The following is a 92478-nucleotide window of genomic DNA, read 5'->3' as shown; positions in this document are numbered from 1 at the left end:
GAATCCTGCAATAAAAATTTACAATTTTTGCGTTTTACCCAGATAAAGTTCATTGTCTATTAAGAATAGAGTCATTAATTGCTCAAATTTTGTATCACCGACGCACAACTTGGACAGTCAACAGTCAACAGTCAACATTTCAAATTTGCTAGATATTATTTACAATAGTTTTTAGGCGAAGTGCTAAGAAAAATTTTCTTATGTTACAGATTGAAAACCTGGCGCGATATTATACGAAAATTATACGAGAAAAACTTAGTTTATTGAAGATATAGATGCCATGTTAAGAGGGAGTAATAAATAATAGGTTTGCCTCTGAGCCACAATATTTGTGCCTTTTGGTATATGACTTGATATGGTGAAAACTTAAAATGGAATTATGGCAAGAATCCTAATTATTACTTGTAACCACAGATAAACGTAAGTTTTGAACGTAGAGACATTGTCAAATATGGAATGTTTTCCTGCGGTGAGTACGGATCAGTTTATCTGTGGTTTTTTCGCCATAATCTTTAAAAATTGCTAATTGATATAAATTTAACTCGTTAGAAATTAGGAATTATTTTTGTGATGGAATAAAGTTAGAGGACAATTCAATGACTACAACTCTTGTAGACGTTAATTCTCTCCAATCTTTGTTGGGTAAAGATGCAGAAAACCTACTCACTTACAAAGCAAAAGTTTCTCAGGATTTACTACATTTGCCAGGTGCAGATTTTATAGATCGAGTTTGGATAAATAGCGATCGCCATCCTCAGGTTTTGCGTAATCTTCAGCAACTTTACTCTTATGGTCGCTTGGCAAATACTGGCTATGTGTCTATTCTACCAGTAGACCAAGGGGTTGAACACTCCGCTGGTGCATCCTTTGCCCCTAACCCAATTTATTTTGATCCAGAAAATATTATTAGGTTGGCGATAGCAGGAGGTTGTAATGCTGTTGCTACGACTTTAGGAGTATTAGGAAGTGTTTCCCGTAAATATGCCCACAAAATCCCCTTCATCGCCAAAATTAACCATAACGAATTGTTAAGTTTTCCCAATCAATATGACCAGATCATGTTTGCTGATGTAGAACAAGCTTGGAACTTGGGTGCAGTGGCGGTAGGGGCGACAATTTACTTCGGTTCAGAGGAATCTACTAGACAAATTCAAGAAGTTAGCCAAGCTTTTAAATACGCCCATGAATTAGGTTTGGTAACAATGCTTTGGTGCTATTTGCGTAATAGCACTTTCAAACAGGAACAAGATTATCATGTTGCGGCTGACCTCACCGGACAGGCAAATCATTTGGGGGTCACCATTGAAGCAGACATTATTAAACAAAAGTTACCTGAATGTAATAATGGTTACAGGTCAGTAGCTCAAGCAACTAATAAAAGTTACGGTAAAACCGATGAACGAGTTTACTCAGAATTGACAAGTGATCACCCCATTGATTTGACTCGTTATCAGGTGCTTAATTGCTACTGTGGCCGTGGGGGACTAATTAGTTCTGGCGGTGCATCTGGTCAAGATGACTTTACCGAAGCCGTTCGCACAGCAGTTATTAATAAGCGAGCTGGTGGTACTGGTTTAATTTCTGGGCGCAAAACCTTCCAGCGTCCCTTTGAGGAAGGTGTGAAACTGTTTCATACAATTCAGGATGTTTATTTGTCGCCAGATGTGACTATAGCTTAGGAGAAAGTGGATAAAGACGCGATAAATCCTGTCTGTACAAAAGAAAAACTAGTTACTATTGTTTTTAATTTGGCGTAGTCAGATAGTTTTATTGGTGAACTATACCATAAATGATTGGGTGTGATTCAGAAATGTTGACTGTTGACTGTTGAGTGTCCAAGTTGTGGGTCGGTGATAGAAAATTTGAGCAATTAATGACTCTATTCTTAATAGACAATGAACTTTATCTGGGTAAAACGCAAAAATTGTAAATTTTTATTGCAGGATTCAACACTTCTGTGTGTGACTATATCTGATTATATTTTTGTTATTTAAAATAAATACTATTTATATATAGATAACCAGCCTAGAGGAAGACGTTACTTCAATAAATACTTTCCTAAGATTCAAGCATTTAGGAAAGTATTAGGAGATGGCTTTTCCCATGTTGGAAATTCAAAAAAATTCTCACAATATTCATAAATGGCATCATCAATTAGTGATAGTACTAGTAGCTGGTTTATTGTGGTTTATGACCTTACCTACTGCTGTAGTACAGGCTGCTGGTTATTATCAAGGAAAAAACCACAATGCAGAAATAGCTAAACCTTATTATGCCACCAAAGAACGTAAAATTCTCATAGAAACAGAACCAAATAAACCCTACTACTCTACCAAAGAAAGAAAAAAAGAAAGAGTAATTATTAAGACACCAGCAACGAAAGATCACGCTATTGAAAGTGGTAAAGGAGTAGAACAAATGACACATCAGGATTAATGACTGTGTAATAGCAATTCACAAAATGTTGGCAACAGAGGTAGGTTGGTTTGAAAGCAGTGAAATTCAACAAAATCCCCTTTGTTGGCGTTGAATTTCCTTGGGTTACTCTTCGATAACCCTGGGCCTAGGTTCCACAACCAAACCTACACATATGTTCTATTATCTTTGATAATTAGTGTGAGGGGTTGAAAATAAGCTTATGTGCTTGATGGAGGCTGCACTTTTCAAGAATTGGAAAAAGACAAGTCTCGGTAGGGATTGTGAGATATCCTTAGATAAGTGAGAGATTTGCCAAATAAACTAAGAATGAAGCTGGCAGCACGAGTAAGTAAGGTGACACCTTCTTTAACCTTAGCCATCGCAGCTAAAGCTAAGGCCATGAAGGCTGAAGGAATAGACGTTTGTAGTTTCAGCGCTGGAGAACCGGATTTTGACACCCCAGACCACATCAAAGCCGCAGCAGCGAAAGCTTTGCAGTCAGGTAAAACCAAGTATGGACCAGCAGCTGGAGAACCAAAGTTAAGGGAAGCGATCGCCCATAAACTGAAAACTGAGAACGGTCTTGATTATCAACTAGAGAATGTAATTGTTACTAACGGCGGTAAACATTCTCTATTTAACCTCATGGAAGCCCTGATTGATCCGGGTGATGAGGTGATTATCCCGGCTCCCTACTGGCTAAGTTACCCAGAAATGGTGACTTTAGTTGGTGGTAACCCAGTAATTGTAACCACAGATCCAGGGACGGATTATAAAATTACTCCGGAACAACTACGTCAAGCAATTACACCGCAAACAAAATTATTTATTCTCAACTCCCCATCCAATCCCACGGGGATGGTTTACACGCCAGATGAAATTAAAGCACTAGCCCAAGTAGTAGTAGATGCAGATATCTTTGTGGTGTCGGATGAGATTTACGAAAAGATTCTCTACGACGGTGCAGAACATCTCAGTATTGGTTCCCTGGGTAAAGAAATTTGTGACCGAACCTTAATCAGTAACGGGTTTGCTAAAGCTTATTCAATGACTGGTTGGCGACTGGGTTATTTAGCTGGGCCAGTGGAGATTATTCTCGCTGCTAGTACTATTCAAGGGCATAGCACATCCAATGTGTGCACCTTTGCCCAATATGGAGCGGTGGCAGCTTTAGAAAGTCCCCAAGACTGTGTAGAATCAATGCGCCAAGCTTTCGCGAAACGGCGACAAGTGATGTTAGATAGACTCAACGCCATTCCTGGATTGAGTTGTGCTAAACCAAATGGCGCTTTTTATCTGTTTCCAGATATTAGCAAAACAGGTCTAAAGTCCCTGGATTTTTGTAACGCTTTGTTGGAAGCACAGCAAGTAGCTGTAATTCCGGGAATTGCCTTTGGTGCTGACCAAAACATTCGCCTGTCTTACGCCACTGATATGGACACCATTGAAAAAGGGATGAATAGGTTGGAGAAGTTTGTTAGTTCCCTGATTTAGGAGTGCGGATTTAATTAAGTACACAACCTCACCCCCTCAACTTTATTGTTATCCAGAAGAGAGGAGACGTTAACAAAAGTCAATGGTAGGGTGAGGTCAAATTGTAATTTACGTATTTGCAATGTCTCGCCCAAAACGTGACCTCAGACCAGGTTTTTGCTACCACATCACTACCCGTTGCAACAATAGGGAATTTCGCCTGACACATCTGGAATGTCGTGAAGTCTTGCTCTATGCCATAAAAAAGGCACAACACAAGTACGGCTTTAAGCTGTATGCGCTGTGCATAATGTCAAATCACGTTCATTACCTACTGGAACCAAAGCAGCCAGAGGAACTACCCACAATCATGCACTGGCTCAATTGGTACACTGCTATGTGCTTCAACCGGATGTTGAACCGCACAGGACATTTTTGGGAAAAGCGGTATCACAGCATCGGTTTTGCTAATACAGATCAGCGACGGGTTTTAAATACTCTGAGATACATTCACGCTAATCCTAAAGCAGCCGGAATGTATCAAGGCTTTTTTTACGAATTCAGCAACTATGGCACTCATGACCGCTTGAGCAATGATGGCATCACGCAATGGCATCGGGCATTCCTACTACTAGGGCGAACTTTGGAGGAGTGCGCGGCTAAATATCGGCGGTTTTGTCAGAAATACATACCAAAAGCAAAACCAGACAAGAAAAGTTATTGGGGGAGTCGCTTTTTGCCATCGGTGATGAAGGTTGGGAAGGCGAAAAAGTCTTCCCCTGGGCAGATGAGTTTACCTTGGGACAAGCAGAGAGTGACGGAATCTACGGAGGTGCATGAGGTAGCAACAAAATTTATTCAGGCGAACTGCTATCTACCCTCAGTGCCAGGTATCGGATTTATGAAATGTTGATTAATGCGTGGGAAAGGAGGCTGTGATAAATGTTTACAAACTTCGGAAAGCGTTAAATGTTACAGTTTACAAGTCTCGATGCGAGAGAAGAAATCATACTTAATCCTATCATCCTCAATTGATAAATACCATCCTTTACCAACCAAACCACGCCCAAACCACGCCCTTAGCGGGAGGTTTCCCGACTTTTCCGATAAATACCATCCTTTCTCCACCCATCCTACGCGATCGCAAAATTTCTCCCAAGCTTCTTGGTTATAGCCTCCGTCTAGCTTACCACCAACGCTCAAGTAAATTTCTTTTTGCACGCTGAAGCCAAACTTCCCACCGCTATATTCTAGCCACAACTTGTCTATTGTGTGAAGGTCGGTACAGGGAAAGTTTAATAATTCTTCTGTTCTCAACCAGTCGCCTGGCTCACGTCCTAGAGCCTGAAGCATTACCAGATAGGTTTCTGTGTCCGCTTCTTGCAATTGTTGGGATTTTAAGTAGTCCCGGAGTTTGGTATAGTCTATACCTCTTTCTGAACTGAGGTCATCTTGTGTTCCTGGGGAAACTTGTAGGAGTTTATCTACATCAACTTCTGCAAAACTATATTCATCTTTAATAACCATGCTCTCTGATTTTGGTTCGAGATATACAGCAGGAGAACGCAGCAGTTCCACTAGTTTTTGATACCCACCCCAGTATTTTGTAGTTTCATTATATGGGCTAAAATCAGCAGGATTTTTGAGGGCACCATGCTGCAAATTTTTGAGTAGCTGACGGTCGCTATTTAAATCAATAATCAATCTAGGGAATTTTAAACTGATAGCTGTAAACTTCCCTAACTGCTCTAATGTTAAAGATTTATAAGAAATACTTGTGGATTCATCAGTTAATTCATCAAAGCAGCCAGTATTACTGGCTATATAAGTTTTAAGTCTAAACAAATTAATAAACTGCTTTAAACGCCGGGGATTATAATCTAAAACTGGGGCAATCATTAAGATAATATCCCGCACCTTTTGGGAATCTTCTGTGACTTCAATTTTTAATTCTTCACGACGTTTTAATATTTTTTGTCTTTGTGTTGATGTAGTGGGAGTTTGTGGTATTGGTGTTTCTGGTTCTGGTTCGTCTTTTGCTGGTGTAATTATACGCTGAAAAATGGATTTTAGGAATTTAGCAATCTTTTGTCGGTGGGAATACCAAAAACTATCTTTCTTTCTTTGTGGTTGAGAAATCTTGACTAGGAAACGCTCAAATTCAGATTGAGTAGGTTGTGGAACTTGAAAAGGTATTTGGATAAACTTTTCCAAAAAAGCATAACCATATTCCATACTCTTTCTAAATGAAATGGAGCTTACTTGATGGTCAGTATCAACTGATAAATAAGGAATCAAATAAGGAATCAAATCTTTATATTTAAGTGCAACCCCCGCCGCTACTTTTTCTCGATCCATACCTAAAATAAAAATTAACTGTGGATCGTTAGCTATCATCATATTAATAGCCTGCATTAGTTCGGCAGACTTAGGAACTTCACAACGGTCTAGGTCATCAATAAAAACATAAACTTTTCTTTTACCAGCATAGGCTTGAACAATTTTCTCAAAATCTTCGTGGAACTTCTCAACAAAAGGAACTTGGTTTTCATAATTAGGAGTCTGAAGATATTTAGCCAATTCATTTTTAGGATCACCAACATTGAGAAGTTTCAGCAGTAGGGAAATAAAGCCGATACCTGAAAACAGAAAAACTACACCCCTCAGAAGTAAGAGGGGAACATTGACTGGTGGTTGAAATATTTGCTGAATGGGAATATTGAATGGCTTTTGAAATATTTGGGTAAGGATTTGCTGAATTTCACCTCCTGGCTGCAATAATTCCTCTCCTTTTAGTAGCGCTATAACTCCTAAAATGACTATAGTACCAAGACCAATCAGTGCCAAAGATATAAACCGAAACCCATTTTTCCAGTCATAGCGCAGCATGAACAAAATGATATTACGGTCTATGGAAAGCTGGCGGAGAAACTCTAGGGCAAAAGCTGCCCATAAGGCTTCTGCTTTATCATGTTTCCAAACATTGAACCAGATTGTTTTAGGCTTGGATTCCAGCTTGTTAAGCTTTAAACTTATCCATTTATATATGTTAAGTAAAACAGAGGAAGATACTTTTAAAATAAATGCCACCAATTCAGTGATTACTTTAGGCAGTTTGTTTGTATTTCTGAATTTTCTAATAAAACTCTCAGCTTGTACTTGTCCTTTTGCTAAATTTACTTGTAACTCTTTCTCCAACTTTTTATGCTGAAACTCCTCAATAGTTTTCTGGAGTTGCTTCATAAAAGAAGATTTGCCACTACCCCATTCACCTTCTATAGAAATGGTTAATGGAGGTTGGGTTACAGGGTTAGTTAAGAACTCTGCAATGGCTTCTACATAAGGTTTAAAACCAAGGTCATCTTCTGCTGCGGCTTGGTCACTTACACTGGCGTTAAGAATAGACTCTTGTTGAAAACCGGAATTATTGACAACCATAAGTATCTAAGTAAAATTAAACATATGGTAATATACTAAGATACTAAGATACTAGTACGGTTTGATTTATGAAAAAATTATGTATTTTAGGTTGCGTGAGTATAAAATCTATAATTTATGCTGACCTTTGAGCATTCACCATTTCATTAATCCCATGTCGCGTAAACCTTGGCGTAGTCTGTGGGCTTCTTCGGGGTTTTGTTGTTCGTAAAGTAAAATCGCATTTTTAAAGGCTGTTAAACTTCCTTGAACATTACCAACTTTTAGCTGTACTACCCCTAAGTTTTGATAAGCTTGTGCATAGTTGGGATTAAGCTTGATGGCTTTTTGGTAACAGGCGAGTGCATTAGTAAATAAACCCAAAGTTTTAAAGATCATTCCCAAGTTATAGTGTCCCATGACAAAAGTAGGGTCAATTTTTAAGGATGTTTCATAAGCAACTTTAGCACCGTTGATATCGCCAGAGGCTTTGAGTAAGTTGCCCAAATTGTTATATGCTCCTAATTTGAGCATGGGATAAATTGGCTGCTTAACAGCAGCTTGATAGTGATAAATAGCCTTTTGACTATCTTGTAAATGATTGTAGGCAATGCCTAAATGGTAATGTAGTTCATACAAAGTCTCATAGTTTTCTTCTGGTATTATTCCCTGATGCTGAGAATTTGCCTGGTTAAAACCTCTTTCTAATAACTCTAAACCTTGAGTGAGTTTACCAGTTTGTACATACAATGCCCCTAATTTACTGCAAACATAGGAATCATTAGGATGAGTTGCCAAAAATCCTTCCATTGTAGTTTGGGCTTTGGCGTATTTATCACTTTTGGCGATAGCAGTTTTTTGATACCCTTGATGGAGGATTGCCACTCCTTGTAAATAACCGATTTGCCAATGGGGTTCTTGGGTTAATATTGCTGCTACACTGTCATCCACTAAAGCATGATAAGGTCGCTGAAAGTGAATTTGAGTGTGGTTGCGAAACAGTCGAGATACCAGAGAATAAGGAGATTGTGCTGCGCCAACTTCTTGACGCAGAAGATTAATTAAAAGATATTCTTCATTTTGAATTGCTGACTTTATTTGCGGCACAATATTTGGGGTGATAGTTTCGTCAGCATCCAACACTAAAATCCAATCACCAGTAACATATTTTAGCGTTGCATTACGAGCTGCACTGAAGTCATTACACCACTGAAAATAGTATACCCTCCCACCAAATAGTTGAGCAACATCAGGAGTGCCATCCTTTGAACCAGTATCAAGTATGATAATTTCATCTACCAAACCTTGCACACTACTCAAACATTTAGGCAGTGTAGCTGCTTCATTTTTGACAATCATGCAGAGACTTAATTTCATATCGCCGAAAAATTTTAATATCAGGTTAATAGACTGATGTCACCCAATTTAATTGTCTGCCGATATTGGCATTGTTAGTAGATGTAGATGTTGATAAAGTCTAATTTATCACTGCCCATAGCGACGATAAAACCCGGAACCACCCCAAAAAAACCCGCTGGGGGATTAAAAACCTTAATTTTTGCTTACTCCACCTCAAAGGAACTTACTGAGGCAGTAGCAAAGTATACTTATGTCAAACTTTTAAAACGTCCTATCTTTATCACTGTTGTATCCCAAAAATATTATTTATTCCCCATGTAATTCTTCGATAGCTGTAGATTCATAACAGGAATATTATTAAATTTATTGCATTAAAATTTTATCTAGAAATCCTATTTAATTTACCAACACCTAGATGTCCAGCCCCAGAACTTCTTGAAGAAGTCGGGGTCTTGAAGTTACTAACTTATTGATGATTGCCATAAATCATTTCTACAACAAAAATACCGACTTTGTGAACAAAGTCGGGAATTTGAGTCAAATAATTATGACAAGTTAAATTAAATTCCTATAATATCAGGCGATTTATAAATAACTAACAGTTAATTTATATACTGATCTAAAGTCCACAGTAACTTAATTGTCAATTATGTAATTTGCAAGCATTGCTAATTATCAACTCGTACCAATAAACAAGCTAGAGTAACTTGTCCACAGCACCACTGAACTGTTCATAAGGAGAAACACCCACAATGGTTTCTGCTAACTCACCATCCTTGAACATTAAAACCGCCGGAATACTACGTAAACCAAATCTTTTGAAAATAGGTTTATTATTGTCAATATCTACCTTCACCACCTGAACACGACCTTTGTATTGTTCCGCAAGTTGATCCATTAACGGACTCACAACACGACAGGGTCCACACCAAGTAGCAGTAAAATCAACAACAACAATTTTGTTTTCACTTAAAAGAGTATCAAATTCCCTTTCTTCCACATAAGCAACTGTTTCAGTAGACATTTATCTCAATCTCCAATGTAAAATTTGAGTAAAAAGGTAACTTTAAAACTATACTGCTTTCTCTACCTTAGTAAAACATCAAACACTCCCTATTTTCGTAAATAATTTGATACATGACAAAAAATGACAAAAAATAAAAATACTATCACTTATTCACGAGTTATACATCTAAGTCACATAATAGATACGGATATTCCCCAATGGCCTGGTGACCCCCCAGTGGAATTTACCAATGTCGCCAATATCCCACAGGATGGTTATTACCTCCGGCGTTTCTGCTTAGGAGAACACAGCGCCACTCATATCAACGCACCAAACAGTTTTCACCAGAACAAAGTGGGAATTGACCAATACTCGGCTCAGTCCTTGGTGTTACCGGGGGTAGTTATTGATATTTGTAAAGCCGCAGCTGTTAATGCTGATTACAGCTTAACTATTGGCGATGTTCTCACTTGGGAGAAACAACACGGTGAAATTCCCATGGGAAGTTTAGTAATACTTTATACAGGATGGCAAAATAAATGGTTAGATAAAAATGCCTTTTTTAACACAGATGTTAAAGGAATTATGCACTTTTGCGGATTTAGCTATGAAGCAACTCAGTTTCTCTTGCAGCAACGGCAAATTGCTGGTTTAGCCACTGATACCCATGGTGTAGACCCCGGACAGGATAACAGTTTTAGTATTAACAGTTTAGTTTTGGCACAGCAAGGGATTGTTTTGGAAAATCTGACAAATTTACACGAGTTACCAGCTAGGGGTACTACTGTAATAATTGGTGTTTTGAGGTTGCGGAATGGTTCAGGGTCTCCTGTGGGAATCTTAGCTTTGGTACCGTAAAGAAGAATTTGCCCAGTTTCTCAAACCTAGAAAGAATTGATGGCTAAAATGAAGAAACTACACCAACTTTAATCAAGATGTTGGCAATTTCACCATGGATGAACATTACTGTTTACCTATGTTTACTTTGCTATTTATGCAGATTTGACCAAGAGCAATACCCAAAAATAGGGAAGGTGTGACATGACAATTATCTTAGACCATACCATAGTGCCTGCCCGTGATAAGGAAAAATCGGCACGCTTTTTTGCAGAAATTTTTGGACTAAAACTTGAAACTTCTGTTGGTCATTTTGCTGCTGTGCGTGTCAATGACAAGTTAACCTTCGATTTTGCTGACAGAGAACAATTTGACTCTCACCATTATGCTTTTCATGTCAGTGATGAAGAATTTGATGCCATCTTTACACGCATTAAAGAAAAAGGACTTGAATACAGCAGCGACCCCATGCATCAAAACAAAGGTGAAATCAATCATAGAATGGGAGGGCGTGGTTTTTATTTCTATGACCTCGATGGTCATAATTTAGAACTGTTGACTCGTACTTAATTAACAGTCTCCGGGCTTAAGCCAGGGATATTCAACAGTTGTGGCATATACCCTTACTTAGGGTAATTTCCAAAATGGCTAATTTTTCTCTAGATGGATACATAAAGGCAACGTAGTTTCATTACTTGACTATCACTTGGTTTTTATACCTAAACCCCGGAAAAAAGTTCTTACCGGAGGAATGGCTCAAGGAGTTCAGCAAATCATCAACTTAACCTCAAGGGTTTTCAGCCTATTTTTTTATAATCTCAAATATAAAATTGCAGGAGTAGCCCAGACTGATTAATCTAGGCTACTTCTGCTACACCCCTTGCACAATCAAAAGATACCACTCTCAAAAAATATATGTCTGCCAAATTGCCAGATAACTGTATTTTGCTGACTCAGCGCCTGGGTGAAAAACTTGGTTTATTGGCAATAGCTCCATTGAAAGGCCTAAACTTCAGTTAATTAACAGATTTTGGGAATGGTTGGTAATGCTACTAGATGTAACTCTACTGAATGTCGTGACTAAATGTACAGTGTTGCTTTTTCACTGTTACATTAATTGAGAAAATTAGGAGGATTTAATCATGAATATTTGGAAATTACTCAAACAAAAGCGAGAAGATATTTTCAAGATTGCTGCTAAACATGGAGGGTCAAATATACGCATATTTGGATCAGTAGTACGGGGTGTGGATTTTATAGTGGATGTAGTTACTATTAAAAGATTAGGGGAAAACTGGCGTGATGGCATTTTCAATGAGGGAGTTTCATTGTGAACAAAACAAAGGTTTTGTATTACTCCCCAAATGTTGGCTTGTTGAGAGGACTTTTGGTTGGTTCAATTGGTGGCGAAGATTAAGGAAAGATGATGAAATTCTACCTGAAACAACTGAGGCTTTTATTTATGTCGCTCTCTCAACGAAGATATCCACAGCTAAAGGCATTAGATTTATTGGAATTAAGTTTAAAGGAAGCAAAATTATAGCTTTCTTCCTTTGGGTCTTTGCTCCTGTGGGCAAAACACAAAAAAAGGAGATAGAGCTATCAAGCCTATCCCCAAAAAATTCATTAATCAACCAAGATTAGGTTCCAGATTGCCAAGAATTGATGTAGTCAAGTTGCTCGGGGGTTAAGCTATCAATACCAATACCCATTGCTTCCAACTTCAAACGGGCAATTTCTTGATCAACTTCAGTGGGAATAGAATACAAACCAGGTACTAACTTACCTTTATTCTTCACTAGGTATTCACAAGCTAACGCTTGGTTTGCAAAACTCATATCCATTACTGCGCTGGGGTGTCCCTCCGCAGCAGCAAGGTTAACTAAACGACCTTCACCCAAGACAATTACGGATTTACCGCTGTTGAGTAAATACTCTTCGGTGAAAGGACGGACTGTTTTAATTTCTTTTGCTTGACTGGCTAGATATTTGAGGTCAAGTTCAATGTCAAAGTGACCAGAGTTGCAAACCATCGCACCGTCTTTCATGATACCGAAATGTTCGCCCCGAATTACGTGCTTGTTACCTGTCACAGTGATGAATAAATCACCATGAAGTGCAGCTTCCGACATAGGTAACACACGGAAACCATCCATGACCGCTTCAATGGCCTTAATGGGGTCGATTTCGGTGACTATTACGTTAGCCCCAAGACCTCTAGCCCGTTGTGCTGTACCTTTACCGCACCAGCCATAACCAGCTACAACAATGGTTTTACCAGCCAACAAGATATTTGTAGCGCGGATAATGCCGTCTAGGGTAGATTGACCAGTACCATAGCGGTTGTCAAAGAAGTGCTTGGTGTCAGCGTCGTTAACGTTCATGGCGGGGAAAGTTAACACCCCATCCTTTAACATGGCGCGTAACCGCACGATTCCGGTTGTGGTTTCTTCGGTTGTCCCAATTAAATCGCTAATTTGGTGCTGGCGCTCTTGGACAAGGGTAGCAACTACATCGCTACCGTCATCAATAATGATGTTGGGGCGGTGATCCAGAGCAATTTGGACGTGGCGGTTATATGTTTCAGCGTCTTCGCCTTTGATGGCGAATACTGGAATTTCATGATCGGCCACGAGGCTAGCAGCTACGTCATCTTGAGTTGAAAGGGGATTACTAGCAATCAGGAGTGCATCTGCACCACCAGCTTTGAGGGCGATGGCCAAATGTGCTGTTTCTGTGGTAACGTGGGCGCAAGCCACAAGGCGCAAACCTGCAAAGGGCTTTTCCTTCTCAAAGCGATCGCGGATTTGCTTCAACACTGGCATTTCGCGTCCAGCCCACTCTATGCGCTGTCTTCCCAAGATAGCTAGGGCGAGGTCTTTAACCTCGTGCTTTAATCGGGGAGAAATTGCAGTCATCAAAAATTTCCTCAGAAAAATAAAAAACTTACGTAAAAGTTACGTACTTTACTAGAGTATTCTAAAATTGGTGATTTTGCTTTGTATTCACCAACAAGCTTACTAATCGTACTCTGTTGTTCCTTGACATTGGATAACCTTCAGACCAAATTCATACCTGATTTTTATTTTTTGACATAATTTTTGCTAAGAGTATTAACAGGGCTAATCTATCTGTTACCCACAGGCGATGAAGGAAACTGTCACCTATCAAAAGTTACAACAATACCTAAAATTTCAATATTTCATTTTAGATAGGTACATTTACACAAGCCACTGTTGGAGGATGGCTCTGGAAGTAGCCGATGGTAAATTTTGTTTAAGGAGGTATTTGAGTGTCCTGGCAATTTTTGGCGATGGCCAAAGAATTCCTGTTGTCGAAATTTGCTTCTATTGAGGATCAACAGGCATTTTTAAACGAAAGTTACCTTGGTAATATCAGGACTGTGACAAAGGGGATGCTCGGTTTAGAAATATCTAATCAAGCCTTTCACCCACCTAGGAGGCGGATATCAATCAAAGGGATTTTCGGCAGAGGTGTCATAGCAACAATGGCAGGTTCAATGACTATAGCTGTTGTTTCTATACCGAAAGCCTCAGCTCAGATTCCCATTTTGCCTTTTCTCCAATCTCCCAGTGTTCGTAGTAGCGATACCGACAACAGAACTGTTTCTGGATGGATTTATTTAGACGGCTACCCAGTATTTCAGATAGCAGCAACAAGAAGCAATTTTCCCGAGCGTTCCCAAAATATCCAACAAAATTTTCATCAAATCCGCCAAAATTACTTAAGGTCATCTAACCCAGAAATAGAAATTGAAACTCAGACATCAAATGGATTACCAGTAATTCATGTTAATGGTCAATACCTCATGACCGTTACCATTGAAGATGCGAGACTAAGAAAAGAAGAGCCACCAATATCGGCAATTCAAATCACAGAACAATTGAAAACAGGCTTGCAAAGAGCTAGCAAACAGCGAACTAGTGAATTTTTAATCAATCAAGCTAAAACCGCCGGTAGTGTTGCACTATTAATAATTGCAACGAGTGGGGGGGTATATTATTTACAAAGACGTTTAAAACCTGATTTACAACATTCAATCTTGGCGATTTCAGATGATGCTCAACAGTTGACAACTCAACTAAATCAACAACAAGATGGACATATTCAAGAAGTCAAGAAAAGACTTTTTCAATTAACTCAATTCGGGATTTGGGGAAGTGGAATTGTTTTCATCTTGGGTCTATTTCCTTATACTCGAGTGCTTCAGCTGGGGATTGTCTCAGCTGCCCAAATTCCTTTAAGATTGGGGATTATCTTCCTGGGAAGTTATGTGGCAATTCGTTTCACCTATGCTCTCATTGACCGCTTTACCTCTACTTTGATTAACAGTGGTGTCTTATTAAACTCAGAAGCTTCCAGGCGAATGGAACTGCGAGTTTCCACATTTTCCGGTGTGACTAAAAGTATCACTACTGGTATTTGGGTGGGAGTTGGCGTTTTACTATCCCTGCTTTCTTTGGGTATAGATATCATTCCCTTATTAGCAGGTGCTGGTTTAATCGGTGTAGCATTGTCTTTGGCTTCCCAAAGTTTAATCAAAGATGCCATTAACGGTTTTCTCGTCATCGTTGAAGACCAGTATGCTTTAGGCGATGTGATTGTTGTGGGAGATGTGGGAGGCTTGGTGGAAAATCTCAATCTGCGGATTACTCAGTTGCGAGATAGTGAAGGGCGTTTAATTACAATTCCCAATAGTGAAATTAAAGTTGTGGCTAATCTTTCTAGCCGTTGGTCACGAGCTGATTTAACTATTCCAGTTGCTTATCAAAATGACGTTAATGAAGCATTGGAATTAATTGCAAAGGTAGGCTCGGAGATGAGTCAAGATCCCCACTGGAAACGTCAAATTCTGGAAATTCCTCAAGTTCTCGGAATAGATAACTTTGGCGATCGCGGTTTGATGGTTCGTGTCTGGATTAAGACACTACCACTCAAGCAATGGGATGTGGGACGAGAGTTTCGTCGTCGCTTGAAAATCACCTTTGACCAAGCTGGATTTTCTATTCCTGTACCTCAACAAGGTATTTGGCTCAATGACTCTCAATTGCAGCACTTGCCAGTTAATGGTAAATCTGAGTAGTCATTAGTCGTTGGTCAAATTATTACCAAACTGTTGTAGAGACTTTGTATGTAATGTCTCTACATTTTTTTATTTTAATAAGCAGCAAATAACCTCTGGCTATATCAGAACATTTGTACTATAATAGACCATAGCGCTGACAAAGCCTAGTGAAGAGCAAAACGGCTCCAAACAACAGTTCTGGAGGATGGATTTAACAGTTAGTCCCATGATGAAGCATTATATTCTCAACCTCAATCCGGCTGCCAAGCACGAATGGGATCGATGTATTTTACGTGATCCACTCACTGGGAAACGCCCGGACATTGCTCAATTAATAGCTGAAGCTGTTAGTACTGACTCTGGTAGTTACTTAGTGAGTGTAAATATTGAAGTACAAATTTTAGAACAAGCTGCTGCGGCTCCATGCGAACAACTCTCCCTACCACTTCCAGAAGTAAATATTCCGTCCCAACTGCGAGAAGTGGCGTAAAAGATGAGGATTACTAAGTAGAAAGTAAGGTGTACTTTTTACCCAAAACTCAGTATGTTGCACTTATGACTCACAACACAAGAAGATGATTTGATGGAAGAACTAAGTCATTATCCAACCGCCATCGCTGAAGCGGCCCAGGGCGTGAATAAAATAGATTCTCAGTTAATGGCTGTGCAGCAGCAGATTTCCAGATTTGAAGGTAATGCTGATCGCGCTGCTGCTTTTGATATGGATTTGAAAAATGATGCTCAACGCAAAGCTCGTCGCTTTGAAGTTTTGCTGGTGAATCAAGAATATCAACAGGCTATGGATACTCAGATGCGGTTAATGGCAGAAAAAGCTAATGCCATCGCTCATGTAGAATATTTGCGTAACCAGTTTACTGTCGCTAAATTAGAAGCCAGATTAGCGATCGCGCAACAACTCACTGATTTTGAATCTCGTGAATTAGTCGGTTTATAATTTCTGTTCCAGCCCACACCTTGCTCACCAGGGGGATAGATTAGGGATGAGCTGGTTTTTTTAACCTCTGAGACAATAGTTCAGCAATTTGCCGATTAATAACCATAATGTCAAACCGCTGACTAGCCATGGCTGTGGCATGATTGGCTATGGTTGCAGCCATTTCTTTTTGGGTAACACAGGTGTTAATCACCTGTGCCAATTCTTCACTGTCCCCTGGTGTAGCTAGAAAACCATTAACACCGTGTTCCACCAATTCCATTGCGCCTCCAGCTTTAGCCGCCACCACAGGTTTACCGCATAACATACCCTCAATAATTACTCTACCAAAGGGTTCTGGGGCAGTTGAAGTGTGTGCTATCAAGTCACAAGCTCTCATTAAGTGGGGAATATCTCCACGGAATCCTAAAAACTTAACACGGTTTTCTAGTTTCAACTTTGCTACTTGTTCATGTAATTGTTGGACATAATCTTGTTCACCAAAAAGAGCATCACCAACTAAAATTACTGTTACTTCTGGCGGACATTGAGACAAAGCAGCAATTAATATATGTTGACCCTTCCAAGGCGCAAGCCTACTGAAATGTCCAACTACAAATTTTTCTTTTAGCCCTAATTTTTCCTGTAATTTTTTGACTTCAGATGCAGAAACTTGATAACTTTGTGGGTCAAAACCATTATAAACAACTTCTGTGAGTTTTGAGTTTCCTCCTGCTTGGATAAAAGCTGTTTCACTAGCTTGGGAATTAGCAATTACTAATGAGGCAAAACGATTTGCTAAAGTAACAGCAATATGCAAATTAATTTGACTAAAATGTTCTGAGGAGAGAATATCATGTAAATGATAAACTAATGGACGGCGGGCTAAAAAGCTAGCCATTGCGCCAATTACTAATGCTTTTTGGGTATTGGCGTAGATTACATCATATTTTTTAGCTGTTCGTACCACCTTGGCTAATAGTGGTGCAAGTTTTCCCAAACTCGCCAAAGCTGTCAGCAAATTACTTTGTTTGCGAACTTGAATTGGTTGAGTTGCAAAAACTTCTACCGGGATATGTTGTTGTTCTAGTAACTTTCTAAAATCACCATCTGCGAACAAGCCTACCAAAGCGCCATCCCCATAGAGTTTAGCAATATCCATTAAACAAAGTTCAGCACCACCAGGTTTACCACTTTGGTCTAAAAACAGAATTTTCATATATTATAATTTCCTGAATATAATTGCCATGGAGTTAATAGTAATATCAAGCTAAAAGAACTTGCCGCACTTTTTCCGCTATTTGTTGCCAATCAAAATTATTAACTGCATAGTGACGACAGGCTTCTCCTGTAGGAATTGATAAATTGCCCAAAAGTATCTGTGTTAATTTTTCGGCAATAGCTGAGGCTTCGGCAGAAGCAGTAATTAAATCTGGGGAAAATGGTGATAAAATTTCCGGCATCCCGCCAATTGGGGTACATAAAACAGGAGTACCACAAGCTAAAGATTCAATAATTGCTAATCCAAAACCTTCAAAAGATTGACTGGGCATAACTGTTAATTCAGCAGCTTGGTAAGCTAATGGCAATTGTGCATCAGGTAGAAAACCTAAAAATTTAACGTTGTCTTCTAACCCTAATTCTTTAACTTGTTGTTGTAGTGCAGCTTCCAGATGACCACGACCAGCGATAGCTAGCCAAACATCAGGAAATTGTGGCTTAATTATTGCCAATGCCTGTAATAATTTATCAAGACCTACTCGTTGTACTAAGCGCCGGGATGTAAATAGTATACGGCGATTCTCCGGCCAGTTTAGCTGCTGACGTGCTTGTTGAGGTGATAAGTTAGCTTGAAACCAATTAATATTTACTCCACCAGGGATAATATGAATTTTATGCCAAGGTATTTGATACTTTTGATGTAAAATATTACCGAATGCTTTACTGAGAACAATAAAGCGATCGCACCGATTATAAGTACTTTGTTCTATTAGCCGTCGTTTGATAAAAACACTGAATTGATTATTAACCGTTTCCTGCTGACTTTCAGAAGCCCAAGGTCCATGAAAGTTAAAAGTTATGGGTACACCTTTGGGTAAAAGATCCATAATTGGAAAGCTATATAATGCAAAATGCAGATTAACTGCATCTGGTTTACTGACTCGTGTCTTTTTAAATTTATGACGAATAGATTGCAATCTTTGCCAAATTCCCTGGTTTGGGTCAGCCAAATTAGTTAGCTTGATAGGTAAATTTAATTTTGTTTCTGGTAAACCAACTCCACATAGTTCTATTTGGTCTTCATAGGCTGCTAATCTATGAGTGAGTTCATAAATATACCTTTCCATTCCGCCGGGAGTTTTGGGGAACCAGCCTATTCCCAGAGTGAGAATAGATGCAGAGGTTGAATTAAAATTTTCTTTTTTACCTTCCATCTACTGAACTCCTAAGATATATAGAGGGTGCATATGTTTACTTTAATACCAAGCTCAATCAAGGCTTTTTTAAGCCTGCCGCACATTAGTTGATGCTGCTAGTACTTTTATCCTGGATTATCTACATAATCAGTAATTTTCACGTTTTACTTTGTAGATAATTTCAGAAAAAATAATTTATAAACTATTTATATTAACCTGTCAATAGTCTGTTTTATTAATGGAATTACTTAAAGGAATTTCTAGGTAACTGTGTGAAATTTTGATTGTATTCATATTTACTAATATTTAGTATTAAAAAATAAATATTATATATTTTTTTAGTAAATTTTTTGTAAATAGGATTTTTTTTTATCATAAGTACTTATGATTAAGTCTATATATAGTGAATAAGTCAGTGTTAATATTGCCAGGAGCTATGTCAGCAAATTTAAATGTAGAGTGTTCTAGCCCCCAGGGCAAAGCACTAATAACATTTTAAGGTGCGTTAATTTACAATCTACCACATAAAACAACATTAATAAAATTGGAGGAAAATTCATACCGCATTTATCTACTGTACAGATAGTTGATAGTTTTTTACATTGAATTTTTCTCCCCCACTTAGTTAATCAAAACAAAGATTGGGTAATATAAAGGCTCAAACTGGTGCAGATAAACATAACCTTTTTACCCCACTCCATACTGGGAAATAAGGGCTTGAACATTCTTTGTTGTGCGAGAAGGTTTAAATAATGATTTATACTAGGGACAATTTATCAATTGTCTCTATTTTAAAAGTCATTTTTTTCTAATTATCTCTATTTAATGCCATTCACTGAATGCCATAAATCATAAGGTCTGACAATAAAATGGGAAATAAATTAATACAACAGTTTAAGGAAATTAACCACAAGCTGAATCATCACATCAAGAAAATATATCAAAATAAAACTTTTCAGAAGGTAAAATTTGTCAATTTTGTCATCATTATAGCCTTGGGAATAATTGTTACTTCCAGTGCAATTTCTAAGGATGGGGCTAACAGTAAAATACCTAAACCCACATATCAAACATCTTGGATCGGTAATACATTTCCTGGGGGAGAAAAGTGGGTACAAAATAATATTGAGGCTATGTATGTTGCACCCAATGGTACAGTTTACACTAATAGTATCTGGGATGAAGCAGGTAGAGAAGCCGGAATATATAAAAACGGTGATGTTATTGGTAAATTGAGTGATACCCACGGTTGGAGTCGTCTTGGTGGTGAAGCTGTAACGGCAAATAATAAATACATTTACATTGCCATGCGCCAAGGTTATGTTAATAGGAAAGATCAAGACTATCCTCCAGAAGGCACAGATTGGTATTGCGTCAGACGCTATGACTTATCTGGTAAATCTGCACCCTTTACCGATGGACGTGGTTGGGATAAAAGTATGTTAATTGTCAGTAGCAAAAGTGGAGTTACTGGATTAGCAACCAGGGGAAAAGAGTTATATGTCAGTGATGCTAGTGAAAATCGCCTGCGTGTTTATGATACTGATACAATGAAGGAAATACGCAATTTTAGTATTGCTAGACCCGCAGGAATAACTGTTGATAAACAAGGGAATCTATGGATTATTCAAAACAAAAATAGTAGTAACTTTGCGAAAATTGTGCATTATTCCCCCAAGGGAAAGCAATTACCCCAACAAATAACCAATATTGTAGAACCAACCGCCATCGCAGTTGATCCTCAAAACAGACTTTTAGTAGCGGAAAATGGACCTCGTCAGCAAGTGCTGATTTACCAAATTAAAGACCAGCCAGTGCAAGTTGGTACTTTTGGAAGCCAAAGGGGAATTTACGGAGGTGTTCCCGGTGAAGTTAAAGATTTAAAACTTTACGGTTTAACCGCAGTGGGTGCAGATTCCGCAGGTAATATTTATGTAAATAGTAATGGTTTCAATAAATCAGGTACAGATTTACGCAAGTTTTCATCATCGGGGAAGCTGTTATGGCAATTACTGGGATTGAAGTTCGTTGATAACGCTGATGCTGACCCTAAGACTAATGGAGTAAATGTATTTACCAAACAAGAAGAATTTTTGATGGATTATAGCCAGCCAGCTGGTAGACAATGGACTTACAAAGCTTACACATTAAATCCTTTTAAGTATCCACAAGATCCACGTTTGCATACATCCCCAGATGCTACTTGGGTACGCCGCATCCAAGGGAAAAGGTTTATCTTTATCACCGATATGTATGAAAGCTTTTTACAAATTTATCGCTTCAATCCAAAAACAGATGGCAAAATTGCAATTCCGGCGGGAATGTTTGTTGGGACTCATGGCGGGGGTGGAAAATCAATCAGAGGAAATTGGCCGCCCCAGCAACCAGAAACAGGAGAATGGATTTGGCGCGATGGCAACAATAATGGTAAATTTGACAAAGCTGAATACGATTCCAGTAAAGATTATCCTTACATCGGCGGATGGTGGGTAGATAGTAAAGGCGATGTGTGGAAAACCTTGCGTACTAAAGATGGTATTCGCCATTATCCTTTCCAGGGACTAGACCAGTATGGTAACCCCATCTACACATATGGTTCCATGCAAAAGCAAAAAACCCCCAGCTTATTTACCGATTTGCGACGTATCGAGTATTTGCCAGAAACCGATACGATGTATTTATCAGGCTTCACAGTAGACCATCCATCTGTTGGGGATGATACAAAAGTTGTAGGGTCTGAGATTGTACGTTTTGATAATTGGAGTCAGGGCAATAATACTACACCCCGTTGGCGGATAGTAGTTCCTCATGATAGGACTGGTAAACGGGAAGTTTCCACCGCAGCTATGAGTGTAGCCGGAGACTATGTTTTTGCCGTGACAGTTAAAACCGCAGAAGTATACATATATAATGCCAAAACAGGGGCTTTTGTCAAAAATTTAAAACCGGGTCCAGAAGTTGTAGGTGAAAGTGGGTGGATTGATATCCCCTATGGAATTCGTGCGATGCGGCGAGCCGATGGTGAGTATGTGGTATTTGTGGAAGAAGATGCCAAAGCGAAAGTGATTGTCTATCGGCTGAAGCTATAGATTACCACAGAGTTAACTAACTAAGTGAGTATATAAATTATAAAAACCGAGTTTCTAGAAAATTTATATTTAGGAACTCGGCTTTTTATCGCAAATTAGGTCTGAATAAGACCCCATATTCCCATGACATCATTTCCATAGAGAATGGTTGCACAGCAGAAATGTTGACTGTCCAAGTTGTGCGTGGGTGATACAAAATTTGAGCAATTAATGACTCTATTCTTAATAGACAATGAACTTTATCTGGGTAAAACGCAAAAATTGTAAATTTTTATTGCAGGATTCAACACTTCTGGTTGCACAGATAAATTAAAACTACACACTAGAAAAAAAATCAGACTATATCACTTATCTAAACAAGCAAGACCATTAAGAGATAAAACATTAATTTTTATTTTATAAATAAAGACATTAGTTTATATTTGTAAAAAATTTTTTTTACGAAAAAAATAAATTTCTTTGTTTTTACAGCAGTAATAATTAAGTGAGTTGATTGCCAGCCCAGAGTAAAAATATGTGCATAAATTTACACTGGTTTTCTATTGACTTCGTGGGTTGACTTCTTGTGAAAATAGTCTCTATTGTGAAATCAGCTTCCCGTAAATACATAGTTAACTGTGGATGGAACAATTATAGATTGATTCAGAAGTGTTGAATCCTGCAATAAAAATTTACAATTTTTGCGTTTTACCCAGATAAAGTTCATTGTCTATTAAGAATAGAGTCATTAATTGCTCAAATTTTGTATCACCCACGCACAACTTGGACAGTCAACAGTCAACATTTCTGAGATTGATTATGATATCACAATTAATTAATCCAACATTGTTGTATGAAATTAACTTGCCAATTCCACTAAAATAGCTGAGTTTCTTATGAAAGTGAAAATTTATATTCAAGGCTTACAAAAATTATTGCCTCATAGCTGGCTTGAGCAATTTCAATATATCCACTGTAGCTTACTATGTCAATGGATTTTCCTTTGTGGCAGTCAGCCTTTACAATTTAACCAAAAATCAGCAATGGTTTTTTCTCCTCATCAAGATGATGAAACCTTTGGCTGTGGAGGAATGATTGCTCACAAGCGTGAACAAGGAATACCAGTTGTAGTGGTGTTTCTCACAGATGGACAAGGCTCAGGAGGTTCAGATACTAAAAATACTATCGTTCAAATTCGCAAACAAGAAGCACTAGAAGCGTTAGCAATTTTAGGCGTCAAAGCATCAGAGATTCACTTTTTAGACAAACCTGATGGGACTTTGCAAGACTTAAACAATGATGAGCAACAAGAGATAATTTCTCGGGTTGCTCAACTTATCCAATATTATCAACCAGAAGAAATTTATGTACCTCACAGAAAAGATTGTCACAGAGATCATGAAGCTACATATGAATTAGTTAAGGTGGCCATGGCGGCAAATAATACAAGGGTTGAATTATTACAATATCCCATCTGGTTGTTCTGGAGAGCGCCCCTATTTATTCTCCTCAAATTACAGGATTTAGCAGCAGCTTACTGTTTTTCCATCACATTAGTTCAAGAAAAGAAAAATAGAGCGATCGCTTCCTATCGCTCTCAAATTAAAAGCCTACCTCGTGGCTTCATGAAGCGGTTTTTAGGCTCTTATGAAATCTTTTTTAAGGTTGAATAACTGCTGGGGACAAAAGTTTTATGCGAATATTACATATTATCAACCATGTGCAGAACATAGGTAATGGTATCGTCAATGTAGCAGTAGACTTAGCTTGTTTACAAAGAAAAGATGGTCATACTGTTGCCGTAGTCTCACAGGGAGGAGAATATGAGACATTATTAAGATGTTATGATGTTACACACTGTCAATTAAATCAGTCAAGGCAATTCCTCAATATTCTCAAAGCTGGTTGGCGTTATCGGCAGATCGTGCATGAATTTCAGCCAGATATTGTCCATGCACATATGATGACAGGGGTTGTAATAGCAAGGATGTGCAAAATCGGCTTTAACTACGCTTTGGTTTCCACAGTACATAATGAGTTCCAGCGTAGTGCAGTAATCATGGGATTAGCAGATCGAGTAATTGCAGTTAGCCAAGCAGTAGCTAACTCAATGGTGTGGCGTGGTATACCACATAAAAACCTGCGGGTAGTCTCTAACGGTACATTAAATAGTCCCCGACATCGCCACATTGAAGATTACCAACCACTACCCCTACATCGTCCAGCAATTACCACTGTCGCTGGGATGTATTCTCGCAAAGGAATTGCTGAGTTAATAGCAGCTTTTGGCAAAATTGTTACGGAATTTCCCGACGCGCATCTATATTTAGTGGGAGACGGCCCTGATCGCTCAATGTTTGAGGCAATAGTGCAAAATAAACCATATAGCCATCGCATTCATTTTGAAGGTTTCCAGCCAGAACCGCAATGCTATATGCTAGCAACCGATATTTTTGTTTTGGCTTCTCATTGCGAATCTTTTGGTTTAGTCCTTACAGAAGCGCGAGAAGCTGGCTGTGCAATTATCGCCAGCGATGTAGATGGTATTCCTGAAACTTTAGATAATCGACAAGCTGGTATTTTAGTTCCACCTCAAGATAGTCAAAGTTTAGCTACAGCTTTGACTATCTTGCTGAGAGATCCTGCAAATCTACAAAGATGGAAATGTCGCGCCAAAGAGAATTTAGAACGTTTCAGTGCGGCGCGGGTGAATGAAGAAACTCTGGCTGTGTACCACGAATTAGCCACTGAACAGAATATCCCCACAGTAGTAGAAACAAAACAAGTTTTAATTGGTAAATCAGAAAAGTCAAAAGTCAAAAAAGTATAATGTTCTCAATGATCATTGACTAATAATGCCTTTGTTGCTGATTCCCCTGCTTTTCCCAACTGGCGCTTGATTTGAAACAGCAACAAACTTAAAATACATAGTTGTCCCAGAATTGCGAGTAAAGGTGTCATAATATCTGAGGAATTAGTCATTTCTGGGTATAAAAAAGGCAATGGTGCAAATATAGAGAAAAACCACAGAAAAGTTAGGTTTCCAGAATTGTAAAATAACATCAAGGAAACAATGGGTGGTAAGAAAATTACAGCACCAACAATGCTATTAGCCCATAATAACCTCCGGGGATTTTTCATAAACAACAGTAGTTGGGCTAAAGCTCCATAGATAACCACTAAACTAAAGGCGAAAATTAAAGCTGCAAAACCGTATAACTTATCATAGGATACAGGAACCACTGGCATTAACAGCAATGTACTTAAACTGCAAACGGCTATTAAACCATTGATGGCTATGGCCAGTACACCCGGACTTTTTTCACCCCAAATTAAATCCTTGATTAAGTTTTGTTTAGCTGGATGTTTTGCACGATAAATATGTTGATATCTAGCCCAATCTTGTAGTGTTTGGCGATTTTGCGTCAAGGAAGCAATCAGATACAAAAATAACCAGAAATACAGAAACATCGCACTAAATAAATAGTCTTTTATGTTCTCTACTTTATCCACACTATCGTGCAAATTAAAACATCCCAATGTAATAATAGCAAAGACGGTAGTTAATAAATAACTCTGACCTTTACTCAACATTGTGGCATTGCTATCAAGATAGCAACGTTCTAGAGATTGCCAGATAAAGTAAATGCCAATGAGGTAAACTAATAAACTTAACACGCTGGTGTTGACAAAACTATTTCCTAATGGTAATTGGAACCAACGAAACCCAGGAAATTGAGAACTAGCTGAAAATTCGGGAATAAAATATATTGGCGTAATTAGCTTGAGGAATACGAATCCATCAAACAATCTGATATCTTTTAATCCTTGCCATGTATAAGCCAGAAACACCAAAAGAAATCCACTTCCTAACCAAGATTGAAAACCACCCAACCAAGATGCTATTAAGCCAAATAGTAATGCGCCACTATAGTATGAAAAAGTAGAAAAAATCACAATAACATAAAAAATAAAAATCTGATTCAAGGGAATTTTTGCCTGCAATCCTAACCATAAATGCAAAGGAATTGCTAGTAAAATTAGCACATACAAAAGAATCGGAACACCCAGGATTTTTCCAAACAGAATACTTTGAGGTGTTTGGGGGCTAAGACGAATAAAATTTAGTGTATTTCGCATTTTTTCCGTGGCTAAATCATTAATGATTAAATAGGTCCCCACAACTAAAATCACGAATATTCCTAGCAAACTTAGCCCATGAAAAGCATCTTGATACCACAATTGCCAGTTGATAATTACATTATCGTAATCATTTAACACACATTCTGATGATTGACCTGTACAATACAGATGACCATATGGCAAAGTCACGTCACTTGGAGGAAGTTTTCCTTGGAATATCAGTAAGAATATCAACTGACCAAGGACAGATACAGATATTGATAAAAAAAGGTTAGTAATTTTTAAACGCCCTTTAATTTCTCGGATAAATTGAGGGTTTACTTCCCTGAGTTTTGATATGAAATTGAGCATAATTAACAACTCCAAAAAAATATTGATAAATATTGACTGATCAAGATGCTTGTTTGTGTCCTAGTTTCAAGAAAATACTTTCTAAATCTTCTTTAGTCCAGTGAAAATCAGTTACGGGAATCCCAGATAAAATCAGCCACCGCAATAAATTAGCAGAATCTTCTTGTGTACCAGAAAAATTGACTCGCAAGCTGTTTTGACCTGGTATTTTCTCCCAATGTTCCACTAAGGGATAATTTTTTAATTCACTCTCCAGAGATTCTAAATTACCCAGAGTTGATAAAATAATTTGTTGTTTGGCTAGTCGATGGTAAAGTCCTTGCAGAGAAACACTTTCGACTAAAAAACCCAACTCCATAATTCCTACAGAAGTACACAGTTCAGCTAAATCGCTCAGAACATGGGAAGAAATTAAAATTGTCATCCCTGCTTCTTGCAAGGTCTTGATGATTTGGCGAAACTGCATTCTGCTAATAGGGTCAAGTCCAGAAACAGGCTCATCTAAAATTAGTAAAATTGGTTCGTGAATAATCGTCCGCGCTAAACTCAAACGCTGTTTCATCCCCCGGGATAGGGTAGAAATTAAGCTCTGACGTTTATTGCCAAGTTGTATCAGTTCTAAAACTTCATGTAACCGTTGAGTGCGTCGTGGTTCCCGCAAACGATACAACCGGGCAAAATAATCTAAGTAATCCCAAACTGTTAAATCTTCATATAAGGGATAGTCATCAGGTAGGTAGCCGGTACGACCTTTGAGGCGAGAACTACTTTTGTCAAGTCGCAAGGGATAGCCATTAATATGAATTTCACCTGTAGTTGGTTCTTCCGCAGCGGCCAACATACGGATTAGAGTTGTTTTCCCCGCACCATTGGGGCCAATTAACCCATACACTTCACCACATTGGACTTCTAAATCAACATTATTAACAGCGACCTGTCCCTCAAATTGCTTAGTTAACCCCCAGGTACGAATCGCTAATTCTTTTACCATAGCTGCTACAGTCAGAGAAACATTAAAATAATAACATATCCTATTTATACAGTGTTTGTCTGTTTTGTTTCGGAAATTCTAACTATAGAATACCAAATATTTTTTTGCTAGTGTTGGACGAAATCACTACAGAAGCGCTTGTATATGTAAAATAAACCCTCTCTACAATGTGAAAATTATGTTTAAGAGAATCTTCAAAGATGTACTTCAATTTGTGGGTCTACTAACTTTGTTAGCAGTGGGAACATTTGGTTTATATATAGCAATTGTGGCATACCAATTATGTCAGATTGATAATCTGTGTCCCCTTAGATTTCAAAAGCCACAAACAACTTCATTGCTACACCAACCCCGCAAACACCCTAGTAAACCATAAGTTTTAATTATGGGCATTTTTTGATGAATGCAATTGTATTGGAGCTAAACAATATAGCGATTCAGGATCAAAAACTGCCTGATCAGGTTATGGGGGAACTTATTTGTCATCGCGGTTGGAAACTTTTAATTATTGCCATTGTACCGGAAAGCGGTCGCCCGTTTGCTCAATGAACTTATCTAGTTGCTCTAAGGCTAAAGTACCTGGAATTGGGTAACGGGCTGAAATCACTCGCTTAAGGTCAGTATAATAGCGAATTAATGTCATAAAGTTTCTGGGGAAATCTGCTACCGTACCGATGAATTCGCCGCGCTGGCGTGCATATTTGAACACTTCACCCCATTGGTCAATACTAGGCAAACCAACTGATTCCACGCCATGAGAAAAAAGGATCATGAAAATTTCATCATATATCTCAGCTTTACTCAAATAATCTTTAACCCAATCTAGGGAAGGTTCCATATTAAACTTCATCCAGAATGGTACTGATGCAGTACGTAAAGTCCACATAGGTTCTAGTAAAATAAATGACTCTAATAGTAGCCGATTAGCAATGATTCCTCGTTGTTTGTACCACCAGCGATAAAATTCGGCTACGAAGGGACTGAGATATTCTGGTTCTTGATATATGACCCGCCGAACACGATAGCCGCCATGGCGAGCAAAGTTTTCCACATCTTCCCGTAAGCTAGGTTCAAAACCCCATTCTGCTTCCGGACTGTCTTTGTCTGGTATTGGTGCGTCCCAATTTCGCCGATGTGAGTGATATTTTTCTAAATATCTTCTGACGCGATCGCTGTTATTAAAGTATTCTTCTGGTGTCGCCCCACCCAAAGCCCCAAACTGAAATATATGGCGATCGCTCACTTGCGTTGTCGGCCAGGTGCGTTGACAATCCACAATAAGAATAGTCCCGCCTCTGGATAAGTTTTTTTCTATAAAGCGTTTGTAAGCTGAACTCAGACGCAAGTACTTCACCCGAAAATAAGTCATCCCCCGCAAAGTCAACCGGTCTTGACTGGGGTCATACATATGATGTAGTTGCACATCAGGATTAGCATCCAGAAGCAGTCCCCCTTTCTCTCTACCCCACGCCATGGCCTTTTTGGGTTCGTCGGGATGTATTTCAGGATACAGCACAGGAATGAGAAAAGTTTGTGGTAACCAAGGCATACCCAAGGCGGCGCACAAATGCACCAAAGCCCCATTTGTAGAACCAATAGCTACCGCTTGATACTCATTTTGGGGATATTCACTGACCATCCACTCTGAAACTGCCTCGGAACTGACATATCCCAATAATCCTGGGGGAATTGATTCCCCTGCGCTAGCAACTGTATAAATTAATTCTTTAAATTGCCGCGGGAATTGGTTAACAACAGTGGCAATTGGTTCTAACCCAGTGGGCAATGTCCCCATTCCTGGAAAATCATTTCCCCCCAGGTAAGCAGCAGTAGCGCGGAGCATGGCTGTACTAGAGTCAAATCCGGCCAAATAAGGCGGACATAACCGCAATTGTGCCCATAAAGAAGCAAAAATCTGATTATATCTGGGCATTTGCATTTAACTTCTCCTGATCAACAAAAGGTGATTTTGTCGCTTCAATAAAGGTTTACTGTAATTGAGAGTATGTCCACCACCGGGAATCACTACGAGTGGAGCATCGGGCAAAAGATTCACCACTTCTTCTGCCCAGTCTTGGGGTACAACTGGGTCTTCTTTGCCACGTACAACTAATGCTGTTATGTTGGCTGTTTAATCTCTCCTTAGGTAGGCTCATGGTTTATTTTCTCTTCATCAAGAAAGGGGTAAACCAATTTTCTGTGCTGTTTCTCTGGCCATATCCCAGACATCTTGGGATGTAATACCACCTGTGCCCAGCCAATTACCACTGATGCCCGTATAATCACGCATTGGCTCAAACACATTGCCATCATTTAGGGGGGCTGGCTTGTGATCTTGAAAGTGATCCTGATCTACTTGCTTGGCCATCATTGGTTCATATAAATCCGGCACTAGGGTTTTCTGCAAAATCTGCAAATAAACAGCTTCACCGACGATAATTTCTCGCTGTGGTCTGTCCACTAACCCCACAATAGACTCAGCCACTTGTTTAGCTGGGTATACAGGGGACATGGCCTTGGTCTGACGACGAGTGTAATTAGCTGCGTGTTGAAAAATGGGTGTATCAATTGAACCAGGTAAGACTGTGCAAATATGAATATCCCTAGCGTTATCTAAATAGAGCTCCATGCGGAGAGAGTCAGAGAGTCCGCGAATAGCATACTTACTGATGGTGTAAGCACTTGTATATGGCTGACCAGTTACACCAACAACCGAAGAAATATTGATTAAGTTACCGCTACCTTGTTCACGAAAGTGGGGTAATACAGCACGCGCACCATAAATGTAACCAAATAAATTGGTTTCAATTACTTGGCGAAAAACTTCCGGGGGTGCTTCCTCAAACCGCGCAAACAAACTGACGGCGGCGTTATTCACCCAAACATCAATTCGCCCAAAAGAGGCGATCACACGCTGTGTTAACTCTTTAACTGCTGACTCATTACTAACATCTGTTGGTATGGCGAGGGCAGTTGCGCCTGAATGTTGGCACTCTTGGGCTACTTCCTGCAAAGCTTGTTCATTTCGAGCTGCTAGCACAACGGTGGCGCGCTGTTGAGCAAACTCTAACGCTGTGGCACGTCCAATTCCACTGGAGGCTCCTGTTATCACGATGACTGAATTTCTGATCCGTCGTGGCATCTTTTTTTCTCCCTAAGCGATGGCCTGATTTAAGGCAAATTTGCAGTTGTTATGCAATTCCTGCTTGATTGTCTTTGCCTTTTAACTGGATGGAACTATCACTGCATTTTATTTTTATAGCTATTGATTTCTGAGTTTTGTTTTCAAAATATTCTTACCAATCTTACAAAAAATATTTACATTTTTATTACAGTCTTAAGATAGATGTTGGTTATTTTATTTCAAGTTTTGCTAAATTCTTATTAAAATTAAAACTATGGAAATTAAGTAAAATCAATTAAATTAAAATTTAATACAGCTTGAAACTACAAATATAGCCATCCGGAATCATTCATGAGTAAATACGGACAGAGCTTAAAAGTAACGTTTAAAACTAAGGTGTAGGTGTGGTGATGTGGATACAATTATTAGAAGATTTTATCAAAAATAATAAAGAGCGGCGTGAAATCAAACGAGCTACAGCAGTGAAAATGCTGTTATGTGGATACAAGCATGAAGAGATAATGCCAATATTAGGTGTCTCATCTGGCTTCATTAGTACCTATAAAAAAGCATTTTTTCAACTGGGGGTGGAAGGGTTAAAACTAGGGCATAAAGGAAGTAAAGGGTTTCTGGATGATCTTCAACGTGCCGAGGTAATAAAATGGTTGCAAACCAAAGACAGATGGACTTTAAATAAATTAGAGTACCATATCGCCTCAGAATATGGAGTAACATTTTCCTCGAAACAAAGTTACTACGATTTATTTGATGATGCCAGTATTAGTTGGAAGAAAACTCAAGCAAATAATCCGAAATATAACCAAGAATTAGTGGACTCAAAAAAAAGAGATTTGTGAGTTGCTGGAGACGCGACGGGCTGAAATAGAGACAGGAGACCTAGTTGTGTTCATGGTAGATGAATGTCATTTACTTTGGGGGGACATAATAAGGTATGTTTGGTGGAAAACTAGTGAACGAGTAACAATACCAGTGGTAAATGCTCGTGATAAACAAACATATTTCGGTGCATTGGATTATAAAACCAAAGAATTTCTCACGTATAAAGCTGAAAAAGGTGACTCTAAAAACACAATTAATTTTTTAGAATATCTTCAAAAACAGCGCCCTGGAGCCAAACTTTTAATAATTTGGGATGGTGCAAGTTATCATCGTTCACAAGAAATTCAAGATTATCTAGATTCATTAAATCGTGAACTTGAAAAAGAACAATGGTGGATTACCTGCTTGAGATTTGCCCGGAATGCACCACAACAGAATACTGTAGAAGATATGTGGCTACAAGCAAAACGATTAATTAGAAAGTTTTATTTTTTCTGTCATTTTTTTACTGTAGTCAAGGCGTTATTTGAACTATCCATCCATTGTCAAATTTTTGACTTCTCTAAACTTCATGAGTATAATGTTTTCTCATAAATGATTTAGGATTGCTATAGTATAATTGTACTCTACAAAATATTTATTTACCTTAGTAGTGTTTCTCATGATAGATGCTAAAGCGATTTCTATTTCCTTATTTACAGGTGCATTTGGTCTAGACTTGGGTATGGAAGCAGCAGGATTTCATACAGTAAGTGTAGTAGAAAAAGACAGTGATGCTACAAAAACAATTCTTCTGAATAGACCTTATCTTACAGAAAGTGCTGTTCCTAGAGAAATAGAAAAAGTTAGTTCCCAAAACCTACTTGAAGAAGGGGGGAGAGTTTTAAATTTAGGTCGCGCTTTACAACCTGGTGAAGTAGACTTAGTAACAGGTGGTCCACCTTGTCAGCCATTTAGTACAGCCGGAAAAAGGGGTTCAGTCATGGACCCTCGCGGTAGTTTATTCATGGACTTTATCCGCATAGTTAAAGAAGTCCAGCCCCGTTTTTTCTTGATGGAAAATGTCAAAGGTTTACTTTCTGCTTCTCTTCGTCACAGGCCAATTAATCAACGAGGAAAAAATTATCCACCTTTAGAAGCTGACGAAATGGCTGGTGCGGCTTTGACGGTGGTATTAGCCGAAATGAAAGAACTAGGATATAACGTAGTTTATAACCTTTTAGAAGCCGCAGATTATGGTGTTCCACAAAATAGACAGCGTGTAGTATTTATTGGTTCTAGAGATGGTGAAGCTGCTACATTTCCTATTCCTAAATATTGCAAAGATGGTCAAAATTTACCTAAATGGCGAACTTTAAGAGATGCTTTAACAGGTTTAGTTGATCCCAAACCAGAGTTTATTAGTTATTCAGAAAGTCGTTTAAAATATTTAATATTATTGGAAGCGGGAGAAAATTGGAGAAATTTACCAGAAGAATTAAAAAAAGAGGCTATGGGAGGTGCTTATGAATCGGGAGGCGGAAAAGTGGGTTTTTATAGAAGATTATCCTGGGATAAACCTTCTCCGACAATAACTACAAGTCCACATCAAAAAGCTACAGATATGTGTCATCCTGTAGAGTTGCGTTCTTTAACTGTAACTGAGTCTGCAAAAATTCAAACTTTTCCCGATGATTGGATTTTCTATGGTTCAATAAGTTCTAAGTATAAACAAATTGGTAATGCAGTTCCGGTATTACTTGCAAAAGAGATTGGTAGTTATATTTTTAGCTTAATTCAAGGAAACAAGCCAAAAGGTAAAGAAATAGCTGAACAACTCTCTCTTTTTTCGCTATAAAATTGAAACGGCTTATTTTGTAGCCAATTCGGCAAAGGCTTTATCAATTCTCTGTAACAGAGTTCTTACGTGGGCTTCAAAAATGTGATAATTTATGTAAATATTATTCCAAAAATTCTTATCAGCAATACGATTTATTTTAGGATTGTTAAATGTCCAGTCACCCAAATCAAAAGCTGATACAAATAATGGATTATCATGAATACTTAATTCTTTTTTAGCTCTATTATTTTGTGAACCTGTCAGTGTTCCCTTTAAAGTTTTAAGTTGTGCAAATTGAACTGTTTCTTCAGCCAAAATAATAATATCTATTCCCTTAATTTTGATTTCAAATTCAAATTCAGGAACAATTACATAAGGACTAATATCAGCTATTTGTTCCCACAGTATGGCTATTTTAGTGCTAAGGCTTCTTGTTACTGAGTTGCTAGTAACTAGGAATTTAGCTCCACAGAGTTCAAAAAGATTGTGTGGGTTAGGATGATGCTCAAGTATTGCACTTTTATTTTCAAAGTCTGCTTTTAACCACGCAATAAAATCATCTCCAAACTTCTCTGTTTTACTAGCAATTAACTGAGATTGTCTATCTAATTGTAAAACTGATCCATTCTGTTTATCTTGTGCAATTTGATATTGAAAGTAAGCAGGTGCTATTGAGGAAATGATTTTTCCATATTTGTATGCTATGTGTAAATCTTCATCTGCGATGTGAGTCACATCAATTAATGAAGCATGATGTAAAATTAATTCTTTCCGTTCTCGGACAGAAAGTGTTATTAAAGTTTCAGCAAGTAATTCAGTAGGCATCAAAGTGATTTTTAACCCATTGGGCGTTCTTTTTGTTACCCAAAATTATGCACCACATTGTAACCTACACAGAAGTTTTATTTGCTGCGCGGTGTAAAATTTTTGTGAGTACAAATTTACTATCTAGTAAAATTACGCATCTACACTCTTTTAGCATCGAAGCATAAAATAAAAACATAACCATTCATAAAACGGATATGCTAAAAACGCTTTGGGCTACCCTTTGGGAAGGAAAAATCGAACTGCTGGAGTCAGCACAGTTACCTGAAGGAACAAGAGTGCTAGTGACTCTGCTTCCTGATGATCAAACTGAATTTTGGCTTCAAGCTAGTCAAACATCACTGGATGAGGTTTATACCCAACTACTGTAAAAATGAGCTTTTGCGGGGTTGGTTGGGATTACAAAATAAACCAGCACACCAAGACTTGTGCGATAGCGAAGCGCTCCGTAGGAATCCCTTTGATAATATGAAGGGTGCGATCGCAATACACAGATTATTGTCCTGTGAGTATCTACGCTTTTGGCAAATTTGCAAAGGGTGCATTAGCCAAGCTTACCAGGGGAGATAGGTTGGGGTTATTATAAGCATTTCAGGGAAAATATCATAAGTTGTGAGCCAACAAGACAAACTCCTCGCTAAATTTTTATTGGATACATTTGATGCAAACATTCCATTTACCCAACTATGTCAACTGTTATGCAGTTTAGGGTTCGATGAACGTGTTCGCGGAAGTCATCATATTTTACCCAAGAAGGAATAGAAGAAATTCTGAATCTTCAACCTAAAGGTTCTCAAGCCAAAGCGTATCAAGTTAAACAAGTTCGTGCAGTAATTCTCAAATACCAGCTAGGAGGTTAAAATGATGCTTCATTATGAAATCATACTTTATTGGAGTCAAGAAGACCAAGAGTTTATTGCCGAGGTTCTAGAATTACCTGGATGTGCTGCGGATGGGGAAACTTATCAAGAAGCACTGCAAAATGTAAAAATTATTATGCAAGAATGGATTGAAATTGCTCAAGCATTAGGTGGATGGTGGATTACCTGCTTGAGATTTGCACCGAATGCACCACAACAGAATCCTGTAGAAGATATGTGGCTACAAGCAAAACGATTAATTAGAGAGTTTTATTTTTTCTGTCATTCTTTTACTGTAGTCAAGGCGTTATTTGAACTATCCATCCATTGTCAAATTTTTGACTTCCCTAAACTTCATGAGTATAGTATTTTCTCATAAATGATTTAGGATTGCTATATTTTTAATTTGCAGCAATTTTGTTTAAATTAACACAATAAGCTAATTTTTAAATTTATACCCAATAAAACTAAAATTAATAAATTTTTCTCAAAAAAAAGAGCTATATTAGCTTTACTGTTCAAAATTTCATAAAAGTTTAGGTAATTTATAATACATAAATATTTAACATAAACCTAACTAATTCCATCTTATGGAATCAATAATTCTTCATCCCACTGATGGAATAACTAGCAGCAATATCGAGTTAAATTCAAACTAAAGTCATTAATTAAAAAACTACATCCAAGGCATCAAACTTTGTTATTCGCAGTAAACACTAACTGTTGAAAATATATCTATGTATGTAGCACTATGGCCGGGGAACGTATATCCTTTAGGCGCTAGTTGGGACGGAAAAGGCACAAACTTCGCCTTATTTTCAGAAAATGCATCTGGGGTAGACTTGTGTTTATTTTTTGATGAAAAAGACAATGAAATTTGTTTACCTCTAAGGGAAAAAAATAATTTTGTTTGGCACGGTTATGTCCCAGGAATAGGACCAGGACAACGCTATGGCTTTCGAGTACATGGACCTTGGGCACCGGAGTTGGGTCATCGCTTTAACCCGAATAAACTGCTAATTGACCCCTATGCTAAAGCAATTGATGGCGAAATTCAACATAGTCCAGCTATCTTTGGCTATTCTTGGGATGCACCTGAACCAGACCTGGTGTTTTCTAATTTAGATAATGCTCAAATGATGCCTAAATGTGTTGTGGTGGATCAGTCTTTTGACTGGGGAGATGATAAACTGTTATATAGGCCGTGGCACGAAACTATCATTTATGAAACCCACGTCAAGGGGTTGACCAAGTTACATCCAGATGTTCCACCAGAACTACGCGGTACTTATGGCGGATTGGCCCATCCAGCAGTAATTCAATATCTTCAGCAACTAGGAATTACAGCCTTGGAATTAATGCCTGTGCATGAGTTTTACTCCTGTCCTGGATATTTAATGGAAAAAGGACTAACTAATTACTGGGGTTACGATTCTATCAACTATTTCACACCCCATTCTAGTTATAGTTCCAGTGGAACATTGGGACAACAAGTGACGGAATTTAAGCAGATGGTCAAGGATCTGCACTTTGCGGGAATTGAGGTGATTTTAGATGTAGTTTATAACCACACTGGCGAAGGCAATCATTTAGGGCCAACGTTATCACTGCGAGGTATTGATAATGCTGTATACTACCGCCTAGTTAAAGATGACCCCCGCTACTACATGGACTTTACAGGCTGTGGTAATTCTTTGAATGTCCGTCATGCCCAAGTCCTGAAATTAATCATGGATAGCCTCCGTTATTGGGTAACAGAAATGCACGTGGATGGCTTCCGTTTTGATTTGGCTTCGGCGTTAGCCCGGGAATTATATGAAGTGGATAGCCTAGCAGCTTTCTTTGACATTATTCATCAAGACCCGGTGCTTGCAGATGTGAAGCTCATTGCAGAACCTTGGGATGTGGGAGATGGCGGCTATCAAGTAGGAAACTTTCCCTTACGATGGTCTGAGTGGAATGGTAGGTATAGGGACACTGTACGCTCTTTTTGGCGTGGTGTAGACCACAGCTTGGGGCAATTTGCTTACTCTTTCACTGGTAGCCCTGATTTGTATCAAACAAATGGGCGCAGTCCCAATGCAAGTATTAATTTTATCACTGCCCACGATGGCTTTACCCTCAATGATTTGGTCAGTTATAACGAAAAGCACAACGAGGCCAACAAAGAAAACAATCAAGATGGGGAAAACCATAACAATTCTTGGAACTGTGGCGTAGAGGGCGAAACTGATGACCCACAGGTGTTGGCCTTGCGAGAACGCCAACGACGCAACTTTTTAACAACTTTGATGTTATCTCAGGGTGTACCAATGCTGCTGAACGGAGATGAATTTGGCTTTAGTCAGAATGGTAATAATAACGCCTACTGCCAAGATAATGAGATTTCCTGGCGCAATTGGGATTTAAAACCAGCAAATGCCGATTTATTGAATTTCACTCGTGAACTGATATATTTCCGCCATCAACATCCAGTATTTCGACGGCGCAAGTGGTTTCAGGGTGAACCGATTTACGGTTTTGGCATTGGTGATATTGGTTGGTTCAATGTTGATGGTAGTGAAATGAGTGATGAGCAGTGGCTAGTTAATTATGCCAAAGTCATGGGAATTTTCTTGAATGGCGAAGGAATTGCCACTCCAGGGCCTCATAGTGAGCGCATTATCGATGAGAGTTTTTTGCTATTTCATAACGCTCATTATGAGCCGATTGATTTCGCCCTACCCAAAGGTTTTAAAGAAAGGGGATGGGAAATGGTAATTGATACCAATGAACCGCGCTTTGTCCCACCAGGGAAGTTTTTCACAGGTTATCAAACTATACCACTAGTTGAGCGATCGCTTGTGGTATTACGCCGTATTGGGTAGCAGAAAGTTCCTTGAGGATTTTGTATGAGAATTGGCGCTCATTATTTAGGTGATGGTGTTTGTGAATTTACGGTTTGGGCACCAAATTTAAACACCGTCGCTGTGGAAATTGTCTCTCCTGACCAGCGCTTGCTTCCCATGGAGCAACTAGGGTCATATTGGCAAGTTATTGCTATGGATATTGAGCCAGGAACACTTTATTTATATCAATTAAATAATAGCGAATCCAGACCTGACCCAGCATCCAATTTTCAACCTCATGGTGTACACAGTCCTTCCCAAGTCATCGATCACAACTTTGCTTGGAGCGACAGTAATTGGTCTGGTGTTTCCTTAGAAACCATGATTATGTATGAGTTGCACGTTGGTACTTTCACACCGGAAGGTACTTTTGAGGCAATTATTCCCCGACTCCCAGATTTACGAGAGTTGGGGGTAAATGCCATTGAACTCATGCCAGTAGCTCAATTTCCAGGCCATCGCAATTGGGGTTATGATGGGGTGTATCCCTTTGCCGTACAAAATTCTTATGGTACTCCCCATCAATTAAAGCAATTGGTTGATGGCTGTCACCAACAAGGAATCGCCGTAATTTTAGATGTGGTTTACAACCACTTTGGCCCTGAAGGTAATTATACAAGTCGCTTTGGCCCTTATTTTACAGAAACTTATCGTACTCCTTGGGGAACTGCCATTAATTTTGATGATGCTCATAGTTACGAAGTCCGTCAATTTTTTATTCACAATGCACTTTATTGGCTAGGTGAATTTCATATTGATGCTTTACGCTTAGATGCAATTCACGCTATTTATGATTTGGGTGCAAAACACTTTTTAGCTGAACTTGCAGAAAATGTGGCTGTGTTTTCTCAGCACCAGGGAAGAAAATTTTATTTAATTGCTGAAAGTGATTTAAATGACCCTAAAATAATTCGTCCTCATCAATCAGGCGGTTATGGAATTGATGCCCAATGGAGTGATGATTTTCATCATTCATTATATACCTTGCTCACAGGCGATCGCATTGGTTATTACCAAGATTTTGGCAAGTGCGAACATTTGGCTAAAGCTTATAAAGACAGCTTTGTTTACGACTGGAAATATTCAAATTATCGCCAACGTTTTCATGGCAATTACCCAGGCGATCGCCCTTCATATCAATTTATAGTATCCATCCAAAATCATGACCAAATAGGGAACAGAATTTTAGGTGAAAGATTATCGCAAATTGTTAACTTTGAACAATTAAAATTAGCTGCTGGAGTACTATTACTTTCTCCATACATTCCTTTGTTATTTATGGGAGAAGAATATGGTGAAGAATCACCATTTATGTACTTTGTTAGTCACTCGGATCCCGATTTAATTAAAGCAGTTAGAGAAGGACGTAAACAAGAATTTTTCGCCTTTCATTCCCAAGGAGAACCACCGGACCCAGAATCTGCTGATATTTTTAACACTTGCAAGCTCAATTGGCAAAAACGCAAATCAGGCAAACATCAAGTTTTATTTTCCTTCTACCAAAAACTCATTCAAATCCGCAGCCAAAACCGAGCTTTATTGCCACGGGAAAGACACAATTTAAAAATAAACTTTCAAGAAGAAAAACAGTTAATTTCCTGGTTTAAATTTAGTGGAAAAAATCAGATATTCTGTGCCATGAATTTTAATAACTCTGATGTTACTCTTAGTCAAGAGTTTACAGGTGGCAATTGGGTAAAAATTTTAGATTCTGCTCAAAAAAAATGGTTAGGTGGCGGTTCAAACTTACCACAAAAACCTAAATTGTGTCAACAATTAACCCTAACTAAGCAGAGTTTTGCCGTTTATGAAAAATATTAAATGATAACGAACCATAGAGAAAACGAAAACTTTTCTCTGTTTACCCTGGGCCTCTGAGGTTGGATCAACAAGGAGTTAGTTTCCCTATGCGAATTCCCACAGCTACTTATCGCATTCAATTTAATTCCAAATTTGGTTTTAATGAAGCTAAAAAAATTATCAATTATCTGGATGAATTAGGCATTTCTGACCTTTACGCCTCACCAATATTTAAAGCAAGAATAGGTAGTACTCACGGCTATGATATAGTTGACCCTAATCAACTAAACCCAGAATTAGGAACACAAGAAGATTTTAGCACTTTAGTTCAACAAATAAAACAGCATCATATGGGGTGGTTACAAGATATTGTCCCCAACCACATGGCTTATGATAGCCAAAATCAATATTTGATGGATGTTTTAGAAAATGGTGTTAATTCTGTTTATGCTAACTACTTTGACATTGCCTGGAATAATGCCATAATCAACGGATTTGGTGATAGTCAACAACCAGTTTTAGCACCTTTACTGGGCAACTTTTATGGTGCTTCTTTAGAAAATGGGGAAATTAAACTCAAATATGACCAACACGGTTTGAGTGTCAATTATTACGATTTGCGATTTCCCATAAAATTAGAATCTTACGCTATATTTCTAAATTATAATATAGGCAAATTATCTAAAATATTAGGGAGAAATAATCCCATATTTGTCAGATTACTTGGCATCCTTTATATGGTAAAACATATACCTGCTGATGTCACACCAAAAGAAAGACAAGACCAAGTTAATTTCGTGAAAGGATTGTTGTGGGAAATTTATACAGATAATACAAACATCCAAGGATTTATTGATGAAAATTTGCGAATTTTTAATGGTGAACCAGGTAAACCAGATACCTTTAACCTTTTAGATAATTTACTTTCTGAACAGTTTTTCCGTCTTGCTTTTTGGAAAGTTGGGGCAGAAGAAATTAATTACAGGAGATTTTTTACCATTAATGAATTAATATCTTTGAATATCGAAAATTATCAAGTCTTTTGCCACACCCACGCTTTGGCTATGAAGTTAGTCAAAGAAAATCAAATTACTGGCTTACGAATTGACCACATTGATGGACTGTATAACCCTAGCCAGTATTTACAGACATTGAGACAAAAAACAGGTGATACATACATCACTGTGGAAAAGATTTTGCATTCAGGGGAAGATTTACCTAACCACTGGTCAATTCAGGGTACTACAGGTTATGATTTCTTAAATTATCTCAATGGCATTTTTTGTCAAACTGCAAAGGAAAAAGAATTTACTCAAATTTACTGGAATGTAACAGGATTTAGAACAGCTTATGAGCAACTTGCTATTGATAAAAAGCATTTAATTTTAGAAAGAAATTTAGCCGGAGATGTTGATAATTTAACTTATATATTAAAAAAAATAGCCAGTAGACATCGTTATGGCAATGACTTTACCATTAATGGATTAAAACGAGCCCTTGCAGAAGTGTTGACTTTATTTCCCATTTATCGCACTTACACAAATCAAAACGGTATCTTACCCGCAGATCGTCGATATATTCAGGATGTAATTCAACAAGCAAAATCACATCTTCCCCTACTACACCATGAATTAAATTTTATTGAAAAACTCTTATTACTGGAATATGAACATTCTCTGACAACGGAGGATCAAGAGCAATGGCTTTATTTTGTCATGCGATTACAACAATATACAGGCCCATTAATGGCCAAAGGAGTAGAAGACACAGCATTATACGTTTATAACCGCTTTATTTCCTTAAATGAGGTTGGTGGAAACCCTGATAATTTTGGCATAAGTATTACTGATTTTCACAACTTTAATCAACACAGAAAAAACCGTTGGCTACACTCAATGAATACTACTTCAACCCATGATACTAAAAGAGGTGAAGATATCCGAGCCAGATTAAATGTTTTGTCAGAAATTCCTGAAGAGTGGCAAAAACAAGTTTACGCATTTTATGAAATTAACCGTGTTCATAAAACAAGTGTAAGTAAAAGTTTACCCATGCCAGATACAAATGATGAGTATCAGTTTTATCAGATGCTCATAGGTGCATTTCCATTTTTTGAACATGAGTATAGTGACTTTTGCCAACGCATTCAAGATTATGTTCTCAAAGCTGTTAGAGAAGCTAAAGTCTACACAGCCTGGCTAAGACCGAATGCAACTTATGAACAAGCCTTAACTAAATTTGTGGCTGCAGTTTTGGAAAATTCAGATCAAAATCAATTTTTACAGGAATTTCTACCCTTTCAAAAACGGGTAGCCTACTATGGGATTTTTAATTCTTTATCTCAGACTTTATTAAAAATCACCTCTCCTGGAGTTCCAGATTTTTATCAAGGAACTGATCTTTGGGACTTCAGCATGGTTGACCCTGATAATCGTCGTCCCGTTGATTTTCAAATAAGACAATCTCACCTCAAAGTCATTAAAAAACAGTCCCAGGAAGATATTTTAAAATTCGTAGATGAACTATTAGCAACTAAAGAAGATAGTAGAATCAAGCTGTTTGTGATTGTCCAAGCCTTAAAAGCCAGAAAAGAAAATTTAACAGTTTTTCAACAAGGTGACTACCTACCATTAGAAGCTAAGGGAAAATATTCAGATCATATTATTGCCTTCGCTAGGATTCATAGTAATCAGACAATAATTACCATAGCACCCCGCTTTTTTACTAGCTTAATTGAACCTGGAGAATATCCCCTAGACATACAAGTCTGGGATGATACATATATTCACTTACCACCGGCAGCGCCGTCACTTTGGCAAAACACCATCACTCAGCAAACACTCTACACTGATAAAACCATGTTAATAGGCGAAGCCCTCAAGCACTTTCCCGTAGCATTGTTAAAAAGTCATGATTAACATTAAATTTTACTGGCTTAGGAATATGTGCAAGGGTTGCTAAATATAATTGCGCCCCTTTGCATTTAAGAACAGCAATATTTAATGGAACACATTAAAGCAGGTTAGCAAGCTGACATGGTGGCACTTTCGATTAAACTGATAACCATAATCACTCAGATCCCTCGCGCTCCCTGAGGGAAGTCGAAAGGAGCATATCAAGGATGAGTAAGATTATTCCTGATTCTACTCAAAGATGATTATGGTGAGTTTCCCACGCTTCTATTGAAACAGGAACTATCGGTTTAATCAGGGAAGTTATGGCTTGAGCATAAGCCCCAATCTCACTTTGTGCTCCAGCCCCACGGCGCAGTCCTATAAAGTGCAAAACAGCTTGCAGGGAAACCGTCCAGACCCAAGAAGTGTATACTGAAGGAACTAATACACCACGAGCCTGTTCTCTCCCTACTCCTAACTCTAGAAGAGTACGATAGGCCTCATAGCTAGTTTGGCATTGTTGAGTATAAATTGCTATTGCTTTCTGATTAGTATTTTCAGCCAATTGACCTTCAGTAGCTTGTTTGTTGTTCTTTGATTGTTGGCGAAAAATTTTAGGAATATAAAATTCACTACTATCATCAATTTCAACATATCGAAAGCTTTTCTCATTCCATCCTAGTTGCTCATCATTATGATTGCTGGCAATCACGTGTTTCCACCATTGGCGACAAACAAACAGAGGAGCTTTGACTTTAAATTTGAAGACAGTTCCCCGAAAAGGACTTGTATGTTCGTGCTTGATTAAGTAATAAATTAGCTTAATATCTTTATCACTTAGCTCTGTGGCAGTTTTCTCGAAGCTTGCCCTGGCATCATTAACAATGTCTAAGTCGCTTCCCAGTGCAGCAATAAGCTCTATTCTACTTTTTCCGTCTTTTAAGGGATCCACCCAACTCATAAGCTGTTACGCATTTAATTTCTATGCTTATTAAGGGAAGTCGAAGTACTGAGGGCATATCCACTTCCCTCTATGACTGTAGTCGAACCTATGTCCGCACAGATACTTTACAAAAATTATTATTTTTGTTACAGTTGTTTACATAATAAAAAAGACAGGAAAAACTACATGCGTAACACCTCAGGCATTGTTGACGACCACGGTCTAATGAACGCCTTTGCCATTGAACCAAAAGTTTATGTAGATGAGCAAGGCGATCGGACTGGATTTACTCCCTACGCTGAATTAATCAACGGTCGTTTGGCAATGATTGGTTTTATCTCTTTGATTGCACTAGAAGTTTTCACAGGGCACGGCATTTTCGGTCTTTTAGCCCAATTATAAAAACTAATCTTTACAAATAATTTTTAACAAATGTAGAGACAGGATATTTCCTGTCTCTAACTTCATGAGTACTGATCAATATAGCACTTTCCGTTGTGGTGATGTACATTATTAGCGAGTAAGATGCCCACCCCACAAGATTTTCATGATTATGATTTGTAGTTCACAAGGACGAAATCTGCTGTAATGGGTACAGTAATAACAGAGACAAAAGGAGCTAGGAATTAAGAATTTTTCCTTACTGCCTACTCCCCATTACCCTAATCAGCATTTTTTATGGTTTTAACTGCTTCTACAATGTTGCCATTAGGCACGCAAGCGCCAGATTTTCATCTAACAGAAGTGGTATCCGGAGAAACAATTTCCCTGGCCACTTTTGCTGATAAAAAAGCATTGTTGGTCATGTTTATTTGTCGGCATTGCCCATTTGTCAAACATATCCAAGCAGAATTAGCTCGTTTAGGAAAAGATTATTTCTCTAGTGATTTAGGAATCGTGGCCATCAGCGCCAATGACGCGGAAAAATATCCAGATGATGCGCCAGAATCTTTAAAAGCAATGGCAACAGAACTGGATTTTAAGTTCCCCTTGTGTAACGACGAAACTCAGGAAACAGCAAAAGCTTATACAGCAGCTTGCACACCTGATTTTTTTGTATTTGACGCAGAACGCCGCCTCGCCTATCGAGGGCAATTGGATGATAGCCGTCCTAGCAATGACAAACCGGTAACGGGTGCAGATTTACGCCTTGCCATTGCGGCAGTGCTAGGGGATAAACCTGTGGCAGGTGAGCAAAAGCCCAGTATTGGTTGCAATATCAAATGGAAACCTGGTAACGAACCCAGTTATTTTGGGCAATAAACATTGGGGATGGGGGGATCAAATATGAGGTAAACTCTTTCCTAGTCCCCATACCCCAATTCCCACTCCCAGAAAAACTGATGACTAGTGTTTAATTTCCAGATTGAGGATGTACATTCCTAGTTGGACGTTTTCTGCCCACAATTCGTATTCCAGGCGCAAATGTTCTGGCCAGTGATGTCCATTAAGTGACAAAGTTTTTGTAAAATTTCGTAACCGAATGGGATTATAAGGTTGCACTGACTCAGTGGGTAACCAGTAACGGCTCACGCCATAAACTCCTTGTTCCCAGAAATGGCGATAACTAACTTGCTCGTTACCTTGCATGGTCATGATAATCCGATATGGGGAAATCTCCAACCACAAAATTCTGGGACTCCTGGGGGCTTTAGTGTTGCTTTGATTTTCGGCACAGATGTTTTCTAAATTCAAAGAATTTGCCACTTTAGGCTTAACTAGCGGCGGTTCTGTCAACAGTAAATGGAATCGTTCAGTGTCTTTTTGATACAATGTTCCCGCAGTTTCAACAACAGACCAGAATGGCAGGTCAGTTGAAATGAGTGATAAACACACGGGCTTACGGTGATGGGTCAGCATGGGAGCGATAGGGGCTAAAATCTATTGAACAAAATGAAATTAACACCAGTTTTTTAGCAATCAGAAACAACCGGTAAATAGTAAAACATCCCTAATATTAACTGAAGATGCTGATTTGGTAAGCAAATAAATCAACATAAAAAGCAATAAAAGATTATAAATTTAAATACTTTTTAAGGTGCAGTATGTAAAATTTTTTGTGGCATTCTTTCTAAGAACAGTTCCAAAAAATACAAGACCCCTCGGACTGTTTTCTGCAAGATGAAAAACTATCACGTGAAGATCTGTCATATATTTGGTGGATTGTGGCAAATTTACGCGAACAAAAAGCGATAGTATACTAGGCAGGAAGTTTCCAATAGTGGCAAATTTAGTCGCTGATAAACTTCCGGTGTATTCAAGAGCCAGTGTAACCTCATGTCGGCTTCTGTCATAACTGTAGAAACTCAAAAAGACCTTTCTCACAAGTTAATTATCCAGCGCCCCTCTGCTGGGCTATGTTTACAGGGTTGTATCCGTGTACCAGGTGATAAATCCATATCACACCGGGCTTTAATGTTGGGCGCGATCGCCCAAGGTGAAACCCAAATCCAAGGACTGCTGTTAGGGGAAGACCCCCGCAGCACTGCAAGCTGTTTTCAAGCTATGGGAGCCGAAATTTCGGAACTGAACAGCAACTTAGTCAGGGTTCAGGGTATTGGTTTGGGACAATTGCAAGAACCAGTGGATGTTTTGAATGCTGGTAACTCTGGTACTACACTCAGACTGATGTTAGGGCTTTTAGCATCACATCCAGGGCGTTTTTTTACTGTCACCGGCGATAGTTCTTTGCGATGGCGTCCTATGTCCCGTGTGGTGAAACCTTTGCAACAAATGGGAGCAGAAATTTGGGGACGTAAAGGCAATTCTTTAGCACCCTTAGCAATTCAAGGACAAGTCCTGAAACCGACTCATTATCATTCTCCCATCGCCTCTGCCCAAGTTAAATCCTGCATATTACTTGCGGGTCTACTAACAGAAGGAAAAACCACTGTCACAGAACCCTCCCTTTCTCGTGACCACAGCGAACGCATGTTACGGGCTTTTGGTGCGGAACTCAGTATTGATCCAGAAACCAATAGCGTCACCGTCATCGGCCCGGCTCAACTGTGTGGGCAAAAAGTCATTGTCCCTGGGGATATCAGTTCAGCGGCTTTTTGGTTAGTAGCTGGGGCAATTGTACCCGGTTCTGAATTAATAGTGGAAAACGTCGGTGTTAATCCCACCCGTACGGGAATATTAGATGCTTTAGCAATGATGGGAGCTGATATTCAACTAGAAAATCAGCGGGAAGTCGCGGGGGAACCAGTGGCAGATTTAAGGGTACGTTCCAGTGGTTTAAAAAGCTGCACCATTGCTGGGGATATAATCCCTAGAATGATTGATGAAATCCCTATCTTAGCAGTGGCCGCAGTATTTGCCGAAGGCATAACCATTATTCGCGACGCAGCTGAATTGCGAGTTAAAGAAAGCGATCGCATTACTGTGATGGCCCAGCAACTCAATAAAATGGGAGCGAAAGTCAGTGAATTACCCGACGGTATGGAAATTACTGGTGGAACTCAGTTAGTGGGTACTGATGTAGATAGTTATACAGATCATCGCATTGCTATGAGTCTAGCCATCGCATCTCTAGTTGCTACCGGGATCACCACCATTCACCGTGCAGAAGCAGCGGCCATTTCCTACCCTGACTTCACCGCCACACTACAAAAGCTGCTTCCTGACTGAGTAAGGTGTGAGGACTAGTCCAGAGAAGGTGTGTTATTGCTTTAGCCTAACCCACCGCAAAACTTGTACCAACGTTCCCTCGGTTGTGAGGTGCATTGAAATCAATTACAGGCCCTTTCGGCACAATGGGGGTCTAGTTAACATTGGGTTAACTTTTTTGACGCTCCCACCTGCTTCTAGCCTTGGGGGTGTTAAATTGTGACCCTTCTTGCTCTCCTCTTGATATCCACTGACCATCCTTGAACATTCCCAAACCTATGTGTTTCTCATTTTTCTGCTAATTATCTCTACTCATTAGTGTGGAGAATTTTTGGTACTTTGAAGAATTCTCCTTCTTGTTCAGGCGCACTATTAAGAATGGCTTCTCGTTCAGGATATGGCTGCAACTCATCTTTTCGAGTCACATTACTAACATCAATCGCCCTTGTTGTGGGAGAAACATTACTCACATCTACTTCATTCAATTGTTCGACATAATCCAGAATACTTCCCAGCTGCTTGGTGAATTGCTGTTCTTCTTCTGGTGTCAATTCTAAACGAGCCAAAAGAGCTACTTTTTGCACTTGTTCACGGTCAATCATAGTTACTCAACTCTTAATTTTCATACTTATGGTCAATTTTAGGGAAAACCCAACCCCGTCAAAGCTACAGTTTGCTCCCTCTTCTCTCGCCTATGATGTAAACACAAATGATGTCATCAGTGAAAATTCTATTTTGTAGGGTTGTCCATGATACACCCCAATATCCAGGCTGTGATAAAACTAGGCAAAAAATTTAGGGCTTGTGTAGACAGCTTAACCTCCCTTGCGGGGTGGGGTTCTTGATTAAGCCCAATGATTAGTAATTACTTAATACCAACCACCGATTAAAAGAATACGTCAATTTGCATACGTCCAGTAGTTTTTAACCAATTTTGAGCTTCGATGTAGTTATTAGGAGCCATACGAATAGCTCTAATCCAATAATCTGCTGCTTGGTCAAACAGAGCTTCGCCTGCGTCATTATCCCCGGACTCTTTTGCCTTTTCTCCTTGGTAATGGTAGATTACGGCGATGTTATTCAAGGCTTGGGGTAAACGTGGATTCAATTGAATTGCTTTGTGATACATTTCTAAAGCCTTATCATGGTCACCATTACTGGCATAAATTAGCCCCATATTGTAGTGAATATAACTGCGATCATTACTGTCTTCCTCAAGGGTCAGGGCTTCTTCGTAGTAGTCTAACGCTTCAGCATATTCTCCTTCTGCTTGGGCTGACATCCCATCTCGGTAATACACAAATGCTTCTTTAGCTTTTTTGTTGGCTGGCAGAAGTTTGAGGATCAGATCCGCCATCACTGTAAAGGATTTGTCAATAAAATTATCGTTTTTTTGTGTTCTTGGCATATTTGCCTCTATGGTTGTGCATGAATTGGCTGAAAAGATATTGTCAGGAACTAAGTTCTTTTCACTAAGTAAGATGGAAATATATTACTACGAGCCAAATTTTCTAGTAAAGTATCCAGACGAAATATTTGGCAATTCCCCATCTATCCCACTCATCAAAGAGCAGTTGCTATTGTTGAAAAATAGAATCCTTTGGTTGGGTACTTACGCCCATCTTGTTAAAGCTATTCTGTGGAGGTTTGTTCACTCATTAGTTTAGCAGGATATCAACACAATAGCTGCTGTTGTGGTTCACGTGTTTGTATTTGGGGATTTGGCCACAAATTGTAATCTTGTGGAATCACAATTAGTGGAACTAATTCATTGGCTACAGTTGTTAAAATTGTACAAGATATAATTTCCTCACCTTTAAGCTTTCCCTATGAGGTGTCTCTTTTTTAGCCAACAATTCATCTGGCTGTCAACCGTTACTTTGTGGCATCACTATTATTATTGTTTTTAGGTAAATTTTCTAGACCTACTTTTATTTTCCATACTGACCATATTTAAAATTTTTCATATAGGAAATAAGTAATAGTATTGTTTATATTTTTTATTTTTTTAAATTCTTATATGCATACACTGAAAATACATAAAATTATCCTGTTTTATAAATTTTGGTTTGTAATATATTGTATTTTAGCCCATCACTTACCCCAATATTGATTCTTATATTTTTTCAAATGAAAACTCTACAATTGTATGATTTTTTACCATCTGGTAATAGTTACAAGATCCGACTTTTATTGACACAAATCGGTATGCCATTTCAGAGAATAAACATTAATATTTTGAAAGGAGAAAGTCGCACACCAGAGTTTTTGAGCAAAAATCCCAACGGGAAAATACCAGTTCTGGAAATTAACACTGGACAATATTTGGCGGAATCAAATGCCATATTAGTGTATTTGAGTGAAGGGACAGAATTTCTACCATATGATCGCTTTTTGAGGGCACAAGTATTGCAATGGTTATTTTTTGAACAATATAGCCATGAACCTTTTATAGCTACATCAAGATTTTGGATTTCTATTTTAGGTCAAGCCAAGGAATATCACACAGCTATAGAGCAAAAACGTGAACCAGGTTATGCAGCACTAAAGGTGATGGAAAATCATTTAATTACTCACGATTTTTTTGTCAGTCACCGTTATACAATTGCTGATATTGCCTTGTTTGCCTATACTCACGTGGCTGATGAAGGTGGTTTTGATTTGAGCAAATTTCCCGCTATTCAAGCTTGGATGGAACGAGTTAAATCTCAGCCTAGATATATAAGCATTAGACAAGATAAAAATTTTGCTGAATGAAAACACATAATTCTTTAAACTAGCTATGGGGAATTTAGTTATGTCACATCTACGGATACCTTCTACTACCAGCACCTACCACTCCAATTTTATGTCGATAGGAAAGTTCAGCCCCAAACCAACCAGTAATGCTAGTTAGCGTTCCCACAACCAGAGACAAAAAGAATCCCCAAGGTAATATTCGTGCTTCAGGATTTCCTAAACGGAGAATCAAGTTAAAGGCTGTGAAAATTAAAATCGTTACATTGAGAATCAAATGCGTCCAGCCAGCAGTGCGTTTGCGAACACGTTCAATTCTCAAAAAGTCACTCATTCCGGTTATTGCGGCAATGATACCTCCTAGAAGTCCCAATCCAATTAACCATAGCGACGCTCTAGCCCAGAAAAAATCCTCAGTTAACCAATAGCCGAAGTCACTTCCCAATGCACCAGCTAAAAAAGCAATGGGAAAAATCATGGTCAGGGGGTGTAAAGGATGTCCCGCGATGGCCACTGTGCTGGCTACACCGCTATCCCGATACTCTCTATCGTCACTTTCAATAATTGGTGGGATATTTGGGAAAGGTGTGGAATTGGATTCTGTACCTGTGGTTTCCATTATTGATTATCCTTTTTTAGCAGAAATTTTGACTGTCCAAGTTCTGCGTCGGTGATACAAAATTTGAGCAATTAATGACTCTATTCTTAATAGACAATGAACTTTATTTGGGTAAAACGCAAAAATTGTAAATTCTTATTGCAGGATTCAACACTTGTGCTTTTTTAGCTAGAAGAAATTAGTTGAAGAAATGTTGGCAAACTGCTATCGAAATTTATTCAATGGTTCTTCTTTATATCTAGGATGATGTGGGATTTTTATCTCAACTTTTATTTAATTACTCTTAAGTTAATTTATAAAAATTGCCTAAAATTTTTATCTACCCCGGGAAGTAATCCAATTTATACAGTTATCTTTTGCCAAGGAGAAGGAGAAAATCATCAGTGATAAATATCTAAATTTTATATCCAGAGTTACCCAAACCATCATTCAAAAGAAAGATGGAATTTACCTAAATGGTGTGTCACGCTGAAACAAAGTAAGAGGATATCTGAAAACTTTTCGGCGAATTATATTCGCCACTACACAAAAAAAGTCCCCCCTAGGGACTAAGTTAAAATTCAAATCAAGGTTTTGCAACCCACAGAGGTGGTTTAGTTTTCTCTTGGGGAAGCTTCTCTGTCCTTTGTCTGTATGGTGTTCTGCCATCGCTCATCCTTAGGAAAGAATGAAACTTAACTTCTTAGACATCCTCTAATAATAATACGAACAATTTTCAGAGGAGAACTAAACATGGTAACCACATTAGATGATACAAAACGAAATGCTATAGCCATAAAATTGGCAAATCTGAAATTAATTCAACAGTTAATCATTGAAAATGATGAACTGTTTTTGAGATTGTCAACTGATGCTGAAATTTCTGATCGTCTGCGGAAAATGCTAGAAGATGACCGGAAAAATCTGGGCGTTGTGGAAACTACAATTGTGCAGTATGGTATCCAAAAAGATCCAGGACAAACAGTTCAAGAAATGTGTGATAAAATCCGTCAATTGATGCGAGACTCTAAATTGAGCTTTTATGAAAAAATCTTTCAGCATGAATTGTTAAAACATCAACAAGTAATGTCTGGTGTGGTAATTCACAAAGCCGCTCAAAAAGTTGGCGCAGACGTAATGGCAGCAATTACTCCTTTAAATACCGTTAACTTTGAAAACCGCGCTCACCAAGAACAACTCAAAGGCATTCTAGAAATTTTGGGTGTGCGTGAACTTACCGGACAAGATGCAGACCAAGGAATTTGGGGACGAGTTCAAGATGCTATCGCTACTTTTAGTGGCGCACTAGGTAGTGCTGTTACTCAAACCACCGACAAAAAGGATATGAACATCCAGGATGTGATTCGTATGGATCACAATAAGGTAAATATCCTGTTTACAGAATTACTACAAAGCAACGATCCACAAAAGATTCAAGAATATTTCGGGCAAATCTACAAAGACCTAACAGCTCATGCTGAAGCTGAAGAAGAAGTGGTATATCCCAGAGTACGTTCTTTCTACGGTGATAGCAATACCCAAGAACTTTATGACGAACAAGCTCAAATGAAACGGTTGTTAGAGGAAATCCGCGCTATTAGCCCATCTACTCCTGAATTCAAAGACAAAGTTAGAAACTTGATGGATATTGTCGGCGATCATATTCGTCAAGAAGAAAGCACGATGTTTGCGTCGATTCGCAATAACTTGAGTACTCAACAAACAGAAGAACTGGCGACACAATTTAAAGCCGCTAAGAGTAGAATTCAAGAAAGATTGGGAGGTACTAAGACCGGAGTTAATGTTTAACTAAGTCACCTTGCATATGCCAATTAGGGTGAATTGACAATCCCCGTACCATTAGGTCGGGGATTGTGTAATCTACGTCCTAACTTGCTGAAATTTTCTTTCCACAACATCCACAAATACAAATATGAGTACCAGTTGATAGAGATTTTTTCACAATCCGATCTACTCATTTAGGAAGAACTAATCACACCGCGAGTTTCTTTGCCTGTTCAATTTTTTGTCTACTTGTTCTTAACTGCTTTCTAACAAATTTGGATCTAGCTTTTTTCCTACCAGGGGAATTTATTCCCCTGGGGCTAACCCCCTTAAATAGAATTTAGGGGCTACCTCGCTCCAGTTAATTTCATGTCAGATTGTTATTAGCACCGTTATTTTTGTTGCCAATACTTATAAGCAGCATAAGCCATAGTGACAACCCCGATAATAATCGCAGATTCATCAACTTCAAATTCTGGATGGTGTAATGGGTGATTAATAATTCTATCTTTGTAACCTACACCCAAGCGAAACATAGAACCAGGGGCCTGTTCTAAATATACAGAAAAATCTTCAGCCCCCAGAGAAGGTTCGGGTAAAACTTGGACGTGTTCGCTACCCCAAGCTTCTTCTGCCGATGATTGTAACAACTGGGTCATGGCATAATCATTCTGCACACTGGGCACACCTTGACGATAATTAATTCGATAACGTGCTCCGTAGGAATGGCAAACATTAGCCACAATATTTTCAATCCAGTTTGGGAGTTGAGAACGGGTTTCCGGATGAAGCGATCGCACTGTTCCCAACAATTGTACTTGATCAGCAATCACATTTGGCGCTCTGCCACCCATAATCTTTCCTATACTCAACACCACAGGACGTAAGGGGTTCTGTGTGCGGCTAATGGCTTGTTGCAATGCAGTAATCACTTGTGAAGCAATCCAAATGGCATCAATTGCTTCATGAGGACGGGCCCCATGGCCAGATTCTCCGATAATGATAATCTCTAAATCATCAGCAGCCGCAGTCAATGCGCCGTAACGGATACCAATAGACCCTGCGGGGATAGAAGGGAAAACATGAAGACCTAATACCGCCGTCACCTGGGACATAGCCCCATCTTTTACCATCCAGCTTGCCCCCTGAGCAATTTCCTCGGCTGGTTGAAATAAAAACCGCACCTTACCGGCCAATTCCTCTGCTATTTGGGACAGTACCATTGCTGTTCCTAAGCCAACTGTGGTGTGAACATCGTGGCCGCAAGCGTGCATGACACCTTCTATACGAGAAGCATATTCTAACTTTGTTCGTTCTTGAATCGGCAAAGCATCCATATCAGTACGAATTGCCAATACACGCTCATCTGTGCCAGTATTGTGCAGTTCTCCAATCACGCCAGTTTTACCAATTCCTTCTTCTACATGCAAACCAGTAGAAGACAACACACCAGCCACAAAGGCAGAAGTTTGGTATTCCTGTCCGCTCAGTTCTGGGTGCAAGTGGATGTGGCGACGAATTTCAATTAAGCGCGGCGCTAATTTTGTGGCTAAGTCTTTAATACGGGTTAGCATTGCTTTACTTTAGTTTACAGGCTTTGTTCCCTTGACATCCTCACGGACCAAAAAGTGCAGTAATTCCTAAACCTCACGATTCAGGCTTCCTGTTTCTTCCTCTTGGGAGGATTTCACAACTGCCGAATTTGAACCTTTAGACCAGTATGTTCCACCGTGTTGGATATTTCTGTCTTCTCAGTACTTGGTTAGTGCTAGGTTTGTGGCCCTTTTCTTGATGGTTTTCCAGTCTATGGATAAACCGATTCACGTTTACAACGGTTCTACTTACTATTTTCGTTAAGGTGTGTCAGCCTAATTTCACTTTGTCCCCTTAACGAAACTTATGTTGATTCACTTTCGTTAACCCTGAGCAATTTTCCTCTTGCCTTTGTAGGAGTTTTAGGCTACTTGTATTTGGGTTTTCGCACCTTGCATTGCATTAATTTCATTGCTTACTATTATTATTGATGTAGGTGGAGTCAGAGGCCCTTTTACGTGAGGACAGGGGGAAGGGCTGCCCTGGGAGATTTCTCTCAAATCAAATGTGCGACTTGTCGGGTCGCACAAAACCGTAGCGATATGCTTTTTCCACGCTCCACATCTTACCATATTACTTGTGAAAATCCTATAAATTTTAGTTATGGGGCTACACAAAATTAGATTTATGCTTTAAAATGGTTTTCGTAAATAACTATAGTGAACCAATTATAGACTACCACATATGTAGTCCCCCTAGCTAAAATCAAAAAAGCTGGGGGGACTTGATTTGTGCACGGCGAAAAAACAAAAAATTTTCTGCTCTCAAACACCTGACCAATTCCGTCTCTACCCACTCTTGAAATTAGCGCCAACCCATAAACCGCAAACCAGGAACAATCAAGTAATAAGTCACCCCTAACCAAAAACTCATAAAGAGGCTCACTAAACTGAAAAAAGTCATGGGCAGGTATAGCGCGGACCATAGGGGCTGACTAGAAAATTGAAACACGGTGGTTGGAAAGCCAAACATAAATAACATGGCGAAGATAGTTGCAGTGCCAAATGCCGCAACCACAGCATAAACTATATGATGGCTACGAAAATCTAAGGTTAACGTAAGTAGAAAAACTGCTACTAAAATTACCGCCAATAATGCTTCACCGCTATGTTTGCTGCTGGTGAATTGCAAAACCAACCAGCTCAACCCATAGCTAATAATGCCCATAACCGACGTTACCAAGAACCGTCGTCGTTGACCGAAACACCCCGATATTGTCAGTCCCCATGCAGTTCCCAAGCCTGCGCCCACAAAGATGATTATTTCTGTCGCCATCACAGCTGGAGTATTGTTCACTAATTCAGGTAGCTGACGAGAAATATATTCGGCAACTTGATGGACTAGTACTGTTCTAGAGGCTACAATCGAACCAATAGTACTACCTATACAACTGCCAACACTAGTTAATAGCATTGCCCAAACTGTCGCCAAACAAGCTTGTAAGATTTGGAAAATTACCTTGGCAGTAAAAATAACTGTTTTAGCTACCGCTTTAATGAAATTCTTTAATGCTTGCTCAAGAGCCTGTGTTGAAAGTGTAAATTGACCAGAAACTGTTATTGCAGCTTGTTCAACAGCATCCTTGATTTGCGAGAATAAACTACGCTGGGAAGATCTACGGGTAATCTTATTCAAGCGTTTCTGAATCATTATGGCGTTTAGCGGACGCGATCGCATATCCTCCTGTACCATGTCATCTAATAAATCTGCCAGTTGGGGATTAACCTGGATGTGATTGCGCCAGTGCAGAACCCCAGTTTGGGGATCTCCCAACTCCGGTGGATATTGACCCGTAATTAATTCAATCATCGTCCGACCGAGGGCATAAAAATCAGCCCCAGGCCCCACATTACCACCAATCATTTGTTCTGGGGGACTGTAACCGGAAGAATATAACTTAGTTGAACTTGACTCTCGGCTTAGTTTAGAGGTCTTAAATTGTTTTACCCCACCAAAATCAATCAACACCAAATCTACCTTGTTTTCTCCTGAACTCAACGGTAAAGTTGGCAAGTGAGTTCGCAACATTAAATTAGAGGGTTTAATGTCCCGGTGAATAATCTGGCGTTTGTGTAATTCCTCTAAAATCTTTACAGCCTGGGCAAACCAATTTAACACCAAGTCCTCCGGACATCCTTGAGGATAACTTTTTAGTACCTCTTCTAAAGTCTGCCCGTTAATTTTCTCCATCACCAGACAAGCTAATACACGCGGTTTCGGATTGGGCAAATTTACCTGGAAATAACCATCAGATTCCACCAAGGGAACACCCGGATGCCGCAACTTAATTAAAACCTCTGCTTCTTGCGTAAACAACTCCAATGCTTTTGGTGAATTTTCTACCAAAACTTTTAGTACTTTCTCCGTCTTGGTTTTTTCATCCCAAACTGTGTAAATTTGGGCGAATCCTCCCGATCCCAGGGGTTTAAGTGGCACATAACGATCTAACAGATGTAGCAGCGCGCCACAACTGGTACAAAATTTGTTTCCCCAAGGTTGGGGATAAGGGCGTTTACAGTCAGGATTTATGCAGTGAACCGCACTCTTGGTGATGTGGGACACATCCTCTACAATACAAAGGCTGAATTGATTTTAACCTTTAGCCTTGTAATTGCGACTTGAAGTTTAAATTTTCTGGTAGATTCTAAAATTTTGCTGTAGCTGTGGGGGTGGGTAAATTAAGCTGAAAGTCTTTGAATGAAAGTAATACAAGGTATGAGCGCCCCTGGACAGTTCTGTATAATTTTAGAAATTATGCAGCATATAGCCTGAGGTTTGAATGAAAGTAGCAGTATTCAGTACAAAGGCCTACGATAGACAGTTTTTAGAGGCTGCAAATTATCCCCCTCAACACGAGTTAGTTTTTTTTGAACCCAGGTTAAATCAAAAAACCGCCATTTTAGCCGCTAGCTTTCCGGGTGTTTGTGTATTTGTGCATGATATAGTTGATGCCCCAACTTTAAAAATTCTTGCCTCGGGAGGAACTCGCCTAATTGCTCTCAGGTGCGCGGGATTTAACAATGTAGACTTACAGGCCGCAGCAGATTTGGGAATCAAAGTTGTGCGTGTTCCTGCCTATTCACCCTACGGAGTAGCAGAACATGCCGTGGGATTGATTTTGACTCTCAATCGCAAAATTCATTTTGCTCATAATCGTGTCCGAGAAAGTAATTTTTCTCTCACAGGACTGTTGGGATTTAACTTGAATGGTCGCACAGTAGGAATTATTGGCACTGGCAAAATCGGTCTGATTTTAGGACAAATTATGAAGGGTTTTGGCTGTCAAATACTCGCCTATGACCTATATCGCAACCCAGAACTAGAGAAAGTAGGTGGGAAGTATGTAGAGTTACCTGAGCTATTTGCTAACTCTGATATTATTTCCCTACATTGCCCCTTAACTCCTGAAACTCATCATTTAATTAATGCCCAGGTCATAGCGCAAATGAAGCCCAGGGTGATGTTAATCAATACCAGTCGGGGAGCGCTGATTGATACTCAAGCAGTTATTGAAGGATTAAAGTCACGCCAAATAGGCTTTCTAGGGGTGGATGTTTACGAACAAGAATCAGATTTCTTCTTTGAGGATTTATCTGGTGAAATTATCCAGGATGATGTTTTTCAACGTTTGACAACATTTCCCAATGTATTGATTACTGGACATCAAGCCTTCTTTACAGAAGAAGCTCTCCAAAACATTGCTGAAACAACTTTTGCTAATATTTCCGACATTGAACAAGGTCGTTCTTGTCCAAATGAAATTTTCGAGTCGCCATGAGGCCACAAAGGCAGAAAAACTTCCATGTGACATTTTTACCCATTACTCCATAGGATAGGCAAAGCGGAAAATTTGGAATAAAATCACAAAAAATGCCATTGCCTCCCACACTGCGTCTTGGGCAATGGCCATCAATCGGCCTCATAACCAGTAACGTAAGATTAAATACTTTTGCATTTGCCCAGGGTCAGAAATTACCAGAGATCTAGCACTGTAGCTAAATAAATAATTCAGTTGGTGGTAAACACTCACACAACCTTGAACTCCAAGGTAATCACTCTAAATATTGGAGTCTAGTTTCATCCATCCTAATCTACTTATATAACTAGTACAATTGCTTTGCAATACAGCCCTTTGCACCCCGGTAAGAAAGCTGTGAACTAAAGCACTACAGAGGAGGTCTGATGTCAATAATTTATTCATCCTCCAAGATAGGTGATCAGGCTGCTGGAGGATGGAAAAAATCAGTTAAGTAAGTCGAAAGAGAAAAGTTACCAAATCGCCTTTACCCAGACTGATGCGATCGCCTGGTCTCAAACGGTGTCGGTTTCCTGGTAATAACGGCGAGTTATTAATGTAAGTGCCATTGGAACTGCCCACATCTTCTATAAAGTAAGAATCTCCTTCAACACGAATATCTGCATGTATCCGTGAGACAATTTCCGAACTGGAAAATCCTGAAACGTCCACATCTGGAGGAATCCGGTCATTGGGCTTGCCGATATGAATCACAGACAGACCTTGTGGCAATTCCATCTCGCGATCGCTTTGCACGTGGAATAATCGTGCCGTGATCTGTTGTAATTGCGTCATAGAAGCAGATGACACAGGAGTTGGTACGGGTGCTGGTTCTTCTACTACTGGGGTAGGAACTGGTACTTGTGGCTGAGAAACTACGGGTTGAGAGGCGTAAATAGGTGTTGGTGTTAGTGAAGGGTCGGGAATTTCTGCTATCACCGATGGTGCTATTGTTTCTGCTGGGGGTATTGATATTGCTGTTGGTGGTAGAGGTGAAGCAACCTGTTGATTGGCGCTGGTATCTGAGTTAATTCCCGAATACTCTCTTTGTATGAGAGGTTCAGGTTGAACTAATTCTGGTACTTCTACTGAGATGGTGTGTGCAACTGTTGGCGCAGATGTGGGCACAGCAGGTGCAACATTTGAGTGTAGATTATAACCACATTGACCGCAGAAAGCAGCATCTGCCTGTACAGTTGCGCCACAATTGGGGCAGTTACTAATGGTTGGTAACGGCGTATAACAAGCTTCACACTGGACAGCGCCATCTGGATTGGGATGATTGCAATTAGGACAGACGAGCATCAATTTAAGCCTTTGTTCAAGATCATCGTAAAATAATGTTGGCAAGCAAAAAAAGCTCTGTAGACTGTTGTGCTGTGAGACAATGCTACAAATGAAAGTTGCTAGGAAGTTTAGCTACTTCTAGGTCACTACATATGCGACAGCTAGAAACCAGGTTTCATCCCCTGCCCATATGAAGTTCACTCAGTGCACAACTCTAGCTTCCGATTTTAACCATCACTCCTGATAGGAAAGTTAAGCTGGGAGTTCTCCACCTGCTGCTGCATCTAGTAGCCACAAAAGTTCGCCTTGGGGTTGAATCAACCGAGATGGATAAGTGAAGTCATCTCCTACAGCTGCGAAGACTTGAGCTAAAGCTGGCCGTTTATTGACACCAGCAACCAAAAAAATAACACTCCTAGCAGCGTTAATAAATGGGTATGTGAAAGTTATCCGAGGGTTTTCGTCTTTGTTCCCCACTGTAATTAGCCGATCACGTACCTTCAAAGCAGGGGTGTGAGGAAACAAAGATGCGGTATGTGCATCATCACCCATTCCTAGTAGTACCACATCTAAACTGGGAAATTCCTTGGAGGAACAATGAAAAAAATCGCGGAGATGCTGTTCGTATTTCGCAGATGATGTGGTGGGGTCTCCGTCCAAAGTTGGCACAGGGTGAATGTTAGTGGCTGGAATATCAACGCGATCCAACCACGCCCGCCGCGCCATCAGTTCATTGCTATCGGGATGATTTGGTGGTACATAACGTTCATCTCCCCAAAAGATATGAATTTTATTCCAAGGCAGGTCTTGACTAGCTATAGCTTCGTACAATGGCTTAGGTGTACTACCACCAGCCAAGGCTATTGTAAATTGTCCCCGTTGCTCAATAGCAGTTGACAACTTGGACATAATCACTTCCAGCCCTCGGGTCACCAGGGCTGAGATATCTGGGAGAACTTCCACCTTTTTATTCATGGTTTCATCATCACATTACCAACTTCCAGCAATACCATACCGAACTTATGACTATTCCCCTTTTTAACTTTTGAAACTTTTAACATGATGGATTAATTGGAAGGCCACAAAGCTGTAGAACTGTAAGTGAACTGCTCCAACTGAGCTGAGGCTATAGTTAGAGCTTCTCTACCCACAGGGAAGTGCGGCAAATGAGACTTTCGCCCCATCTTTAGCTTTACCTCCCCTCCCACAGCAGAGACGGCTGAACCATAGGCCTTGAGTATCCTGATTCCCTCTGTTCTGAGGTTTTGGGCTGCATTAGCATCTTTATCATGGTGACCCCACACTTAGCACAAGTCTACTGTCTAACATCTACTGGCGGGAACAGGGAACAGGACAGGAGGGTTTCAGTGTGTACTGAGTCTTGTTCAAGAATCAAACAGGATTGCTATAAACCAATTTGAACGACTTTGGGTAGCACTCAATATTACCTGCTTGATGGGAATATATTAGTACGAGGTAAGCTTTCTGCTAAAGTATCCAGAGGAAATATTTGCCAATTCCTCACATATCCCACTCACCAACCAAAGAGCGGTTGATATTGTTGGGAGATACAATCGTCATTGCCCGACTAATATCCCCACTTAACATTCCTAACGGCTATAGCTATTCGCCCACCAACAAATTATCCCCGTGTGCCACTGCCTCCAGTACCGCCCTTTGGCCGATGGCCTCTCGTTGAGCGATTAACAATTGCTGGATGCCTTTTTCGGCGAAATCTAGTAGTTCATTTAACTGAGTCCGACTATAACTGCCTTCTTCTGCCGTTCCTTGAATTTCAATTATACCGAGGTGTTGATTCATCACCACATTGAAATCTACAGTTGCCGCCACATCCTCAATATAGTTTAAATCTAAATGTGGCTCACCTTGCAATAACCCCACAGATATTGCTGCCACTTGCCCACATAAAGGCCACCGCTCTATTACACCCTGGTGCAATAAATGGGAAACTGCATGAGCTAAGGCCACAAACCCCCCTGTAATCGCTGCTGTTCTAGTACCGGCATCTGCTTGTAAAACGTCAGCATCTACAGTTAGTGTTCGTTCTCCCAATGCCTCAAAATCAATTGCTGCTCGCAAACTACGTCCAATTAAGCGCTGAATTTCTTGAGTTCGTCCAGATAGTTTTAACAATTCCCGTGGTTGTCGTTCTTGTGTGGCTGAAGGTAACATTCTATACTCAGATGTCAGCCAACCTTTGCCAGTTCCTACTAAAAACTTGGGTACTCCTTCAGTAAGGCTGACAGTACAAAGTACCTGAGTGTCGCCAAATTTTGTCAGGACGGAGCCGGGAGCAAAACGAGTAAAACCGGTATGAAAGCTGATAGGACGGAGTTGGTAGGGATACCGACCATCGGGACGCTGCCAAACCATGACTGTTGCCTCAGAAATTTTATACAAAAAATAATGTCTTCAGGTTACCAGATACCGCCTTATATAGTGAAAATCTCTTAATATTTACAGTTAGGAGGCTGAAGTCGCCAAATTCTATTTGGGGGACTATGTCAATGTAATGCCAAGGAATAGAGAGCAAAGCCAAAATGTTTTGCTGTACAATCTCTGGTAATTGATCACCGTTTACAGTCAAAAGCCGATGGCGACGGTCATAATATCCCAGAGTGAGAATAGTGCTACCCTAAAGTAATTATACTTCTTATACACACTAATTTACCTAAAACAGCACTGATTATCAAGGTAAATTTGTTATTAGGTCTGCAAAATTCTCTAATTCTTTGCTATTTCGTGAACTTACCCTATGGTTGCCCAATTAGAAACTCCAAGCGTCAATTCAAGCCTCGGTTTACCGTATCCAGTTGAAGGATTAGTACAGGTTTTTACTAGTACAAAACGTACTTTTTTTACCAGCGTTATGGCCCAATCGCTGAGAATTGCAGGTCAAGGTACACCAGTGTTGGTGGTACAATTCCTCAAAGGCGGTATTCATCAAGGTCAAGATCGAGCCATTCAATTAGGGCAAAATTTAGACTGGATTCGTTGTGATGTACCTCGCTGCATCGACACACCCCACCTAGACAAAGCAGAAAATCAAGCTTTACAAAAGCTGTGGCAACATACAAAACAGGTAGTAGGTCAGAGTAAATATTCCCTGGTAGTTTTAGATGAATTAAGTTTAGCGATTAATTTTGGGTTAATTCCCGAAGCGGAAGTTTTAGAATTTCTCAGACAACGCCCTAGTAATGTCGATATTATTCTTACGGGTACGGAGATGCCCAAATCCATCTTAGATATCGCAGACCAAATCACCCAAATCCGTCGCAGTCATCAGCCTTAAGTTTATTCCCAATACCTGAGAAAAGTAGGCTGATTCATAGATGATATTTTGTAAATTTATCCAAAATTTGGGTTTAAAACCACCTTGTTCAAGGACTGAAAATTACTGTGGTTAGCACAGAATCTAAGGCTTGTGGAGAGAACAATCTCTCCTTAGGTGGCGAAACTCCTTTAAGTAATTTGCCTGATTGAAACAAGAATCCCAAGGCTTGAAGCCGTGGGAGCGTCAAGAACTTAGCATCCTTAATCATGCTAGGATAATGGTTTTGGTAATTTAAGTAAAATAACATCAAACTTAGTAAAAAAGGTAACTCTCAAATGTTAAAGAATGACAAGTGGATCATTGAGCAAGCAAAGAAAGGCATGATTGAACCTTTTGAACTCAGCTTAGTTCGCACTGTAAAATTGGAATCTGGCACAGAAGTACCAGCTTTGAGCTATGGTTTATCTTCTTATGGTTATGATATACGGTTGTCACCTAGAGAATTTTTAGTATTTAGGCATATTCCGGGCACGGTTGTTAACCCTAAAAGATTTAATCCGAACAATTTAGAATCTGTACCTTTACAGCAGGATGAGGATGGAGATTTTTTTATAATTCCAGCGCATTCTTATGGGTTAGGAGTTGCGTTAGAAAAATTACGAATGCCTGCTAATGTAACTGCAATCTGTCTAGGAAAAAGCACTTATGCTCGTGTAGGACTAGTAGCTAATGTGACTCCTGCTGAAGCTTCATGGAATGGCGCACTTACCCTAGAATTTAGTAATTCATCAAGTGCTGATTGTAGAATTTATGCCAATGAAGGTATTGTCCAATTATTATTTTTAGAAGGAGAACCCTGTCAGACTACCTACGCGGATAGAGGAGGTAAATATCAAAATCAGCCTGAAAAAGTGACTTTAGCTAGAGTATAGTTATTGTTTGATAATCACTATTTGCCAAGGCCACTCATAAAATCTTCCTAGCAATATTCTTGTGATTTGGAAACTTCCAAAATTCAAGCCACCCTACTATGGAGAGTGGCTAGTGGCTTTTGAGTTTATATATAAAGCTGCACCATCAGTGACGTTGAATATCTAATCTGAGACAATACCATCCGGGAGGGTAGCATTGCGAAAATTAGCTCCTTCTAAGTTAGCATTAGTCAAATTTGCTCCTCGTAAATTGGCACGATCTAAATCAGCTTTATGAAGGTTAGCTCCTTCTAGGTTAGCACCTGCTAAATTTGCAGATGTTAAATAAGCTGTACTTAAATCTGCATTAGTGAGATTTGCTTCTTCAAGATGCGCTCTATTCAGGTTGGCTTTACTGAGATTGGCACGGCTAAGATTAACTTGATGTAAAATTACTCCATCAAGGTTGGCTCTACTCAAATCAGCTTCGGAAAAATCTCTTTCTCCAGAACCATAGCGTCGCAGAAAATCATCTATATTCATATCTACCTCATATCAGTAGAAACTTAGAGAACTACTAACTCATTACCGCAGTTCAATTACTTAACCAGCAGTACGAGAACTTAAGAAGTTCCACAAGAAAATAGCAATAATTGAACCAATGATTGCTAAGATAATACCGGCAGCGCTAAGGGTAGGAGCGGCTAGGGCAAAGGTTCCTGTACTAAAAAATACACCCAAGCTACCACCAATAAAAGCACCAATAACTCCTAGCAAGATTGTTCCTAAAATACCGCCACCTTGATGACCAGGGTAAATAGCCTTAGCAATAGCTCCAGCAATTAGACCTAAAGCAATCCAGGCAAGAATGTTCATGATTTTTAATGTAGTAAACATTTTTACTCACAAACCTAGCCTAACAATTTAAACCGTGGCATTAAATCCGTCATGGGAACTAATTATTGAAAACTTCAACCCAGGATTTCCCTGACTACCATTTCTTTTGATATAGACTTCCACGGTGAGAAAAAGACAAAAAGTTGACTATACATCTCACATTCCACATTGACTACATTTAATATTTACTCAAAAGATTTACAATAAATAACCTATGGTATATGTAATAGTAGTTGCTGGTAATTTTCAGTACACTAGGCACACAGATCAGATGTAGAAAGATTTTGGTGCAGCTTGACAAAAAAACGGGATAAGCTGTTTGATCTGGACTGTTTTTTAAATTCTATTATGGCAACGATTAACGACAACTACCTCAAACTCAAAGCTGGTTACCTGTTTCCTGAAATTGCGCGACGGGTGAACGCTTTTGCAGAAGCTAATCCTGACGCTAAAATTATCCGCTTGGGTATTGGCGATGTCACAGAACCTTTGCCAGAAGCTTGCCGCACAGCTATGATCAAAGCTGTGGAAGAAATGGGCGATGGCGCTACCTTTAAAGGCTATGGCCCAGAACAAGGTTATGCTTGGTTACGAGAAAAAATTGCTGTCCAAGATTTTCAAGCCAGAGGGGCTGATATAGATGGCTCAGAAATCTTTATTTCTGATGGTTCTAAGTGCGATACAGGGAACATTCTCGACATTTTTGGCAAAAATAATATTATTGCCGTTACTGACCCCGTATATCCAGTATATGTAGACACTAATGTTATGGCTGGTAATACTGGAACTGCTAACGATAAAGGCGAGTTTGCCGGTTTAGTATATCTGCCGATTTCCGCTGAAAATAACTTCACAGCTGAAATTCCTGCTGAAAAAGTTGATTTAATTTATCTGTGTTTCCCCAATAACCCCACTGGTGCAACTGCTACTAAGGAACACCTCCAAGCATGGGTAGACTATGCTAGAGCGAATAACTCGATTATTTTCTTTGATGCTGCCTACGAAGCTTACATTACCGACCCGGGGATTCCTCACTCAATATATGAGATTCCCGGCGCAAAAGAATGTGCTATTGAATTTCGTTCTTTCTCCAAAAATGCAGGCTTTACAGGAACTCGTTGTGCGTTAACTGTTGTACCCAAAACACTGACCGCAAAAGCTGCTGATGGTTCCGATGTGGAACTGTGGAAGCTATGGAATCGCCGCCAATCCACTAAGTTTAATGGTGTTTCCTACATCATCCAACGGGGTGCTGAAGCTGTATACTCTCCACCAGGACAGGCGCAAATCCAGGCACTGGTAAGTTTTTACCTAGAAAATGCCAAAATTATTCGTGAGCAACTTTCTCAGGCCGGTTTGGCTGTATATGGTGGGGTAAATGCTCCTTATGTTTGGGTAAAGACTCCCAATAATTTATCTAGTTGGGACTTTTTTGATAAGCTGTTGCACTCTGTAAATGTGGTGGGTACTCCTGGTTCTGGTTTTGGTGCTGCGGGTGAGGGTTATTTCCGCATTTCCGCTTTTAATAGTCGGGAAAATGTGGAGGAAGCTATGAGGCGTATTACTCAGAAGTTTAAGGTGTAAAAGTTTGTGGTGGGCAATGCCCACCTGATCTAAAATATCATCAAGTTAACATTATTAATATGGGGTTAAATAAATATTTAAATTTAACTGGATTAAGCAAAGTTGCGGGTGTAAGTTTGGCGTTAAATGGTTGTGCTTTTGGAATGAATTCGTTTAATTCTTTAACTAGAAGATGTACTGTTGTAGAAGGATTATCACTTTCTGGGTTGGGTGGATTATATTCTTGTAGAAGATTTTCAGCGTTTTTAATGGCAGTAGTTTGTAAATGTTCTATTTGTTCATAAATTTGATGACTATTTTTAGTATATTTTTTCAAGTGTCCTGTTAATTTCTTAATGTAATCTTGTCTGGGAAGTCCGGTATTGAGAAATTCAAAATGTAAAACGTACCATAATTCAAAAGCTTCATTGGAATAAGCAACTTTAAATCCTGCTCTTTCAGCATTTGCTATTGCATTGTTAAAATCTTGCTGTGGGACATTATCTCGGTCAAATACACACCAAACTTGGTCATATTCTCCTTTATTTTTAGTATTCAATTCTTCGGCTTTTTCTACCAGCTTACCTTGGATTAAAGCCGAATCCTTGCACATCAATTACATCTTTCGGAACAGGAAAAGATTTAAAGTAGTTTGGTTCAGTTTCTTTACCTTCACAGACAATTAAAAATTTTTTTCGTAATTTCCGGGTTCCAACTTTATTAAATTGAGCAGCTACTGATATAAACAGTGCATTTTCTCTAGTTTTTGATTGAATGTCTTCGCCTTGAAAATTTTTAGATATATTGAATTTTTGATAATCACGTTCAAAAAGCCGAGTCTGTGTTTTTTTAGGCACATAAAATAACCATTGTGAAACAATATTTTTTTGACTAGCTTTAAAACCATATCGATATGTTTTATCATCTAAAATAAATACAATCTCAAATAAAGATGGTTGGGTTTCAGTTTCGGTGCTAAGTGCAAATGGTTCTACACCTATTGGTTCTGTAATCTGAGTTTCTTTAGAGGAGTTAATCATAAACCATTTCATAAACTTCATGGCTTTTGCTAAATTACTTTTACCGCTAGCATTAGCACCATAAATGGCAGCACTTTTAAGTAATGTTAGTTGCTCATCTACAACAAAAGTATTGTGTTCATGAGTTTTTGTGTCTTTGGCGACAATATTAGCCCCTTTCATGCTAAAGGTGACTTTATCTTTAAATGATCTGTAATTACCAATACTAAACTCTATGAGCATAGTCAATTTTTAGGGCTAAAGGGCATATTTGTGATTTTTTCACAAATATCTAGTTTGAGCATAACGGTGATTGAGGGGAGGGGGTATAATACTGTACTCCAAGTCAGCATGAATAACATGAATAAATTGATGTGAAAGTATCTCTAGATTACAATGAGTGACGGGAGCGTAATCACCCAGAGAAATGAGATGAATCCTGATGAGTTGTTCCAACAGGGACTCAATAAACAATTGCAAGGTGACTATCTAGAAGCCATAGCAGATTATACTCAAGTCATTGCAACTCAGCCAGGCCAGGCGGAGGCTTACTATAATAATGGGGGTTTGATTGTCAGCAGTGAACCTAGAGATTATTATGGGGCGATGGCCGACTTTAATCAGGTTGTAGGTATAAATCCAATTCTGTCCAGTGTATATTACAATCGTGGTAATGCTCGTTACTTTTTAGGGGACTATGAGGGTGCTATTGCTGATTTCAATCAAGCTATAGAAATTGAGCCAGATTTTGCTGAGTCATATCACGGTCGGGGTAATGCCTACTTGGGTTTACAGAACCATAACCAAGCGATCGCTGATTATCAACAGTCCATAGAAAAAAATCCTGACTTAGCTAGTCAAATCCACATTGATATTGCTAAAGCTTTGCATAATGGGGGTGTAGAGCATTATCATGCCAGTAATTATCAAGGAGCGATAGCTAATTTTGAACAAGCTTTAGAATGGTATCCTGATTTTGCCCCAGCTTACAGCAGCATGGGTAATGTTTACTATATTTTAGGAGACTATGAGCAAGCCATCGCCAACCATGACCGCGCCTTGGAATTAGATCCCCACTTAGCCGCAGCCTACCATAATCGAGGTAATGCTCACTATGGGTTAGGAAACAATCAAGACGCTATAGAAAATTACAACCATGCTCTGCAAATTAGCCCTAAGTTTGCTGAAGCTTACTACAATCGGGGTCTTGTTTATGCTCATCTCAAAAATTTTTTACAAGCAATTGCCGACTTTAACCAAGCACTCATCCTCAACCCTGATGATCTACAAGCATACTCTCAACGGGGTTTAGTGCGAGAAACTTTAGGACAATATCACCAAGCTCTAGAAGATTACAGCCAGGCATTACAAAAAAACCCTACTTTGCCTTCAGTGTACAGCTTCCGGGGCAATATTCGCTGCCTATTGGGAGATTATCAAGGAGCAATTGACGATTGTAATCAAGCTATAAAACTTCATCCTTATCTAGCTCAAGCATACTGCCATCGTGCCACAGCTCGCCGTGGTCTGGGAGATTATCAAGGAGCAACCCAAGACTATACTATGGCATTAAAAATTAATTCTAATTTAGCTGAAGCTTATTATGGCCGAGGTATTATCTACGCAATTATGCAAGACTTCCCCGCCGCAGTTGCAGATAACACTGAAGCAATAAAGCTTTGCACTGAATTTTCCCCAGCTTACTGCAATCGGGGTAATGCTCATTGTCTGTTGGGAAATGAAAATCAGGCAATGGCAGATTATAATCAGGCATTACAAATAAATCCTGACCTCATAGAAGCTTATTACAATCGGGCTTCTCTGCGCTATACACTCAAAAACTATGAAGGTGCAGTTGCAGATTACACCCAAGCAATAGAAAGAAATCCTCAGTCTGCTAAATTTTATAGCGATCGCGCCAATGCTCGCTTTGCTCTGCAAGACTATCAAGCAGCAATAGAAGACTATACTCAAGCCCTGGCTATTGACTCTACTCAGGGTGAAGATTGGTATAATTTGGGTCGTAGTCTTTTCATGGTGGGAGAGTTAACAGCCGCTTTGGCTAATTTGAGCCAAGCCTTACAACGTCAACCTTATTGGGCTTCAGCCTATATGCTCCGGGCTGATATCCGCCGTCAGTTAAAAGACTATCACGGTGCAATTGCTGATTTCCAAAAATCTGCCGACATATACTATGGAGAAGGAAACATACAGTATTATCAACAAATTCTTGAGTTAATCGAAGAAATTTACGTAATTGGTAGTTTTTAAGATTTCTTTGCCATTGGCTCGGGTACTGCGCCCCACGCACTCATGGTTTGGTAATGTGACCTGTAATGCTGTTTCTTAGCTCATGGTATTGCTAGAATAAAGTCAAAGCTTTTTGGAATCTTCTCTTCGTAAACTTCCTGTGCTTGTAGGAATTACTATTAACTTACCAAACTAACATTATGAATCGCTTGACCTCTGACTTCTTTGTAGGTTCACAAGCGGCTATTCCATCTCTGGCTATTTCTCAGAGAACTGATAGTGCTATACACCTACCTGTTGGTAACTTTATGTATGACAGTGGACTTTACTTTGATCGTGGATCTGGACGCATTGGGCACGGTTGCTAAATTCCCATCATCAACTAGAAACTTTTCTCATTTGAGTAATTACTAAAATATTCATCCGAGAAATTAGGCAATGCGATTGCTTCCGGAACTTCGCCCCGCGCAATCGCACCAGATCGTCATTTACCGCGGGTCATCTACCAGTTTATGACCTGTTGTTTTATATTAGCCTATATTAATGGACACCACACGGATAAATGTCATAAAATATCTAATAAAGTATTTAAATTGAATAATTTTCACATTTTTATATTTCCCAGAAAAAATAATTTCACAAAATGGCTCAAGAAATTGAACGTAAATACTTACTTAAAGATGATAGTTGGCGAGACTTAGCGCCAGGAACTGTATATTGTCAAGGATACATTGCCACACAAGACAAAGTTACTGTACGTGTACGTATAGCAGGACAACAAGGTTATTTGACAATTAAAGGGCCTAGCGTTGATTGTTCAAGATTAGAGTTTGAGTATCCCATCCCTGTAGAAGATGCTCAAGAGATGCTGAATACATTGTGTCAAAAACCTTTGATTGAAAAAATTAGATACAAAGTAGAGTGGGATGGTTTGATTTGGGAAATAGACGAGTTTTATGGTCTTAATGAAGGACTGATTTTAGCAGAAGTTGAACTCAATGATGCAAATCAACAGATTTCCCTTCCTCCTTGGATTGGTGAGGAAGTATCCCACCACCGCAAATATTTCAACAGCTATTTAGTAAAACACCCATTTTCACAATGGTGATTTGGTGTATATCCGCACTTTGCTTATAAATCCTTTGGCAAAATATAAATATGATTTTTCAATATACCGAAGCACTGGTCACTGTAGCATCTATTAATTTTGAAAATTTGGTCAGCTTCTATACCCAATTTCTTAATCAAAAACCATCCTCTTTCATGCCAAATATCTACGCAGAATTTTCACTTCCTGGTGTACGCTTGGGTATTTTTAAACCGCAAAAAAAACACACATCGGAATTTGCCACCTCAGCCAACAGTAAGATGAGTTTGTGTTTAGAAGTGAGTAATTTAGAAGCAGCCATCGCTCATATAGAAAACTTAGGCTACCCACCCCCCGGAGAAATCTCCACAGCCTCCCATGGTAGAGAAATTTATGCTTACGACCCTGACGGCAATCGGTTAATCCTACATCAAAAGTGATGAGTAGTAAAGCAAAGAAAACTTTGCTATGTCTTTCCCTATCATTGCCACCTCATGTGTTACAATGGGAGGCTATTAGTAAATAAATATGTCTTTAACTCAAAACTATAAACTAAACCTAATTCAATGGTATCCAGGCCATATTGCCAAAGCGGAAAAGCAGCTCAAAGAACAGCTGACACGGGTAGATGTAGTCCTGGAAGTAAGAGACGCGCGCATACCTTTGTCCACACATCACCCCCAAATAGATGAATGGGTGGGAAACAAAACCCGTATCTTAGTATTAAACCGATTAGATATGATTCCGCCCCCAGTGCGATCGCTTTGGGTGGATTGGTTTAAACATCAAGATCAAGTTGCCTATTTTACTAATGCTCAAAAAGGTCAAGGTGTAGTTGCTATTGCCAAAGCCGCTCAAGCAGCAGGAGTAAAACTGAATCAAAGAAGACACGAACGGGGAATGTTGCCTCGTCCAGTGCGGGCTGTAGTCATTGGTTTTCCCAACGTCGGTAAATCAGCCTTAATTAACCGTCTTCTAGGAAAGCGAGTAGTAGAAAGTGCCGCCCGTCCAGGGGTAACTCGCTCCTTGCGTTGGGTGAGAATTTCTGAACAGTTAGAATTATTAGATGCTCCGGGAGTGATTCCTTTAAAAATGGGCAATCAAGAAGCCGCAGTGAAACTAGCAATTTGTGATGACATTGGTCAAGCATCTTATGATAATCAGCTAGTAGCATCAGCTTTCATAGACTTACTTAATCAACTGCAAGAAACAGCAGGTGAGTTATTACCATCTTCACCTTTATATTCTCGCTACCAAATTGACCCTGTACTGTACACTGGCGAAAGTTATTTACAAGTCTTAGCAGAACATCGTTACCAAGGTGATGTAGAACGCACAGCCAGACACCTATTAACAGATTTTCGTAAAGGCTTATTAGGTACAATTCCTCTTGAATTGCCACCTCATCTGTAAATCAGCATTTCTCGCAACTACCATCATATGGAACTTTCTCACTCACTAAAGCACACAATTTAATAGTATAAATCTTGTGGGGCAAGCATCTTGCCTGCCCTGTGTTTCGCTTAGATCATAAGTGCTTTATATTCATTTACACTTAATTATTAAGCTAACCTTTTAGCTTCCACAGTTAACGGCAAACTGTCAGTGTCAGGTAATTCAGCAAATTCTAATTCCCAGCCATTTGCTAAAGTTAGAATTATTCCACCATTGCTGTCTGCTTGTTTAACAACTTCTTCTTCCAGGTCTTTTTTAGCAACGTAAGCAACTAAATTTCCCGCGTCATTCATCCGCAACATTACTTTCATTTGAATTCTCCTCAACGGCTTCTAGTTCTTTTTTCCGACAACCGACGACGAACCCTGTCTCTAAAAAATGCACTGCATAAATATAGGAAGTTTGTAAATAAGTACCTATACTCGCTATATAGCCAATATCTCCTTTGTTCCCTAAAACAGCCCCAATTTCTTGACCGGGAAAGGTACCATCGTTTTTGATGAGTTTACGCAGTCTGACTTTTTGACCAATTTCAAAAACAGGCGGTAAATTTAGCTCTAATTCATCACGTTGCATGAGAGTACCTCTGTTCTTTGACCAAGCTCAACAGTTCTTCAACAGTGAGATTGCGTTTCTGCTTGATGGATTCCTGGCGAACTGCATCTAACACAGATTGGGTTTCCTCTGGGTTGAGGAAAATGTTATTTTGCTGTAACAAAGTCGATACCAAATGTCTACCAGAATGTTTACCCACCACTAAACGCCGTTCCCAACCTACTTCTTCCGGCGCAAATGGTTCGTAGGTAAGGGGGTTTTGCAATACACCGTGAGCATGAATTCCCGATTCATGAGCGAAGGTATTTTCACCCACAATTGCTTTCCAGGGCGGGACATGAGAATTGGATGCTGAAGCTACCAGTTGTGATAGTTCTAACAAACGGCGAGTATCAATACCCAAATTAATACCGTAAATACGTTTGATGGACATAACAACTTCTTCTAAAGCTGCATTTCCAGCTCTTTCACCTACACCGTTGACTGTGGTATTTACAGATGTAGCTCCAGCTTTGATACCAGCTAAAGCATTAGCAGTTGCTAAACCAAAATCATCATGAGTGTGAATTTCCAAGGGAATAGACAAAGCTGAAACCAACTGTTTAACTTTGGTGTAGGTGCTGAATGGGTCAAGAATACCTACGGTATCACAAAAGCGAAACCGCGATGCGCCCCATTCTTGAGCATTCAGCGCTACATCTAAAAGAAAGTTAGGGTCAGCTCTGGAAGAATCTTCCCCTCCTACTGCGACCCAAAGACCTTGATCAAGGGCAAAATTGATACAGTCTTTCAGCCGTTGCAAACTTACCCGCCATTGACCATGAAATTTAGCAGCGATTTGGATTCCAGAAACCGGAATGGCAATGTGTACTCGCTTTAAACCACAGGTAACTGAAGCTTTAATATCTGAAATTACAGCCCGATTCCAACCGAGAAGCCTCGCTTGCAAACCCAAGTCAGAAATTGCTAAAATGGCGTGTGTTTCCGCTTCTCCCATTGCTGGAATGCCTACTTCTAATTCAGGAACACCAATAGCATCGAGAAATTGCGCGATCGCTACTTTCTCTTCAAAGGTAAAAGCAACACCAGCAGCTTGTTCACCATCACGTAATGTAGTGTCATTAATTAAGATTTCATTCATCTCAAACATCCCTCTTAGGAATCATTCTTAATATGCTGTATGCTTTGGGAGCTTATTTACCTGCAAATTCTGTCATGGTAAATGCCTAATACAAATGCTGAATGATGAATGGTAAATGCTATAAACTCTCAGATTTAATAGTTCATCTTCATGATTATTAAATCATAGCTAAATACCCACATCATATCTGTATGACAGAGAACCAAATATCGGTATAATTTTAGAATTATTTTTACCCTTGATAAATCAGGTATTTTATAATAGCAATTAACTGAGTTAACTATTAGCAAATCCTAGATTTAGCAAAGTAGTAAATATACCAATAAAATCAAAGCCCGTCTTGGTTTAATCCTATAATTACACCTCATTTATTTGCGGCAACATAGGCAAGTTAACTTACTAAAACTTAGACAACAAATCTGTTAATGATGCTCATCTAGCCAATCGAAAATTTGCTCTAGTTGCTGTAAGTTCACTATTCCATATTGCCAGAGAAGCATAGGTAAGGGGCCATTATCAAATTTACGATGTCGTAGTGCTACAGCAATATCTGCATTTGTCAGTTCGAGTTCCTGATGTAAAAAATTGATAAATTTTCTCTCGCTGTTACAAGTTGTCATCATCGAAATTGCTCATGATCATGTTTGTCGGGCTACGGTCTACAGCGTTAACACGCAGAGATGCACCAAACCCAGAAACCCAGTTTAGGAGTTATGTGAATTCCAGCAACGCTCTAGCCATTCCACTAATTCATGGCGAGAAGCGAGAAACTGTATCACTGTACTGCGAACGAGTATCGCTTCTAGTAAATTATTTACTTGCACTCGTAAAGAACCATCGCTGTGACAACAGCAGGGAATCATCAATTCTTGTAAACGCTGACAAATTCCCCAGCGATCGCACAAAGGAATCTGCAACACTTGATCGCCTAGAGGATCAGAACTATGAGGTTTTAACATGATTAATGATTTTTTGTCAACTGTTATTTATCCTGGGGTTGAATGTTCAGAGATTGCAATTGTTGTTCTAGTTTCTCAATCCGGGAAACTAGAGAACTAATCACAGTTCCTTGCTCATCAGGAAGCTTTCCATGTTCTAGGGGATGCAGATTGACGTTTTGTTTGGGGTGAATAATTCTACCTGGAATCCCCACAACAGTTGCATCTGGGGGCACATCACGCAAAACAATAGAACCTGCACCAATACGGACACCATCCCCAACGTGGATATTTCCCAAAACTTTCGCACCCGCACCCACCACAACATTTTTCCCCAGAGTGGGATGACGCTTACCACTTTCTTTACCGGTGCCACCAAGGGTAACGCCTTGGTAAATGAGCGTATAATTTCCCACAATGGCAGTTTCACCAATGACAACACCCATACCGTGGTCGATAAATACACCTTTACCAACCTCTGCACCAGGGTGAATTTCAATTCCTGTTAAAAACCGACCCAAGTGAGAAATCAAACGCGGGATGAAAACTACTCCCCGACAGTGTAACCAATGGGCTACACGATGCAAACATAGTGCGTGCAACCCCGGATAACAAAACACCACTTCTAGCCAATTACGTGCCGCTGGATCGCGTTCAAAGATGATTTTAAAATCACTCCATAACAATTTTAAAAAAGCACCAGAGAACAGATTTTTCAGCACAGATGTATTTTGAGAACGTGGTTCCATTCCAGCCTGATTATTTTCGATACTCTTTAATGACTGTTGCATCGGTAGTGTTTCGTTAAAAGAGCCATGTGCTATTTTTATGCTTATATCAGGTAACTCCCAACTAGACGCTACGACCAATCCTGATTGAATTTATTGGATTAATTACAGCTGTACTCAACTAACTCAAACCCCGATTTTAAATAAATTTAAAATTTCCTTTGGGGTAGGGGTGCTAGTGTTTAATAATGGGGGTTCTGGTGTTTTTAGGGTAGAGGCTTTAGAATTTTTGTACTCACCACAAAGAACTTTGCCTGTAAGAGTTTGCAGAGAATTAGGCAAGTTATTTTGCAATTTATTAAGTTGTACTCACTTCCTCGCAAAGATGATATATCTGTATATCCAGCTACGATTCTTATTCTATTATTCAGCTAGAGAAAAAACCTGTTTCTTTATTTTGATTTCGGTTTTATTGTCTGTGCGTATCTATACCTTTCTTAATATAAACAATGAGTTTTGTAAACATATATAAACTTGTACACCTCATCAAAGTCAGCCCAGCTATTTTATCCCCAGTCCATTAGACATCAACCGAATTCAAATATAGGTTTTACCGAACCCTTGTAGAGAAGTTTAGTTGAAAAGTTGTCATTGTGAACCTTGGCCAAGGGGAAACCAGACTCGATCAACTTACTTACTGCAATTTCAGTATCAAATGTGCTAATACAGGATAGCATGCATCTCAAAATTCCATGAAACAGCAAAAAAATATATTCAGCCATCTCACAGCAAAAGAAAGAAATTATTTATCATTTCCCGCAGAGTTCTTATTAAATCAAAACCTGCTTCATGGCAAAATACTAGATTTTGGTTGCGGCTTTGGTAGTGATGTTAAATTCATCGGCGAAAAAGGGTTTGACATTACAGGCTATGACCCACATTATTTTCCCGAATATCCTCAAGGTAAATTCGACACAATAATTTGTTTTTTTGTTTTGAATGTTTTGCTCCCCGAAGAACAAGCTAATATTCTCATGGAAGTATCGCACTTATTAAAAGCAGGAGGAAAAGCTTACTATGCCGTAAGAAGAGATATCAAAAAAGAAGGATTTAGAGAACATTATATTTATAAAAAGCCTACATATCAATGTTTAGCCAAACTTCCGTTTAATTCTTTATACGCAGATGAAATCCGCGAGATATATGAGTACATTCATTATAATCAGCGCCGCAATTCATCTAATTATTGTATATTTTGTAACCCTCATAAACATCTCACATTATTAACAGAGTCAGCAACCGCCTATGCTATGTTGGATGGCTATCCCATCACTAAAGGACATACCTTAGTTATTCCTAAACGTCATGTTAGCAATTATTTTGATTTACCATTTAAAGAACAATGTGCTTGCTGGTTTATGGTCAATAAAGTCCAAGAAATTCTCAAAACAGAATTTGCACCTGATGGTTTTAATGTCGGTATGAACATTAATCGAGAAGGCGGACAAAATATTATGCACACCAGTATTCATGTCATCCCTCGTTACAAAGGTGACGCTATTGGTAAAAGTGGTATCAGGAAAGTTATTCCTAAAAGCCAATAATATAACTCAAGCCATGAAAAATCTCAATGACCAGGCCTCTCATTTGACATCCTGCACTAAGCCCTGGGGATTATAAATCCCAGCTATACAAACAAATTCCCCCTGTGCTTACTAAGAGAAAATCAAGGATTTTAAACTTAGCCATTAGGCTTGAACCATCAATTGATTACCCATTGTGTCTTGGTAGTAATTTTGGATTTATTGCGCCTCAATTGATCAATAATTATAGCAATGTGGGTTAGTGGGAGGATGCAACTCTCATTTTATGCTGTGTTGATTTAAATTCTTGGCAAAGTGTTCTTTAGCATAATTACTTAGGGTACTTTGTGGAATAAGTATTTTTATGTCAAGAAAATAAAATAAATATAAAACGCATTTTTTTCACCTAAAAAAATGATAGGTTAGATACATAATCAAACTCACTCAATATCTCAATTTTAACTTGGCCTTAGCTGCAAGGGATGACTATTAACGAGTAAATCCGCCCTGCCGTTTCATTATTGGTAATTATAGACATTAATTCTCAATAGATGTAGAATCAAAACTAATGGAGTTCCTGATTAAGTGCCGATTATGCAATTCCTTCATCCCGCTCAGATATTGCATCATTCTCACAACAACCTCATTAACTGGGTTTCTCAAAGAAAAATTAAGCAGTGTTTCAACTTTATCTTTTCTTAAGAAACCTGCTTTTTTCCCCAGGTGCAAGAACCTAGACCTATATTCCGTGGGAAAATTAAAAAAAAATGAACTGCATTTTTTCCTCAAAAAAAATGATATCTTGGATACAGAATTGAATTTCGCACGTATCTGGAGTAGTGGTACTTGAACCTGCTCCAGTTTTCCCCCCTTAAGCCTCTGGCCCTTTTCTTTGTCAATGGGATTTAAGGCCGATTTGAGTACATATCTATGTACTTTCAAACCCCAATAAAATAGACTAAAACCCTTGCTAGCAGTGGGTTACCCCTGAGTACAAAGAAATCCTGAACCCCTCTTCATAAATACTCGTACCCCAGCCGAAAAATACTAGAACCCCTGCCCAAAAAATAAATTTTTAAAATTTGTAAAGCCCACACAGTTAGGGTAGTAAGGTTTGAGTACAAGCGTAATAAATCCAATAAATTCTATCCTTAATAAACCCCGTGACCATGGAATAACCACTGCTATAAATCATATATCGCCAATCACTCAACGCTGCACTAAAAGCAATAGCCAAGAGTGAGTGGAGGGATGAGATAGCACCATGCCTTTGCAAATAGAAGTCGCGGGTGTACTCACAAACAAATTCCACCCAGACCCAAAAGTTGACACACACCAGCTATAGGTGAGTTAGCAGTCAGCAGTCAACAGTTTTCCACTGTTAACTGTTAACTGATTACAAGACCCGACTTCATTTCTTAGGTAAAGACAGTAGCAACGGCATCTCCCACTGTGGCATTTAGTCCACCGACCCTTGCGAAATTCAATGATACTACCGTCTGACGGACTCCTCACCTCCTCCCATCAGGAACCAGCATTAACCCCAGCAAAATCAGGTGGTTGCGGATGTGACAGCAGCACCACCGTAGAAATGGATCAAAAAGTCCAAGAACGCATTGCCAAACATCCCTGTTATAGTGAAGATGCCCATCACCATTACGCCAGGATGCACGTTGCAGTTGCACCAGCTTGTAATATTCAATGCAACTATTGCAATCGTAAATATGACTGTGCTAACGAAAGTCGTCCTGGGGTAGTTAGTGAATTACTCACACCAGAAGAAGCAGCACATAAAGCTTTGGTCATTGCAGGCAAAATTCCTCAAATGACAGTGGTGGGAATTGCCGGACCTGGTGATCCATTGGCGAACCCTGAAAAGACTTTTCGCACTTTTGAGTTGATTGCAGACAAAGCCCCGGATATCCAGCTTTGCCTCTCAACTAACGGTTTAATGCTATCGGAATATGTTGACAAAATCAAACAACTAAATATAGATCACGTTACCATCACCTTAAATACCATAGACCCAGAAATCGGCGCTAAAATATATTCTTGGGTTCATTATAAGCGTAAACGTTATAGAGGTGTTGAAGGTGCTAGAATTCTGTTAGAAAAGCAAATAGAAGGCTTACAAGCACTCCAAGAAGCTGATATCTTGTGCAAAGTTAACTCCGTAATGATTCCGGGCATTAATGATCAGCACCTCATCGAAGTGAATAAAATGATTCGCGAGAAAGGCGCATTTCTGCACAACATCATGCCCTTGATTTCAGCACCAGAACACGGTACTCACTTTGGTTTAACAGGTCAACGAGGCCCCACACCCAAAGAAGTCAAGGCGGTACAAGACAATTGTGCTGGCAACATGAAAATGATGCGCCATTGTCGCCAATGCCGCGCTGATGCGGTAGGATTATTAGGAGAAGACCGTAGCCAGGAATTTACCAAAGACAAATTCTTGGAAATGTCTCCAGAATACGATCTAGAACAACGCACTGCTGTTCACGACGGCATTGAAAAGTTTAAACAAGAACTCAAAATAGCCAAACAAAACGCACGTACAGGTAAGGAATTTACTCATAATCCCAAAGTCTTAGTTGCAGTGGCCACTAAAGGCGGTGGATTAGTTAACCAACACTTCGGTCACGCCAAGGAATTCCAGATTTACGAAGTGGATGGTAATGAAGTTAGCTTTATCGGTCATCGCAAAATCGACCAATATTGCCAAGGTGGATTCGGAGAAGAAGCCACATTTGAGCATATTATGGCAGCCATCGCAGATTGCAAAGCAGTTTTAGTTGCCAAAATTGGTAACTGTCCTCAAGAAAAATTGCACGCAGCGGGAATACAGACTGTTGAAGCTTACGACGTGATTGAAAAAGTTGCTTTGGAATTTTACGAGCAATATGTAAAGGGACTAGGGACCAGAGACTAAGGACTAGGGACTAGGGACTAGGGACCAGAAACTACACATAAGGGAAAAACCTCCCAATATCAGTACCTTCTACCCAGTACCTAGTAACCCCCTACCCAATACCCAATACCCAAAAAGGAGAATAATCATGGCTTACCAAATCACTAGCCAATGTATTTCCTGCGATCTTTGTCTGTCTGTATGTCCCACTAATGCAGTTAAAGTAATTGACGGTAATCGTTGGATTGACCCGGAACTTTGTACAAACTGCTTTGGGAGTGTTTATTCCGTTCCTCAGTGTAAAGCTGGTTGTCCCACCTGTAACGGTTGTGTCAAACAACCCAACGATTATTGGGAAAGCTGGTTTGCTAATTACAACCGCTCTTTAGCAAAATTAACTAACAAACAAGATTACTGGGAACGTTGGTTTAATTATTACTCCAAAAAATTCTCGGAGCAATTATCTCGACATCACAGCAAAGTCATAGGTGTATCAGGATGAGCATCATTTATCTAGACAATAACGCTACAACCAAAGTAGACCCGGAAGTTTTAGAGGTGATGTTGCCTTACTTACGGGACTACTATGGTAATCCCTCTAGTATGCACACCTTTGGTGGACAACTTGCCAAACCCGTAAAGATAGCACGCCAACAACTAGCAGCCCTCATCGGTGCTGATGAATCAGAAATTGTCTACACTAGTTGCGGTACAGAGGGAGATAACGCCGCCATTCGCGCCGCACTGTTAGCACAACCAGAAAAGCGACATATCATTACTACGCAAGTTGAACACCCAGCAGTTTTGAATGTCTGCAAACAACTGGAAACCCAAGGTTACACTGTTACTTATCTGTCGGTAAATCGTCAGGGACAGCTAGATTTAAATGAACTAGAAGCTGCTCTAACCGGCAACACCGCCTTGGTAACAATTATGTACGCCAACAACGAAACAGGCACGGTTTTTCCCATTGAGCAAATTGGGTTAAGAGTTAAAGAGTATGGCGCTATTTTTCATGTGGATGGAGTGCAAGTAGTGGGAAAAATTCCCATGAACATGAAGACCAGCACCATAGATATGTTAACTTTGTCCGGTCATAAAATCCATGCTCCTAAAGGAATTGGTGCTTTGTATGTCCGGCGCGGTGTGCGATTTCGTCCCTTACTCATTGGCGGACACCAAGAACGTGGTCGTCGAGCAGGAACAGAGAATGTTCCAGGTATTATTGCTTTGGGTAAAGCCGCCGAGTTGGAACTCTTACACCTAGAAGAGGCTACCGCCAGAGAAAGAAAACTGCGCGATCGCCTAGAGCAAACTTTACTCGCTAAAATTCCTGACTGCGAAGTAAATGGCGACCTAACGCAGAGATTACCGAACACCACAAATATCGGCTTTAAATACATTGAAGGTGAAGCAATTCTGCTGTCCCTCAACAAATACGGAATCTGTGCCTCATCTGGTTCCGCTTGTACTTCCGGTTCCCTAGAACCTTCTCATGTTCTCCGGGCCATGGGTTTACCCTACACTACCTTACACGGTTCCATTCGTTTCAGTCTGTCTCGCTACACCACAGCAGCTGAAATCCACAAAGTCATAGAAATCATGCCCGGTATTGTAGAACGTTTACGCGCCATGTCTCCCTTCAAAAATGAAGATGCGGCTTGGCTGCAAGAACAAGCACTAATTCATAGTTAAGGACTAGGTACTGGGTACTAGCTATGAGGAAGATTTTTCCTCTTCCTCATGTCTAGTCCCTCATCTAAAATCCAAAATCTCAAATCAAAAGTTGACCATGTGGGACTACACAGATAAAGTATTAGACTTGTTTTACAATCCCAAAAATCAGGGAGCTATTGAAGAAACTGACGAACCCGGAGTGAAAATTGCCACCGGAGAAGTTGGTAGTATTGCTTGTGGTGACGCCCTGCGACTGCACTTGAAAGTAGAAGTGAAATCTGACACAATCTTAGATGCCCGTTTTCAGACCTTTGGCTGCACCAGTGCCATCGCTTCTTCCAGTGCCTTAACTGAAATGGTCAAAGGTTTAACCCTAGATGAAGCTTTGAAAGTATCTAATCAACAGATTGCAGATTACCTGGGGGGCTTGCCAGAAGCCAAAATGCACTGTTCTGTCATGGGACAAGAAGCTCTAGAAGCTGCTATTTATAATTATCGAGGCATACCCCGTCCTACCCATGATGATGATGAAGGCGCATTAGTTTGTAGCTGCTTTGGTGTTAGCGAAGCCAAAATTCGCCGTGTGATTGTAGAAAATCATCTCACTGATGCCGAACAGGTAACAAATTATGTAAAAGCTGGTGGCGGATGCGGTTCCTGTTTAGCGAATATTGATGATATAATAAGAAGTGTAAAGGAAAAAGCCCCCGCACCTGCTCTTAACAGCCACAGCTTTCCACTTGCTAACTCTCAACAGCAATCACCAAAGCCCCTCACAAATGTGCAGAGAATTGCACTGATTCAAAAAGTTCTAGATGAAGAAGTCAGACCCGTGCTGATTGCTGACGGTGGAGATGTGGAACTTTACGATGTAGAAGGCGATCAAGTCAAGGTCTTACTTCAAGGAGCTTGTGGTTCTTGTTCTAGCAGCACAGCCACCCTCAAGATTGCCATTGAAGCCAGGTTGCAACATCGTGTCGGCAAGAACTTGGTGGTCGTGGCAGTGGAACCGTAATTTTAAAATTTACACACCCTACAAATACACCCTAAGTAGGACTTGAGCCAAATAACTTGACCCAATCAATGCTTCATTCCTACCCAATACACACACCAACAATACCTAATTGTCAATTCCATTATCCAACTCGCAGCACAAGGAACAGGATATGACTACATTGTATGAGAAAATTGGTGGACAGCCAACACTTGAGAAAGTAGTTGATGCCTTTCACCACAGCATTATGGCAGACAACAGCCTCAAAGGCTTCTTCGCTAAAACCGATATGGCGAAACAACGCGCCCATCAAATTGCCTTTTTCTCTCAAATTCTCGAAGGTCCAAAGCAATACTCTGGCCGTCCCATGGACAAAACCCACTCAGGGATGAACCTCAATGACCAACACTTTGAAGCCATTACTAAGTACCTGAGCGCAGCAATGACCGCATCCGGGGTTGCAGCAGAAGACGCTAACGCTGCAATGGCTAAAGTCTCTAGCCTCAAAGCCGCCATTTTGAACAAGTAAGGAACTCTGCATTGATTGGCGAATAACTTCGTCAAATCCTGCTTATTTTCTCTTCATATTTGTAAAGTGTGTAATTCCTTTGTCATTTGTCTAGTGGAGGCTCGACAAATGACACGGGAAACCAACTAAACAAAATCAACAACATACATAAAAACTTAACCCCGAACCATTATGACCCCAACACTGACCCAATTTGTTGTAGAGCGATCGCCCCCCGGCGACGTTCTACACGCGCTCACTGCCGTAGCTCAACAGGCGTGAACGTCAACACACAGACCCAGTAACCAACCAATCTCAGGAGAAAAACAATCATGTCAGTTGACGAAAACATTAGACAGATAGCTTTTTACGGTAAAGGTGGTATCGGTAAATCTACCACTTCCCAAAACACCCTGGCAGCTATGGCAGAAATGGGTCAGCGCATCCTCATCGTTGGTTGTGACCCCAAAGCTGACTCCACCCGTTTGATGTTACACAGCAAAGCACAAACCACCGTTCTTCACCTGGCCGCTGAAAGAGGCGCTGTAGAAGACCTAGAACTCGAAGAAGTAATGTTAACCGGTTTCCGTGGTGTTCGCTGCGTGGAATCTGGTGGTCCAGAACCCGGTGTAGGTTGTGCTGGTCGTGGTATTATCACCGCTATTAACTTCCTAGAAGAAAACGGCGCTTACCAAAACGTTGACTTCGTATCTTACGACGTATTAGGTGACGTTGTATGTGGTGGTTTTGCTATGCCTATCCGTGAAGATTAAGCTGTGATTTCTAGGGTTTCTCCCATTCTCCGAAATCAAATGATGATTTAACCTTGCCCTAACTTTGCCCCAGGAAATTTCTTAGAACAGGCGTTTTTTTAGACTTTATCTACTACTTTTACCTCCTATTTTTACCCTATTTACCTCCCATTGTCAAGAGGTATACATAAATTATGATAAATAAATTACAAACTTTTAAAAAAAAATACTTTTCTTTGAAAAGTTTCCCAGGTTAACAAATAAAGTAATTACACTAGAGGTCAGAAGCGTTGAATCCTGCAATAAAAATTTACAATTTTGCGTTTTACCCAGATAAAGTTCATTGTCTATTAAGAATATAATCATTAATTGCTCAAATTTTGTATCACCGACGCACAGCTTGGGCAGTCAACAGTCAACATTTCTGACTACAGGTTTACAGTGTAGTATTTTGACAATCTGGATTTTTTGATTATCTAAATATTAGGGTTTATATGCTGGCTCTTAATCTCAAAACAACTCACAAACCTGTTAAGCACTATTATCAAGAATTAGAACAGTTTAAAAAATTGGGCGTTGTCCACGAAACCGCCGTTAAAGCTGCTTTTCAAAAGTTACTCGAATCCTGCGGTCAACAGTTTCAATGGACTCTCATCCAAGAATATGGGCTAAAAAGAGAAAAAAAACAACAGCTACGAATAGATGGAGCTTTAGTAGATGACTATAATTTACCCCGTGCTTACTGGGAAGTTAAAGATATGAAAGACGACTTAAAAAAAGAAGCACAGAAAAAACTCGCCAAGGGTTATCCCAAAGATAATATTATTTTTCAGCAACCACATCGCGCCATTCTCTACCAAAATGGTAAATGTCTTTTAGATGAAGACATCACCAAGCCCCAAAATTTAGTCGATGTAGTCCGACATTTATTTGAATATCGCCCCCCAGCTATTGAACAATGGGATAAAGCAGTGGAAGAGTTTGGTGTGCGGGTGAAGGAACACGCCACAGCTTTATTAGAATTAATTCGGGAACAGAAAAAAAAGAATAAACAGTTTATTCATGCTTTTAGTGATTTCTTCCAACTTTGTCGCCAGTCAATTAACCCAAACTTGTCAGAAGCAGCGGTAGAAGAAATGTTAATTCAGTATTTATTAACCGAGCGGATTTTTAGAAGTGTCTTTAACAATCCTGACTTTACTCAACGTAATATTATTGCAACGGAAATTGAAAAAGTAATTAATGCATTAACTTCTAGGTCTTTTAGTAGAAGTCATTTTTTAAGTAGTTTAGATAGATTTTATGGTGCAATTGAAGAAACCGCCGCCACCATTGATGATTTTTCTCGCAAGCAAGACTTTCTCAATAAAATTTATGAGCGGTTTTTTCAAGGTTTTTCCGTCAAAGTTGCAGATACCCACGGGATTGTATATACTCCCCAACCCATTGTAAATTTTATGGTCAGGAGTGTAGAAGAGATTTTACAAAAAGACTTTAATAAGTCTTTAGTTCACCAAGGTGTACATATCCTTGACCCCTTTGTGGGGACTGGTAACTTTATCATCCGGGTAATGCGGGAAATTGTCGAAATCCAAAAGTCGGCTTTACCTCACAAATATAACCATGAATTACATTGTAATGAGGTGATGTTATTACCTTATTATATTGCCTCCCTCAATATTGAACATGAATATTTTGAGCAAGTGGGAGAATATAAACCTTTTCCAGGAATATGTTTAGTTGATACCTTTGAAGACCAAAACATTACACAGTTAGATTTATTTAGCCCGGAAAATATGCAACGGGTCAAAACACAAAGAGAATCAGATATATTTGTCATTATTGGTAATCCTCCTTATAATGTCGGTCAGATGAATGAAAATGATAATAATAAAAATAGGAAATATACTAATAAAGATAAAACTGGTATAGATGACCGAGTAGCCGCAACCTACGCCAAAGCCTCAAAGGCGACATTAAAAAATAAACTTTCAGATACCTATGTAAAAGCTATTCGCTGGGCGAGTGATAGAATTCGGGAGGAAGGGATTATTGCTTTTGTCACTAATAATAGTTTTATTGATGCGCTATCCTTTGATGGGATGCGTGAATTTCTGGAAAAAGAATTTACTAACATTTATATTTTTGATTTAGGCGGTAATATCAGAAAGCGCACAGATAAAACTGCTTATAATGTATTTAATATTCAAGTAGGTGTGAGTGTGAATATCTTTGTGAAGAAAAAGTGATTGCTGACAAACTAGAATTGGACATGGTGATGAAATTGGCTCAAAAATGCTTACTCACATTGCTAAGAAAACCGGATTAGAACCAAAGGATTTATGAAACAAGCCAAAATATATTACGCCGCAATAGATGACGCTTGGACAAAAGAACAAAGGTTAGCCTATTTAGAAAAACTTGAGCATACGGGTAATGTAGAATGGCAAGAAATTACACCAGATAAAAATCATAATTGGTTAACCAATGAGTTAAAACTAGATTATCATGAATTTTTACCCATAGGTAATAAAGAGATAAAATCTACATCTGCAAATACCTCAGCCATTTTTTCACTTTACAGCTTAGGTATTAGTACAAATAGGGATAATTGGGTTTATAGTTATCAAGTTGAGGATTTAATTAAAAATATCAATGTTTTAGTTGAAACCTATAACCAACAGGTTTTTAAGTGGAAAACCAGCGCCAAATCTGAACAAAATATTGACTCTTTTGTTTTATATGATGACGAAAAAATTAAATGGAGTAGTAAATTAAAACAATTATTAAATGCTGGTGTTTCTACAGAATTTAATTTAGCCAACATCAGAATAGCTCTGTATAGGCCATTTACTTTACAGTATGTTTATTTTGATCAAGTTTTAATTCATAGACGTGGGAAGTTCCCTGTAATATTCCCCACTGTTGAAACTGAAGCAGAAAATCGGGTGATTTGTCTTACTGGCTGTGGTTCTGAAAAGCCGTTTATGATATTTATATGTAACCAGATTTGCGATTTACATCTTGTTGGTGGGGGGTGTGGTACTCAATGTTTCCCCTTTTACACTTATAACGAAGACGGGACAAACCGCCAAGAAAACATCACACACTGGGCATTGTCAACATATCGCCATCATTACCAAGATACCACAATTACAAAATGGGACATCTTCTACTACATCTATGCAGTCCTCCATCATCCCCACTACCGGGAACGCTACGCAGCCAACCTCAAAAAAGAACTTCCCCGCATTCCCTACGCTCCTGAGTTTCACTCCTTTGTCACCGCGGGAAAACGACTTGCAGAAATTCATATCAACTACGAAAAACAGCCCCAATATCCCCTCAAACATCTAGAAAATAAAGACTTACCCATAGATTGGCTTGTGGAAAAAATGCGCCTATGCAAAGATAAAACTCAAATCAAATATAATGATTTTCTCACCTTAACCGGTATACCCCCAGAAGTCTTTAACTACCGTCTGGGTAACCGTTCCGCTCTGGATTGGATTATAGACCAATATCAAGTTAAAACAGATAAACTGAGCGGAATTACCAATAATCCCAACCGCCTTGATGATGAGCAGTATATAGTCAGGTTAGTCAAACAAATCATTACCGTTAGTTTAGAAACCGTGAAGATTGTAGAAGAATTACCAGATTTAGGTTTATTAAATATTTAACCATAGTCTTAAACTGAAATTTAGATACTAAAAATACTTGATTATGTCACTAAAATTTATTTTTACCAGCCATTTAATTAACCACAACTGTTAAACCTAAACATTCCAAACGTAATCACAAACCTTCATTTTCAAATTTCAACCGTTCATTTTTCTGTTGCAAATCTTCCATGTGCGACTTTTTATTAATAGCTTGTGCAATAGCCACCTTGCGATGTATTCGAGGAATGCGAATAACTGTATATAATATTTTGGAATATCTTGCAGGTGGTGTGACAAAAGCCGAAATTCTCCAAGACTTTTGCGAACTTACTTCAGAAGATATTAAAGCCTGTCTTGTTTTCGCTGCTGACCGTGAGAATAATTTTTAATTTTCCATTGACTATCATCTATTTTCAATCATCCAAACCAACATACCTAAAATTTCCTCCACAGGTGGGAGAGAATAATCCATCAAATCAATAGTTACAGTATCACCTTCCAACTTTAAAAATCGCCATTGTGTACCACTACTAATGGAACCATATATAACTGAAAATGGACGATTTTTTGCAGCATTAAATCTTTGTGCGGCCACCATCTCTGCAATACATTGTCCAAAACCAGTTCTTAAATCAGACTTTTTTGCCTCAACAATTACAATTACAGGTGCTTCAATTTCTAACACTTCAGGAGAACTACTTAACAGAAAATCACACATTCCATTAAGTCCAACTGACTCATCAACTGTAAAATCTTCACCGGAAAATAAGCTAATTTGCCGATTTAAAATTTTTCTTATTTCTAGTAAGACTGGGTAAATAATTCCTTCAGAACGGGCTTTTTCACTAGCAGAAGAAGAAATGGGTAAACTTTCTTCTAAAAATGCTTTCAAAGTAGCAGATACTTCAACTGTTTGGTTATCAGGAATAAATCTCCCACCTTCTTGAGTTTTCAAGCCGAAAGCTTCTTTAACCTTACCGATAGATGTAAACTGACTATAAGGCATAATTTATAGCATTCCATTTCTGAAATTTTCATATTAACTCCATTATACTCTAGGTTGGGTTGATGCAATAAAGCCTAAGAGCAATCATACAACTTAAAAGATTTAATTAATTATGCGTATTAACTCTTGATTTTTCATTTTTAAGCGCAATCTTTCATTTTCTATTCTCAATTTCTCATTTTCATGTTCCAGCTTAATAACTATATCTTGCAAATCTTCCATCTGTGACTTTTTATTAATAGCTTGTGCAATGGCCACCTTGCGATTTTCTAAACTAAACCACCTTTGATAAATAGATGTGTGCATATTTACCGAATGACCCAAATTATCAGCAGCAGCTTTAATAGGAATCCCCATTAAATGGGCGCGAATGGCCCAAGCGTGGCGTAAATCATAAGGTTGAAAAGGAATACCCACAAATCTAAACCATCTGTCTGTACCATGACGAGCCGAGTTAATTTGTTTATTGGTAACTTTACCCTGAATTTTGGCTTTTAATAATTCAATAGCCTCGGTATCAGCTTTTAAATTAAAGGTTTCTACCCACTGGGGATATAATGGTAAAGCTTCCCTTTCACCAGTTTTACACTCTTGATTTACTCGCCAAGTATTCATGATATTATCCGAAGACAACCACCAATCTAAATCAGGATTAACGAAAATTTCCCTAGGTCTTAGTCCATAGGTAGCTAACATTCCGTATACCCAGCGCCATAGTTTCCAATTATTCCTATCTTCTCTGGTGAGCAATTTACTAGGGCGGTTGATTGAATAAGTTTCAAACTTGAGATATTCTTGCTCTATATCTACATCCCTAGGTATATCACGGTGACGTTGAGCAGTAGGTTTTATTTTTAAATTACTCATTTCTGGGACTTCTAAACCAGAACATTTACACAGCACCCGAATAACTTTAATTAGCTCATTTTTCACACTATCTGAAGAATTACAAAGTTTTACAGCTGTAATAAAGTTAATATCTATTGCTAATTTATTCTTGGGTAAATGTTTTTGGGCAATATAAAAATAGCTACTAAATGTATTCTCACTTTTCAGGGTACGTTTTCTAGTTTGAAAATAATTCACCTCGAAATCTGCAATTAAATCACCAATGGTTTTCTTTGTAACCTTATTGTGAGTTTTGCCTAAGTATTTTTCATTCCATTGAAACTGTTTTCTGGCTATTAACTTTCCTAGCTCATAGGCTTCTTCCTCCGCAGTTTGTAAGCCATGAAAATTAAAGGGAATACCCAAAGAAATATCGTATTGCTTTGTTCCTATACCGTTTTTGTCAAAATCTCCTGGTTTAATGGGTAGGGTACTTCTCAGTTGTAATGACTTACCGGATTTTCTGATGGAAACATTCACCCTAGCACTTTTGAGTCTAGTATTTATAGCTTTTAATTCCGTTTCTAGTTTTGCTATCAGGTGATTTTCTTGATGTGTAACTACTTGCATTGTACCTATATATCCCCCATGGCCACTGTTTCTTTGGCGAAAACCGGTAAATGCTTCCTGTGTTCTGTCTACCCTAGATTTACACTGATAAAAAAACTGTTCATCATTGACAATGATGACAGCAAAAATTTTGGGTAGTGATGCATAGTAATGATAGAATAAGGAAGTGTCCTTCAATACAGGAGCTATGCACTGCCCTAAATGCAACTCGAATAACATAGTGAAAAATGGACGCACTCATTACGGAAAACAACGGTTCAAATGCCAAAATTGTGGACGACAACTTGTCGAAAGTCTAACGCGACAACCGATTGATAACTCAACACGTGGGTTAATCGATAAACTTTTACTTGAACGGGTTTTATTGGTAACCATCCCTCGGATTACCAAAGCCTCATTACGTTGGCTTCAATACTACGTAAATCAGAAATATTACCAAATTCCTAAATATTGGGATGTGGTCATATGTAGGGTCGAAAGCCAATAAACAATGGATTTGGCTTGCAATTGACGATACAACACGAGAAATTGTCGGCGTATATATTGGTCATCGCTCTAGCCAATCAGCAAAACAGTTATGGCTATCGCCTCCACCAGTCTACCGTCAGTGTGCAGTTTGATACACAGATTTCTGGGAGGCATATGAACAAGTGTTACCAAGTAAAGGCCATCATGCAGTGGGTAAAGATAGTGGTCAGACAAGTTATATCGAAGGATTCAATAATACCCTTAGGCAACGAGTCGCGCCCTTAGTCCGTAAAACATTGTCGTTCTCCAAATCACTCCACAACTACATTGGGGCAGTCTGGTATTTTGTTCATGATTATAATACCTGCCTAGGACAATAGATCATTACTATGCATCACTACCAAAAATTCAGTGGCTAAAGCAGCTAAAGTCATGATCACTCTAGTATTTATTAGTTGTATAAATAAGTTTTCAGTTGAAATACGTAAATTTCACAAATCTAAAAAAATTAACAGTTAATATGTAACTTTGAGAAGATGTGTGAGAAATTTTAGACGCGTCATTGTACCGATAATGTAACAACGAGATTTGCTTAAAGACACATCATTTTTGCCTAAATAAGTTTAAACTTAATTAAATAGGTTGTAATTAATCAATTCAAATTATGAAATATCAACTTTGAGCCTTTTAATCCAGAACATTGACGGCTTTTGTTAATAGAACTTCCATTTATTAGATGTATAATCTAATACTTATTATTTTATCATTAATTCTTTCTTTAGTGTGATGAGCAATAAATATTGCCAAGTTAGCATTAGGAATTATCTCCTCAATTACAACCAATATATTCAATCATGAAAATAACATGATTAATCTACAAGAGTGTTTTGCGGCTATTACAAAACTCACTAACTTGCAAGAAAAGTTCGCTTATGAACTTTCTGTTATGTATGACGCTGAACAACTCACTGTAACATCACTTGTTGAGGTTACAGTGTGTTGTTCACTGTGCTATTGGTTCTCGTTAATTTTACTCAACCAAGAAAGGCTTATTTGGCAAAACATGATGGTATTGCTATTTTAATAACTTCAATGAAAATACAGCAAATCCAGCCCAATGAACTAAAACAACAATATCCCGCTCAAAAATAGATTTTTCCGGTGTTGATTTAGGAGGAGGTAACCTCACAAAACTGATTTAGATGGTACAAGATTCCCCGATTAATTACTATTTTTTAAGTTAAAATAATTAACTTCATTATAGAAGGAATCAACTTTAATGACTCAAACAAAAGCTGCGGATAGTGAACAACTCAAACAACTTGTTCACCCTCCCATTAGCCAAGGTAAATTACTTGAAGATAATTTAATACCCAAGAATCAATTAATTTCTAGTGGGCAAAATTTTGATGAAAAATATCAAACTATAAAAATAGCACAAGTAGCACCTCCTTGGTTTGCTGTACCTCCAAAAGATTATGGTGGAACAGAAGCAGTCATCAGCAATTTAAGTGAAGAATTAGTTAAACAAGGTCATCATGTCACTCTTTTTGCGTCAGGAGATTCCCAGACAACTGGAAAATTAAGATATTACATAGACATTTCACTGTCTCAGCAAAAAATCCCTTGGACTAACTGTATTGAACCTGAATATCACATGATTAGTACTTTTAGAGAAATAGCACATAATCAGGAAAAATATGATATCATACATACTCATCTTTCTTCAGAGTCAGACTTAATAATATTTAAATTGGCATCTCAAATCAAAATTCCCCATATATGTACTATACACAGCAAGTTTCCCTTTGATAAAAGAGAACATAATTTAGGTCACGGAGATAAATACTATTTTAGTTTTGCTCCACACACTCCATTAATTGCTATCAGCGAGGAAGCAAAAAAAAATGCAATTATAGACTCGAAACTACCCTTAAATTTTATAGGAATTATCCCTCACGGTTTATCAGAATATCAATTTATACAAGCAGAAATATCACCAAGAAAAAATCTGGTGTGGATTGGGAGAATTACTAGAGATAAAGGTACAAAATATGCAATAGAAGCAGCAATTAAGGCAAAAAGAAAAATTATTCTTGCAGGGATAGTAGATACTTATTTACCAGAAAGTGCTAGTTACTTCTACAAAGAAATTTTACCATTAATTGAAGAACACCGAGATTATGCTGAATATATAGGACCTATTAGTAATGGAGAAAAAGTAGAATTATTGCAAAAATCTTACTGTTTTTTAAATCCCATACAATGGGAAGAACCATTTGGATTGGTAATGATTGAAGCCATGGCTTGTGGTTGTCCTGTGATTTCTTTTAATAGAGGAGCAGCTAAAGAGTTAATCAAACCAGGAATGAATGGCTATCTTGCCACATCTGTTGAGGAAATGGTAGCAAAGATTGCATTAATTGCAAATAATATTAATCGAGAACAAATGGTTAAAAACACTTGGAATAACTACTCTGTAAGCACAATGACCAAAGGTTATGTGTTGAAATACAAAGAAGTTATTAATTCTGTGAATTGGTAGTTTAGAGGTTTTTCCATGTAATTACTAATTGGCACAAGTGTTGAATGTTAAGAAAGAGGTGATAAAAATAGCCCAAAATATGGTAAATTCTGGGCGAAGTATTAAAATAGAATAATTGATAATGATTATAAATTCATTTCCCAAGATTGTCAAAGACATCCTCAGACCGTTG

General features: G+C 39.0%; 80 protein-coding genes and 7 pseudogenes. 50 read left to right on the top strand and 37 right to left on the bottom strand.

What is annotated here, in order from left to right; all coding sequences use genetic code 11:
- Positions 1-596: 596 nt before the first annotated feature.
- The 4 genes from NWP25_RS07640 (at position 597) to NWP25_RS07625 (ending at position 4804) form a co-directional block, all read left to right on the top strand.
- Complete coding sequence (locus NWP25_RS07640; RefSeq protein WP_280699117.1) at positions 597-1679, top strand: class I fructose-bisphosphate aldolase; 1083 nt, start codon at positions 597-599, stop codon at positions 1677-1679.
- Positions 1680-2091: 412 nt separating this feature from the next.
- On the top strand, positions 2092-2436 hold the full coding sequence (locus NWP25_RS07635) for a hypothetical protein (protein WP_280650363.1): 345 nt from the start codon (positions 2092-2094) through the stop codon (positions 2434-2436).
- A 309-nt stretch (positions 2437-2745) separates the two neighbouring features.
- Complete coding sequence (locus NWP25_RS07630) at positions 2746-3912, top strand: pyridoxal phosphate-dependent aminotransferase (protein ID WP_280650364.1); 1167 nt, start codon at positions 2746-2748, stop codon at positions 3910-3912.
- Positions 3913-4033: 121 nt separating this feature from the next.
- Complete coding sequence (locus NWP25_RS07625) at positions 4034-4804, top strand: transposase (protein ID WP_280699115.1); 771 nt, start codon at positions 4034-4036, stop codon at positions 4802-4804.
- A gap of 59 nt (positions 4805-4863) precedes the next feature.
- Here NWP25_RS07625 and NWP25_RS07620 read toward each other — a convergent pair whose 3' ends face one another.
- From NWP25_RS07620 to trxA, 3 genes are all read right to left on the bottom strand, one after another.
- A complete protein-coding gene (locus NWP25_RS07620; protein WP_280699113.1) occupies positions 4864-7329 on the bottom strand; it encodes a GUN4 domain-containing protein in 2466 nt (821 codons plus the stop codon).
- A 135-nt stretch (positions 7330-7464) separates the two neighbouring features.
- Positions 7465-8685, bottom strand: coding sequence for a TPR domain-containing glycosyltransferase (locus NWP25_RS07615; protein WP_280650367.1), 1221 nt, complete (start codon positions 8683-8685; stop codon positions 7465-7467).
- Between the two features lie 679 nt (positions 8686-9364).
- Positions 9365-9691, bottom strand: a complete 327-nt coding sequence (gene trxA / locus NWP25_RS07610; protein ID WP_280650368.1) for a thioredoxin — start codon at positions 9689-9691, stop codon at positions 9365-9367.
- 123 nt (positions 9692-9814) lie between these two features.
- Here trxA and NWP25_RS07605 point away from each other — a divergent pair, with 123 nt between their 5' ends.
- The 5 genes and pseudogenes from NWP25_RS07605 to NWP25_RS07590 all read left to right on the top strand — a co-directional run.
- Positions 9815-10531, top strand: coding sequence for a cyclase family protein (locus NWP25_RS07605; protein WP_280650369.1), 717 nt, complete (start codon positions 9815-9817; stop codon positions 10529-10531).
- Between the two features lie 183 nt (positions 10532-10714).
- Positions 10715-11080 (top strand): VOC family protein, encoded by a 366-nt coding sequence (locus NWP25_RS07600; protein WP_280650370.1) that lies wholly within the window; start codon positions 10715-10717, stop codon positions 11078-11080.
- Positions 11081-11177: 97 nt separating this feature from the next.
- Positions 11178-11366 (top strand): transposase, encoded by a 189-nt coding sequence (locus tag NWP25_RS18670; protein WP_374912637.1) that lies wholly within the window; start codon positions 11178-11180, stop codon positions 11364-11366.
- Between the two features lie 286 nt (positions 11367-11652).
- Positions 11653-11844: a hypothetical protein gene (locus NWP25_RS07595; protein WP_280650371.1), complete on the top strand. Its 192-nt coding sequence runs from the start codon at positions 11653-11655 to the stop codon at positions 11842-11844.
- Positions 11843-11983: pseudogene (locus NWP25_RS07590) on the top strand (IS5/IS1182 family transposase); the annotation flags it as partial. The gene NWP25_RS07595 and the pseudogene NWP25_RS07590, both read left to right, overlap by 2 nt.
- Before the next feature lie 167 nt (positions 11984-12150).
- Here the strand turns inward: NWP25_RS07590 and ahcY are convergent.
- Entirely contained in the window at positions 12151-13428 is a 1278-nt protein-coding gene (ahcY, locus tag NWP25_RS07585; RefSeq protein WP_280650372.1) for an adenosylhomocysteinase, read from the bottom strand.
- A gap of 602 nt (positions 13429-14030) precedes the next feature.
- Between ahcY and NWP25_RS07580 the strand changes: the two genes are divergently transcribed.
- The 3 genes from NWP25_RS07580 to NWP25_RS07570 all read left to right on the top strand — a co-directional run bounded on the left by NWP25_RS07580 (position 14031) and on the right by NWP25_RS07570 (position 16551).
- Positions 14031-15614 (top strand): mechanosensitive ion channel family protein, encoded by a 1584-nt coding sequence (locus tag NWP25_RS07580; RefSeq protein ID WP_280699125.1) that lies wholly within the window; start codon positions 14031-14033, stop codon positions 15612-15614.
- Between the two features lie 208 nt (positions 15615-15822).
- Complete coding sequence (locus NWP25_RS07575) at positions 15823-16086, top strand: hypothetical protein (protein ID WP_280650380.1); 264 nt, start codon at positions 15823-15825, stop codon at positions 16084-16086.
- A gap of 93 nt (positions 16087-16179) precedes the next feature.
- Positions 16180-16551, top strand: a complete 372-nt coding sequence (locus tag NWP25_RS07570) for a hypothetical protein (protein WP_280650373.1) — start codon at positions 16180-16182, stop codon at positions 16549-16551.
- A 40-nt stretch (positions 16552-16591) separates the two neighbouring features.
- Here NWP25_RS07570 and NWP25_RS07565 read toward each other — a convergent pair whose 3' ends face one another.
- Both NWP25_RS07565 and NWP25_RS07560 read right to left on the bottom strand, forming a co-directional pair.
- Positions 16592-17749 carry a glycosyltransferase family 4 protein gene (locus NWP25_RS07565; RefSeq protein WP_280650374.1) on the bottom strand — a complete coding sequence of 386 codons (1158 nt, stop codon included), beginning with the start codon at positions 17747-17749 and terminating at the stop codon, positions 16592-16594.
- Between the two features lie 46 nt (positions 17750-17795).
- Positions 17796-18965 (bottom strand): glycosyltransferase family 4 protein, encoded by a 1170-nt coding sequence (locus NWP25_RS07560; protein ID WP_280650375.1) that lies wholly within the window; start codon positions 18963-18965, stop codon positions 17796-17798.
- Between the two features lie 851 nt (positions 18966-19816).
- Here NWP25_RS07560 and NWP25_RS07555 point away from each other — a divergent pair.
- The 3 genes from NWP25_RS07555 (at position 19817) to NWP25_RS07545 (ending at position 24845) form a co-directional block, all read left to right on the top strand.
- The gene (locus NWP25_RS07555; protein ID WP_280699112.1) at positions 19817-22036 is read left to right on the top strand and encodes a hypothetical protein; all 2220 of its coding nucleotides are present in this window, start codon (positions 19817-19819) and stop codon (positions 22034-22036) included.
- A gap of 875 nt (positions 22037-22911) precedes the next feature.
- Positions 22912-23688 (top strand): PIG-L deacetylase family protein, encoded by a 777-nt coding sequence (locus NWP25_RS07550; RefSeq protein ID WP_280651745.1) that lies wholly within the window; start codon positions 22912-22914, stop codon positions 23686-23688.
- A gap of 20 nt (positions 23689-23708) precedes the next feature.
- A complete protein-coding gene (locus NWP25_RS07545; protein ID WP_280656528.1) occupies positions 23709-24845 on the top strand; it encodes a glycosyltransferase family 4 protein in 1137 nt (378 codons plus the stop codon).
- A 5-nt stretch (positions 24846-24850) separates the two neighbouring features.
- Here NWP25_RS07545 and NWP25_RS07540 read toward each other — a convergent pair whose 3' ends face one another.
- The 5 genes from NWP25_RS07540 to NWP25_RS07520 form a co-directional block, all read right to left on the bottom strand.
- Positions 24851-26509: a hypothetical protein gene (locus NWP25_RS07540; RefSeq protein ID WP_280656527.1), complete on the bottom strand. Its 1659-nt coding sequence runs from the start codon at positions 26507-26509 to the stop codon at positions 24851-24853.
- A 40-nt stretch (positions 26510-26549) separates the two neighbouring features.
- Entirely contained in the window at positions 26550-27500 is a 951-nt protein-coding gene (locus NWP25_RS07535) for an ABC transporter ATP-binding protein (protein WP_280651748.1), read from the bottom strand.
- Between the two features lie 505 nt (positions 27501-28005).
- Entirely contained in the window at positions 28006-29439 is a 1434-nt protein-coding gene (locus NWP25_RS07530; RefSeq protein ID WP_280699110.1) for a hypothetical protein, read from the bottom strand.
- Positions 29440-29622 carry an alpha/beta fold hydrolase gene (locus NWP25_RS07525; RefSeq protein ID WP_280699124.1) on the bottom strand — a complete coding sequence of 61 codons (183 nt, stop codon included), beginning with the start codon at positions 29620-29622 and terminating at the stop codon, positions 29440-29442.
- 51 nt (positions 29623-29673) lie between these two features.
- Positions 29674-30642 carry an SDR family oxidoreductase gene (locus NWP25_RS07520; RefSeq protein ID WP_280651750.1) on the bottom strand — a complete coding sequence of 323 codons (969 nt, stop codon included), beginning with the start codon at positions 30640-30642 and terminating at the stop codon, positions 29674-29676.
- Positions 30643-31034: 392 nt separating this feature from the next.
- On the opposite strand from NWP25_RS07520, the gene NWP25_RS07515 reads away from it, so the two are divergent.
- Positions 31035-32058 (top strand): IS630 family transposase gene (locus NWP25_RS07515; protein ID WP_374914630.1). Its coding sequence is split into 2 segments (ribosomal slippage): positions 31035-31465 and positions 31464-32058, totalling 1026 coding nucleotides; the frame shifts between segments, so codons are not numbered across the junction.
- Positions 32059-32125: 67 nt separating this feature from the next.
- Entirely contained in the window at positions 32126-33301 is a 1176-nt protein-coding gene (locus tag NWP25_RS07510; RefSeq protein ID WP_280699120.1) for a DNA cytosine methyltransferase, read from the top strand.
- A 12-nt stretch (positions 33302-33313) separates the two neighbouring features.
- Here NWP25_RS07510 and NWP25_RS07505 read toward each other — a convergent pair whose 3' ends face one another.
- A complete protein-coding gene (locus tag NWP25_RS07505; RefSeq protein ID WP_280699108.1) occupies positions 33314-34108 on the bottom strand; it encodes a hypothetical protein in 795 nt (264 codons plus the stop codon).
- 197 nt (positions 34109-34305) lie between these two features.
- Between NWP25_RS07505 and NWP25_RS07500 the strand changes: the two genes are divergently transcribed.
- The 6 genes and pseudogenes from NWP25_RS07500 to treY all read left to right on the top strand — a co-directional run bounded on the left by NWP25_RS07500 (position 34306) and on the right by treY (position 42574).
- Complete coding sequence (locus NWP25_RS07500; RefSeq protein WP_280649719.1) at positions 34306-34479, top strand: hypothetical protein; 174 nt, start codon at positions 34306-34308, stop codon at positions 34477-34479.
- Between the two features lie 490 nt (positions 34480-34969).
- Positions 34970-35140: pseudogene (locus NWP25_RS07495) on the top strand (type II toxin-antitoxin system HicB family antitoxin); the annotation flags it as partial.
- A 3-nt stretch (positions 35141-35143) separates the two neighbouring features.
- A pseudogene (locus NWP25_RS07490) lies at positions 35144-35347 on the top strand (IS630 family transposase); the annotation flags it as partial.
- Between the two features lie 358 nt (positions 35348-35705).
- A complete protein-coding gene (gene glgX / locus NWP25_RS07485) occupies positions 35706-37835 on the top strand; it encodes a glycogen debranching protein GlgX (protein ID WP_280699106.1) in 2130 nt (709 codons plus the stop codon).
- 24 nt (positions 37836-37859) lie between these two features.
- Entirely contained in the window at positions 37860-39677 is a 1818-nt protein-coding gene (gene treZ / locus NWP25_RS07480) for a malto-oligosyltrehalose trehalohydrolase (RefSeq protein ID WP_280649717.1), read from the top strand.
- Positions 39678-39763: 86 nt separating this feature from the next.
- Entirely contained in the window at positions 39764-42574 is a 2811-nt protein-coding gene (treY, locus tag NWP25_RS07475; RefSeq protein WP_280649716.1) for a malto-oligosyltrehalose synthase, read from the top strand.
- Positions 42575-42803: 229 nt separating this feature from the next.
- Here the strand turns inward: treY and thyX are convergent, their stop codons facing one another.
- The gene (gene thyX / locus NWP25_RS07470; RefSeq protein WP_280699104.1) at positions 42804-43511 is read right to left on the bottom strand and encodes an FAD-dependent thymidylate synthase; all 708 of its coding nucleotides are present in this window, start codon (positions 43509-43511) and stop codon (positions 42804-42806) included.
- Positions 43512-43679: 168 nt separating this feature from the next.
- On the opposite strand from thyX, the gene NWP25_RS07465 reads away from it, so the two are divergent.
- Both NWP25_RS07465 and NWP25_RS07460 read left to right on the top strand, forming a co-directional pair.
- Positions 43680-43895, top strand: coding sequence for a chlorophyll a/b-binding protein (locus NWP25_RS07465; RefSeq protein ID WP_280650204.1), 216 nt, complete (start codon positions 43680-43682; stop codon positions 43893-43895).
- 276 nt (positions 43896-44171) lie between these two features.
- Positions 44172-44756 carry a thioredoxin family protein gene (locus tag NWP25_RS07460; protein ID WP_280650205.1) on the top strand — a complete coding sequence of 195 codons (585 nt, stop codon included), beginning with the start codon at positions 44172-44174 and terminating at the stop codon, positions 44754-44756.
- Positions 44757-44840: 84 nt separating this feature from the next.
- Here NWP25_RS07460 and NWP25_RS07455 read toward each other — a convergent pair whose 3' ends face one another.
- Positions 44841-45353, bottom strand: coding sequence for a hypothetical protein (locus tag NWP25_RS07455; protein WP_280650206.1), 513 nt, complete (start codon positions 45351-45353; stop codon positions 44841-44843).
- A 417-nt stretch (positions 45354-45770) separates the two neighbouring features.
- Between NWP25_RS07455 and aroA the strand changes: the two genes are divergently transcribed.
- Positions 45771-47123: a 3-phosphoshikimate 1-carboxyvinyltransferase gene (gene aroA, locus NWP25_RS07450; protein ID WP_280699103.1), complete on the top strand. Its 1353-nt coding sequence runs from the start codon at positions 45771-45773 to the stop codon at positions 47121-47123.
- 287 nt (positions 47124-47410) lie between these two features.
- Here aroA and gatC read toward each other — a convergent pair whose 3' ends face one another.
- Together gatC and NWP25_RS07440 are read right to left on the bottom strand one after the other, a co-directional pair.
- Entirely contained in the window at positions 47411-47704 is a 294-nt protein-coding gene (gatC, locus tag NWP25_RS07445; RefSeq protein WP_280650208.1) for an Asp-tRNA(Asn)/Glu-tRNA(Gln) amidotransferase subunit GatC, read from the bottom strand.
- A gap of 284 nt (positions 47705-47988) precedes the next feature.
- The gene (locus NWP25_RS07440; RefSeq protein WP_280650209.1) at positions 47989-48510 is read right to left on the bottom strand and encodes a photosystem I assembly protein Ycf3; all 522 of its coding nucleotides are present in this window, start codon (positions 48508-48510) and stop codon (positions 47989-47991) included.
- 722 nt (positions 48511-49232) lie between these two features.
- On the opposite strand from NWP25_RS07440, the gene NWP25_RS07435 reads away from it, so the two are divergent.
- Complete coding sequence (locus NWP25_RS07435) at positions 49233-49859, top strand: glutathione S-transferase family protein (protein WP_280650210.1); 627 nt, start codon at positions 49233-49235, stop codon at positions 49857-49859.
- A 49-nt stretch (positions 49860-49908) separates the two neighbouring features.
- On the opposite strand, the gene NWP25_RS07430 is transcribed toward NWP25_RS07435, so the two are convergent.
- Positions 49909-50457, bottom strand: a complete 549-nt coding sequence (locus NWP25_RS07430) for a DUF2231 domain-containing protein (RefSeq protein WP_280650211.1) — start codon at positions 50455-50457, stop codon at positions 49909-49911.
- Positions 50458-51189: 732 nt separating this feature from the next.
- Between NWP25_RS07430 and NWP25_RS07425 the strand changes: the two genes are divergently transcribed.
- Complete coding sequence (locus NWP25_RS07425) at positions 51190-52245, top strand: hemerythrin domain-containing protein (protein WP_280650212.1); 1056 nt, start codon at positions 51190-51192, stop codon at positions 52243-52245.
- Between the two features lie 368 nt (positions 52246-52613).
- On the opposite strand, the gene NWP25_RS07420 is transcribed toward NWP25_RS07425, so the two are convergent.
- Positions 52614-53795, bottom strand: a complete 1182-nt coding sequence (locus tag NWP25_RS07420) for a M20 family metallopeptidase (RefSeq protein WP_280650213.1) — start codon at positions 53793-53795, stop codon at positions 52614-52616.
- Between the two features lie 823 nt (positions 53796-54618).
- Positions 54619-56376: a bifunctional serine/threonine protein kinase/MFS transporter gene (locus NWP25_RS07415; protein WP_280650214.1), complete on the bottom strand. Its 1758-nt coding sequence runs from the start codon at positions 56374-56376 to the stop codon at positions 54619-54621.
- Between the two features lie 217 nt (positions 56377-56593).
- Between NWP25_RS07415 and NWP25_RS07410 the strand changes: the two genes are divergently transcribed.
- Entirely contained in the window at positions 56594-57592 is a 999-nt protein-coding gene (locus NWP25_RS07410) for a 2-hydroxyacid dehydrogenase (protein ID WP_280650215.1), read from the top strand.
- A 42-nt stretch (positions 57593-57634) separates the two neighbouring features.
- Here the strand turns inward: NWP25_RS07410 and NWP25_RS18665 are convergent.
- The 6 genes and pseudogenes from NWP25_RS18665 to NWP25_RS07380 form a co-directional block, all read right to left on the bottom strand.
- A pseudogene (locus NWP25_RS18665) lies at positions 57635-57865 on the bottom strand (hypothetical protein); the annotation flags it as partial.
- A gap of 195 nt (positions 57866-58060) precedes the next feature.
- Positions 58061-58915, bottom strand: coding sequence for an FHA domain-containing protein (locus NWP25_RS07400; RefSeq protein ID WP_280699102.1), 855 nt, complete (start codon positions 58913-58915; stop codon positions 58061-58063).
- A 234-nt stretch (positions 58916-59149) separates the two neighbouring features.
- Positions 59150-59872: a 6-phosphogluconolactonase gene (gene pgl / locus NWP25_RS07395; protein WP_280699100.1), complete on the bottom strand. Its 723-nt coding sequence runs from the start codon at positions 59870-59872 to the stop codon at positions 59150-59152.
- Between the two features lie 92 nt (positions 59873-59964).
- The gene (locus NWP25_RS07390; protein WP_313958985.1) at positions 59965-60201 is read right to left on the bottom strand and encodes a hypothetical protein; all 237 of its coding nucleotides are present in this window, start codon (positions 60199-60201) and stop codon (positions 59965-59967) included.
- Between the two features lie 319 nt (positions 60202-60520).
- Complete coding sequence (gene rph / locus NWP25_RS07385) at positions 60521-61291, bottom strand: ribonuclease PH (protein ID WP_280650218.1); 771 nt, start codon at positions 61289-61291, stop codon at positions 60521-60523.
- 148 nt (positions 61292-61439) lie between these two features.
- Positions 61440-61547, bottom strand: a pseudogene (locus NWP25_RS07380) (adenylate kinase); the annotation flags it as partial.
- A gap of 126 nt (positions 61548-61673) precedes the next feature.
- Between NWP25_RS07380 and NWP25_RS07375 the strand changes: the two are divergent.
- Together NWP25_RS07375 and dcd are read left to right on the top strand one after the other, a co-directional pair.
- A complete protein-coding gene (locus NWP25_RS07375; RefSeq protein WP_280650219.1) occupies positions 61674-62210 on the top strand; it encodes a P-loop NTPase family protein in 537 nt (178 codons plus the stop codon).
- 317 nt (positions 62211-62527) lie between these two features.
- Positions 62528-63124, top strand: a complete 597-nt coding sequence (gene dcd, locus NWP25_RS07370; RefSeq protein WP_280650220.1) for a dCTP deaminase — start codon at positions 62528-62530, stop codon at positions 63122-63124.
- A gap of 162 nt (positions 63125-63286) precedes the next feature.
- On the opposite strand, the gene NWP25_RS07365 is transcribed toward dcd, so the two are convergent.
- The gene (locus NWP25_RS07365) at positions 63287-63646 is read right to left on the bottom strand and encodes a pentapeptide repeat-containing protein (protein WP_280650221.1); all 360 of its coding nucleotides are present in this window, start codon (positions 63644-63646) and stop codon (positions 63287-63289) included.
- Positions 63647-63706: 60 nt separating this feature from the next.
- The gene (locus NWP25_RS07360) at positions 63707-63979 is read right to left on the bottom strand and encodes a GlsB/YeaQ/YmgE family stress response membrane protein (protein ID WP_280650222.1); all 273 of its coding nucleotides are present in this window, start codon (positions 63977-63979) and stop codon (positions 63707-63709) included.
- A gap of 369 nt (positions 63980-64348) precedes the next feature.
- On the opposite strand from NWP25_RS07360, the gene NWP25_RS07355 reads away from it, so the two are divergent.
- The gene (locus NWP25_RS07355) at positions 64349-65584 is read left to right on the top strand and encodes an LL-diaminopimelate aminotransferase (RefSeq protein WP_280650223.1); all 1236 of its coding nucleotides are present in this window, start codon (positions 64349-64351) and stop codon (positions 65582-65584) included.
- A 40-nt stretch (positions 65585-65624) separates the two neighbouring features.
- Here NWP25_RS07355 and NWP25_RS07350 read toward each other — a convergent pair whose 3' ends face one another.
- Together NWP25_RS07350 and NWP25_RS07345 are read right to left on the bottom strand one after the other, a co-directional pair.
- Entirely contained in the window at positions 65625-66176 is a 552-nt protein-coding gene (locus tag NWP25_RS07350; RefSeq protein WP_280650224.1) for an RloB family protein, read from the bottom strand.
- Positions 66145-66825 carry an AAA family ATPase gene (locus NWP25_RS07345; RefSeq protein WP_280650225.1) on the bottom strand — a complete coding sequence of 227 codons (681 nt, stop codon included), beginning with the start codon at positions 66823-66825 and terminating at the stop codon, positions 66145-66147. The genes NWP25_RS07350 and NWP25_RS07345 overlap by 32 nt, the downstream gene beginning before the upstream one ends.
- A 189-nt stretch (positions 66826-67014) precedes the next feature.
- Between NWP25_RS07345 and NWP25_RS07340 the strand changes: the two genes are divergently transcribed.
- The 5 genes from NWP25_RS07340 (at position 67015) to ylqF (ending at position 71332) form a co-directional block, all read left to right on the top strand.
- Positions 67015-68853, top strand: coding sequence for a tetratricopeptide repeat protein (locus NWP25_RS07340; RefSeq protein ID WP_280699119.1), 1839 nt, complete (start codon positions 67015-67017; stop codon positions 68851-68853).
- Positions 68854-69032: 179 nt separating this feature from the next.
- The gene (locus NWP25_RS07335; RefSeq protein ID WP_280650226.1) at positions 69033-69200 is read left to right on the top strand and encodes a hypothetical protein; all 168 of its coding nucleotides are present in this window, start codon (positions 69033-69035) and stop codon (positions 69198-69200) included.
- Between the two features lie 275 nt (positions 69201-69475).
- Entirely contained in the window at positions 69476-69940 is a 465-nt protein-coding gene (locus tag NWP25_RS07330) for a CYTH domain-containing protein (protein WP_280650227.1), read from the top strand.
- 50 nt (positions 69941-69990) lie between these two features.
- Entirely contained in the window at positions 69991-70359 is a 369-nt protein-coding gene (locus NWP25_RS07325) for a VOC family protein (protein WP_280650228.1), read from the top strand.
- An 88-nt stretch (positions 70360-70447) separates the two neighbouring features.
- On the top strand, positions 70448-71332 hold the full coding sequence (gene ylqF / locus NWP25_RS07320) for a ribosome biogenesis GTPase YlqF (protein ID WP_280650229.1): 885 nt from the start codon (positions 70448-70450) through the stop codon (positions 71330-71332).
- A gap of 149 nt (positions 71333-71481) precedes the next feature.
- On the opposite strand, the gene nifT is transcribed toward ylqF, so the two are convergent.
- The 6 genes from nifT to cysE all read right to left on the bottom strand — a co-directional run bounded on the left by nifT (position 71482) and on the right by cysE (position 74799).
- A complete protein-coding gene (nifT, locus tag NWP25_RS07315; protein WP_280650230.1) occupies positions 71482-71685 on the bottom strand; it encodes a putative nitrogen fixation protein NifT in 204 nt (67 codons plus the stop codon).
- Entirely contained in the window at positions 71660-71950 is a 291-nt protein-coding gene (locus tag NWP25_RS07310; protein ID WP_280650231.1) for a nitrogen fixation protein NifZ, read from the bottom strand. Before NWP25_RS07310 ends, nifT begins: the two co-directional genes overlap by 26 nt.
- Positions 71940-73070 (bottom strand): homocitrate synthase, encoded by a 1131-nt coding sequence (gene nifV, locus NWP25_RS07305; RefSeq protein ID WP_280650232.1) that lies wholly within the window; start codon positions 73068-73070, stop codon positions 71940-71942. The genes NWP25_RS07310 and nifV overlap by 11 nt, the downstream gene beginning before the upstream one ends.
- 422 nt (positions 73071-73492) lie before the next feature.
- A complete protein-coding gene (locus NWP25_RS07300; protein WP_280650247.1) occupies positions 73493-73690 on the bottom strand; it encodes a DUF2949 domain-containing protein in 198 nt (65 codons plus the stop codon).
- 84 nt (positions 73691-73774) lie between these two features.
- The gene (locus NWP25_RS07295) at positions 73775-74029 is read right to left on the bottom strand and encodes an Asr1405/Asl0597 family protein (RefSeq protein WP_280650233.1); all 255 of its coding nucleotides are present in this window, start codon (positions 74027-74029) and stop codon (positions 73775-73777) included.
- A gap of 23 nt (positions 74030-74052) precedes the next feature.
- On the bottom strand, positions 74053-74799 hold the full coding sequence (cysE, locus tag NWP25_RS07290) for a serine O-acetyltransferase (RefSeq protein WP_280650234.1): 747 nt from the start codon (positions 74797-74799) through the stop codon (positions 74053-74055).
- 689 nt (positions 74800-75488) lie between these two features.
- Here cysE and NWP25_RS07285 point away from each other — a divergent pair.
- The 10 genes and pseudogenes from NWP25_RS07285 to NWP25_RS07240 all read left to right on the top strand — a co-directional run bounded on the left by NWP25_RS07285 (position 75489) and on the right by NWP25_RS07240 (position 87218).
- Positions 75489-76340 (top strand): bifunctional class I SAM-dependent methyltransferase/HIT family protein, encoded by an 852-nt coding sequence (locus tag NWP25_RS07285; RefSeq protein ID WP_280650235.1) that lies wholly within the window; start codon positions 75489-75491, stop codon positions 76338-76340.
- Positions 76341-77805: 1465 nt separating this feature from the next.
- Complete coding sequence (nifB, locus tag NWP25_RS07280; RefSeq protein WP_280686741.1) at positions 77806-79254, top strand: nitrogenase cofactor biosynthesis protein NifB; 1449 nt, start codon at positions 77806-77808, stop codon at positions 79252-79254.
- A 127-nt stretch (positions 79255-79381) separates the two neighbouring features.
- Positions 79382-79735: a DUF362 domain-containing protein gene (locus NWP25_RS07275; protein WP_280650237.1), complete on the top strand. Its 354-nt coding sequence runs from the start codon at positions 79382-79384 to the stop codon at positions 79733-79735.
- Positions 79732-80928 carry a cysteine desulfurase NifS gene (gene nifS / locus NWP25_RS07270; protein ID WP_280692424.1) on the top strand — a complete coding sequence of 399 codons (1197 nt, stop codon included), beginning with the start codon at positions 79732-79734 and terminating at the stop codon, positions 80926-80928. Before NWP25_RS07275 ends, nifS begins: the two co-directional genes overlap by 4 nt.
- A 97-nt stretch (positions 80929-81025) precedes the next feature.
- Complete coding sequence (nifU, locus tag NWP25_RS07265; RefSeq protein ID WP_280657188.1) at positions 81026-81925, top strand: Fe-S cluster assembly protein NifU; 900 nt, start codon at positions 81026-81028, stop codon at positions 81923-81925.
- A gap of 151 nt (positions 81926-82076) precedes the next feature.
- Positions 82077-82433: a group I truncated hemoglobin gene (locus NWP25_RS07260; RefSeq protein WP_280650240.1), complete on the top strand. Its 357-nt coding sequence runs from the start codon at positions 82077-82079 to the stop codon at positions 82431-82433.
- 311 nt (positions 82434-82744) lie between these two features.
- Positions 82745-83179: pseudogene (locus NWP25_RS07255) on the top strand (AAA family ATPase); the annotation flags it as partial.
- Between the two features lie 479 nt (positions 83180-83658).
- Positions 83659-85413: an N-6 DNA methylase gene (locus NWP25_RS07250; protein WP_280699099.1), complete on the top strand. Its 1755-nt coding sequence runs from the start codon at positions 83659-83661 to the stop codon at positions 85411-85413.
- Positions 85414-85506: 93 nt separating this feature from the next.
- A complete protein-coding gene (locus tag NWP25_RS07245) occupies positions 85507-86847 on the top strand; it encodes a type ISP restriction/modification enzyme (protein ID WP_280699097.1) in 1341 nt (446 codons plus the stop codon).
- Between the two features lie 170 nt (positions 86848-87017).
- On the top strand, positions 87018-87218 hold the full coding sequence (locus NWP25_RS07240) for a DUF433 domain-containing protein (protein WP_280650243.1): 201 nt from the start codon (positions 87018-87020) through the stop codon (positions 87216-87218).
- A 14-nt stretch (positions 87219-87232) separates the two neighbouring features.
- Here NWP25_RS07240 and NWP25_RS07235 read toward each other — a convergent pair whose 3' ends face one another.
- Both NWP25_RS07235 and NWP25_RS07230 read right to left on the bottom strand, forming a co-directional pair.
- Positions 87233-87835 carry a hypothetical protein gene (locus NWP25_RS07235; protein ID WP_280650244.1) on the bottom strand — a complete coding sequence of 201 codons (603 nt, stop codon included), beginning with the start codon at positions 87833-87835 and terminating at the stop codon, positions 87233-87235.
- Between the two features lie 102 nt (positions 87836-87937).
- Positions 87938-89512, bottom strand: coding sequence for an integrase (locus NWP25_RS07230; RefSeq protein WP_280650245.1), 1575 nt, complete (start codon positions 89510-89512; stop codon positions 87938-87940).
- Here NWP25_RS07230 and NWP25_RS07225 point away from each other — a divergent pair.
- From NWP25_RS07225 to NWP25_RS07215, 3 genes and pseudogenes are all read left to right on the top strand, one after another.
- Positions 89481-90141, top strand: a pseudogene (locus tag NWP25_RS07225) (IS1 family transposase). The gene NWP25_RS07230 and the pseudogene NWP25_RS07225 overlap by 32 nt on opposite strands.
- A gap of 485 nt (positions 90142-90626) precedes the next feature.
- Positions 90627-90845 carry a hypothetical protein gene (locus NWP25_RS07220; RefSeq protein ID WP_280652376.1) on the top strand — a complete coding sequence of 73 codons (219 nt, stop codon included), beginning with the start codon at positions 90627-90629 and terminating at the stop codon, positions 90843-90845.
- A gap of 195 nt (positions 90846-91040) precedes the next feature.
- Positions 91041-92306: a glycosyltransferase family 4 protein gene (locus NWP25_RS07215; RefSeq protein WP_280699095.1), complete on the top strand. Its 1266-nt coding sequence runs from the start codon at positions 91041-91043 to the stop codon at positions 92304-92306.
- Positions 92307-92478: the final 172 nt, after the last annotated feature.

It is taken from the genome of Umezakia ovalisporum Ak1311 (assembly GCF_029891685.1).
Taxonomy (GTDB): domain Bacteria; phylum Cyanobacteriota; class Cyanobacteriia; order Cyanobacteriales; family Nostocaceae; genus Umezakia; species Umezakia ovalisporum.
This window is presented reverse-complemented; position numbering and strand designations above follow the sequence as displayed.

Excerpts from the sequence above, each read along its gene's own strand:
- NWP25_RS07560 (WP_280650375.1), bottom strand. The coding sequence starts at position 18,965 with ATGGAAGGTAAAAAAGAAAATTTTAATTCAACCTCTGCATCTATTCTC.
- NWP25_RS07230 (WP_280650245.1), bottom strand. The coding sequence starts at position 89,512 with ATGTTATTCGAGTTGCATTTAGGGCAGTGCATAGCTCCTGTATTGAAG.
- NWP25_RS07400 (WP_280699102.1), bottom strand. The coding sequence starts at position 58,915 with ATGCTCGTCTGTCCTAATTGCAATCATCCCAATCCAGATGGCGCTGTC.
- ylqF (WP_280650229.1), top strand. The coding sequence starts at position 70,448 with ATGTCTTTAACTCAAAACTATAAACTAAACCTAATTCAATGGTATCCA.
- NWP25_RS07540 (WP_280656527.1), bottom strand. The coding sequence starts at position 26,509 with ATGCTCAATTTCATATCAAAACTCAGGGAAGTAAACCCTCAATTTATC.
- NWP25_RS07555 (WP_280699112.1), top strand. The coding sequence starts at position 19,817 with ATGGGAAATAAATTAATACAACAGTTTAAGGAAATTAACCACAAGCTG.
- nifB (WP_280686741.1), top strand. The coding sequence starts at position 77,806 with ATGATACTACCGTCTGACGGACTCCTCACCTCCTCCCATCAGGAACCA.
- NWP25_RS07260 (WP_280650240.1), top strand. The coding sequence starts at position 82,077 with ATGACTACATTGTATGAGAAAATTGGTGGACAGCCAACACTTGAGAAA.
- NWP25_RS07600 (WP_280650370.1), top strand. The coding sequence starts at position 10,715 with ATGACAATTATCTTAGACCATACCATAGTGCCTGCCCGTGATAAGGAA.
- NWP25_RS07220 (WP_280652376.1), top strand. The coding sequence starts at position 90,627 with ATGATTAATCTACAAGAGTGTTTTGCGGCTATTACAAAACTCACTAAC.
- NWP25_RS07300 (WP_280650247.1), bottom strand. The coding sequence starts at position 73,690 with ATGACAACTTGTAACAGCGAGAGAAAATTTATCAATTTTTTACATCAG.
- NWP25_RS07285 (WP_280650235.1), top strand. The coding sequence starts at position 75,489 with ATGAAACAGCAAAAAAATATATTCAGCCATCTCACAGCAAAAGAAAGA.
- NWP25_RS07340 (WP_280699119.1), top strand. The coding sequence starts at position 67,015 with ATGAATCCTGATGAGTTGTTCCAACAGGGACTCAATAAACAATTGCAA.
- NWP25_RS07250 (WP_280699099.1), top strand. The coding sequence starts at position 83,659 with ATGCTGGCTCTTAATCTCAAAACAACTCACAAACCTGTTAAGCACTAT.
- NWP25_RS07435 (WP_280650210.1), top strand. The coding sequence starts at position 49,233 with ATGAAAACTCTACAATTGTATGATTTTTTACCATCTGGTAATAGTTAC.
- glgX (WP_280699106.1), top strand. The coding sequence starts at position 35,706 with ATGTATGTAGCACTATGGCCGGGGAACGTATATCCTTTAGGCGCTAGT.
- NWP25_RS07275 (WP_280650237.1), top strand. The coding sequence starts at position 79,382 with ATGGCTTACCAAATCACTAGCCAATGTATTTCCTGCGATCTTTGTCTG.
- NWP25_RS07215 (WP_280699095.1), top strand. The coding sequence starts at position 91,041 with ATGACTCAAACAAAAGCTGCGGATAGTGAACAACTCAAACAACTTGTT.
- NWP25_RS07235 (WP_280650244.1), bottom strand. The coding sequence starts at position 87,835 with ATGCCTTATAGTCAGTTTACATCTATCGGTAAGGTTAAAGAAGCTTTC.
- NWP25_RS07550 (WP_280651745.1), top strand. The coding sequence starts at position 22,912 with ATGAAAGTGAAAATTTATATTCAAGGCTTACAAAAATTATTGCCTCAT.
- nifT (WP_280650230.1), bottom strand. The coding sequence starts at position 71,685 with ATGAAAGTAATGTTGCGGATGAATGACGCGGGAAATTTAGTTGCTTAC.
- NWP25_RS07360 (WP_280650222.1), bottom strand. The coding sequence starts at position 63,979 with ATGAACATTCTTGCCTGGATTGCTTTAGGTCTAATTGCTGGAGCTATT.
- pgl (WP_280699100.1), bottom strand. The coding sequence starts at position 59,872 with ATGAATAAAAAGGTGGAAGTTCTCCCAGATATCTCAGCCCTGGTGACC.
- nifS (WP_280692424.1), top strand. The coding sequence starts at position 79,732 with ATGAGCATCATTTATCTAGACAATAACGCTACAACCAAAGTAGACCCG.
- NWP25_RS07520 (WP_280651750.1), bottom strand. The coding sequence starts at position 30,642 with ATGCCACGACGGATCAGAAATTCAGTCATCGTGATAACAGGAGCCTCC.
- NWP25_RS07500 (WP_280649719.1), top strand. The coding sequence starts at position 34,306 with ATGCTAAAAACGCTTTGGGCTACCCTTTGGGAAGGAAAAATCGAACTG.
- NWP25_RS07245 (WP_280699097.1), top strand. The coding sequence starts at position 85,507 with ATGAAACAAGCCAAAATATATTACGCCGCAATAGATGACGCTTGGACA.
- NWP25_RS07335 (WP_280650226.1), top strand. The coding sequence starts at position 69,033 with ATGAATCGCTTGACCTCTGACTTCTTTGTAGGTTCACAAGCGGCTATT.
- NWP25_RS07420 (WP_280650213.1), bottom strand. The coding sequence starts at position 53,795 with ATGCTAACCCGTATTAAAGACTTAGCCACAAAATTAGCGCCGCGCTTA.
- NWP25_RS07570 (WP_280650373.1), top strand. The coding sequence starts at position 16,180 with ATGGAAGAACTAAGTCATTATCCAACCGCCATCGCTGAAGCGGCCCAG.
- NWP25_RS07505 (WP_280699108.1), bottom strand. The coding sequence starts at position 34,108 with ATGCCTACTGAATTACTTGCTGAAACTTTAATAACACTTTCTGTCCGA.
- NWP25_RS07455 (WP_280650206.1), bottom strand. The coding sequence starts at position 45,353 with ATGCTGACCCATCACCGTAAGCCCGTGTGTTTATCACTCATTTCAACT.
- NWP25_RS07640 (WP_280699117.1), top strand. The coding sequence starts at position 597 with ATGACTACAACTCTTGTAGACGTTAATTCTCTCCAATCTTTGTTGGGT.
- nifV (WP_280650232.1), bottom strand. The coding sequence starts at position 73,070 with ATGAATGAAATCTTAATTAATGACACTACATTACGTGATGGTGAACAA.
- NWP25_RS07615 (WP_280650367.1), bottom strand. The coding sequence starts at position 8,685 with ATGAAATTAAGTCTCTGCATGATTGTCAAAAATGAAGCAGCTACACTG.
- treY (WP_280649716.1), top strand. The coding sequence starts at position 39,764 with ATGCGAATTCCCACAGCTACTTATCGCATTCAATTTAATTCCAAATTT.
- NWP25_RS07460 (WP_280650205.1), top strand. The coding sequence starts at position 44,172 with ATGGTTTTAACTGCTTCTACAATGTTGCCATTAGGCACGCAAGCGCCA.
- NWP25_RS07410 (WP_280650215.1), top strand. The coding sequence starts at position 56,594 with ATGAAAGTAGCAGTATTCAGTACAAAGGCCTACGATAGACAGTTTTTA.
- NWP25_RS07510 (WP_280699120.1), top strand. The coding sequence starts at position 32,126 with ATGATAGATGCTAAAGCGATTTCTATTTCCTTATTTACAGGTGCATTT.
- NWP25_RS07575 (WP_280650380.1), top strand. The coding sequence starts at position 15,823 with ATGATGAAGCATTATATTCTCAACCTCAATCCGGCTGCCAAGCACGAA.
- rph (WP_280650218.1), bottom strand. The coding sequence starts at position 61,291 with ATGGTTTGGCAGCGTCCCGATGGTCGGTATCCCTACCAACTCCGTCCT.
- NWP25_RS07465 (WP_280650204.1), top strand. The coding sequence starts at position 43,680 with ATGCGTAACACCTCAGGCATTGTTGACGACCACGGTCTAATGAACGCC.
- aroA (WP_280699103.1), top strand. The coding sequence starts at position 45,771 with ATGTCGGCTTCTGTCATAACTGTAGAAACTCAAAAAGACCTTTCTCAC.
- NWP25_RS07530 (WP_280699110.1), bottom strand. The coding sequence starts at position 29,439 with ATGCAAATGCCCAGATATAATCAGATTTTTGCTTCTTTATGGGCACAA.
- NWP25_RS07430 (WP_280650211.1), bottom strand. The coding sequence starts at position 50,457 with ATGGAAACCACAGGTACAGAATCCAATTCCACACCTTTCCCAAATATC.
- trxA (WP_280650368.1), bottom strand. The coding sequence starts at position 9,691 with ATGTCTACTGAAACAGTTGCTTATGTGGAAGAAAGGGAATTTGATACT.
- cysE (WP_280650234.1), bottom strand. The coding sequence starts at position 74,799 with ATGCAACAGTCATTAAAGAGTATCGAAAATAATCAGGCTGGAATGGAA.
- NWP25_RS07240 (WP_280650243.1), top strand. The coding sequence starts at position 87,018 with ATGTGCGACTTTTTATTAATAGCTTGTGCAATAGCCACCTTGCGATGT.
- dcd (WP_280650220.1), top strand. The coding sequence starts at position 62,528 with ATGTTAAAGAATGACAAGTGGATCATTGAGCAAGCAAAGAAAGGCATG.
- treZ (WP_280649717.1), top strand. The coding sequence starts at position 37,860 with ATGAGAATTGGCGCTCATTATTTAGGTGATGGTGTTTGTGAATTTACG.
- NWP25_RS07310 (WP_280650231.1), bottom strand. The coding sequence starts at position 71,950 with ATGCAACGTGATGAATTAGAGCTAAATTTACCGCCTGTTTTTGAAATT.
- NWP25_RS07620 (WP_280699113.1), bottom strand. The coding sequence starts at position 7,329 with ATGGTTGTCAATAATTCCGGTTTTCAACAAGAGTCTATTCTTAACGCC.
- NWP25_RS07425 (WP_280650212.1), top strand. The coding sequence starts at position 51,190 with ATGGTAACCACATTAGATGATACAAAACGAAATGCTATAGCCATAAAA.
- NWP25_RS07350 (WP_280650224.1), bottom strand. The coding sequence starts at position 66,176 with ATGTGCAAGGATTCGGCTTTAATCCAAGGTAAGCTGGTAGAAAAAGCC.
- NWP25_RS07365 (WP_280650221.1), bottom strand. The coding sequence starts at position 63,646 with ATGAATATAGATGATTTTCTGCGACGCTATGGTTCTGGAGAAAGAGAT.
- NWP25_RS07325 (WP_280650228.1), top strand. The coding sequence starts at position 69,991 with ATGATTTTTCAATATACCGAAGCACTGGTCACTGTAGCATCTATTAAT.
- NWP25_RS07545 (WP_280656528.1), top strand. The coding sequence starts at position 23,709 with ATGCGAATATTACATATTATCAACCATGTGCAGAACATAGGTAATGGT.
- NWP25_RS07580 (WP_280699125.1), top strand. The coding sequence starts at position 14,031 with ATGACTATAGCTGTTGTTTCTATACCGAAAGCCTCAGCTCAGATTCCC.
- gatC (WP_280650208.1), bottom strand. The coding sequence starts at position 47,704 with ATGATTGACCGTGAACAAGTGCAAAAAGTAGCTCTTTTGGCTCGTTTA.
- NWP25_RS07605 (WP_280650369.1), top strand. The coding sequence starts at position 9,815 with ATGACAAAAAATAAAAATACTATCACTTATTCACGAGTTATACATCTA.
- NWP25_RS07295 (WP_280650233.1), bottom strand. The coding sequence starts at position 74,029 with ATGTTAAAACCTCATAGTTCTGATCCTCTAGGCGATCAAGTGTTGCAG.
- NWP25_RS07345 (WP_280650225.1), bottom strand. The coding sequence starts at position 66,825 with ATGCTCATAGAGTTTAGTATTGGTAATTACAGATCATTTAAAGATAAA.
- NWP25_RS07630 (WP_280650364.1), top strand. The coding sequence starts at position 2,746 with ATGAAGCTGGCAGCACGAGTAAGTAAGGTGACACCTTCTTTAACCTTA.
- NWP25_RS07565 (WP_280650374.1), bottom strand. The coding sequence starts at position 17,749 with ATGAAAATTCTGTTTTTAGACCAAAGTGGTAAACCTGGTGGTGCTGAA.
- NWP25_RS07625 (WP_280699115.1), top strand. The coding sequence starts at position 4,034 with ATGTCTCGCCCAAAACGTGACCTCAGACCAGGTTTTTGCTACCACATC.
- NWP25_RS07440 (WP_280650209.1), bottom strand. The coding sequence starts at position 48,510 with ATGCCAAGAACACAAAAAAACGATAATTTTATTGACAAATCCTTTACA.
- NWP25_RS07355 (WP_280650223.1), top strand. The coding sequence starts at position 64,349 with ATGGCAACGATTAACGACAACTACCTCAAACTCAAAGCTGGTTACCTG.
- ahcY (WP_280650372.1), bottom strand. The coding sequence starts at position 13,428 with ATGACTGCAATTTCTCCCCGATTAAAGCACGAGGTTAAAGACCTCGCC.
- NWP25_RS07635 (WP_280650363.1), top strand. The coding sequence starts at position 2,092 with ATGGCTTTTCCCATGTTGGAAATTCAAAAAAATTCTCACAATATTCAT.
- NWP25_RS07595 (WP_280650371.1), top strand. The coding sequence starts at position 11,653 with ATGAATATTTGGAAATTACTCAAACAAAAGCGAGAAGATATTTTCAAG.
- NWP25_RS07375 (WP_280650219.1), top strand. The coding sequence starts at position 61,674 with ATGGTTGCCCAATTAGAAACTCCAAGCGTCAATTCAAGCCTCGGTTTA.
- thyX (WP_280699104.1), bottom strand. The coding sequence starts at position 43,511 with ATGAGTTGGGTGGATCCCTTAAAAGACGGAAAAAGTAGAATAGAGCTT.
- NWP25_RS07330 (WP_280650227.1), top strand. The coding sequence starts at position 69,476 with ATGGCTCAAGAAATTGAACGTAAATACTTACTTAAAGATGATAGTTGG.
- nifU (WP_280657188.1), top strand. The coding sequence starts at position 81,026 with ATGTGGGACTACACAGATAAAGTATTAGACTTGTTTTACAATCCCAAA.
- NWP25_RS07535 (WP_280651748.1), bottom strand. The coding sequence starts at position 27,500 with ATGGTAAAAGAATTAGCGATTCGTACCTGGGGGTTAACTAAGCAATTT.